The following is a 115,343-nucleotide window of genomic DNA, read 5'->3' as shown; positions in this document are numbered from 1 at the left end:
TTCATCTATCTGGCCAATGACTTCCCGCAATCCTGACCCACTTTATCCACAATTCCACCGTTAAACGGTGCACTGTAGTTGTAGCAATTGTAGTCGATTAATACAACATATTGGGTCGGCGTGCATTTTAAGTTCTATATGTAGTGATTTGCATCAAGGATGTTTACGATTTATTTGATGTAGCGCAAAGTAAAAATCGGAGCGTACAGATGACGGGCAGTACAGCGATTGTAAATTGTGGGCAGAAAATTCTGATTAATTATTCAACAAAAACAGGAAGCTAAGCTAAGCGTATATAGCAACGCCCGGTAGCGCTATGCGTACCGGGCCTGAACATAATTGCAAGCTATTTTTGCACCCACCAGACGGCCTCAAAAGGATGCAGTGTCATGTCCCCAGGTTGGCTGGCAACCTCGGCATAGTTGTGCATCAGCACCTGCCAGTTTCCGTCGGTCTGGGCTGGCTGCCAGCTCTGGAAGGTATCGCTAAGATTGGCAATGACCAGCAGCCGCTGCCCTTGCCACTCTCGTTGATAGCACCACAGATGCGGGCTGTCCGGTAGCAGATCCTGGTAGTCGCCCCAGGTGATAACCGGCTCCGCTTTGCGCAAGGCGATCAGCTTCTGATAGGTGTAGAACACCGAGTCGGTATCGTTCAGTGCTGCCGCCACGTTGATGTCTGCTGCGTTGTCACACAGATTGATCCACGGCTCGCCGGGGGTGAAGCCCGCGTGTTTGCTGGCATCCCATTGCATCGGCGTACGGCTGTTATCGCGTGATTTACTGGCGAGGATAGCCAGCAGTTCTTGCGCATCGCGTCCCTGGCCGTTCAACTCGGCAAACATGTTATGGCTTTCCACATCGCGATAATCGGTAATCTGGCGGAAGTGCGGGTTGGTCATGCCAATCTCTTCACCCTGGTAGATGTAGGGGGTGCCCTGCATGCCATGCAGCACCATCGCCAGCATTTTGGCCGACGGAACGCGGTATTTACCTTCATCGCCAAAACGCGACACGATGCGTGGCTGATCGTGGTTACACCAGAACAGCGCGTTCCATGCCTGATTGTGCATGCCCTGCTGCCAGTGGTGGAACAGGGCTTTTAGCGCCACATAATCGGGTTTTGCTAACGTCCACTTCTCACCGTTGGGGTAATCCACTTTCAGGTGGTGGAAGTTAAAGGTCATCGACAGTTCACTACCATCTTGTGCGGCGTACTGCTGGCAATGTTCAAGCGTAGTGGAAGACATTTCGCCGACCGTCATCAGGTTGCGTGGGGTAAAAACATCGCGGTTCATCTCACGCAAAAATTCATGCGCGCGTGGGCCGTCGGTATAAAAACGCCGTCCATCGCCGTCGGGATCGTTCGGGAAGTCCTGATCTTTAGAGATAAGATTCACCACGTCGAGGCGCAATCCGTCCACGCCGCGATCGGCCCAGAACTCGCACACTTTCTTTAGCTCGGCGCGTACCGCCGGGTTTTCCCAGTTCAGGTCGGCTTGTTCCGGAGCAAAGAGGTGCAGATAGTACTGCTCGCTTTCGGCGTGCCAGCCCCAGGCGTTGCCGCCAAACTTGGAGCGCCAGTTATTTGGCGGGCAGTCTGGCGTGCCGTCGCGCCAGAAATAAAACTGACGATACGGGCTGTTTTTATCCAGCGCTTCACGAAACCAGGCGTGCTGGGTTGAGGTGTGGTTAAACACCATGTCGAGAATAATACGGATGCCGCGCGCTTTCGCCTGCGCCACCAGTTCATCAAAGTCTTCCAGCGTGCCGTAGGCCGGATCGACAGACGTGTAGTCTGCGACGTCGTAACCGTTATCAACCTGCGGTGAAATATAGAACGGCGTCAGCCAGATGGCATCAACGCCCAGCTTTTGCAGATAGTTGAGGCGCTGCGTCACGCCGCGTAAATCTCCGGTGCCGCTGCCGGTGGTGTCCTGAAAACTCTTGGGGTAAACCTGATAGATAACGCCGTTTTGCCACCAGTGGGGAATATTCATGGTTGTTTCCTGGAAATACGCTGGGGCGCAACTGCGCCCCGAAGAAAAGTTAGACAATCTGTAATGTGCCCAGACGGTGTTTACGCTGGTAAACGAATGAGGTCAGTACCATTGGGATGACAATCGCAATGACCATCGCCATGCCAAAGACCTGCCAGTAAGTCGGCTGGATGGAGAGGATGCCCGGCAAACCGCCGACGCCAATCCCGTTTGCCAGCACACCGTTCAGGCCGCACAGCAGTCCGGCGAGACCGGAGCCGATCATCGCGCACAGCATCGGGAAGCGGTATTTCAGGTTGATCCCGTACATTGCCGGTTCAGTTACCCCGAGATAGGCGGAGATCGCGGCAGGAACGGAAATTTCACGTTCGTTGTGTTTGCGACTGGAGATAATGATCCCGACCACCGCAGAGGCCTGAGCGATATTCGACAGGGCGATCAGTGGCCATACCGGCGTACCGCCCATGCTCTGAATCATCTGCATGTCGATAGCCAGCGTGGTCTGATGCACACCGGTGATCACCAGCGGGGCGTACAGGAAGCCGAACAGCGCCGCGCCAATCGGAGCAAAACTGCCGGTCAGCAGATGACGGACCGCAAACGCGACACCGTCGCCAATCATGCGGCCAAATGGACCGATAAAGGCGTGCGCAAGGAATACCGCAAGGATTAGCGAGCACACCGGGACGATCACCAGATACAGGTAATCCGGGACGATGCGCTTCATGCGTGTTTCAATAAACCCGAGCGCCAGCCCGGCCAACAGTGCCGGAATGACCTGCGCCTGGTAGCCCACTTTCTCAATGCTGAACAGGCCGAAGTTCCACACGTCCGGCACCTGCTGACCGAGCAAATAGGCGTTCATCAGTTGCGGAGAAACCAGGGTCACGCCCAGCACAATACCGAGGATCGGCGTACCGCCCATTTTCTTGACCGCCGACCAACAAATCCCGACCGGCAAATAGAAGAAGATCGCTTCGCCAATCAGCCACAGGAAGTCATAGAGGGTTTTCAGCGAAGGATGCATCTGCGCCAGCGTCTGCCCGTTACTCATGGGCAGATCGCCGATCACGTTACGGAAACCTAAGATCAGGCCGCCGCTAATCAGCGCTGGCAGCAGCGGGAAGAAGATCTCCGCGAAGTGAGAAATCAGCTGCTCGTGCCACTTCATGTTCTGCCGCGCCGCTTTCTTTGCCTGCTCTTTGTCGGCACTGGCTTGTCCGGTGGTCGCCAACAGCGCTTTGTAGTAATCGCCCACCTCGGTGCCAATTACCACCTGAAACTGCCCGGCGTTGGTGAAGCAGCCTTTGACCATTGGCAATAATTCGATCTCTTTCGGCCTGGCGTTTGCAGGCTGATTCAGCACAAAACGCAGGCGAGTAATGCAGTGACTCACCGTAGCGATATTGTCGCGCCCGCCAACCAGCTCAATTAGCCGGTCGATGTCTGCTTGTTTTATTTTGCTCATGATGGTGTGTGTTCCCCGTAGACCGGAAAAGACGCTGTTGCGTCGTCATTCGGCAACTCTCTCGTTGTTGGCGCCAGAGTATATCTTCGATGAATATTTAAAAATGGGAACGTTCCCGAAACGCAGCGAAGATCACAAATTAATGCTCAGAAAGCGATCAGGAGAGGGTGGAAGGAATAACGATTTGTCGTGGTTCGCTACGGCCGTTGATCTGTTCGATCAGCTGCGAGGCCGCTTGTCGCCCTGCTTCGGCGTATCCTGGATCGACGGTGATAATTTCCGGATGGAGGAATTTCATCAGCGGCGTGCTGCCCACGCTTGCCAACTGCAGGTTCTCAATCCGCTGCTCCTGCAGATATTTGCTGACCCCAAGGGCAAGGGTATCCGTCGCACAGACTAAGGCAGTGGTTTCCGGGGTGATGACGTTGGCGGCCTGCTCATAGCCCTGCTTCATGGCCAGACCCGGCAGCGCGGCCACAGGATGTAGTTTGTGTTTTTTACAGAATGCCAGGTAGGCCTCATGGCGGCGTTTACCAGTGGTCACATCGCTATGCGGAACACCAAGAAAGCTAATATGGCGATGCTCGCGTTCGTATAAACGCTGCATCAGGGTACGAATGGCACCCTCATCGTCATAGCAGACGGAGGCAAAGCCTTTGGCATCTCTTGCCAGAAGCACCAGAGAATCCTGCCAGGAGGCGAGCATGGCTTCAGTAATGCCGGTAAAACCAAACAGCACCACGCCATCAATGTTGCGGCGTCTGAGCATGCCGAGATGTTCTTCAACCAGCTCGGGCGAGAACTGGCTTTCCATCATGATCGGATCGTAGCCCTGTTCATAAAAGGCGGGCAGCATGGTCTGCACGGCGAGATTTTCTGAAAGAGAATCCAGGCGCGTGACGATAATCGCCACCACCTTGTCGCTTTGTCCGCGCATGGCGCGTGCGGAGCGGGAAGGGGAAAAACCGTGCTGATTCATCACCGCCTCAACGCGTTCGCGGGTGCGTTCACTCACGCCGCTTTCATTGTTGAGCACACGGGAAACGGTTGATTTTCCCACACCGCTTAAGCGGGCGATGTCTTTAATGGTCAGCCGATTTTGCATCCTGTTTTCCCGTGTTGCGTGTGAAGTTATGCCAAATAGAGAATAACTTTACTCAAGCGCGGCGCAATGGGCAAAGTCTGGTATACGTTTGGTTTAGTTTCCATGGTTTATCATACCGCCATAATTGCCACAAACCTTATGGTTTTCTGCGTATAATCCGCGACGCAAATCATTCACTTACCGGAGGCTATATGGATCCCGATCCCACCCCTCTCCCGAGATGGAGAAACAACCCTTTCCGGTAAGCCTGTCTTTCACTGTCTTACCGGAGCAGTAAGACAGTGACGTTCTGACGTCCCTGTTGTGATTTTAATATTGCCACCAGGCAAGGCTTTGCCACGCCTGAAGGATTTACTGCGCCTGTTTATACAGGTGCAGAGGGACTGCCTATGTTCAAAAATATGACCCGCCAGCTGTTTGCCCGGCTAAACCGCCATTTACCGCATCGTCTGGTGCATCGTGATCCATTGCCGAATGCTCAGACCGTTGCCAGCACGCCGATCCCGCCATCGCTAAGCGAACATTGCCTGAAAATGGCGCTGATGGACGAAGACGCGCTGTGGAAAACGTTCGGCGCTCATCCGGAAGGCTTAAACGCCGCAGAAGTCGAGAACGCCCGCGAAATACATGGCGAGAACCAGTTGCCGGCGCAGAAGCCGTCGCCCTGGTGGGTGCATCTGTGGGTCTGCTACCGCAATCCGTTTAATATACTGCTGACCATTCTCGGGGCGATTTCCTATGCCACCGAAGATCTGTTTGCCGCTGGCGTCATCGCCCTGATGGTCGTCATCTCTACGCTGCTGAATTTTGTGCAAGAGGCGCGTTCCACCAAAGCGGCTGATGCGCTGAAAGCGATGGTCAGCAACACCGCCACGGTGCTGCGCGTCATCAACGAGAAAGGGGAGAACGGCTGGGTTGAACTGCCGATCGACCAGTTGGTTCCCGGCGATGTCATCAAGCTGGCGGCAGGGGATATGATCCCAGCAGATCTGCGCGTGGTGCAGGCGCGTGACCTGTTCGTAGCCCAGGCTTCACTGACCGGTGAATCGCTGCCGGTGGAGAAAGTGGCAACCAGTCGCGATCCACAGCAAAGCAACCCGCTGGAATGCGATACCCTGTGCTTTATGGGCACCAACGTGGTGAGCGGCACGGCGCAGGCCATCGTGATTTCAACCGGAGCCAATACCTGGTTTGGGCAACTGGCCGGTCGCGTCAGCGAGCAGGAAAGCGAGCAGAATGCCTTCCAGAAAGGGATCAGCCGCGTCAGCATGCTGCTGATCCGCTTTATGCTGGTGATGGCGCCCATCGTGCTTATTATCAACGGTTACACCAAAGGTGACTGGTGGGAAGCGGCGCTGTTTGCCCTGTCTGTGGCGGTGGGACTGACTCCAGAAATGCTGCCGATGATCGTCACCTCAACGCTGGCGCGTGGGGCGGTGAAGCTGTCAAAACAAAAGGTTATCGTTAAACACCTCGACGCTATCCAGAACTTTGGCGCGATGGATATCCTGTGCACCGATAAAACCGGCACCCTGACTCAGGATAAAATTGTACTTGAGAATCATACGGATATCTCTGGTAAACCCAGCGAACACGTCCTGCATTCTGCGTGGCTGAACAGCCATTATCAGACCGGGCTGAAGAATCTGCTGGATACGGCGGTGCTGGAAGGTGTGGACGAAGAATCAGCCCGCCAGCTCTCGACTCGCTGGCAGAAAATCGATGAGATCCCGTTTGATTTCGAACGTCGCCGCATGTCGGTAGTAGTGGCAGAAGAAACCGATGTGCACCAGCTGGTCTGTAAAGGGGCGCTACAGGAGATCCTCAGCGTATGTACCCAGGTGCGTCACAACGGTGAGATAGTCCCGTTAGATGACAACATGCTGCGTCGGGTGAAACGCGTTACGGACACGCTGAACCGGCAGGGGCTGCGCGTGGTGGCGGTGGCGACGAAATACCTGCCAGCGCGTGAAGGTGATTACCAGCGTATTGATGAATCAGATCTGATCCTCGAAGGCTATATTGCGTTCCTCGATCCGCCGAAAGAGACCACTGCGCCGGCGCTCAAAGCGCTAAAAGCCAGCGGTATTACGGTGAAAATTCTCACTGGCGATAGCGAGCTGGTGGCGGCGAAAGTGTGTCATGAAGTGGGGCTGGATGCGGGCGATGTGGTTATCGGTAACAGCATTGAAGGATTAAGCGATGATGAGCTGGCTCGGCTTGCTCAGCGCACCACGCTGTTTGCCCGTCTGACGCCAATGCACAAAGAGCGCATTGTCACGCTGCTCAAGCGCGAAGGCCATGTGGTCGGCTTTATGGGCGATGGTATAAACGATGCCCCGGCGCTGCGCGCGGCGGACATTGGTATCTCCGTTGACGGCGCGGTTGATATTGCACGTGAAGCGGCGGATATCATCCTGCTGGAAAAGAGCCTGATGGTGCTGGAAGAAGGGGTGATTGAAGGACGCCGTACCTTCTCTAACATGCTGAAGTACATCAAAATGACGGCCAGTTCAAACTTCGGTAACGTGTTTAGCGTGCTGGTGGCGAGCGCCTTCTTACCGTTCCTGCCGATGTTACCGCTGCACTTACTGATTCAGAACCTGCTGTACGATGTATCCCAGGTGGCGATTCCGTTTGATAACGTCGACGAAGAGCAGATCAAAAAGCCGCAGCGCTGGAATCCCAGCGAATTGGGCCGCTTTATGATCTTCTTTGGACCGATCAGCTCGATCTTTGACATTCTGACCTTTTGCCTGATGTGGTTCGTCTTCCATGCCAATACGCCTGAACATCAGACGTTGTTCCAGTCTGGCTGGTTCGTGGTGGGCCTGCTGTCGCAAACGTTGATTGTGCATATGATCCGTACCCGTCGTGTGCCGTTCATCCAGAGCCGCGCCGCGTGGCCGCTGATGTTGATGACGCTGGTGGTGATGGTTGTCGGCATTGCATTACCGTTCTCGCCGCTGGCCAGCTATCTGCAATTGCAGGCATTGCCGCTGAGCTACTTCCCGTGGCTGATTGCGATTCTGGCGGGTTACATGACATTGACTCAATTAGTGAAAGGTTTTTATAGCCGTCGCTACGGCTGGCAGTAAACATCAAACGCCTCAGCAGGATGGTGTTAATACCATCCTGCATTCCTCATTTTCATTCGAAGATATTACCTCGCAACATTAGTGTTTTATTTTTATTGAAATGCTAACGGGTGTTATTAGTATCAAATCGCCTTCCTTGCGTTGTTTTTTTATCAATAAAACGATCTGCATTGCAAAAATGAAACAGTGTGCTAAAAATTTTAAGCATCTGCGATTTTTTGTGAACGCAGTCATCGAAATAAATTGTTACACCAGTTAGTCTGCGCAGGTAACGTCGTTAAGAAAGTTTCTCGCTGCCCGTTTTTAATTCCGGCAGTCATTTGCTCTGCAAGCTATTCCTGTTAATGGATATTATGAACTTCTGGAGAAGGACAAATGAAACTGACAAAAAACCTGTTAAGTCTGTGTATTGGCGCGTCTGTATTCCTGGCGAGTCATGCAACGCTGGCACAAACTTTTCGCGCCGCAGATGTGCATCCGGCTGATTACCCGAACGTTGTCGCAGTGAAACATATGGGGGAAAAACTTAGCGCTGCGACCGACGGCCGTCTGGAGATTAAAACATTTCCTGGTGGCGTGTTAGGCGATGAAAAACAGATGATTGAACAGGCGCAATTAGGCGCTATCGATATTATTCGTGTCTCAATGACGCCTGTTGCCGCCATTCTCCCTGAAATTAACGTGTTTACCCTGCCATATATTTTCCGCGATGAGGACCATCTGCATAAGGTTCTCGACGGCATGATCGGGCAGGAAATTGGCGACCGTCTGACGGCTAATACCAAATCGCGGCTGGTGTTTCTCGGCTGGATGGATGCCGGCACGCGTAACCTGATCACCAAAAATCCGGTGGTGAAACCGGAAGATTTACACGGTATGAAAATCCGTGTTCAAGGAAGTCCGATAGCGCTGGATACCCTGAAAGCGATGGGCGCTAACTCCGTTGTCATGGGCGTCAGTGAAGTATTTAGCGGCATGCAGACCGGCGTTATTGATGGCACGGAAAATAACCCGCCAACGTTTGTTGCGCATAACTATTTGCCGGTCGTGAAAAACTATACCTGGAGCAAACACTTTATTATTCCTGAGCTTTTTCTGTTTTCGAAAGCTAAATGGGATAAGTTGAAAAAAGAAGATCAGGATCTCATTATTAAACTCGCCAAAGAAGCACAGATAGAGCAACGAAAACTTTGGCAGGATTATAATGCGAAATCACTGGAGACCATGAAAGCCAACGGCGTTCAGTTCCACGATATTGATACGGACTATTTCTATAAAGCCACGCAGTCAGTGCGGGATAATTATGGTAAAGACCACCAGGATTTGATCAAACGTATTCAGGATGTGAAGTAATTCATCAGGTGGGGGATATCAACCCTCCGCCTGAATCTTTTGATTAATTCGAGGTGATAATTATGGGTGAATGCTATTCATCGGTAATGGATTTTCTTTATCGGGTGTCAATGTGGATTGCCGGTATCGCATTATTGGTCATGGTCGCCATTATCCCCATTGGCATATTCGCGCGTTATGTTCTGAATAACGCCCTGTCATGGCCTGAACCCGTCGCTATTCTCTGTATGGTGACATTCACCTTTATTGGCGCGGCGGTGAGCTATCGTGCAGGCTCGCATATCGCGGTGAGCATGGTGACTGACCGTCTGGGTGATGCTTCTCGCCGATATTGCTCGGTAATCGCTGACGTTATGTTGGTGGCGATAAGTCTGTTCATTCTGTGGTACGGAACCAATCTCTGCCTTGAACTGTGGGACCAGCCCGTGGCGGAATTCCCGCTTTTAAGCGCCGGGCAAAACTATCTTCCGTTGCCGATAGGCTCTGCCATAACGCTGCTGTTTATCGCTGAAAAGATTTTCCGTGGTCCGCAGTACCAACGTCCCGTTGTCATGCTGGGATCGACCAGCTAGTTACCGCCCCCATTTTAGAAAGGAAAGCAGATGGATGCATTTATTCTCGTCTTTACGCTCGGCATTATGCTGGCGATTGGGGTACCGGTAGCGTACGCAGTTGGCATTAGCGCCATCATTGGGGCCTGGTATATTGATATTCCGCTGGAAGCGGTAATGATCCAACTGACCAGCGGGGTGAACAAGTTCTCTCTGTTAGCGATCCCATTCTTTATTCTGGCTGGGGCAATCATGGCCGAAGGGGGAATTGCGCGGCGACTGGTGAACTTTGCCTATATTTTTGTTGGTTTTATCCGCGGCGGACTGTCGCTGGTAAACATTGTGGCATCAACCTTTTTTGGCGCTATTTCCGGATCGTCTGTGGCTGATACCGCGTCCATCGGTTCGGTAATGATCCCGGAGATGGATAAAAAAGGTTATCCGCGTGACTTTGCCGCAGCGGTAACGGCCAGCGGTTCGGTGCAGGCGATTCTTACGCCGCCCAGCCATAACTCGGTTATCTACTCGCTGGCAACCGGTGGCACGGTTTCGATTGCCGCGCTGTTCATCGCCGGGATCCTGCCGGGGCTGCTGTTAAGCCTCAGCCTGATGGTGATGTGCGTGGCTTTTGCGCACAAGCGCGGTTATCCAAAAGGAGAACGTGTACCGTTTCGCCAGGCGCTGAAGATTTTCGTTGATACGCTGTGGGGCCTGATGACCGTTGTGATCATCATGGGCGGTATCCTGTCAGGTATCTTTACCGCAACGGAGTCTGCGGCAATTGCCTGCCTGTGGGCCTTCTTTGTCACCATGTTTATCTATCGTGACTATAAATGGTCTGAGCTGCCGAAGCTGATGTTCCGCACGGTGAAAACGGTCACTATCGTCATGATCCTGATAGGTTTTGCTGCTGCGTTCGGTGCCGTCATGACTTATATGCAGTTGCCGATGCGTATCACTGAAGCCTTCACCAGCATCTCGGACAACAAATACGTCATCCTGATGTGTATTAACATCATGCTGCTGCTGATCGGTACGCTGATGGATATGGCACCGCTGATCCTCATTCTGACGCCGGTTCTGCTGCCGGTGACCAACGCGCTCGGCATTGATCCGGTTCATTTTGGCATGATCATGCTGGTGAACTTAGGGATCGGCCTGATTACGCCGCCGGTAGGGTCGGTGCTGTTTGTGGCCAGTGCGGTGAGTAAACAGAAAATAGAGCAGGTGGTGAAGGCGATGTTGCCATTCTACCTTGTGCTATTCCTGGTGCTGATGCTCGTGACGTACATTCCGGCGATTTCGCTGTTCCTGCCGAAACTGTTTGGTGTGATGTGATAAATGCCCGGTGGCTCTTACGCTTACCGGGCCTACAAACTATGCTTCGCCAGGCCGATAATCTTTCAGACCATGCGCACAATTATATACCCAACGGCAAAGACAAAAAGAGCAATGTAGGCCCAACTGAAATGATAAAACGCATTTCTCGCTCCACGTCCGGAGCGGGCGAGAAAGATATTTTCTTCTTGGATGTGTTTTGCAGATATCTTGCGAAATTGACGGATGTAGCCAACGCAGTACGCGAGGAAAAAGAACATCACACATGCGGAGAGGGATTTAGAGAACATAATGGCGAGTAATGTGGCCGAAATGAAAAAGAACAAGAATACGATTGCGCCCGTCGATTCTAATTGTTTTAACTCACGGCGGATGCCTTCGGCGTGCTGCTCCTGCCAGCGACGGAGCGTGCTGACGCTAAATTCGTATTTTTCACATAATACCTTATTGGATACGCCGTTTTTAGACTGCTGAAGAAAATCGGCGATTTGTTCTGCGGTAAAACGAGCTTTTGTCATTACCGGCCCTCCATGGCGCGGTCAACCTTGAGATAATCCAGAACGTCGCCTGGATTATCTTTGCGCTAGAAATCAGCGACGAACGGCGATCGCTTCAATCTCGATTTTCACGTCTTTCGGCAGACGGGCAACTTCTACGCAAGAACGCGCAGGGAAGGTCGCGTTGTGTTCGGTGAAGAACGCTTCGTAGGTCGCGTTTACAGTTGCGAAATCGTTCAGGTCTTTTACGAAGACGGTCGTTTTTACGATGTCGCCCACTTTCAGGCCTGCTGCTTCAACGATAGCTTTTACGTTTTCCAGCGACTGACGTGCCTGAGCGGACACGTCTTCCGCTACGGCACCGGTTTTCGGATCGACCGGGATCTGACCGGAAGTGATTACCATGCTACCCAGATCAACGCCCTGAACGTATGGGCCGATTGCTGCTGGTGCATTTTCCGTCGCGATAGTCTTGCTCATGATTTCTCCTGAATTACAGCGGTAGTAGAATGTTCCCGCTCATTATAGGGAGCCGGGATCTCATAACCAACCCCAATTAGTTGGCCAGCACCACATAATGCGAAAACTCTTTTTCACAGTATTTGCATTTGAGTGCGATGTCATCAGCACGCTTTTTCACTGCAAAACTGGAGGAAACCGGCTCAGCATGGCTGATACAGTTGCTGTTCGGGCAAACCAGTACATTGTCGATACGCTCAGGCAGGCTCGGACGAGATTTACCCACCACGTCGTAATCGTCAATGCGGTTTACCGTTGCCTGCGGGGCGTACAGGGAGAGCTGGTTTACCTGCTCGTCGGTCAGGAAAGTGTTTTCAATTTTAATCAGGTCCTTACGGCCCATCTCGCCTGACGGCAGGTTCAGACCGATGGTGATACGCTGGTCGGTTTCCGTCAGTTTGAACAGCGTCAGCAGCTTAAAACCAACCTGTGCGGGAATATGGTCAATCACGGTGCCACGTTTGATGGCTTCAACCTGCAGTTTGTTATCGTGTGTCATCTCTTTTTCTCCCTTACAGTGCCAGTTCGTTATTCAGTACCAGTGCCAGTAACGCCTGGCGGGCGAAGATGCCGTTGCCAGCCTGCTGGAAATACCAGGCGTGCGGCGTCTTGTCGACGTCGGTGGTGATCTCATCGATACGCGGCAGCGGATGCAGTACCTTCATGTTTGCTCTGGCGCCGTTCAGATCGCTGGCGCGCAGAACAAACTGCGCTTTCACGTTGGCGTATTCGGACGGGTCCAGACGCTCTTTTTGTACGCGGGTCATATAGAGGATATCGACCTCCGCCATCACCTCTTCAATAGTGCCGTGGAGGCTCCAGGCGATACCTTTTTCATTCAACATATCCAGAATGTATTGCGGCATCGCCAACGCGTCCGGGGCGATGAAGTAGAAACGGTTACCTTCGAACTTCGCCAGCGCCTGGGTCAGGGAATGGACGGTGCGGCCATATTTCAGGTCACCCACCATGGCGATGTGCAGATTGTCCAGGCGACCCTGAGTTTCCTGAATGGTGAACAGATCCAGCAGCGTTTGGGTGGGATGTTGGTTGGAGCCGTCGCCTGCGTTCAGTACCGGAACGTTACCGGAGAACTCCGTAGCCAGACGCGCGGCGCCTTCCTGCGGATGGCGCATTACGATGGCGTCGACATAGGTGCTGATGACGGAAATAGTGTCGGCCAGCGTTTCACCTTTTTTGCCCAGAGAGGTATTGCTGCTGTCAGAGAAACCCACCACGCTGGCGCCCAGGCGATGCATGGAGGTTTCAAAGGATAAACGGGTGCGGGTTGAGGCTTCAAAGAAGCAGCTGGCGATAACCTTATGCTTTAACAGCTCCGGCTGTGGGTTAGCTTTTAATTTCGCCGCTGTTGCGAGGACCAGATTGAGGTCATCGCGGCTGAGGTCGTTTATGGAAATGATGTGTTTTTGATAGAGCGGGTTAGCCATGTTTATCTCCTGACGCCTGGGCAAAAAAAAAGCCCCTCAATTGAGGGGCTCGGAATGGGTGATCAACGGAAAGAAAAACGGCAGGCCAGCGTCCTTTTTCAGACGCGGTAAGACAAAATGTCGTACACACTGAACCATACATCCTCCCGGCAAATTGTCCGCGATTATACTCAGCTCCGTTATGGGATCAAGCGAAAAATGCACAAATTATTCATCGCAAACGATTCTCATGAATATTCATTCACCCTGAATGCCAAACAGCAACAATGAGATAAACATGCGTTGACGCAAAATATCGGCAAATAGCAGTAGTATGGCAGACCGTTTTTTCGTATAACAACTAAAATGAAACGATGTTTTAATTAAGGGGTTTAAGATGATTGTCGGCAATATTCACAACCTGGATGCCTGGCTGCCGGAAGAGCTGCGTCAGGCGATTGAACACATTAAAGCGCATGTGACGGATGAGACGGAAAAAGGTAAGCACGACATCGACGGCGATCGCCTGTTTTATCTGATTGCTGAAGATATGACGGAGCCGTTTGCACAGCGCCGCGCTGAATATCACGCGCGCTATCTGGATATTCAGATTCTGCTCAAAGGTCAGGAAGGCATGACCTTCAGCACGCAGCCTGCGGGCGCGCCGGAAACTGACTGGCTGGCGGATAAAGATATCGCTTTCCTGCCGGAAGGAGTACAGGAAAAAACGGTGGTGCTGAACGAAGGTGATTTCGTTGTGTTCTATCCGGGCGAAGTGCATAAACCGCTGTGCGCGGTCGGTGCACCAGCGCTGGTACGCAAAGCCGTGGTGAAAATGCGGGTGGCATAAGCGTATTTGCCGGGGGGGCGGCTTCGCCTTGCCCGGCCTACGGGAGCGCGGTTGTAGGCCGGATAAGATGCTTAGCATCGCCATCCGGCATTCTTTTCATCCATGCTCTTACTTCGCCAGCGTCGCCACCATCACCGCTTTGATGGTGTGCATCCGGTTTTCTGCCTGATCAAATACGATACTGGCGGGGGATTCAAAGACCTCATCGGTCACTTCCATTCCACCGTGCAGACCATATTCCTGTGCCATTTGTTTGCCAAGCGTGGTTTGATCGTCATGAAACGCGGGCAAGCAGTGCAGGAATTTCACCTGCGGATTGCCGGTCAACGCCATCATCGCGCTATTAACCTGGTACTTACGCAGCAGCGCAATACGTTCGGCCCACTTCTCTTTTGCCTCGCCCATTGATACCCAGACGTCGGTATAGATGAAGTCCGCGCCTTTCACGCCCGTGGCGACATCTTCGGTCAGCGTAATATTGCCGCCGTTTTTCTGTGCCACCGCTTTGCACTCCGCAACCAGACTTTCTTCCGGCCAGCAGGCTTGCGGTGCGACCAGACGCAGATCCAGCCCGGTTAACGCGGCGGCTTCCAGCATGGAATTGCCCATATTGTTGCGGGCATCACCGGTGTAGACCAGCGTCATCTCATTAAACGCTTTACCCGGCAGGTGTTCCTGCATAGTTAACAGATCCGCCAGCAGCTGGGTGGGATGAAACTCGTTGGTTAATCCGTTCCACACCGGAACTCCGGCATATTCCGCCAGCGTCTCGACAATCTCCTGACCGTGGCCCCGATACTGAATACCGTCGTACATGCGGCCGAGCACGCGGGCGGTGTCTTTGATCGACTCTTTATGGCCAATCTGGCTGCCGCTTGGCCCGAGGTATGTCACGCGCGCGCCCTGATCGTATGCGGCAACTTCGAAAGAGCAACGGGTACGGGTTGAGTCTTTTTCGAAGATGAGCGCGATGTTTTTACCGGTGAGCTTTGCGACTTCAGTGCCGTTTTTCTTTTCCGCCTTCAGCTGTGCGGCGAGCTGAAGCAGTGACGTGAGTTCAGCAGAGGTGAAATCAAGCAGTTTCAAAAAATGTTTCTGATAAAACGCAGACATGGTTCCCTCACATGGCTTAGGCCATTTATTGAATTAAAATTCAATTTATATGGATGTTTATTCATTTGCAACCTTGTTTAACAAATCTTTCCTGGAAAGGTGGAGGCAATGACAGCGGTATGTGACAATAAGAGTATCGGCAGGACATTATGAGGAACGAGCCATGGCAAACCCGGAACTACTGGAAGAACAGCGTGAAGAAACACGCTTGATTATTGAAGAGTTACTCGAAGATGGCAGCGATCCAGACGCGCTGTACACCATCGAGCATCACCTTTCCGCGGATGACTTCGAAACCCTGGAAAAAGCGGCAGTAGAAGCCTTCAAGCTGGGTTATGAAGTGACCGAGCCGGAAGAGCTGGAAGTGGAAGAAGGCGACACGGTTATTTGCTGTGACATTCTGAGCGAATGTGCACTGAATGCGGAGTTGATCGATGCTCAGGTTGAGCAGCTGATGAACCTGGCTGAAAAATACGATGTGGAATACGACGGTTGGGGCACCTATTTTGAAGACCCGAACGGTGAAGAAGGTGAAGACGGCGACGATGAAGACCTCGTCGACGAAGATGATGACGGCGTGCGTCACTAAGTCATCAACTGACCTGCGGTAGCCCAGGCTGCCGCAGGCCAAGGACAATGTATGGATTACCTGCAAATACTCTCCCCGATCCACAACTTCCTGTACTGTAAAACGCCCCAGGCCTGGCTTGATAAAGCGCGAGACCCGGCGAATCTCCCACTGTTATTGACCGATCACCTCGTCTGTGAGCTGAAAGCGGCGCAAACGGCGATGCTGCTGGTGCGTAAGTATGTCGCAGATAAACAGGGATCGCAGGCGCTGCTGGACTGGCTGAAACCCTATGAAGCGTTTGCTTTCAGAGAAGGGGATGAGCCGGATTTTATCGCGCTGAATAAACAGATAAGCAAAAGCGTGATGCCGCAAACCGACGACCCGTGGGGACGCAAGCTTATCGACAGCATGGTTTTGCTGATCAAAGAAGAGCTGCATCACTTCTGGCAGGTGCGTGAGGCGATGATGAGCCGCAACATTCCCTATATTAAGATTACCGCCAGCCGTTACGCTAAAGGCATGCTCAAAGAGGTACGCACCCACGAGCCGCTGACGTTAATCGATAAACTGATTTGCGGGGCTTATATTGAGGCGCGTTCCTGTGAACGGTTCGCCGCGTTGGCACCGTATCTGGATGACGATTTGCAGGCGTTTTATCTGTCGCTACTGCGATCCGAGGCGCGGCACTATCAGGATTACCTGGCGCTGGCGCAGCAGGTTTCAGCCGATGATATCAGTAGCCGGGTGCGGTTTTTTGGCGAAGTAGAAGCCGCGTTGATCACCTCTCCTGACGATGAATTCCGCTTCCACAGTGGTGTGCCAGCTTAATTCCTTTCTTTGACGCGCGGTGTCCATCGCCGCGCGGATTAATCCTTCCTCTTTCTGTTAGCAAAATCTGGTGGCTGGAAATCGCTCGCTGCTGCCGTAATAATCAAAACACACGAAGGGGAAATATATCCCCGTAACAGAGATGATTTGGCATAAGGATGGTTAATGAACTGGGCACACGTTTTGTTGGCAGGTTATATCGGGGCGGTGATTGCTATCGTCGTCGGCATGTTTCGCAAAAAAGGTTGGCTGGGCAAGATCTCCGGCGCGGTGGTCTTTGTGGTGGCGGTTATCGCGTGGAATCTGTTTGATGTGCACTACCTGATCCCACGCGAAAGCCCGGATTATGGTCTGACCGAAGAGCAGCAGTTTGAAAAGGCGATGCTCTCCAATCCGGCGTTTCAGGTGATTAAGGAGCAGGAACCTGAGCTGACACAAAAAATTATCAGCCAGGCTGCGCAGATGAAGAAAGCAGGGAGTAGCGAACAGCAGGTTATCGACGCGATACAGCCGCAAATTCTTCAGTTGCAAATGGCAAGATTGCAGCAGGCGCCAGATGCCAATGTCATTGAATATATGAAAATTAACCTTGAGCAGATCGCTGCTGTGGCCAAAATCGGTGATGACGAATGCTTCCGCTTTCTGTTTCCGGCAGTGAAAGGGGGGATTAACCCGGCACGTCTGGTTCCGCATGAGATCATGAACCGTCGTATGGCGAGTGATATGAGTATGATGCGTGCTGCCTATGGTCCGAACAAACATACGGTCACGGCAGAAGAGAAACAGCTGGCGTTGCAGGATCTGCAAGCAATAAGCCCTGGGCTAGTACAGCGCTATGGGCCGGATATTCAGATCATGGCCGATCCGACTAAAGCGATCGGCAAAGAGAAGATTGCCTGTGAGATAGTGCAGGATCTCTGGTCACAGGTGCTGAAGCTGCCAACCGCTCGCGCGGCTGGCGTTATTCGACTGATGCTCTCAGCCGAGATGCAGTAACGTGGCTAAAGCCTCTCGGCGTAAGGTCAGAGGGGCTTTAACATCCGCACTTCACAATCCACGTGCCCGGTACAGCCCAGCGCTTCGCTGATATGCTCAAAGCCTAAATGCTCATACAGGCGGATTGCCTCAGTCAGAAACGCTGTGGTCTCCAGATAGCACTGTTTAAAACCCTGCTCGCGGGCATGTTCGAGCGCCATCAGCGCCAGTTTTTTCGCCAGCCCCTGACCGCGCGCGCTCGACAGGAAGTACATCTTTTGCAGCTCGCAAATGTCCGGTTCACTACATCCTAATGGTGCAACACCGCCACCGCCCACGACTTCACCATTTTGCTCAACCACCCAGTAGGCCGCGCCCGGCTGGCTGTAAACCTGGAACAGTTCGTCCAGATTAGGGTCGGCAACGGTATACCCCTTATCGGCGGTAAGCCCGTATTCAGCGGAAACTTTGCGGATAACGCGGGCAATTGCGGCGTTATCATCGGCAGAAATTCGGCGCAGCGTTGCCGCGACGGAGGTAATGGCACTCATAGCGAACTCATGACATAAAAGTGAGACATATGCAGTTAATACCACTGCGGTGAGGGGAAGCGCAAGCGAGGATAATTCAATAAAAAGCCTCTGAGCATATGCGTCAGAGGCTTTATCGTCTGTGGTGTCGGATGCGCTACGCTTATCCGACCTACGATGACGGTGCCCGTTTGCCGGATAAGCGCAGCGCTATCCGGCATAGGCAATTACAGCGCGGCGATGACCGCCTGCTGTTCAATCAGCTTCGCTTTAGCTTCTGCGTAACCATCCAGCTTCTCACGCTCTTTGGCGATGACTGCTTCCGGTGCGCGGGCAACGAAACCTTCGTTGGAAAGTTTGCCTTCGATACGGGCAATCTCGCCTTCGATTTTCGCCACTTCTTTCGCCAGACGTGCCAGCTCATCTTCTTTGTTGATGAGGCCAGCCATCGGGATCAGCAGTTCGGCGCCGTCGATGATTTTGGTCACGGAGACCGGACCTTTGTCATCGGCTGGCAGCACGGTAATGCTTTCCAGACGTGCCAGGTTCAGCAGGAAGCTGCGGTTGTCGTTCACGCGACGCATCGCATCAGCGCTGCAACCACGCAGCAGCAGCTCCAGCGGTTTGCCCGGGGCGATGTTCATTTCCGCACGGATGTTACGTACGGCGACGATCGCCTGCTTCAGCCATTCGGTATCGGCCAGCGCGGCTTCATCAACCTGCGCTGCGTTATATTCCGGGAACGGCTGCAGCATGATGGTATCTGCAGTGTTGCCACAAATCACTTTCACGCGCTGCCAGATGGTCTCGGTGATGAACGGAATGATTGGGTGCGCCAGGCGCAGCAGACCTTCCAGCACGGTAACCAGCGTATTGCGAGTGCCGCGCAGTTCAGATTCGGAACCACCGTTCATGACCGGCTTGGTCAGCTCCAGATACCAGTCGCAGAACTGGTTCCAGGTGAACTCGTACAGAATGCCCGCGGCGATATCGAAGCGGAAGTTATCCAGCGCTTCGCGGTACGCTTTGATGGTCTGGTTGAATTCAGCGAGGATCCAGCGGTCCGCCAGAGACAGGGTCATTTCGCCGCCGTTGAAGCCGCAATCCTGATCTTCGGTGTTCATCAGCACGAAGCGGCTGGCGTTCCACAGCTTGTTACAGAAGTTACGGTAACCTTCCAGACGCTTCATGTCCCAGTTGATATCGCGACCGGTAGAGGCCAGCGCTGCCAGGGTGAAACGCAGGGCGTCGGTGCCGTGCGGCTCGATGCCGTCCGGGAACTGCTTCTCGGTACGCTTGGCAATTTTCTCAGCCAGCTGCGGCTGCATCATGTTGCCGGTACGTTTCTCCAGCAGTTCTGCCAGAGATATACCGTCGACCATATCCAGCGGGTCAATCACGTTGCCCTTGGATTTGGACATCTTCTGGCCTTCGTCGTCACGGATAAGACCGGTCATGTAGACGGTCTTGAACGGAACCTGCGGCTTGCCGTTTTCATCTTTGATGAAGTGCATGGTCATCATGATCATGCGGGCAATCCAGAAGAAGATAATGTCGAAGCCGGAAACCATCACGCTGGTTGGGTGGAACTGACGCAGCGCATCGGTGTTTTCCGGCCAGCCCAGCGTAGAGAAGGTCCACAGTGCAGAAGAGAACCAGGTATCGAGAACGTCTTCGTCCTGGCGCAGCGCAACGTCGGCGCCGAGGTTGTTTTCCTGACGCACTTCGTCTTCGGTACGGCCAACGTAGACGTTGCCGTCGTTGTCATACCATGCCGGGATACGGTGACCCCACCACAGCTGACGGGAAATACACCAGTCCTGAATATCGCGCATCCAGGAGAAGTACATGTTTTCGTACTGCTTCGGTACGAACTGGATGTCGCCATTCTCAACCGCTTCAACCGCCGGTTTTGCCAACACGTCGGCACGGACGTACCACTGGTCGGTCAGCATCGGTTCGATAACCACGCCTCCACGGTCGCCGTAAGGTACGGTCAGGTCGTGCGGTTTAATTTCTTCCAGCAGGCCCAGCGCATCAACGGCGGCAACCACCGCTTTACGCGCAGCAAAACGTTCCAGCTTCTGGAACTCAGCCGGGATTTCATTGGAGTAAACGTCGGACTCTTCGCCTTTGGTGTCGTACACTTCCGCGGTTTCGCGGATGTCGCCGTCAAAGGTCAGAATGTTGATCATCGGCAGGCCGTGACGTTTCCCGACTTCGTAGTCGTTAAAGTCGTGCGCCGGGGTGATCTTCACGCAGCCGGTGCCTTTTTCCATGTCGGCGTGTTCATCGCCGACGATCGGAATGCGACGGTTAACCAGCGGCAGGACAACGAATTTGCCGATCAGATCTTTGTAGCGCGGATCTTCCGGGTTAACGGCTACGCCGGTATCACCCAGTACGGTTTCCGGACGGGTGGTGGCGACGACCAGGTAATCTTTACCGTCTGCGGTTTTCGCGCCGTCAGCCAGCGGATAGCGGATGTGCCACATGGAGCCTTTAGACTCGCGGTTTTCCACTTCCAGATCAGAAATAGCGGTGCGCAGTTTCGGGTCCCAGTTGACCAGACGCTTGCCACGGTAGATCAGATCTTCTTTGTACAGGCGAACAAAGACTTCTTTCACGGCATTGGAAAGACCTTCGTCCATAGTGAAGCGCTCGCGCTCCCAGTCAACGGAGTTGCCGAGACGGCGCATCTGACGGGTAATGGTGCCGCCGGATTCCGCTTTCCACTGCCAAATTTTGTCGATAAACGCTTCGCGACCGTAGTCGTGACGGGTTTTACCTTCTTCAGCGGCAATCTTACGCTCAACCACCATCTGGGTAGCGATACCCGCGTGGTCGGTACCGGCCTGCCACAGGGTGTTTTTACCCTGCATGCGCTGGTAGCGAATCATGGTATCCATGATGGTTTGCTGGAAAGCATGACCCATATGCAAACTGCCGGTGACGTTCGGCGGCGGGATCATGATGCAGAAGGACTCTTTGCTTTCATCGCCGTTAGGTTTGAAATAGCCCTGCTTTTCCCAGTGCTCGTAAAGCGGCTGTTCGATATCTTGTGGGTTGTATGTCTTTTCCATTATTTCCAGGTTGCCGTATTCAGGTTAAAACCAGCCACGCGGTAAGCTTTGTAGCGATCGCGTGCCGATTGTTTCAAAGAATCTTCGTAAGGAACGAAGTCTATCACTTCTGTGAAAGCGGTGGCAAAATCTGCAAAGCCAACGCGCAAACTGATGAGCAGGTCGCGCGGGCTGCTATTGCGTTTCTCCGGCCAGGCAATCTCTACCGGCGCGCCACCTCTGGGGCCTTCTCCCGCCAGATTGTGCGGAACAAAACTTTCTGCCGGTCTCGCCCACAGGGCTTCATCCAGTCGAAGAGCCTGCTTTTCATTTTCACAGGCGATCAGCACGCGCTTGCCAGCACGCCAACGTTCTGCGGCAATTTCACACACCAGTTGTTCAACGGCGCTTAAGCCATCGACGGTGTTGGCATTGTCCAGAATATAGAACGTTGCGTTTCTCATGATATGGGGCTTCTTGTTGTGGATTTAAATGCAAAGCCGGGTGGCGCTACGCTTACCCGGCCTACGGTTGAGTGATGTTGTAGGCCGGGTAAGGCGCACCCGGCGTTTTACATCACTCTTCGCCGTTAAAACCGGCACGATTGAGCAGGAACTGCGACAGCAACGCGACCGGACGACCGGTTGCGCCTTTGGCTTTCCCTGAACGCCATGCGGTACCGGCGATATCCAGGTGCGCCCAGTTGTACTTACGGGTAAAGCGTGACAGGAAGCAGCCCGCGGTAATGGCACCGCCAGGACGTCCGCCGATGTTCGCCATATCCGCAAAGTTGGACTCTAACTGCTCCTGGTATTCATCACCCAGCGGCAAACGCCATGCGCGGTCACCAGCCTGCTCGGACGCACCGATCAGCTCATGCGCCAGCGGGTTGTGGTTAGACATCAGGCCAGTGATGTGATGGCCCAGCGCAATCACGCACGCGCCGGTCAGGGTTGCGACGTCAATCACTGCTTCTGGCTCAAAGCGCTCGACGTAGGTTAACACGTCGCACAGCACCAGACGGCCTTCGGCATCCGTATTGAGCACTTCAACGGTCTGTCCAGACATCGTGGTCAGCACGTCGCCTGGGCGATACGCACGGCCACCCGGCATGTTTTCACAGCCCGCCAGCACGCCGACAACGTTGATGGGGAGCTGAAGCTCGGCCACCATGCGCATCACGCCGTATACCGCTGCTGCGCCGCACATGTCGTACTTCATCTCATCCATGCCTTCGGCAGGTTTGATGGAGATACCGCCGGAGTCAAAGGTTAACCCTTTACCGACCAGCACAATCGGACGCGCGTCTTCGGACGGATTGCCTTTGTACTCGATGACCGACATCAGCGACTCGTTCTGCGAGCCGTGACCGACGGCCAGATAAGAGTGCATGCCCAGCTCTTTCATCTGCTGCTCGCCGATCACTCGGGTCACAACATTTTTGCTGTAGCTGTCTGCCAGCTGGCGCGCCTGAGAGGCCAGGTAGGCGGCGTTACAGATGTTCGGCGGCATGTTGCCAAGATCTTTTGCCGCTTTAATGCCGGCGGCGATCGCCAGACCGTGTTGGATCGCACGCTCACCGCTGGTCAGTTCGCGGCGGGTCGGCACGTTAAAGACCATTTTACGCAGCGGGCGACGTGGCTCGCTTTTGTTGGTCTTCAACTGATCAAAGCTGTACAGCGTTTCCTGTGCCGTCTCAACGGCCTGACGCACTTTCCAGTAGTTATTGCGCCCTTTGACGTGCAGCTCAGTCAGAAAGCAGACGGCTTCCATTGAGCCTGTATCATTCAGGGTATTGATGGTTTTCTGAATGACTTGCTTGTACTGGCGCTCATCAAGTTCGCGCTCTTTGCCACACCCAATAAGGAGAATTCGCTCAGACAGAACGTTAGGAACATGGTGCAGCAACAGGGTTTGACCCGGTTTGCCTTCCAGTTCGCCGCGACGCAGCAGTGCGCTGATGTACCCGTCGCTGATCTTGTCGAGCTGCTCTGCAATCGGAGAGAGGCGGCGTGGTTCAAAGACACCCACGACGATGCACGCACTCCGCTGTTTCTCCGGGCTACCGCTTTTTACACTGAACTCCATGCACTACGCTCCTGAATCTTAAAGACAACGGCGGTGGCTACGGATAGAATTGCAAGCTTTCGTAACTCATACCCGCTGTTGCGGTGACTTCGTGTTAATCTTAACGTTATTACGGCATTGGCACGTCAGAACAATTTCTGAGAGGTGGATCCGTTGAGTATAATGATCTTAGCGACGATTTCGACGACTCAAGAGAATAAATGACGTTTAAGCCATGAAACAAGCTAAATTCCGGCAAAAGACGGGTTTTTACGGGCGTATTTAAAGTGATAATCATAAGATATCTGGTTCGGGAAACGCTCAAAAGCCAACTTGCGATCCTATTCATCCTGCTTTTGATCTTCTTTTGTCAAAAGTTGGTCAGGATCCTTGGTGCGGCGGTTGACGGTGATATCCCGGCAAATCTGGTGCTCTCGCTGCTGGGGCTGGGCGTGCCAGAAATGGCGCAACTTATCTTGCCCTTAAGCCTGTTCCTCGGGCTGTTGATGACGCTGGGCAAACTGTATACCGAAAGCGAAATTACGGTCATGCACGCCTGCGGGCTGAGCAAGGCAGTGCTCGTGAAAGCGGCGATGGTGCTGGCGCTGTTTACCAGTATTATTGCGGCGGTCAACGTGATGTGGGCCGGGCCGTGGTCCTCCAGACATCAGGACGAAGTCCTGGCGGAGGCGAAAGCGAACCCCGGTATGGCGGCGCTTGCTCAGGGGCAATTCCAGCAGGCGACCAACGGCAGTTCGGTGCTGTTTATCGAAAGCGTTGACGGCAGCAACTTCAAAGACGTGTTCCTCGCGCAAATCCGCCCGAAAGGCAACGCTCGTCCTTCGGTCGTCGTAGCCGATTCCGGACATCTTACCCAGATGCGTGATGGCTCTCAGGTCGTGACGCTGAACCAGGGGACGCGCTTTGAAGGTACCGCGCTGCTGCGCGATTTCCGCATTACCGACTTCCAGGATTATCAGGCGATTATCGGTCATCAGGCCGTGGCACTGGATCCAAACGATACCGACCAGATGAACATGCGTACGCTGTGGACGACCGACACCGATCGTGCCCGCGCGGAGCTGACCTGGCGTATCACGTTAGTATTCACCGTATTTATGATGGCGCTGATGGTTGTACCGCTGAGCGTGGTGAACCCGCGTCAGGGGCGCGTGCTGTCGATGCTGCCAGCAATGCTGCTCTATTTGCTGTTCTTCCTGGTTCAGACGTCGCTGAAGTCGAACGGCGGTAAAGGTAAGCTGGATCCAGTGTTCTGGATGTGGACGGTTAACCTGGCATATCTGGCGCTGGCGATTGTGCTTAACCTCTGGGATACGGTGCCGATGCGCCGCTTGCGTGCCCGTTTTATGCGTAAAGGAGCGGTATAATGCAGCCTTTTGGTGTACTTGACCGCTATATCGGTAAAACCATTTTCACCACCATCATGATGACGCTGTTCATGCTGGTGTCGCTCTCCGGGATCATCAAGTTCGTTGACCAGCTGAAAAAAGCCGGGCAGGGGAGCTACGATGCGATGGGCGCCGGGCTGTATACCCTGCTCAGTGCGCCGAAAGATATCCAGATCTTCTTCCCGATGGCGGCGCTGCTGGGGGCATTGCTGGGGCTGGGCATGCTGGCCCAGCGCAGTGAACTGGTGGTGATGCAGGCTTCCGGCTTTACCCGTATGCAGGTGGCGTTGTCGGTGATGAAAACCGCGATTCCGCTGGTGCTGCTGACGATGGCTATCGGCGAATGGGTCGCGCCACAAGGCGAACAGATGGCGCGTAACTACCGTGCGCAGCAGATGTACGGCGGCTCGCTGCTCTCTACTCAGCAGGGGTTGTGGGCGAAAGACGGTGACAGCTTTGTCTACATCGAGCGGGTGAAAGGCGACGCCGAATTAGGCGGGATTAGCATCTACTCGTTTAACGACAAGCGCCGTCTGCAGTCTGTACGCTACGCTGCGAGCGCGACGTTTGACCCGGAGCAGAAGGTCTGGCGTTTGTCGCAGGTGGATGAATCCAACCTGACCGATCCGAAGCAAATCACCGGCTCGCAAACGGTGAGCGGCACCTGGAAAACCAACCTGACACCCGACAAGCTCGGCGTTGTGGCGTTGGATCCTGATGCGCTGTCGATTAGCGGTCTGCATAACTACGTGAAGTACCTGAAGTCGAGCGGCCAGGATGCCGGACGCTACCAGCTCAATATGTGGAGCAAAGTCTTCCAGCCGCTGTCTGTAGCGGTCATGATGCTGATGGCGCTGTCGTTTATCTTTGGTCCGCTGCGTAGCGTCCCGATGGGCGTGCGCGTGGTGACAGGGATTAGCTTTGGCTTTGTGTTCTATGTGCTGGACCAAATCTTTGGCCCGCTGACGCTGGTGTACGGCATTCCGCCGATTATCGGTGCGCTGCTGCCAAGCGCCAGCTTCTTCCTGATAAGCCTGTGGCTGATGCTGCGTAAGTCGTAATCACAGTAATCGTAGGCCTGATGGCGTTGCGCTTTTCAGGCCTACTCCGGACCCGTAGGCCGGAGTAGGCGTTTACGCCGCCATCCGGCAACGTAACACGGGGCTAGCGTTTTCTCCCGCCCATCAAACTCCCCAACATGCCGCGGATTATCTGATTGGTAACCTGTCGCGCCGCGCTTTTCGCCACGCTCTGCACTACGCCATCGCGCTTACCGCCGCGCGGTCCGGTGCTGCCAAACAGAATATCCTTCAACCCACCGAGAATACCGCCGTCCACATCGACAGCTTTACCGTTGGCGGGAGGCGTATTTTGCTGCTCGGTACTGGCCTGCACGCCTTGCTGTAAACGTTCATAGGCGGACTCGCGGTCGATCTCTTCTTCATATTTACCGTGCAACGAAGAGTGATTAATCAGCCCGTTGCGCTCGTCGTCCGTCACCGGCCCCATCCGTGAGCATGGCGCAATCACCATTGCTCGTTCAACCACCGACGGGCTGCCTTTGGCATCCAGAAACGACACCAGCGCCTCACCGGTTCCCAGCTCCTGAATGGCTTTTTCGGTATCAAATGCCGGGTTGGCGCGCATGGTTTGCGCCGCGCTTTTCACCGCTTTCTGATCTTTCGGCGTGAACGCGCGCAGGGCATGTTGCACACGGTTTCCCAACTGACCAAGCACGTTGTCCGGAATATCCGACGGGTTTTGCGAGACGAACCACACACCGACCCCTTTCGAGCGGATCAGGCGGATCACCTGTTCGATTTTATCCAGCAGCACCTGCGGAGCATCGTTGAACAGCAGGTGCGCTTCATCGAAGAAAAACACCAGTTTTGGTTTTTCCAGATCGCCCGCTTCCGGCAGCTGTTCGTACAGCTCGGAGAGCATCCACAGCAGGCTGGCGGCGTACAGTTTGGGCATCTGATAGAGCTTCTCGGCGCTGAGGATATTAATCATCCCTTTGCCGTTGGCATCGGTACGCATCCAGTCTTTGATGTCCAGCATCGGTTCGCCAAAGAAGTGTGCCGCGCCCTGTTGCTCCAGCGATAGCAGCCCGCGCTGGATCGCCCCGACCGAGGCGCTACTGATATTGCCGTACTGATTCTGGAAGGATTTAGCGTTATCGCCAATGTACTGGGTGATAGCCCGCAGGTCTTTGAAATCGAGCAGCAACAGACCCTGGTCATCGGCAATACGGAAGATAATATCCAGCACGCCGGACTGCACGTCGTTGAGGTTCAGCAGACGGGCCAGCAGCAGCGGACCGAGGTCAGATACCGTGGCCCGCACGGGATGACCTTTTTCGCCGAAGATATCCCACACCGTGACCGGATTAGCATGCGGTTGCCAGTCAGTAATACCGATATTTTTCAGGCGGGCGAGCAGCTTGTCAGAGGCTTGTCCTTCCTCGGCTACGCCGGTCAAGTCACCTTTCACATCGGCCATAAATACCGGAACGCCAATCTCGGAAAGCGATTCGGCCAGCTTCTGTAGCGTGACGGTTTTACCGGTCCCGGTCGCGCCGGTAATCAGCCCGTGACGGTTGGCCATGCCTGGCAGTAAAAACAGTTCGGTGTCCGGCGTGCGGGCAATTAGCAGGGGTGCGCTCATTGAGATTTCCTCCATTTATCCTGCCTGGAGTATAGGCAACCGTGACGCACTCTTCACCGCTAAATTGCGGAGATTGTGAGGAGAATTTAACCTGTCTGGAATAGCGGGGAGAATAGCCGGGAAGCTTACGCCACCCGGCAAAGACGATCAGAAGTCTGCTTTAAGCACTACGCGGTAGCGGGCCTTACCGTCACGCACGTGCTGGATAGCTTCGTTAATTTGCGACATCGGGTACAGTTCGGTGGTGGGCGACACCTTGCTGCGCCCGGCAAATTTCATCAGCTTGCGCAGCTCGAACGGCGTACCGGTCGCCGAACCGGAGATGCTGCGATCTCCGGCTATTAAGGTGAACGCCGGAACCGGCAGCGGCTTCAGCACCGCGCCGACGGTATGGAAGTTACCGCCGTAGGCCAGCGCTTCAAAATAGGGCTGCCAGTCGAGATCGACGTTAACCGTATTAATAATGAGATCGAACTGGCCCGCCAGCGCTTTTAGCGCATCCGGATCGCGGCTGTTGACCACCTTATCCGCTCCCATCGCCAGCACTTCCTGCTCTTTCGCCGGATTGGAGCTGAACGCGGTCACTTCGCAACCCATCGCGTGTAACAGCTTAATGGCGATATGCCCCAGGCCGCCGATGCCGATCACCCCGACGCGGCTGGTGGCGGTGATATGGTGCATCAGCAGCGGTTTGAACACCGTGATGCCGCCGCACAGTAATGGGCCAGCTGCCGCCAGATCGATACTCTCCGGTAGCGGGATCACCCACTGCCAGTCGGCCCGCAGCTTCTCAGCAAAGCCACCGCGATTAAGAATTGTGGGGACAGACCCTTCCAGACAGTTAATCTGATTGCCGCTGATACAGGCATCGCAGTGCCCGCAGCTGCGTGCCGTCCAGCCAACGCCGACGCGCTGACCAACCTTCAGACCTTTATCCTGCGCCGCGCTGCCGAGCGCCGCCACGCGACCAATCACCTCATGCCCGGCAACCAGCGGATACTGAGAGAATCCCCATTCGTTGTCGATCATCGACAAATCGGAATGGCAGATACCGCAGTAATCGACCTGGACTTCGACATCTTCCGGCTTAAGCTCGCCCGCATCATATTCATAGAGTTCGAGTTCGCTGCCCGCCGCTTTTGCAGCGTAGCTTTTTATCATCGACATCGTGTTTCCCTCAGTATGGTGTTGAACTGGAAGTGTAGAGCATGGGGAAACGGGACGCTTCGCAGAAGGGGGGATTAAGGAGGGGGCAAACTGTGATGAGGGTTACAGCTAAGAAAGGTAATGCTGAAATTTTCAACACTTAGCGAGCCAGACACACGCTGGCGCTTGCATGGTGGCGCATGACAGGTATAATCCACAACGTTTTCCGCATCCCTTCCGTGCCGGAGTGGCGAAATCGGTAGACGCAGTTGATTCAAAATCAACCGTAGAAATACGTGCCGGTTCGAGTCCGGCCTTCGGCACCATTAGTACTTCCAAGACCATCCGAGAAAGTCTAACTATCCCTTTAAAATCAATGCTTGCAGCGATTTTTACGTCCTGCGTCGTCCGAGGTTGTCCGTTGAAATCCGGATGTCATTGGGGGCATAATTGGGGGCATCTTAACTTCGATTAGAAATGTGCCCCCAAATGAAGCTCAACGCCAGACAGGTCGAGACCGCAAAGCCAAAAGACAAAACCTACAAAATGGCCGATGGTGGCGGTTTGTATCTTGAGGTTTCGGCCAAAGGTTCCAAATACTGGCGCATGAAATACAGACGTCCCTCTGACAAAAAAGAGGATCGCCTCGCTTTTGGTGTTTGGCCTACTGTGACGCTTGCTCAGGCAAGAGCAAAACGCGATGAAGCTAAAAAGCTTTTAGTGCAGGGCATAGACCCAAAAGCCGAACAGAAAGAAGCTCAGGCCGCGAATTCGGGGGCATATACTTTTGAAACTATCGCCCGAGAATGGAATGCCAGTAACAAGCGCTGGAGTGAAGACCATCGATCGCGCGTTCTTCGCTATCTTGAGCTTTATATCTTCCCTCATATTGGTTCGTCCGACATTCGGCAGCTTAAAACTAGCCACCTGTTAGCCCCGATTAAAAAAGTTGATGCCAGTGGCAAACACGATGTCGCTCAGCGCCTGCAACAGCGCGTCACGGCCATTATGCGTTATGCCGTACAGAACGATTACATCGACTCAAATCCAGCCAGCGATATGGCCGGTGCACTATCGACAACCAAAGCGCGACATTACCCTGCTTTACCTTCTAGCCGGTTCCCTGAGTTTCTTGCACGTCTTGCTGCATATCGTGGCCGTGTAATGACACGGATCGCGGTCGAGCTTTCTTTGCTAACTTTTGTGCGTTCCAGTGAGCTACGTTTTGCGAGATGGGATGAGTTCGACTTTGATAAATCTCTCTGGCGTATACCTGCAAAGCGAGAGGAAATAAAAGGTGTGCGTTACTCGTATCGTGGCATGAAAATGAAAGAGGAGCATATCGTTCCGCTTAGTCGGCAGGCGATGGTTTTGTTAGAGCAGCTTAAGCAGATTAGTGGCGATAAAGAGCTGCTGTTCCCTGGAGATCATGACGCAACTAAGGTTATGAGTGAAAACACGGTAAATAGTGCATTGCGTGCAATGGGATATGACACGAAAACTGAGGTATGTGGGCATGGGTTCAGAACGATGGCGCGTGGTGCATTGGGGGAGTCAGGGCTATGGAGCGATGATGCGATCGAGCGCCAGTTGAGCCACTCAGAGCGTAATAATGTGCGTGCTGCTTATATTCATACTTCTGAGCATTTGGATGAGCGTCGTTTGATGGTGCAGTGGTGGGCAGATTTTCTATATTCCAATAAATCACGTTCTATATCTCCTTATGACTTTGCTAGAGAAGGATCATAAAATATGATACTTCTCTATGAGATACTTTGCGACTAATGTAAGTGGAGTATAAACCCGCATTTGTCGATTAAATTATCCCTTAATTTTGAAGTGATTTCTTGACTGGTTTTTTTTCTGCCACCAGATATAAAGTCTCTATAATCTGATTGTGTTATTAATATCTCTTCTTTAGCTCTAGTAAACGCCACATACAGAACGCATCGCTCTTCGAAGTTATCATCAGAATAATTCCAGAAAGCCTCGTCCTCGAAACCAATTAGTATCACGGCTTTATACTCAAGCCCTTTGCATTTATGTATGTTCATTATTTTTAATGATTGCTTCCCACAGAAATTCATCACAATTGTTTCTCTGTCAATATTATTTGAGTATATTTTATGAAGTTGTTTAGCTAACTCCGTCCAAATGTATTTTGTATGTTCAACTGATTTGTGTTGTGGCCATTTGCTCTTTATTAGATTGAGGCCTATGTGATCAATTATATTTGTTATAAAATCTAAAACATTCTTATAGTCGTTGAAAGCCGTAGCTTTTTTAGTAGTTGAAAAATAATCAATAAACGTTATTAACTTATTATTATCAGAGTCATTGTTCTCATCTATTATGTTCAGTTCTATATATAGATTTAACAACTCAGACCAAGCCTTAGGTGATTTTATCAATGCACATTCGAGGATTAAACTAAAGATAATTCCTAATGGATCTGCTATCGCATCCTGAAAAGTATCATAAACAATATTACTGATGCCTTTATTATTTAATCGATCACATAATTTAGCACTGTAGTTGCTTGATTTTTGTCGGGTGAGTATACATATGTCTTCTGGTGAAAATCCAGATGCAATTTTATTTAATACATAGTCAGTTATGAATTCCGACTCATTGATATCATCATTAAAATGATGAATTGTGCAGTTATTATTTTTATGTGGTGTTATCTGATTAAATACTCCTTTTTCGACAAAAGGTTGAAAGTGGCTTAAGAATTCTTTTATTTTAACGCCGGCTCTAAAATTACTAATTAGTAATTTTCTTTTAGGTTTAAAATCTGTCTCTACTAGTCGATATATTTCAGGATAAGCTTGAGCAAAAAGCATAATGCTTTGATTTAGATCTCCTACACAAATAATTTTTACTTGGCTATTCAAGAATAATAATGAAATAAGCTCATACTGCTGTAATGTGGTATCTTGGAATTCATCAAGAAAAATATGAGTAAAACATTCCTGATATAAAATCGGAATTTTTCCATTGTTTTTTATTATTGCTGACGCATATTTAATTACATCACTAATATGAACTTTGTTTTTATCGCTCTTACCCTTGAATATAACATCATATCCTGCATTAGGTCTTATGTTTTCATCAAGTGATAATCTGAATCTATCGACGATAGATTTAGCAAAGGAATGATAAGTCTTAGATAGAAATCTGTCATTTGCCTCAGGTGAGCGCTTTAATACTCTATCTTTGACATTTTTACTAGCTTCGTTTTTGAATGTTAGGAAAAGAATTTTCTTAGGCCAAGGGCAAATATCATGCTCTAAAAGATAAATGGTTTTTTGAGCAAGCATCTCAGTTTTACCAGCCCCAGGCCCTGCTAGTATTGATAATGAGTCTTGTTCATAAATAATACTTTCTAACTCATTAGTTTTAACAATGAATTCTTCTGGATTCCATTGTGGTAAAGAATTATCTACCATGGCTAATCTCTCCCACTCTTTCTACTAATTCTTTAAGAACGCTTGGCATCCTTTCGACAAGTGATCCCTTTATTTTATTAATAAGCCGTATGTGAGAGGCTGGTTTGCTTTTACTGCCAAGGAATCTATAATTATACCAAACAAATTTTGTTAAATAACCATTATCATGTTTATAATTTTTATTCCCTTTGTTTCCATCTTTAAGGACTTGTTTTATTATGTCATTTTCAATTATTTTTTCTTGCTTCAAAACCTCTGGTCCCCTTTCATTGTTTTCTGAATCTATTTCACAATAAATTTCAGGAAACGAATTAATCATCATATAGTCTATATCTAAAGGAGCAGAGAAAAATATATTATGCTTTTTTAACTCGTCGACAATATTTACTTCTTTTCCATCTTTGTAACATATTGTAAAAGTTAATGGATCTTGCTCCGAGTCCCAATTAGGTAATCGGTCAAGCATCTCAGAATGTAAATAAGTTACATTCCTATGAGAGGATAATTGTTTTATGGCATATTTGATTCTTTCAAATCCTCCACCATTTCTTCCTAGGTCGAGATCTAATAATGTTATGTAAGGTACTTTTAAAGACTCAAGTAAGCGCCAGAAATGATTTACATGCCTACCACCTAAAGGAGCAATTGCAATATTTTTACTATCTGCGTCAAAGTTATAAGATTCAAATATTTTGGGTAGTATTACCTGCTCACTATCACCCTCCACTAAAATTACAAGACTAGCAAAATATATTTCAGGATATGATTTGACCGCTTCATTTATAAATTTAAATTTCTCATCGGATTTCAACGGTAGTTCTAATTTATTTATAACACTACAAGTGTTTTTCAAGGAAAAATGTCGAACCTGTTCAGGTTCTATTCTGGACATTATAGAGGTTGAATGCGTAGACATTACCATTTGGAATGAATCTTTCTCGGCATAGTTGGAAAATAACTTTATTATCCTACCGAGATAATGAGGTGATAAATGGTTTTCTGGTTCTTCTAATGAAATTAAGCTAAATATTGGGAGTCTTAATTTTGATTTATCAAAACTATATTCACCTTTAGCCGCGTGTTTTATTTTTATTTCCACGTTAAATAATGCATTGATTATTGCAAGATACATCAGGGATCTTTGACCATCACTAAGTAATTCAGCCGATATAATTGCACCTTGTTCATTGGGACTTAAGAATAAAGTAACTAACTTCATCAAGTCATCTATCGAGTTTAGAGGGAAGTCTAATTGGGCATTTGAAAGTACACTCTCTTTATAAAGTGTTGACCATCCACTATTAATGGACTCTGATATTAAACTTATCTCTTTGTTTTTCTTCGCGATGGCAATCAGTTCTAATGCTTTCTCTTTATACTCGTCCCTAGCATTTTCATCCCAGTTAATCGCTTTCATTAACTTACCCAAAACCGCTGATGAGGAGTAAGTTAATTGTTTTAATGGATCTCTGGTCGCAGGTACGTAATGGATTTGAATTGAATTTCGAATCAATGGTGATAATTTTATTTTGCAATCATCGCTGGGAGTTTCTGAGATATCTGTAATGATATAGATGTTTTCATCTATATCGCCGACATCTGAAAATTCATAACTTAATGATGCTTCAAGTCGGACCCTAAAGATTACATCCTCTCCGTCATCGAGTGTCATTTGTTCTATTAACGAAGGGATACTTACATCATCTTTTATTTTGCCGAAAGCAAATGTGACATCTATGAAGAGATTTTTAATTTGGGTTTGATCATCTTCGTTTTCAACATGAAATTCAGAAGGATATATGGTTCGGAATGAATTTGAAACACTGAATAATTTATTTAGTGCATCAAGAATTGCACTCTTTCCGGTTCCATTGTTACCTATGAATACTGTTCTGTCTTTTTCAAATGAAATTTTTTGTGGTTCATTATATGAAAAACTTTTAAAACCACCGATAGTCATATTTTTTAAATGCATGGATTAGAACCTTGTAATGTATTTGCACCGTAAAATAACTGCTTGGCTAAATTAATTAAAAGAAGATTATTCAATGCTGTATCAAAACTACATCGTAGCTGAAGCTATATTAAACCTACTTTTGGGAGAAACTCAATATTAAACTACATAATTACAAAATCACCAACGTGCACAGCCCCGCCCGCCTGCCCGCTTCGCTTAACAGACTGGTTTTCATGCACCCCGTAAATCGTCTCAGAAGCCACCACACAAGGGCTTTCGCGTCAAAAATGGCGCATGAGACTCATGCGTTTTCATGCGCCATAGATATGCACTCATACGCTCTCAGGCCAGCCAGGGAACAGGCGTAAAAAATCCCGGTACTGGACCGGGACTTCGTGGGCGTATTTTGCTAATCAGACAGGAATTTGCTGACGGTTTGACAGCTTTGATGCGGAGCCATAGCGATTGAGAGTTTGCTGCTGTTTTTCCGGCATTTTTGCTTTGTCTGATTCCTGTTCATTGCGTCGAGGCTTCATAATGATCGTATCCACGCTTTCCAGTGCGGTAAATGTGCAGGAACATTCCAGATTCTGGCACTGATACCATGAGCGTTTAACCGACGGAGCTTCATAGGCGCTGGTTCTGGCGTGAGCGACCGCGCCACATTCAGGACACTTCAGGGCCATATCAGCACACTCCTTTTTCATTAAGTCGATTAAGGCGGGCCAGGAAAACTTTATGTTGTGCCGGGGTGAAACTGGCTGAAGCATCAGCGCGCATTGATGCATCCACCGTTAATCCGGTTTCGTCGATAATGCTCTTATATGCTGCTGGAATTACCGGAGTACGGACTTCCGTTTGTCGGGCTACAGCGGTTCGTAATATTTTCATTGCCGCCTCAAGCCCGTATGGTGCGCAAAGAAAAGGAGCCAGAGCGTCAGTGAGTGCATCACCATGCTCGCTCATGAAGTTTTCCGTTGCGCTTGTAACACAGCTTTCCAGCACAATCTGGTGAGCATAAAGACCATCCCGGGCGGCACAGTTAATCTGCCATTCGAGGAGTGCAAGACGCTCACGAAGATCCTCAAGCTGGCTGGCATATGCTGCGGGTTTTTCTTCAGTATCCAGCAAAGCAGCCAGACGAAGCTGGCTGGTACTTTGCACATTACGTAGTGTCAGCCAGCTTTTTATTGCCGCGCGGTAATCGTTGAGAGCTTCCTGAGTAATGGTTCCGGTATTCATTCCTTCTCGCCCCCTTTAGCCATGTCACGCTGTTTAAGCATCCGGGAACGTGCTGCAGGGCTGGGTGATTGTCTGGCATCCTGTATGGCTTTATCGTCCGCATAAATGCTGATCCCCGGCAGGGCAATATCATCCGTTGAAGATACGTTACAGAACAGTGCCGGAGTGGTGAGTTGCTCGCTGATAAATTGCTTCAGCACACTTTCGGGGTCGTTTACGGTATGAACTACACCGATAACAGAAGATGCGCTTCGGCCCAGAGTCATTTTCAGCAATCCAAGGATCTGAATAAGTTTCTGGCCGTGTTCCTTCATAAACTCATTCCAGAGCCACACTGCATGAGTTTCAATCAGGTGATTATGTTCGCTGATGTAGCGGTTTGCAGCATCCGCAGTTTTCCATGGCAGGAATTCATTTTCTGCAGCCTGAGCAGCCAGCAAATCTTCGAACTCATCTAGTGTTTCGCGTCCTAGGGCGATTTCTGCCCGCAGTTTTTTCATTCGTGGCGTCATATTCCCCTGATTCTCACGAAACAGGTTTCGCCATTCATCATTAAGCGCCTGCGTCTCCGTTTTTGTATCTTCCTGACGTTTACGGATAGTTTCAGTCATTGCAGCGGCTTCGGTTTGTTTTCGCCGTTCTTCCTGCCAGACAGCTTTTGCTGCCTTAACTTTTTCCACCGCTTCGCGAATTTTCGGCGGGAGGGTGGGGGTAATGTTTGCATCAGAGATCTGGTTAACAGTTGTCATGGCTGCTCCGGTAGTGTTTTGTTGTTGTGTCAATTGTGCCGGGGTCCATACAAGCGCACTACCGAGGAGGATTGTGTCAGTGACTGAACAATGACCTTGTTCTGGCTAGCCAGAGAAAGGTGTCATGTCTGATCTACACCCTTCCTTTAATACATACTATTCACTACTGTTCACTTCAATAAAAATATAGTAAATACATGTGGTTAAGTGGTGTAGTGTTTTAATTAAAGTGATCATCTACTGTTCATGACTGTTCACAGAGATAAAATTAAACATATATTTATTTTTCATATAAGTCGCGATATTTATTTCAGTTTATTACTGGAGCTTTTCTCATCACCAATATTCACCAGTATTCAATACATATTCTATGTAAAGAATAAAAGATGTCTTATGTCTGTTTAATAATTGAACATTCAACCTCCCTGCACTCAGTTGCATTTCAGGGAAATATTCATAAAAATGAATTTGTCTGATGTTCATTAAACACATCCGGATACATGCGGAAGTAAGATGGTAATTTAATTTCTTTAATCATCGGATTTATTGATACACATGGTGAGCTGTTTATTTTTGGCCGTTTTTGGCTCTTTTATTAATCAGGTATTGTCTTAGTGCTTATGATGTAAAGCCCTGAATGATATGGGCTGGTTCAGATTTGAGCTGTGATCCTGCCTAGTGTAATAGACTTTTTTATTATTGATGCTCCTTATTATATTCCATAAAGGAATTGTTTGTTTTTGTTCGTTTCATACGGTTTTTAGCTGTTTTATTTTTTGAGAAATCAACATTTCACACAAAATAAATAAAGCATGCGCGAGCCGCTTATATAAACATAATAAGGAACTACCTGAATCCGCATGGAATTGCCCGGACTGTTGTAAACATATTAGAGAGGTAGCCAGATGAATAGTATTTCCGTTTCCACCCCGGCACCAGCTGCTCCGGTGCTCCCGGTTCCGGCTCAGCAGGAGCGCTTCATACGATTACCTGAAGTGATGCACCTTTGCGGGCTATCCCGTTCAACCATCTACGACCTTATCAGCCGCGATGCCTTCCCGCAGCAGATATCCCTGGGTGGAAAAAATGTGGCCTGGGTACAGTCGGAGGTCAGTGCATGGATGGCGGCGCGAATTGCTGCCCGCGAGCAAGGAGGCCATGCGTGAAACTTGCTTTGCAGTCTCATCTCCTTTTTTCTGGCTTGCGTCCTGATATCTTTTCCAGGTATAGTTTTCCCGCTGCCGCAAAATCGGCTGCCGGGCGTAGGAACCCGAGTTACTTATTGGCGACACCAGACGCGCCGTGCGTCTTTTTTTACGTCGTTGCTCAGGCACACCCATTTTTCGGGCTGCGGTGCTTATACCTTAGCCCCTTTCAGATAATGGTGGTCCGGGCGGGGCAGCCTTCGGGCTGGCCGGTTTCCAATAAGGCCGGTATTCCTACCCCCGTTCGGGTCACCACCCATGAGCGTAGGAACTCCGGTGGTGGCATTTACCGCTACTTATTGGAGGTTGCCCTTATGGCTACGATCCTCGCCCCGTCACATCCTCAATTTATATTTGTTTTTGCCGCCGTTCGTCGTGCAGAACGTAAACCACGTATCAGTATGCTGCGTATCATCGCCAGCAATGAGCATCATGCACGTCTTTCACTGGTCCATGAGTATGTGCTTTGTCTTGCTGCTCGCCTGCCTGTCCGGGAGGTGATCTAATGAATCACGCCGCAATCTCTTATGACGATATTCTCCGCCTGAAGCATCTTCGTAACGTGGGAGAGTTTGTCACTGGAATGGCTGTTCTTCAGGATTGCTACGAAAAACCTGCCAGTGCTCAATGTGAACAACTGGTTTCCCTGATTTATCTGATGACAGAGCAGCTTGATGGCGTGGTACAGCGTTGCCAGGATGACCTCATGAACATGGAGGTGGTGCAATGAAATCACGCACTCTTTCCCTTTCACTTCGGGTAGCGTTGTATCGCCGCGCGGTAGCCTGCGCCTGGTTGAGTGCCTGCTATCAGCAAAACCGCCATCTGCAGCTCACTCTGGATGAAATTGAAACCGCTATTGCCCGTGAGCTTGAAGGATTTTATCTGCGACAGCACGGGCAAACAAAAGGCATGGAAATCGCCTGCGCCCTGCTTTCAGACCTGATGGAATACGGCCCTCTAATGTCCTGTCCCGCACTCTCCCAGCTCGGAATAGCCGTAATGGATGAGTTATGCGTCCGTCACATCAAAAAGCCGGTTTTACACTGAGGGAGAACTGCGTCATGTCAGGAATGAAAGTCAGTCAGGCCGTGAAGGCTGCCCGCGGTCACTGGGCTCAGATTCTGCCAGCGCTGGGCGTGAATATATTGAAAAATCGCCATCAGCCTTGCCCGGTCTGTGGCGGTAAAGATCGTTTTCGCTTCGACGATCAGGAAGGACGCGGAACATGGTTCTGCAATCAGTGCGGAGCCGGGGATGGTTTAGCGCTTGTCACCAGGGCACTGAATGTGGATATCAGTGAAGCAGCTGACAGGATACATGGACTGACACATGATCTGTCTATAGTTAATTCCGAGGTCAGGACGTTAACCGCCGATACCGATAGCGGGAAAGATGCAGCGGCAGCACTTGCCGCGCGACTGCTGCAAGCCTCGCGTGAATCTGCCGGAAACACTTATCTTACACATAAAGGTTTCCCGGAGCATATTTGCCATGAGCTGACTTCAGCTCATAAGGCCGGCGGGGTGATGTTCCGCCCCGGTGATTTGATCGTCCCACTCTATAACGCTGACGGGGAGCTGGTGAATATTCAGCTTATCAGTGGCAATGGTAGCAAGTGTTTTCTTAAAGGAGGTCAGGTTAAGGAGGCCTATCATCTGATAGAAGGGGGCGGGAGTTCTGTAAGAAGGATTTGGATTGCGGAAGGTTACGCCACGGCGCTTACCATTCATTATTTGACAGGAGAAGCCGTCATGGTGGCATTTTCGTCGGTCAACTTTCTTTCTCTGAGCAGCGTTGCCCATAATAAGTATCCTGGATATCAGTTAATTATTGCAGCGGACCGCGATCTGAATGGTTCAGGCCAGAACAGGGCTGAAACTGCTGCAAAAGCGAGTCAGTGTGACATTGTGCTGCCACCGGTTTTTGGTGACTGGAATGATGCGCTTACCCAATACGGAGAGGAATCCACCCGGAAGGCAATTCTTGAGGCTTTGAAGCCACATAACGCCAGTCCTTTCGACACAATGAGTGAAGCAGAATTCACAGCGATGAGTGTCAGCGAAAAAGCTCAGAGGGTTCGGGAGCATTACAGGGATGCACTGGCGGTTGATCCGAACGGGCAGCTTTTATCCCGCTACGAGTCTGGAGCGTGGAAAGTTATTTCTCAGTCAGATTTTGCCCGAGATGTCGCAGCCCTTTTCCAGCGCCTCGGGGCACCGTTTTCCTCAGGAAAAATTGCCTCACTGGTGGAAACATTAAAGTTAATTGTTCCGCAGCAGCAAAATCCGTCACGTCATCTGATTGGTTTTCGTAATGGCGTTCTCGATACGCGAACAGGGCTTTTTAGTCCGCACTGTAAAGAGAACTGGCTGCGTACCCTGTGTGAAGTCGATTTCACGCCACCGGTAAAGGGGGAAACGCTTGAAACTCATGCCCCGGCATTCTGGCGTTGGCTGGACCGGGCCGCCGGACACAAGCCAGCAAAACGTGACATTATTCTTGCAGCGTTATTTATGGTGCTAGCGAACCGCTATGACTGGCAGCTCTTTCTGGAAGTGACTGGCCCTGGTGGAAGTGGCAAAAGTATTCTGGCTGAAATTGCGACCATGCTTGCTGGAGAGGATAACGCCACCTCTGCGACCATTGAAACGCTGGAGTCCCCGCGAGAACGTGCGGCTCTGATAGGTTTTTCTCTTATTCGCCTGCCTGATCAGGAGAAGTGGAGCGGCGACGGCGCCGGGCTTAAGGCTATAACTGGTGGCGATGCAGTATCTGTGGACCCCAAATATCAGAATGCTTATTCAACACATATTCCGGCGGTTATCCTGGCCGTAAATAATAATCCTATGCGCTTCACTGATCGCAGTGGTGGTGTGTCCCGCAGGAGAGTTATTCTGCATTTTCCTGAGCAGATAGCACCGGAAGAACGCGATCCGCAGTTGAAAGATAAAATTGCACGAGAACTGGCTGTGATTGTTCGTCAGCTCATGCAGCGTTTCAGCGATCCGATGAGCGCCAGAACATTGCTTCAGTCGCAGCAGAATTCTGATGAGGCTCTCACCATCAAGCGTGATGCTGATCCAGCATTTGATTTTTGTGGCTACCTTGAGGCATTACCTGACACCAACGGCATGTTTATGGGGAACGCCAATATTGTCCCGCGCCAGCCACGTACGTACCTTTACCATGCCTATCTCGTATACATGGAGGCTAATGGCTTTAAAAATACCCTTAGCCTGACAATGTTTGGCAAAGGGCTACCAGTTATGCTGAAGGAATACGGGCTAAATTATGAGAAGCGGCGAACTAATCAGGGAATGCAGACTAACCTCACTTTAAAAGAGGAAAGTAATGCAGACTGGCTTCCCAAGTGTGATGAGCCAACAATCAAATAATTACAACTAACCCGGCTGATGCCGGGTTTCTTATTGGAAACGTACGAATGTAGAGATAGCAGTTCACTCTTCACCTAACTGTTAATACATAACCAATTGATATATAAATTAAAAGTTGCAGAGTGAATAGTGTGCATGGTTTTGCGAAAAAAAAGTATTTTTTGTTGAGTCAAGTCCCGGTTTGGATCCGTTTAACGGAACCTAACTGGATTGACTATTTCTTCGATAATTTTTGGATAAATAATCAACAAAAATCAAAATGTGAACAGCGATTGGAGGGGGCACAAAAGGGGGCATAATTGAATTGATTATGAATAAAATCCATTTTTTACAACAATTTAAATGAATGTGCGAGTCCGGCCTTCGCACTCACCCTCTAAACACCTCCTTCCTGTGCCACTCCACAAAACCTTCTTTTGGATAATTCTCGCGCATCATCGGTAGAGCAATCTCCTTCCCGTCGAAATCCCAGAATAGTCTGCCCACCATGCCGCTGCCATTTACTGCGGGTGACACCTGAACTCGCATACTCTCATCCAGCCCAATCGAACCTTTATCAAATGCTTTATGGTGGATTGCACACAGCGCCAGGCCGTTCGAAATCTCGCACGGACCGCCGTGCTGTTTCCATTTGATATGGGCGGCTTCCAGGGCAACCGAAGTGCTGTCGTGGCGCATATTGAAGCCACAAATGGCGCATTCATAGTTATAGGCACGCAGAACCTGCTGGCGGAACAATGGGTCCCGCTGTTTGCGGATTTGCAGGATATCAAACCCCAGTTCATCCGCGATCTCTTCCTGGATGCTTTCGGTGAAGTGAGCCTCGAGAATTTGCTGTGCCAGGGTGTTAATGAGGTTGTTGCTCTTTTTCAGCAGGGCAAAATGTTGTTCATCAAAGCCTCCGGCAACGTTATGCGCCACCAGTTCTCCGGCAGGGGGCTGTTTGCTGCTGCCGGATGTTGAACAATGCTCGGCGTTTTGTAGCTCCCAGAACCCATCTCCCTGTAAGCGCCAGAAGGGCATATCCGGGCGATACTGCGCGCGTTGCGGTCCAAATCGCTCCAGCAGGCTATGCAAGGGGTCGCGAACTTCTGAACCGTAATCAAACAGGCGACCGTGACCCTGCTGATACCCCGCCAGCACATGAAGCAGCAGCAGAGGCTTGTGCGGCGCACGCTGCTCGCCTTTACGCCAGATGGTGATGTCGGCAATTGCCTGCTGCAGGGATTTACTGGAAGTCATTGATTTCATTTTCGGGTAAATAATTGCGATGATGCTCGCAAAATATCACTTAATCAAGCGTTGCTGTGTCTATTTCGGCCAACACTAAAAACAATATTCATTATCGAATTCGCAGATTAAATAAAACACTTTTTTCGCCATATTATTTTTAAGTTATTCATGCTCATTCATAGGGGGGGTATAAAAAACCTTTTTTTAGTAAGTGTTATTTTTATAACTATATGAAAAGAAAAGGTTATTTACTGGGGTGTTATGCTGGTTTCTGCTTGTTAATAAAAGCAATATTGGTAATTTGAAGTGTTGGGTTTATCATATTTTAACCATGAATTACATTCCCTTTATATTTTTGAATGTTTGGCATAAATAGGACGCTCGGTTCCCAATACACAGAGCGAAATAGATATGGGTGAAGATGAAAATTATTCCCTTTGACGAAACGGTCTACGGATACACCACATCAAAAAAGGCGCCAGTGGGCGCCTTTATACCTGACCATCACCCTCTGGTTTTGCGAGATGGATAAGCGTGTCGACACGCGCGGGGGAGAGCGGTTCGCGCGGCTGCGGCAGCGGCCAGCCGTACAGCCAGCGGGCGCTGGTGGCGCAGACTTTTCCCTGGCAGGCTCCCATTCCACAGCGTGAAGCGAGCTTTGCCGCCTGCCAGCTTTCGGCGTTTTGCACGTCGCCACAACGAATATCCTCACAACGGCAGAGCAGCATATCCGCGGTGGTCGCGGCTTTTAGCGACTCCGGCAGCGCAAACGTCGTATGCAACGCCTGGGCAAAACGCTGCCAGCGGGCGCGCGCGGAGATGGCGCTTTGGGCCTTTTGCGGACAATTTGCGGCGGCGTAGCCGGCAATTTCTCCCTCGGCTAACGCCAGCTCGCTGCCGCCAAAGCCGGTGCATTCTCCTGCCGCATAGATGTCCTGCACACTGGTGCGTTGATCCGCATCGACCCAAATAGCCTGATTTTCTGTTTTGCAGCCAAAGATTGCGCCAGGTTCTATATTCGGTACCAGCCCATAGCCAATGGCCAGCCTATCGCAAGCAATCTCGCGGGTTTGCCCCTGGTGGCGCACGGTCACTGACTGCAGACAGGTATCACCCTGCGCTTGGATGATCTGGCTTGCCGGATGATATCGGGCTGGAAAGAGCTCGCCGAACTGACGCAATTTTTCAGGCCAGCGCCATAGCCCGGTTGCGAAACGGGCCAGTGCGGTCATCGGGGCCTGTTCGATGATGGCGACAATATTCCCGCCAGCGCGTTTCACCGTACTGGCGACCGCCAGCAGAAGAGGACCGCTGCCTGCAATGACCACGCGTTCCCCCTTGAGTTGTAGGCCGTGTTTTATCTGCGCCTGCAGGCCTCCGGCCCCCGTCACATTGGGTAGCGTCCAGCCGGGAAAAGGCAGCGAGAGTTCTCTGGCGCCGCAGCATAAAATCAGCCGCTGCCAGCGGATTTCGCCGCAGTCGTCTGCGGTTTCGAAGACTACGGAATGTGGGTCGGGGCGGGCAATTAGCCGGGCTCCGCTCAGCAGTGTGATGTTGGGATGTTCAGCTACCGCCTGACGAAGCCGCCTGGCGTCCCGGGGGAGCGAGACCTGCGGCCCGTCGCGCCAGATTTGCCCGCCGGGGCGCGGGTTGTCATCAAGGATTATCACTGATTTTCCACAGCGTGCGGCAGCCAGTGCCGCCGACAACCCGGCTGGCCCTGCGCCAAGGATCAGGATCTCACAGTCAACGCTTTGCATGATGGCTCCTTTCAATCACCATTTCGGGCTGGCATTCCGTCTGGCAGGCCAGCACCCGGTGTCCGTTCACCGTGACGCGGCACTCCTGGCAAACGCCCATTCCGCAGAAGGGCGCGCGCAGTTGACCACTCACCGAACGACGGGTCACGCCGTTGCCCACCAGGGCCAGTGCTGCGGCAATACTCATTCCGACGGGAACCTCACAGCTCTGGCCGTCGATAATCACGTTCAGGGTCGTCATGCGATGGCCTCCTGCTTGTGCAGACGTGCGGGGAGCCAGGCGTCCGGGGATACCGCCGGGTGCTCGCCAAGGATCTGGGCGCAAAGTAACTCGGCGGTTGCTGGCGCGGTTGTGACGCCCAGTCCTTCATGTCCCAGCGCCAGCCAGATACCCGGACGCGCAGGATGTGGGCCAATCAGCGGGTTACCGTCAGCCGATGCCGCGCGAAAACCGCTCCAGCAACGGATGATATTTAGCGTCTCCAGAGAGGGTAAAAAATGGCGCGCTCGCGCCAGCATCTGTGCCAGCAGGGGGAGGTCAACCTCGCGGTCGGTGTTATCAAACTGGCGGGAGGAGCCAATCAGCAACTGTCCGGTGGGGCGTGGCTGAATGTTAAATGCCACTGAGGTGCCGCCTGCATGGGCGCTGGCACCGTATCCCAACTCTACCAGCTGGTGGCTGAGCAAGGGGCCGTAGCGGTCGGTGATCGCCAACTGGCCTTTTTTGGGTATGAGCCAGTTTTCACCCAGCAGCATATTGGCACCCAGACCGCTGGCGATGACGATGGCGCGTGCACGCAGTCGTTTACCGCTGTGTAGGGTGACGTAAGGGGCATCAACAGAGAGGGCGCTATCCCGAAGATGCGTTAAATTGGCATCGTTAATAAACCAGCGGGCGACGTTTGGGGCGTAAACTATCCCGTCGCCGGGGACCCACAGCCCGCCAGCGAGTCCGGTGGTGAGCAGCGGTTCGCGCGCGGCAAGCCGATCGCGGGTCTGCATTTCACTGACAACCTGGTATTGTGCCATCCGTTGTTTTTTTTCTTCTGCCAGCGCAAGCTCTTGCGGCGTTTCCGCCAGCCACAGCGTGCCGCATCCGCGCCAGGCACAGCTTTCCGGCATCCGGGGCGTCAGTTTGCGCCAGCACGCCAGAGACCAGGCGGAGAGTGCGAGCTCCGCAGGATCGTCATCCATGCACACCAGGTGACCCATACCTGCCGCCGTCGCGCCCGCATTGCCGTCATCGACCAGCGTGACTCGCTGCCCGCGAGCGGCCAGTTGCCAGGCGCAGGCGGCCCCGATAATCCCGGCACCGATGACGATGACGTCACTTTCGATCACAGCGAGATCCCCCAGCAGAACGGATCTTCAGGATTGAGGATCAGTCGGTTGTCACCACAGACCCATGCCTCCCCGCGGATTGTTGGGACGATCTTGTCGCCATGCGGCACGAAATGCGCCGTAAATTCGCTGCCGATGATGCTCGCCTGCCGCCAGGATTCTCCGGATTTGAGTTTTCCGTCCTCTGCCAGACAGGCCAGCTTAGCGCTGGTGCCGGTGCCGCAGGGCGATCGATCCCAGGCTTTTCCGGGGCAGAGTACAAAGCTGCGGCTGTCCGCGCGATCATCTTCTGCAAACAGTTCGATGTGATCGATAATGCCGTTATGTTCGCCACGGATGCCTGCACGATCTAACCCTTCACGGATTGCCCATGCGTACTCCGTCAATTCAGGGATCTTTTCCGGCGAGACCGCGAACGGATGATCGTTGACGAGGAAGAACCAGTTGCCGCCCCAGGCGATATCACCCGTTACCGTACCGTGGATGGTTTCAACCTGTACCTGCTTACGCCAGCGGTAGGCCGGCACGTTTTCGACCGAGACGCTGCCGTCTTCGTGCAGCGTGGCGGTCACATCGCCCACCGGCGTTTCAATCAGATGTTTACCGGGTTGAATGCGCCCAAGCCATGCCAGCGAGGCAATCAGCCCGATGGTGCCGTGACCGCACATGTTCAGAAAGCCGCAGTTGTTAAAGAAGATGACTCCCGCCGTGGCCTGTGGCGAAACTGGCTCACAGAGCAATGCACCGACCAGAACGTCGTTACCGCGCGGCTCAAGAATAATGGCTTTACGCCAGTCGTCGTAGTCGCGGGAAAAGCGCTCGCGACGCTCGCTCATGTTCCCCGCTCCCAGATCCGGAAAGCCGTCGATGACCAGGCGAGTGGGTTCACCGCCGGTGTGAGAATCAATCACTCTCAGTTCACTGTACTGTGCTGTCATAGGATCTCCGGGAAGTTAATATTTTGTTGCTAAATGCTGACGCAAGCCTTGCGTCCCGGCTTGATCGCTTTCGTCACCGCAAATGACGAAATCAGCATAATGACCGCTGTCATCGTTAAGGCATTATCATATTTATTTGTTATTAATCATTTTGTTAGTGACGTGGTAAACCAAAATAGGCAACTGCGCCAGTGGCTGGAAAAGGGGAAATTATAAATCTACGGCAGGATCGCAAAACACAGTAAGGATGCTTGCTAGGTTAACAAAAAGTTAATAAATATTCAGATCACTAATCGGGAGGAAGCGTGATGTCCTGTGTGATTAATGATGTGCGGGCCCCGTCGCCGGTGCCTGAAGTGGCTGAACTTAGCCAGATATGTGAGGGGTTGGCGCGTCAGCGTCCGGACAATATCCAGACGTTGCTCCATGCGATGGCATTGATTGCGCCGCTGCTCAATGCCATTCCGAATGTGGTTTTTTTTATCAAAGATGTGCAGGCCCGCTATTTAATGGTCAATATGACCCTGGCACGACGCTGCGGGTTTAAGACGGTGGTTTCTCTGTTGGGTAAAACCTCTGCTGATGTTTTCCCTTCAGCGCTTGGGCTGGGCTATACCGAGCAGGATATGCGGGTGCTGCGCGAAGGGGTAACGCTGCGCGATCAGCTGGAAATGCATCTCTACAACGGTCGTGAACGCGGCTGGTGTTTGACCCAGAAGCTGGCGCTGCGGGATGCGCAGGGCCAGGTCATCGGTATGGCGGGGATTTCACACGATCTGCAGGAAGCGCAAGCGCGTCACCCGGCGTGGCAGCGGCTGGCGATCGTCGACGATCATATCCGCAACCATTATCACCGTCCCATCGCGATGGAAGAGCTAACTGCCCTGAGCGGCATGTCGGTGGCGCAAATTGAGCGCTACTGTAAGCGTATTTTTCATCTCACGCCGCGCCAGATGATCCACAAAGTTCGGCTGGAAAAAGCCACCGAACTGCTGGCGGGCGATACGCCGATTACCGATATTGCGTTGCAGTGCGGTTATACCGATCACAGCGCGTTTAGCCGCCAGTTTAAGGCGATGACGGGCTCTACGCCGCGTGATTTTCGTATTACGCTTGCCGGGTAAGACACACTCACTGTGCTAATTTCGTCATCAAAGAGGAAGAAAACCACCAAGCAGTCGGTCGCCTGAAACGTCAATCTGTCAGTGAATATTCACCATTCATTCACTTTAAATTAACAAATTGACGACAAGGAACCGAACATGAGCAAGAAAGCCATTCACTGGAGCGGTGTATTCCCGGCAGTCAGCACCCAGTTTCGTAGCGATTATTCCCTGGATCTGGATGCCACCCATACGGTGATGAAAAACCTGGTCAAGGATGGTGTTTCTGGCCTGGTGGTGTGCGGCAGCGTGGGGGAGAACACCTCTCTGACCACGCAGGAAAAGCTGCAGATCATCGAAGTAGCGAAAGATGCAGCGGGCGGTCAGATCCCAGTCATTGCGGGGGTGGCCGAATTCACCACCGCATTTGCACAGAAGATGGCGAAAGAGGCAGAGCGCGTGGGCGTCGACGGTATTATGGTGATGCCTGCGCTGGTGTATTCCTCAAAACCGCATGAAACAGCGGCCCACTTCCGCAGTGTGGCTACGGCTACCGACCTGCCTATCATGGTGTACAACAACCCGCCGATTTACAAAAACGACGTGACGCCGGATATCCTGGCGACGCTTGCCGACTGCGACAACATCGTCTGTTTCAAAGACTCCTCCGGCGATACCCGCCGTTTTATCGACCTGCGTAACTCTGTTGGCGACCGCTTTGTGCTGTTCGCTGGGCTGGATGATGTGGTGGTCGAGAGCATTGCCGTTGGGGCGGAAGGCTGGATCTCCGGAATGTCGAACGCCTTCCCGCGTGAAGGGGAGACGTTGTTCCGCCTGGCGAAACAACAGCGTTATGAGGAAGCGATGGCGCTTTACCGCTGGTTTATGCCGTTGCTGCATCTGGATGCGCGCCCGGATCTGGTGCAGTGCATCAAGCTCTGTGAAGAATTGCTGGGGCGTGGCAGCGCCATTACCCGTCCACCGCGTCTGGCGCTGGAAGGGGATACCCGTGCGCAAGTGGTGGCGATTGTTGAGAAGGCGCTGGCGACCCGTCCACAGCTGCCGGATGTTGGCCTTTAAGTAAAGGAGTGATGATGACGCTACCTCTTTCTGTTTCGGGTCAGCAGTTTATCGCCGGACGCCGCGTGGCAAGCGGTGAGGCGACGCTGCCAAGCCTGCGTGCCGCTGACGGCAAGCTGACCGGATACCATTTTTACCCGGCCTCTCATGAGGAGGCCGCCGCCGCGGCGGAGGCGGCTGACCAGGCGTTTCCTGTCTATTCACAGACCGCGCCAGACGTGCGTGCCCGCTTTCTCGACACCCTTGCCGACGAGCTGGATTTGCTCGGCGAGGATTTTTTCGCCATAGCCCACCAGGAAACGGCGCTGCCGCTGGCGCGGTTACAGGGAGAGCGCACCCGTACCAGTAATCAGCTGCGCATGTTTGCCGGGGTGCTACGTCGGGGCGATGCCTTTGGCGTACGTATTGATACCGCACTCCCTGACCGCCAGCCGCTGCCGCGCCCGGATCTGCGTCAGTATCTGACCGCGCTTGGCCCGGTGGCGGTGTTCGGGGCCAGCAATTTTCCGCTGGCCTTTTCTACGGCAGGAGGCGATACCGCATCCGCGCTGGCGGCGGGTTGTCCGGTGGTGGTGAAAGCCCATCCCGGACATATGGCGACGGCGGAATTGACTGCCCTGGCGATTGTGCGTGCGGTCGCGGCATCTGGCCTGCCTGCGGGCGTTTTTAACATGATTTTCGGCACCGATATTGGCGCGGATCTGGTTCGCCATCCGGCGATTCAGGCGGTGGGTTTTACCGGTTCGCTGCGCGGCGGTAAGGCGCTCTGGCAGCTGGCGCAGCAGCGTCCGCAGCCGATCCCCGTCTTTGCGGAAATGTCGGCCATTAACCCGCTGATTATTCTTCCGCAGGCCGTCGCCACGCGGGCAGAAACGCTGGCCAATGAGCTGGTGTCCTCTTTCACTTTGGGATGTGGGCAGTTTTGTACCAAGCCGGGGCTGATCCTTGTCTTACGCGGCGAGGGTATGTCCCGCTTCACGCAGGCGCTGAAGGTCGCGGTTGACCAGGCACCGGCACAGATCATGCTGAATGCCCCGACGCTTGCCCATTATGAAGAGGGGGTCAGCGCGCTTGAGGCACATCCGCATATTCAGCGCTTGGCAGGGTCTGATGAATCGGTTATCGGCCGCGCGCAGGCCCGGTTGTATCAGGCTCCGGCTTCGCTGCTGCTGGCACAGGATCCACTGCTACAGCAGGAAGTGTTTGGCCCGCTGGCGGTGTTGGTCGAGGTGGCCGATGAGGCGGAGTTGCAGTCCATTTTGCGCGTGATTCCGGGCCAACTGACGGCAACCGTGCACGCCGAATCTGATGATGGGCCGCTGGCGCAGCGCCTGCTGCCAGCCCTCACCGAAAAAGCGGGACGCGTTTTGTTTAACGGTTATCCGACCGGTGTCGAGGTTTGTGATGCCATGGTGCACGGTGGTCCGTGGCCTGCCACCACCGATGCTCGCGGTACCTCGGTAGGGACGCAATCCATCGACCGTTTTTTACGCCCGGTATGCCTGCAAAATGTGCCTGCCGCGCTGCTTCCGCCTGCTGTCCAGGATGACAACCCTCTGAACCTGCTGCGCCTGATTAACGGGCAGTGGACCCGGGAAGCCATTTCCCCCTCTGTTGACTGAAGGGCATGACCATGACGATTCACTCTACGCACCAAACACAGGCCCGCGTTGCTGAGGTGGGTAAATTTAAAAAGCAGCTAACGCTAACCGACCTGACGTTTATTGGGCTTGGGGCTATCTTCGGTTCCGGCTGGCTGTTTGCCGCAAGCCATGTGGCATCGATTGCCGGACCTGCGGGCATTGCCTCGTGGGTCATCGGTGGGATTGCCGTTCTGCTGTTAGGGATTGTCTATTGTGAGCTGGGCGCGGCACTGCCTCGTGCCGGGGGGATTATCCGTTATCCGGTCTTTTCCCACGGTGAGTTGATGGGGTATCTGCTTGGATTTATTACGTTGATTGCGTTTTCAAGCCTCATCTCCATAGAGATTGTTGCTGCGCGGCAGTATGCGGCAGCATGGTTCCCGATGCTGACTCAAACTGGTTCAAGCGACCCAACGTTGCTGGGATGGGTAGTGCAGTTTTTGCTGCTGTGTTTGTTCTTCGGGCTGAATTACTACAGCGTAAAAACGTTTGCCCGTTCCAATAACATCATCAGTATTCTGAAATTTTTGGTGCCGCTAGCGGTCGTTGTGACGCTATTTACCTTTTTCAAACCTGAGAACCTGCACGTTCAGGGGATTGCACCCTTTGGTATGTCGGGCGTTGAGGCTGCGATTAGCGCCGGTGGGATCATCTTCGCCTACCTGGGGTTGACGCCAATTATTTCTGTGGCGAGTGAAGTAAAGAATCCGCAGCGTACCATCCCGGTGGCGCTGATTTTATCCGTGGTGCTGTCGACGATTATTTACGTGCTGTTGCAGCTGGCATTTCTTGGCAGTATTCCGACCGAAATGCTGGGTGGCGGCTGGGCGGAGATCAGCAAGCAATTTTCGCTGCCGTACCGGGATATCGCCATTACGCTCGGTATGGGCTGGCTGGCGTTTATGGTGGTGTGCGACGCGATTGTCTCCCCAAGTGGTACCGGCAATATCTACATGAACGCCACGCCGCGCGTGATTTATGGTTGGGCGAAAGCAGGCACCTTCTTTAAGACGTTTACTCACATCGATAAAGAGTCTGGCATTCCGCGTCCGGCGCTGTGGCTGACCTTTGCATTGTCTATCTTCTGGACATTACCGTTCCCGTCATGGGAACAGCTGATAAGCGTGGTGTCGGCGGCGCTGGTACTGAGCTACGCCATTGCCCCGGTCACGGCGGCGGGGCTACGCCGTAATGCGCCGGATTTGCCGCGCCCATTCCGCGTGCGTGCCTTCGGGATTATCGGTCCGGTGTCGTTTGTGATTTCGGCGCTGATTGTATTCTGGTCTGGCTGGGGCACGCTGTCATGGCTGCTGGGACTGCAGATTGTGATGTTTGTCGTCTATGTGCTTTGCAAATCAAAAGTGCCGGTACACACCGTAAGTCTGGCACAGCAGGTGAAATCGTCTCTGTGGCTTATCGCCTTCTACGCGCTGATTATGCTCTTCTCCTGGCTGGGCAGTTTTGGGGGCACAGGGGTGATTGGTCATCCGTGGGATACGGTGGTGGTAGCGGTGATGTCGCTGGGAATTTACTACTGGGGTGAGCGAACCTGTCTGCCGCGGGCTAACTTTACCGGTGATGAAGAAGAGTAAAGGAGTCGGTCATGGAGATGGTAAACCTCTCGTTAACAGAGGCTTATACGCTGGCATATAAGGTGCTGCGCGGGAACGGATTCAGTGAAGCGCATGCCGTGGCGATCGCGACAAACGTGACCCACGGTGAGCGTGATGGCTGTGCCTCGCATGGTTTGTGGCGGTTGCTGGGGATTGTGGAGACGCGACGTAAAGGAAAGGTGTCACCTGACGCTGAGCCGGTTATCACCGATACCGCGCCGGCCATTGTGAAGGTGGACGCCGGTGGGGCATTTTCCCTGCTGGCATTCGAGCGCGCGCTTCCACTGTTGATAGAAAAGGCGCGCCACAGCGGTATTGCAGCCCTGGCGATTAACCGCTGTGTGCACTTTTCGGCGCTGTTTGCCGACGTTGAGCCGCTCACGGAGGCGGGGCTGGTGGCGCTGGCGACGACGCCCAGCCATGCGTGGGTTGCTCCCGCAGGCGGGACGCAGCCGCTTTTTGGCACTAACCCGATAGCATTTGGCTGGCCGCGTGAAGAAAAACCCCCGTTTATCTTCGACATGGCCACCAGTGCGGCGGCACGGGGAGAGATCCAACTCCATCAACGGGCGGGAAAAGCGGTGCCGGAAGGGTGGGGGATTGACGGTGACGGTCAGGCCACCACCGACGCGCAGGCGATCCTCGACGGTGCGATGTTGACGTTTGGCGGGCATAAAGGGTCTGCACTGGCGGCAATGGTGGAACTGCTTGCCGGACCGCTCATCGGCGATATGACCAGCGCGGAATCGCTGGCGTGGGATAAGGGGGCTGGCGGGTTGCCCTATGGTGGCGAGCTGATTCTGGCCCTGGACCCGGCCCGCTTTCTGGGACGGGAGGCTCCGCAGCATCTGGCACGTGCCGAGAGACTCTTTGCCGATATGCAGCGGCAAGGGGCGCGTTTGCCGGGCGAGCGTCGCTATCATTCCCGTATGCGTACAACTCGTGACGGTGTAGAAATAACCCATTCGCTGTTCAAGGATATATCCGCGTTAGTGAAATAATTATCGCGAGAACAGGAGGGATGATATCCCTCCTGTTATACGTTTATATAAATAGTTACTGTGATTAGCGATGCGCAGGTGTTAGCACACCTTCGTATCGCGCTAATAAAACCCCTGTAAATTCCCCCAGTGATCTTCGGTAAGCCCAGATGTAAATAAGATGAAATAAGCGCGAATAGCACGCTTTCGGAATAAATAGAAAACGCCTTCATCCCAATAAATCCGGTATTATTCATCGCATTTATTCATTATCTTTCTCGCGCCTGAATATCCCCACGCTCCAGAAAACAACGCCTGTCGGCATCAGACCAAAAATGCGATCTAACTCACAGAAGCAAATAGCAAACTCTGAAACAACGCTTAATTGTACACTTTGCTTTACACTTTTAGTGATGTGAATCACAAATATAAACCCGCGAAGTGATCCGACTCTCACAAATTGGGGTGTACTCATTGAGCAATACATTATGAGAACAGCCTGGAAAGTTAAGTTTTCAGTATTTTCCCTCTCCAATGACATGCAACGGTGAAGGGCAAATCAACACGCAAAAAAAACTCGTTGAATATGAACGGGTAAAAAAATGACGTGTGATTTGCATCACTCACATTTACAGCTTTTTAAATTATTGCCAGTGATTAATGTTGACCGGGCTATTTCCATAATCAATCAAATCTTGCATAGTGCCTCCACATTATTTCTCCCCCTGGCTCAGGAGGCGAATAGTTATATTTCATCAGACTTTATTGATGAACCAGGTATGATTTACTTTACATTAATACGTACATGACCACTGTTACTGGAGAAACAAAATGAATTATCCGGCAGAACCCTTCCGTATTAAAAGCGTTGAAACTGTATCTATGATCCCGCGTGATGAGCGCCTTAAGAAAATGCAGGAAGCGGGTTACAATACTTTCCTGTTAAATTCGAAAGATATTTATATTGACCTGCTGACCGACAGTGGCACCAACGCAATGAGCGACAAGCAGTGGGCCGGAATGATGATGGGTGATGAAGCTTACGCGGGCAGCGAAAACTTCTATCATCTGGAAAGAACCGTGCAGGAATTGTTCGGCTTTAAACATATTGTTCCGACTCACCAGGGCCGCGGCGCAGAAAACTTATTATCACAACTGGCTATTAAACCAGGGCAATATGTTGCCGGGAATATGTATTTCACTACCACCCGTTATCATCAGGAAAAAAATGGTGCGGTGTTTGTCGATATCGTTCGTGACGAAGCGCACGATGCCGGTCTGAATATTGCGTTTAAAGGTGATATCGATCTTAAAAAATTACAAAAACTGATTGATGAAAAAGGCGCAGAGAATATTGCGTATATCTGCCTGGCGGTGACGGTTAACCTCGCAGGCGGGCAGCCGGTCTCGATGGCGAACATGCGTGCGGTGCGTGAACTGACGGCAGCGCACGGCATTAAAGTGTTCTACGATGCTACCCGCTGCGTAGAAAACGCCTACTTTATCAAAGAGCAAGAGCAGGGATTTGAGAACAAGAGCATCGCCGAGATCGTGCATGAGATGTTCAGCTACGCCGACGGTTGTACCATGAGTGGTAAAAAAGACTGTCTGGTGAACATCGGCGGCTTCCTGTGCATGAACGATGACGAAATGTTCTCTTCTGCCAAAGAGTTAGTCGTGGTTTACGAAGGTATGCCATCCTACGGCGGCCTGGCCGGACGCGACATGGAAGCCATGGCGATTGGCCTGCGCGAAGCCATGCAGTATGAGTACATCGAGCACCGCGTGAAGCAGGTTCGCTACCTGGGTGATAAGCTGAAAGCTGCTGGTGTACCGATTGTTGAACCGGTGGGTGGTCACGCGGTATTCCTCGATGCGCGTCGCTTCTGCGAGCATCTGACGCAGGACGAGTTCCCGGCACAAAGTCTGGCCGCCAGCATCTATGTGGAAACCGGCGTGCGCAGTATGGAGCGCGGAATTATCTCTGCGGGCCGTAATAACGTGACCGGTGAACACCACAGACCGAAACTGGAAACCGTGCGTCTGACTATTCCACGCCGTGTTTATACCTACGCACATATGGATGTCGTGGCTGACGGTATTATTAAACTTTACCAGCACAAAGAAGATATTCGCGGGCTGAAGTTTATTTACGAGCCGAAGCAGTTACGTTTCTTTACTGCACGCTTTGATTACATCTAAAAAATAGTTATGGCCCCATCACGTGATGGGGCTTTTTTGTATTCCTTTTCCATGAACAGGAAGCCTTTGCGGTGCCCGTTACCGTGACATAACTAAAAAAAGTAAACCCTGACTCCGACATTTTTATTATCCGCATGATGTACAAATGACAGCTGTAATTATAACGAATAGTCTACAGGAACATTTATCATGGATATTAATGCCATTGAGCGACAGAGTAGTACCCCCGGACTGATTAGCGGAACCATGTTGGTTATCGCGACCGTAGTGGGTGGCGGGATGTTCTCCCTGCCGATTGCGATGGCCGGCGTATGGTTCCCCGGTGCGTCTGTTATTCTTCTGTTTATCGCCATCATGATGTTATTAACCGGTCTGATGCTGGTTGAAGTCAACCTGCATTATGGCGCCGGTGCCAGTTTTAATACCTTTACTCAGGATTTATTAGGCCGTAAGTGGAATATCGTTGTCGGGATCGCTTTCGGCTTTGTGCTGTATATTCTGACCTATGCCTATATTTCCGGATCGTCAGCGGTGATGGCGCAAACCGTGTTCAAATACAGCGGCGTGCGCTTTCCGGCGAATATCTCGGTGGTGATCGTCAGTATGCTGGTCGGCGCGATTGCCTGGTACAGCTCCTTGCTGGTCGGACGCATCACTACCGTGTTGATTATCGGTAAGTTTATCGCGTTCTTTGCTACTTTCTCCGGGCTGGTTGGTCATATTGAAGTGGCGAAACTTGTCGACAGCGTGGCGGTGGCGCTGCCCAACTCACAGTACCTGCCTTACATTCTGATGACGCTGCCGTTCTGTATTATCTCGTTTGGTTTTCACGGTAACGTGCCGAGCCTGGTCAAGCTGTATGGCAAGAGTGGGGTCTCGAATATCACGCGTTCGATTATCATCGGTACGCTGTTTGCCCTGCTGCTGTATATCTTCTGGCTGGGCGTCACGATGGGTAACATCAGCCGTTCCGCGTTCCCGCCAATTATCGCCAAAGGCGGCAATATCGACGTGTTTGTTGAAGCCATCAGCGAGCTGTTCACCAGCCGGTATATGGATCTGATCCTGACCTTCTTCGGCAACTTCGCAGTAGCCAGTTCTCTGCTGGCGGCGACGCTTGGCTTGTTCGATTACATCGCCGACCTGTTTCACTTCCCGGATGACGGCATGGGCCGACTGAAAACCGCGCTGGTGACCTACTTCCCGCCAGCCGCCGTGTGCTTCTTCTTCCCGAACGGTTTTGTGCACGCGATTGGCTATGCCGGTCTGGCCTTTACCATCTGGAGCGTGATCCTGCCGCCGTTCCTGGTGAAAGCCGCGCGGAAACGTTTTCCGACCGCCAGCTATACCGCGCCCTGTAATAACACCGTGCTTAACCTGGTGATTGTCTGTGGGGCGGTTGTCTATCTGACGGTTGTTCTGGACGTATTTGGTCTGCTGCCAACGTTTCGTTAGACGGAGTCAAAATGAAAAACGTGTTGTCTGTTCAGTCGTCAGTCGTTTATGGCTATGCCGGAAATAAAGCCGCTGTGCTGCCGATGCAGCTTTCGGGGATCGATGTCTGGCCGTTTTACACCGTACAGTTTTCCAACCACACCCAGTACGGGATGTGGCAGGGCATGGTGATGCCGCACGGCGAGCTGAGTGCCATCATCAGCGGGCTGGATGACCTGCAAAAGCTGGCGCAATGCGATGCCGTGCTGTCCGGGTATCTTGGAGATAAACGTCATTGTGAAGAGGTGAAGCACGCGGTCACCACCATTCGTCAGCGTAATCCGCAGGCGCTCTATTTTTGCGATCCGGTGATGGGCGATCCGCAAAAAGGCTGCATTGTCGCGCAGGGCGTAGAGTCCTTTTTTGTCGATGATGCCATTCAACTGGCCGACATCATGGGACCGAATCTCTATGAGCTGGGCGTGCTGACGGGCAGACAACTGCGTAGTTTTGACGAGGTAGTGGAAGCGGCGCGGCAACTGGTGTCGTGGGGTGTGAAGAAGGTGCTGGTGAAGCATCTCGGTGACTGTTCGCGGGACAAACAGGCGTTTGAAATGCTGCTGGTGACGCCGGAACAGACGTTACACATTGCCCGGCCGCTGTATACCTTTGCCAAAATGCCGGTGGGCGTTGGGGATCTGATTTGCAGCGTGATGCTGGCCTCACTGCTCAATGGTTATGAGGACAAGCAGGCGCTGGAGCGGACCACCAGTGTCGTCGATGCGGTGATGCGACTGACGAAAGAGCATGATTCGTATGAACTGCGGCTGATAGATGCGCGTCACCAGATAATGGATCCGCAAATTCGCTATCGGGCAGCGGTACTGTAGCGCCACGAGGGGGCTCTATGTTTCTGACATTGCTGCGGCTTCAGCATCCTCTGGTCTACCGTTTCGCGTGGCTTCGTCTGTGGGTGGCGGTGTTAAGAGCATGCGGTCTGCGTAAGAGGAAGGGGTGAGTATTTTACGCTGCTGTTGCTGCCGGATGCGGCTCGCGCCTTATCCGGCCTACAAATGAGCGTGAAACGCAGGCCTACAAATGAGTGTGAAATGTAGGCCTGATAAGCGAAGCGCCAGGTATTACACGCGGAAGTAGCGTGGTGGAATCAACGCGGAAAAGGCGTCGAACTTCTTCACCATCTTTTTCCAGAACAACATACCAACAATCCTCGATTTGAAACATCGGCGCTATTTTAGTCAGCGCCGACAAATCGTAAAGCCTGTCGCCTTGTTCCGTTCCTGGGACGGTGTAAACCTTTTTGGTCACTGTGTCGTCAAATACGATTGCCGCGAATTTGACGGGGTTGACAATGGCTTACGCCATAAACCAGTAATAAAAGAGACCGACTTTCAGGCCGAGGATCACAATGTAGGCGCAGCAGTATTTCATGGTGCCAGACATAATCTGGTTGGCCTGACCGTCCATTTTGGTGGCAGAAACCGCGATGGCGATGCTTTGCGGCGAAATCATTTTCCCCCCCGTAGCGCCAGAGGTATTGGCCGCCGCCAGCCAGTTAGGATCGATATGCAACTTGCTGGCAGCAATGGTTTGCAGCTTGCCGAACAGAATGTTCGAGTTGGTATCGCTGCCGGTAACGAACGTGCCCAGCGCGCCAATCACCGGGGCGAGGAAGACGTACGAGCTGCCGGTCAGATCGACAATCGACTGCGCCAGCGTGGAGATAATCCCGCTGAGATCCATCACCGTGGCTAGCGCGACGATCGCCATAATTGCGACGATAGAGTTTTTAAGCTGGAAAATGGTTTTGATAAATACTTCCAGCATCCCGCGTGCGGACGCCCCCTGAATAAAACCGCCGATAATGGTCGCAAAGATGATCAGCATACCTGGTGTGGTCACCCATTCAACTTTCAGTGCCATCGTTTTACCGTCAGCCAACGTGAAATGCAGCACCGAAGCCAGTTGGGACGCCGCGCCTTTTATTGTCGGGAACAGCGGCGAACACAGCAGGATAAACACAAAAATAAACAGATAGATAGAGCCCACGCGGAACAGCACTTTTGCCGAGCGCGGCGTGGTTTCGCGGGTATGGCTGACCTCAATGCGCCACTCTGGATCGGTTTTCCCTTTGCGCAGGCGACTGACCATCGCCACGGCAAACAGGCTGACCAGGCTACCGGCAAAAGCGGGTAATTCCGCGCCAAGATGGATGGCGACAAAATATTGCGGAATCAGCGTGGAAATCCCGCAAATCAACGTGATCAGAAATACGCCACGAATGGCTTTCAGGCCGCCGCCAATAATGCAGACAATCACAAACGGCAGCAGGATATTAAACAGCGCAAGCTGCAAAATAATGGTTCCGCCTAAGGTATAAACCGGCAGATTAACCTGTTCAGCCAGAATAGAAACCGGGATCCCGACCGCGCCGAATGCGGTGGGAACGGTATTCGCCACGAGAGAAGCAATCGCTGCTTTCAGCGGGTTGAATCCCAGCGCAATAAGAATGCCGATCGGGATGGCGACCGCCGTACCATAACCCGCTGCGGCTTCAAGAAATCCACCAAAACACCATGAAATCAGCAGCACCTGAATACGCTTATCTTCGCTAATGCTGGCGAGAATATCGCGCAAAATATCCAGTGCTTTGGTCGCTTGCATGACGTTATAACTGAAAATAGCGCCGAGGATCACAATCACGATCGGCCATAGTCCCTTCAGTGCGCCATAGCCTATCGCGGCTTTCAGATTTTGTACGGGCATTTCCCAGAATATTGCCGATAGTGCAGCGGTGAATACCAAAGAAATCAGTACGGAATAATGGATGGGCATTTTTAATTTCAGTATTAAAAATACCATAAGTAGTAAAGGAGAGAGTGCCAGGGCAAACATAAAATATTCGTTCATTGCTATTCCTGATTGGTTCATTAAACCTGATTTATATTTATGGCGGGAAGGCTACATTGCCGTATAAATAAAATATGTAAACTGAATCGCTTCAGTGAATAAAGTAATTATGATTTGTGGTTTTGTAACTATTGTAATCTTTTAATTAAAATTCAATGCCAGATAAATATACTTAAGAGCAAGGTAAATACCCATAAGTGGTTATTTAATAAAATTTTTAATAATGGTAGTGACGAAGGTAGTAATCATTCGAAACTATTTTATAAGGTGTTAATAACACTGTCGTTTTCAATATAAAAATGTGAGCAAGTCCGAAATAAATAAACATGGGTATTGCATATGCATGTTGATTAGGGGATTATTTGATTTTGTCATACAAATGAAAATACAGACATTTGCGATTGTCCTGATATAAGAAGAGGAGAGTCGCTATCAAAGGAAAACGATCCGTGCATCATAATGAACCCAGACATTAGTAAAACAAGCAAATACAAAAACTGGGCGTGAAATACAGCTGAATCTTTGCTTGATATCGCGATATCAAGCGCAATAAACAGAAATGAAGCAATGGAGTAGTTATTGTGAATGTAAATTTCTTTGTTACCTGCATTGGTGACGCACTGAAATCACGGATGGCACGAGACTCCGTATTGCTGCTGGAAAAACTGGGTTGTCGCGTGAATTTCCCCGAGAAGCAAGGGTGTTGCGGTCAGCCAGCCATCAACAGCGGATACATCAAAGAGGCGATCCCCGGGATGAAAAACCTGATCGCCGCGCTGGAAGACAACGACGATCCGATTATCTCCCCGGCGGGCTCCTGCACCTACGCGGTAAAAAGCTACCCGACGTATCTGGCCGATGAACCGGAATGGGCGCTGCGTGCTGAGAAAGTTTCCGCGCGTATGCAGGATCTCACCTCCTTTATCGTCAACAAACTGGGCGTGGTGGACGTTGGTGCCAGCCTCCAGGGCCGCGCTGTGTATCATCCTTCCTGTAGCTTGACCCGCAAACTGGGAGTGAAGGAAGAGCCGCTTACGCTGCTGAAAAACGTGCGCGGACTGGAGCTGTTGACGTTTGCCGATCAGGATACCTGTTGCGGCTTTGGCGGGACGTTCTCGGTCAAGATGGCCGAGATATCCGGTGAGATGGTGAAAGAGAAAGTCTTACATCTGATGGATGCAAAGCCGGAATTTTTGATTGGCGCAGACGTTAGCTGCCTGCTGAACATTGGCGGCCGACTGCAACGGGAAGGCCAGCCGGTCAAAGTGATGCATATTGCTGAAGTGCTGATGAGCCGCTGAGGGGAAAGAGATGTCGATAAAAACCAGCGATGTAGAATTTAAACTGCGAATTCGTCAGCAGATAGAAGATCCGATCATGCGCAAAGCCGTGGCTAATGCGCAGGAGCGTATCGGCGCGAATCGGCAAAAAATGGTCGATGAGTTAGGCCACTGGGAAGACTGGCGCGATCGTGCCAGCCAGATCCGCGATCACGTTCTGAGCAACCTCGACGCTTACCTGTACCAACTCTCCGAGAAAGTGACGGAAAACGGCGGACACGTCTATTTCGCCAAAACCAAAGAAGACGCCACTCGCTACATTTTGCAGGTCGCGCAGAGTAAAAATGCGAAGAAGGTGGTGAAGTCCAAGTCGATGGTGACCGAAGAAATCGGCGTCAACCACGTGCTGCAGGATGCCGGAATCCAGGTGATCGAAACCGATCTCGGGGAATATATCCTGCAGTTGGATCAGGATCCGCCTTCGCATGTCGTGGTTCCGGCGATTCATAAAGATCGCTACCAGATCCGCCGCGTGCTGAACGAACGTCTGGGGTACGACGGCCCGGAAACCCCGGAAGCTATGACTTTGTTCATTCGTCAGAAGATCCGCGAGGATTTCCTCAGTGCCGAAATCGGTATTACTGGCTGTAACTTTGCCGTAGCGGAAACCGGCTCGGTGTGTCTGGTGACCAACGAAGGCAACGCGCGCATGTGCACCACGCTGCCGAAAACGCACATTGCGGTGATGGGCATGGAGCGTATCGCGCCGACCTTTGCCGAGGTGGATGTGCTGATCACCATGCTGGCGCGCAGCGCCGTGGGCGCACGTCTGACGGGCTACAACACCTGGCTGACCGGCCCGCGTGAGGCGGATAACGTTGACGGACCGGAAGAGTTCCATCTGGTGATTGTCGATAACGGTCGCTCGCAGGTGCTGGGCTCAGAGTTTCGCGATGTGCTGCGCTGCATCCGCTGCGGAGCCTGTATGAATACCTGTCCGGCGTACCGCCACATCGGCGGACACGGCTATGGCTCTATCTATCCTGGACCTATCGGCGCGGTGATTTCTCCGCTGCTCGGTGGCTATAAAGATTTTAAAGACCTGCCGTACGCCTGTTCTTTATGCACGGCCTGTGACAGCGTCTGCCCGGTGCGTATTCCGCTTTCAAAACTGATCCTGCGTCATCGCCGGGTGATGGCCGAGGAGGGTATTACGCCGAAAGCCGAGCGACGGACGATCAAGATGTTCGCCTATGCCAATAGCCATCCGGGGCTGTGGAAAGTCGGGATGATGGCGGGCGCGCATGCGGCGAGCTGGTTTATCAATGGCGGCAAAACCCCGCTCAAGGTTGGCGCGATTGGTGACTGGATGGAGGCGCGCGATCTGCCTGATGCTGACGGCGAGAGCTTCCGTAGCTGGTTTAAGAAACATCAGGCGCAGGAGAAAAAGAATGGATAACCGTACCGCGTTTTTAAACACCATCGCCCAGGCGCTGGGTCGCCCGCTGCGCTTCGAACCGCAAGCAGATGCCGCGCCGGTTAACAACTATGCCAACGAGCGCCTGACCGAGCTTAGCTCCGAGCAGCGCTGCTCTGCGTTTATCCAGTTTGCCAGCGAAGTGATGCTGGCCCGCTGCGAACTGACCAGCGAGGACCAGGCCGCAGACGCGGCGCTGCGCCTGTGCGAAGAATTGGGTCAGCAGCCGGTGGTGCTGAGCGGCGACAGCCGGCTGGTGGATCTGGGTATCACCGAACGCTTACAGCAGGAATGCAACGCCGTGGTCTGGGATCCGGCGCGTGGTAGCGAAAACATTACCCAGGCCGAGCAGGCGAAAGTGGGCGTGGTGTATGCCGAGTATGGCCTGACCGAGTCCGGCGGCGTGGTGCTGTTTTCCGCACCAGAGCGCGGGCGCTCCCTGAGTCTGTTGCCGGAGTCCTCGATTTTCGTGCTGCGTAAAAGCACCATCCTGCCGCGCGTGGCGCAGCTGGCAGAAAAACTGCATCAGAAAGCACAGGCCGGTGAGCGTATGCCATCGTGCATTAATATCATCAGTGGACCCAGCTCGACGGCGGATATTGAGCTTATCAAGGTGGTTGGGGTGCATGGCCCGGTGAAAGCGGTGTATCTGATTATTGAGGATTGTTGAGGCAGGATGGAAAACCGCTCTGGCGCTATAGGCCAGAGCGGTATCGACGTTATGCAATCATGCTGATGATCAACACGATAATCAGGCCAACCACGGAGTTCACCAGCTCCAGCAGACCCCAGGTTTTCAACGTATCCTTCACCGACAGGTCAAAGTAGCCTTTGAACAGCCAGAACGAAGCATCATTGATATGGGTCAGTGTGTTGGAGCCCGCCGCTGTTGCCAGCACCAGCAAAGCCGGGTCGACGCCCACCAGTTGGCCGGTTGCCGGGTCGAGGATCGCTGCGCTAATAATCCCCGCCGCCGTCATGGCTGAGACCACGCCCTGACCCGTTGCCAGACGAATCAGCACGGTTATCAACCACGCCATGATGTAGGGAGAAATATTACCGTGCGACATCAGCATGCCGATGGTATCGCCGATGCCGGTATCGATAATGGTTTGCTTCAGTACGCCGCCCGCGCCGATGATCAGGATCACCATGGCGATGCTTTTCACCGCGTTTTCAAAGGCGTTCATTACCCACTGCATGTCGTGACCGCGCGCGGTACCAAACAGTACGAAGGCGACAACCATGGCGATAAACATTGCAATCGGCGAGGAGCCTAAGAAGTTGACCACTTCCCACGCCTGCGTCCCTTTCACCAGCCAGATGTTGGCGATGGTAGTGGAGATCATGATGATCGCCGGGATCAGCGGCACCAGGATAGAAACACCGAAGGACGGCAGGTTGTTCTGGTCAACCGGTACGTCGGCCTTCATGAATGACGGCGTTGGACGATCGAGGTTGCCGAGGAATTTCGGCAGGATAAGTCCGGCGCAGATCACGCTCGGAATGGTCACCAGGATACCGTAGATGTAAACCATGCCCATGTCAGCGCCGTAGGCGTTAACCAGCGCGACCGGACCCGGCTGCGGTGGGAACAGTGAGTGAGCGGTGGTGGCGGCGGCAACCGCAGGAATCGCCAGCTTGAGGAACGGGATCTTCGCTTCCGCGGCAATGACGATCACCAGCGGTGCCAGCATAATAAACGCCACTTCATAGAACATCGCCAGGCCGAAGATCAGACCAATAATGATCACCGACAGCTGCACGTAACGTAGACCGAGTCGCGCCAGCAGCGTATGGGCAATCTGATGCGCCGCCCCGGAATCAACCATCAGCTTACCGATGACGGCCCCGAATACCACGATAATCGCCAGCTCACCCAGCGTGCTGCCAAAACCGGATTTCATGGTATGCAGCAGTTCCATTAAATCCATTCCCGCCAGCATACCGACCGAGAGTGCCGCCAACAGCAGAGCGACCATCGAGTTTATCTTGAATCTTAAATTGAGCACCAGCATCAGGCCGATGCCGAATACAACCCACAGAATATTGAGAACGTGCATATAACGTCTACCTTACTTTGGTTGAACTATTATGATTTTGGTTGAGATGTTACATATATTGGTCAACCTATGATGCGATGGATGTCACATTGCGTTACATGTTTACATTAATACTGGGTTGTATGGCCGTTAATTAGCGGTATGGTCAGCAGATATCGTGATTTGGTTAACCAATTCATCGCTTCAGGTTGACATGTAATACCAAAAGGAGGAATTTATGTTCCATATCGTCGAGTCCATAACGTAAACGAGGAATAAAACATGGAACAGACATGGCGCTGGTATGGTCCTAACGATCCGGTCACCTTAGCGGATGTGCGTCAGGCGGGTGCAACGGGCGTTGTCACTGCCTTGCACCATATCCCGAACGGGGAAGTGTGGACGGTTGATGAGATCCTGAAACGCAAAGCCATTATTGAGCAGGCGGGCCTGGTATGGTCGGTCGTCGAAAGCGTACCGATCCACGAAGACATTAAAACCCGTTCCGGCAACTATCAGCAGTGGATTGCCAACTACCAGCAAAGCCTGCGTAACCTGGCCGAGTGCGGCATTCGTACCGTGTGCTACAACTTTATGCCGGTTCTCGACTGGACCCGTACCGACCTGGAATACGTCCTGCCGGACGGCTCCAAAGCGCTGCGTTTCGATCAAATTGAATTTGCCGCCTTTGAGCTGCATATCCTCAAACGCCCTGGCGCGGAAGCGGACTACACCGCCGAAGAGATTGCGCAGGCGAATGAACGCTTCACCACCATGAGCGAAGAAGACAAAGCACGTCTGACCCGCAATATCATCGCCGGTTTGCCGGGCGCGGAAGAGGGCTACACGCTCGACCAGTTCCGCCAGCATCTTGAACGCTATAAGGATATCGATAAAGCTGCACTGCGTGAGAATTTTGCCGTCTTCCTGAAGGCGATTATTCCGGTAGCAGAAGAGGTCGGTGTGCGCATGGCGGTACACCCGGACGATCCGCCGCGCCCAATCCTTGGCCTGCCACGCATTGTTTCCACCGTGGAAGATATGCAGTGGATGGTCGATACGGTCAACAGCATGGCGAACGGTTTCACCATGTGTACCGGCTCCTACGGCGTTCGTGCGGATAACGACCTGGTCGACATGATCAAACAGTTTGGCCCGCGTATTTACTTCACCCATTTGCGCTCCACGCTGCGTGAAGATAACCCGAAAACCTTCCATGAAGCGGCGCATCTAAATGGCGACGTTGACATGTACGAAGTGGTGAAAGCGATCGTTGAGGAAGAACAGCGCCGTAAAGCCGAGGGCAAAGAAGATCTGATCCCTATGCGCCCGGACCACGGTCACCAGATGCTTGACGACCTGAAAAAGAAAACCAACCCAGGTTACTCCGCGATTGGTCGCCTGAAAGGCCTGGCGGAAGTGCGTGGCGTTGAGATGGCTATCCAGCGCGCTTTCTTTAGCCGCTAAAGCAGTGTTGCCGGTCGCCTGTCTGGCCGGCTTTTTTCTTTTCTCTCCGTTGGTATTTCCGACGGGATCTGGAGTTCACAATGACAACGACAATTGCCAATAGCAACCTGCCGGTTGCACGCCCTGCATGGGACAGCTCTCGTCTGCAATCCCGCATTGTTCACCTGGGATGCGGCGCTTTTCACCGCGCGCATCAGGCGCTGTACACCCACCATCTGCTGGAAACCACCGACAGCGACTGGGGTATCTGTGAAGTTAACCTGATGCCGGGTAATGACTGCATACTGATTGAAAACCTGCGCAAGCAGCAATTGCTGTATACCGTGGCGGAAAAAGGCGCGGACAACACCGTGCTGAAAGTGATCGGCTCGATGAAAGAAGCGCTGCACCCGGAGCTTGACGGCTGTGATGGTATTTTACAGGCCATGGCACGCCCGCAGACGGCAATTGTCTCGCTGACGGTCACGGAAAAAGGCTACTGCACCGATGCTGCCAGCGGCCAGTTAGATCTCAATAACCCGCTGATTAAACACGATCTGGCAAATCCAGCCGCGCCGAAATCGGCGATTGGTTACATCGTACAGGCACTGCATCTGCGTCGTGAGCAGGGGCTGGCGGCCTTTACCGTGATGTCCTGCGATAACGTGCGTGAAAATGGGCATGTGGCGAAAGTCGCGGTGCTGGGCCTGGCGCAGGCGCGTGACCCGCAGCTGGCGCAGTGGATTGAAGCAAACGCCACTTTCCCGTGCACCATGGTAGACCGCATTGTTCCGGCGGCAACGCCAGAAACGTTGCAGGAGATTGCCGACCAGTTGGGCGTTTACGATCCGTGCGCTATCGCCTGCGAACCGTTCCGCCAGTGGGTGATTGAAGACAACTTTGTTAACGGTCGCCCTGACTGGGACAAAGTCGGCGCACAGTTTGTTGCCGACGTAGTACCGTTTGAAATGATGAAACTGCGCATGCTCAACGGCAGCCACTCTTTCCTCGCTTATCTGGGCTATCTCGGCGGTTATGAAACCATCGCTGACACCATGACCAATCCAGCATACCGCAAAGCGGCGTTTGCGCTGATGATGCAGGAGCAAGCGCCAACGCTGTCGATGCCGGAAGGTACCGATCTCAACGCCTACGCGACGCTGCTGATCGAGCGTTTCAGCAACCCGTCTCTGCGCCACCGTACCTGGCAGATTGCGATGGACGGCAGCCAGAAACTGCCACAGCGTCTGCTGGATCCGGTGCGTCTGCATCTGCAAAACGGCAGCGGCTGGCGTCATCTGGCACTGGGCATCGCGGGCTGGATGCGCTACACCCACGGTGTGGATGAACAGGGGCAGGTCATTGATGTTGTCGACCCAATGCAGGCCGAATTCCAGCGCATTAACCAACAGTTCCAGGGAGCCGAACGCGTGACGGCGCTGCTGGGGTTGAGCGGCATTTTTGGTCATGATCTGGCGGAAAACGCCGACTTTATTGCGACGGTTACCGCAGCGTATCAACAGTTGTGTGAACACGGCGCACGCGAGTGCGTTGCAGCGTTAAGCGCTGACGCATAACCACCCAGGTATGACGGGTCAATCAAAATACTAATTTGGTTGACCCGTTTTCTGTTTTTGGCTTCCCGCAAATGCTATAGTTCAGGCGAAAAAACGTTATTGGTAGGCCGGATAAGGTGTGCGCAGTCATCCAGCCTCCGGATTCTGAATTGACGCATCTGACGGACATAACACGATGAAATCAAACACTTCTCAGCAAAGACCCTACCAGGAAGTGGGTGCAATGATCCGCGATCTGATTGTCCAGACGCCGTACCAGCCTGGTGAGCGCTTGCCGCCGGAGCGTGAAATCGCCGAGAGACTCAATGTCACTCGCACGGTGGTACGCGAAGCGTTAATCATGCTGGAAATTAAAGGTCTGGTGGACGTGCGTCGTGGCGCCGGGATCTACGTACTCGACAATGCAGAAGCTCAGACCATCGACAGTTCGGATGTGAATCATTGCAATGATGCAGGCCCGTTTGAGCTGCTCCAGGCGCGACAGCTGCTGGAAAGCAACATCGCCGAATTTGCCGCGCTGCAGGCTACCCGCGAAGATATCGTCAAAATGCGCCAGGCGTTGCAGCTGGAAGAGCGGGAACTGGCCTCCAGCGAACCGAACGGTTCTGAAAGCGGTGACATGCAGTTCCATCTCGCTATCGCCGAGGCCACGCATAACAGCATGCTGGTGGAGCTGTTCCGCCAGTCATGGCAGTGGCGCGAGAACAACCCGATGTGGATCCAGCTTCATAGCCATCTCGATGATACCCACTATCGTAAAGAGTGGATGGGCGACCATAAACAGATCCTGGCGGCGTTAATCAAAAAGGATGCCCGCGCGGCCAAGCTGGCGATGTGGCAGCATCTGGAAAACGTCAAACAGCGCCTGCTGGAGTTTTCAAATGTTGATGACATCGACTTCGATGGCTATCTATTTGACTCCTGGCCGCTGGATAAAGTTAACGCTTGATTTTACCACCTCTCATGCGGGCTGTTCCGGCCCGCTCAGCATTGCATAGCAACCTTTCTTTTCACGTCTTAAACCTCATGTAAAAAATGGTTTCCATAGTCTTCAATGATCATTTTTTCGCTGCCCCTGTGTGATGTAATTTGATTTTCATCAATTAAAAACAACTTAATTTCGCATGCGAAAAAATGCGCTATTTACCTTATTTTTACCTTTTCGTGCGTATTTTTAGACAAAACTGGTCTGTATTAAGTGAGAATCAAAGTAATTTCCGCTGTGGTTAGGGCAGGGCCGCCTGGCATAACAGCGCATAAAAACACGTGGTTTGCGTAAAAGTAGACATTAATAATGACATGTAACCTATTGGCTGCAATGATGTTTTGACTGTATATCATTATCCATGTGAATGATTCATGCTTTTTTAATCAAATGAATAAAAACGAATATATGTAAAGTTAAAATTACACATTATTCTATAAACAAGTTATCTTTCATTTGAAATAGTGTTCCAGTTTTTCTTTGTTTATTAACAGTTTCATTACTATTGTGACTGTATTTTGCCGTTGACATGTTTTTACACTGACTGCATATTTCATCGCCATAAGCGTGTTTGCGTTCAGGAGATGACTATGCCCTCTCGAGATTACCCTGATATCCGAAAAGCCAGGGGAACCCGATCAAAAGATATGGTTCTATTAAGTGCCCGTGTCGATACTTCTCTATGGGAATATGTTCGGACGCTGGCATTTGAAACCCGTAAAAGTAAACAAGACATTATTGCCGAGGCATTAATGTTGCATCGCTCTATTAATGAGAGCACAAGCGAAGAATCTAAGTAATTACTCTCTGTTCGGGTTTTATTTAAAACCCAAAATTGAAATAGGTCTTGCCACTTCATTATTGCCTTTATTGGTATATTTTTTCGGTGTGTTATTGGTGTTTCCCCTTATCTGGAGGGGACTTTTTTATGTGGGCATTCCGCCTTCATAACAAAGTTGATAGCAAAATTCACAATTAAAAGTGAGTAATAACATGAAAAAGTCAGTAGTGGCATTAGCTGTAATAGCATTAGGGGTAACCTCCGTTCATGCAGCGGAAATTTATAATAAAGATGGCAACAAACTTGATTTGTACGGCAAAGTCAAAGCGGTCCATTCCTGGAGTGACGGCACTAATGCCGATGGTACCTACGCGCGTCTGGGTTTTCGCGGTGAGACACAAATCAACGATCAACTGACCGGTTATGGCCAATTTGAGAGTCAGTTTGATGCCTCTAAAGCAGAAGGTTCTCAGAATGGCGTTAACACACGTCTGGCGTTTGCTGGCCTGGATTACGGCCATGACGTTAGCTTTGACTACGGTCGTAACTACGGTATCGCTTACGACGTGGGAGCTTACACTGACACTCTCTCAGAGTTCGGCGGTGACTCCTATGAAAATACTGACCGCTTCCTTACTACACGCACTTCTGGCGTTGCAACACTCCGCACCAAAAATCTGTTTGGTGCCGTTGATGGCTTGAGCCTGGGCGCGCAATATCAGGGTCAGGATGATTCCGATAAGGATCCGACGAAACAGCACGGCAATGGCTACGGCTTCTCCCTGGGCTACGACAATATCGCTGATTCCGGCGTATCTGCCATTGCAGCCTACACCAACAGTTCTGTGACTGCTCAGCAGAAACAAAATGGTTGGGATGGCGAAAACGCAGAATTCTGGGGTGCTGGCCTGAAATATGATGCAAACGCTATCTACGTTGCGACCATGTACGGTGAATCCCATAACCTGATTCAGGATGCGGACAAAGCGCAGCACTTTGAAGCGATGGCGGCCTATGTGTTTGATTTTGGTCTGCGTCCGAACGTGGCATACGTTCATGCGCGTGATAACAACAACACTGATCTGACCGAATACGTTGCGCTGGGCACAGACTACTACTTCAACAAAAACATGGTCGCTGATGTGGGTTACAAAATTAACCTGCTCGATGGCAAAGACGGCGATAATCAGGTTGTTGCGGGTCTGACCTATCAGTTCTAAGTAGTTATACTAGTACGAAAAAGGCGTCTTGGTTAAGACGCCTTTTTTACATCTGTTGGAGTTTAAACCGGCTGACTTTCTTTCATCTGTACACCGCTAAACAGCCATTGCCAGATGCCCACTTTTACCCATGCGACCACGCAGAGGATCAGATAAAAAAGCGGATTATGGGTAATGGTAACGCGCATGACTTCCATTAAATCCACATGCAAATTTCCGGCAATTGCCATATTGATAACAAAAATAGAGGCTACCGCGCTGGCCAGTAAAATAAGTATGGCATGTAACTTTGTTATCTCCGGTAACTTGCCAGAGGCCCATTGCCATAAGAATGTTGTTGATAACAGGAAGATAATAAACAATCCCAGTGCGCCAAACAGGCCAAAGTCTTTATAATCCTTTAGCGTGCCAATTAAACCCGCCAAAATAATTAACCCCAGTAGTGTTTTTTTAAACCACGACATAAACTTTTCCCGAAGATGGTGTTGATGTTGAATTAATATGTCCATTTTTACGCATTTTAAATTGAGTTTATAAATGAACAGCCGGGAATTATAAATTGTCTGACGGGTAATTGTCGATTATTTGCGGTTTATTAAATGCTGACATTTAATTACGGACTAATCCGAATATATCTTCTTTAGACGTTAGCCGGTTATACCCTTTTGGGCGAGGCGAAACGCTGTTTGTATAATTGCGTGAGGCTGATAAGTGCCGCAATAAACAACGCGACCGCGCCGCACACCGTGGCGTTAACGATCGCATGTGCGCCGCTTCCCAGAAGGCTGGTTAATAGCGGACCAAGTATTTGTCCAATGCCGTAAGTCAGAGTGACCAGGCCCAGCAGATTAATATTGCGCGGTACGCTTAGTTGACGGGCAAGCGGCATCACCAGTGAAGTGGTTCCCATAAACGTTGCGCCAAACCCCATGCTGCTTATCACCAGCAGCGGCAAGGAGCCGCTGGCGAGCGTCATGACCACGCAGGCGCTTTGAATCAGCAAATTCGCCGTCAGGCATTGCAATACTCCCCAGCGTCGGGCGGCCCACAGCCAGGCGAAACACCCCGGAATTATCGATATGCCGACCAGCGACCAGAGATGGGCAGTCAACAGCGGCGAACCGGCACTTTTCGCCATTAGCGGCAGGTAGGTGGCGACAATGATGTAGCCAAATCCGGCCAGCCCGTACAGTAGAGCCAGCAGCCACCAGGACATAGGCTGATGCTCTGTTTTTACCGGGGCCGCAGCGGGGAGCACGTGATCGCGAGATGGCAGGAGTATAACCAGTAGCACGAAGAACAGAGCCGAGGCTGCCGCTGCGCCCAGCCAGAGCGTGTGCGATGAAAGCGCAAAATGCAGACCGCTAATGACATATTCATTGCCCAGCAAAATACCTGCACCAACGCCGGAGAACAACGCCGCGATCACGAAGGGATGCCGGGTATGATGCAGAACGATCATTGAGCCAAAGATCATCATACCGGCACTGGCGACGCCCGCCAGAAAGCGGATCAGCATTACCAGCGCGGGCTGCGTAAAGCTGGTCATCGCCAGAATCAGCCCTGCGGTAGCGAGCGCGGACGTTAGCAACATCGGGCGTAAGCGAGAGGGAAGATGGAAGAGCCCGAAGGAGAAGAGCAGGCTTCCTGCCAGATACCCGGCGTAGTTGGCGCTGGCAATCCAGGAGAGTTGGTCAAATGTAAATTGACCTTCCGACAGCAGCACCGGCAGCATTGGCGTATACAGAAAGCGCCCAATTCCCATACCCAGTGTTAAGACCAGCATGCCAAAAAGCGCGACGCTGATGGCATGACGATTTGAATCTGGGCTTCCCTGGGACATACGGACTCTCATTTCGCGCTGTTAGCTGATAATTGTTATATTACATGTGTAAATGATAATGAAAAGTAAAATAAAAATAAGTCCCCTGGCACGTTCAGGAAGGAGGAAAAGTGGCAAGGCAGCGCCAGTCTCCGTTTTCAAGACGGTAGATAGATTCGGTATGACCCGCAATTATCCACTCATCCTCCTTGCCAGCAACACAGTCGATGTAAATGCACAGCCCGCAGCCACCGCGTAGCTCGCGGGGAATATCTGCCACCCGAAAGCACATACCCGCAGCCTGTAGCGCTTTACGCGTTTTGATGACGCCGAGGGTAGTATGAAACAAGAACAGTGTTTCCTTCACTCACGTTTCCCCTGACGCTGACCAATTAACGCGGCCCCAATCGCCCCAGCAAACTGCGCGTCGGGATGCGTGTGTACGGGAATGCCAATGTGGCCTTCAAGCATACGAGCAAAGGCGTGACAGTGGCTTACTCCCCCGGTAAATAACAGTGGAGCCTGCCCTGAAAGCCGTCCGATGAAATTCGCGCTGCGTCGGGCCATCGCGTTGATCACACCCGCTAAAATGGTCTCCGGCGCGACACCCGCAGAGCGCAGGCTGATAACCTCTGACTCGGCAAAAACCGTGCACATGCTGGTGATGGCATGTGGTTCGACGCCAGCGGTAATCGCATCTAACTGCTCTACGCTGGCACCGAGCGTGCGTGAGATGACTTCCAGAAATCGTCCGGTCCCAGCCGCACATTTGTCGTTCATCAAGAAATCGCTGAGGTTACCATCATCATCTAGCTGGATGACTTTACTGTCCTGACCGCCGATATCAATCACTGTGCGGGTACCGGGAGCCAGCAAGCGTGCCCCCAGTCCGTGGCAGGAAATTTCAGTGACCTGTTTGTCAGCATAATCCACGAGCTGCCGTCCGTAGCCAGTGAGGGTTAAAAATGGTCTAACGTCCAGCCCCGCCTGCAGCGTTTCCCATGCCTGCGCGATTGCTTCGGCAGGGCGAAAAGGTGTTGGGCAGAGGAAGCGACGTCTGATGACGTTCCTTTCCAGCAAAATACCTTTAGTTGCCGTGGAGCCGGAATCGATCCCTATTGAGTATGTCATCCCTGTTCCTCACAACATTTCAATGAACGCGGCGACACGAGTGCTAAGCTGGCCGATATCCGCGCTGGAGTAGTCGGTTTCAATAGCGATATAGGGAATGTTGTGCTGTTGGCGGACGTGGCGTTTGATGGCGAGTGATTCAACGGCGTAAGTGTGGCAAGCCTGTAAAATGACATCGACGACGCCGTCAGCCTGGTACTCTTCAACCATTTGGCTGAGCATTTTCAGGCGTTGATCGTTAGGGGAAATACATGAGCAGCCGATGGCGAGGTATTTATCGGTCAGTGCGTCGTAGACGTCGCCAGTTTCCTCCACGCACTGTTCAGTGGCTTTCGCGCCGGTGCAGTTTTCATAACCCACCACCCAACCGCCGTTTTCTTCAATGGCACGAACCACTTTTTCTGCCGCGCCGCCGATGGGGCAGCCGGTTATCAGTATGCGTGGACGCGATGCCAGACGTTTCCCGGCCTGCCATTCCTGATGTACCCGCTCGGCCATGCTATTAAGCTCGTCGATCAGTGCTGCTTTATCAAAGCGAAAGGTTGCACCGTAGACGACTTTCAGAATGTCACTGCCGCTGAGTGCGGGTGGGTTGAGCTGACCAACGCGGTAGAAGTTTGCCAGTGCACGACGTTCCTGGTTTTTTAGAATGACGGCTTCACGTAGCGCGGCTTCGGTAATCGGGGTGCCAAAACGGGCTTCGATTACCTGCTGCAGACGCAGGATCTCGGCTTTCCACAGCGCTCGCGAAGCCGCATCACTGGCGCTGTTGGGCAGTTGCATCACATGTACCGCTTTAAATTCAGCCATGTACTCGTACATCTTCTTTTTACCATCGCAGGTCGTTTCGCCCACCACCAGGTCAGAGAAGTAGAAGTACGGACATTTATCCGTTTTACCAAACCCGTAGCTGCTTTTGATCAGCGGACACAGGTTACGTGGCAGATCTTTTTCGGCCTCTTCAATGGTTTCATCAGAGGTTGAGCATAGCGAAACGACGACCGCGCCTGCCGCCATCGCTATCTCCTGCGGCATAAAGGTGCAATAGGTCCCAACGAGCGGGATACCCTGCTCTTTAAGATCCATTACGGTGAGAAAACCTTTCTGACGGGCGTCGGAGAATTGATTAAAAATGGCGGGTAAATCGGTGATTAGCGACATGATTTTCCTTCCCCGTAACACGGGAGACAGTAAAAAGACGTCGCATTATAACCATGCAATTTATCTGGCTTTATTGATGTACAACAATTGTGCGCTTACAGATTACGGCTGTAGACCCGTGAGACTTCCCCCCACGGATGATAGCCCGGCCCGTCAAAGTAAAATCCTGCTTTCTCGTATAAACCTTCCAGGTCAGTACACAAATGGAGCTGCATAAAGCCTAACTGTCTGGCCTGCTGCGCAATATGTTCAATCAGGCGAAACGCCAGACCGTGACCACGATAGCGAGGATCGATATAGAGTGCGCATAGCCACGGCCACAGTTCGCCGCGACTGATAAAATCATTAGTGATCAATCCGGCGCAGCCAACAATGTTGTCGCCGTCCTGCATCCAGTACCACTGCGGTAGCGGGTTCTTTGCGCCAATACAACGATGCAGTGCATCCTCGTAAACTCTCATGGAGTCTTCCGAGGCCCATTGTTGCTGAAAGTAAGCGGTGACCTCGTGCAGTTTTTCCGGTGTTTCGCGCAGGGAAAAAATGCGGATGTTCATCGTCATTGAATTTTTCTCCTTAAAAATTCGCCAGCGTCAGCAGGGAAGGAATTTGCGACAACAGATATAACACCAGCCCAATAGAACCGCCAACCAACGTGCCGTTGACGCGGATGAACTGCAAATCTTTACCGATATTCAGCTCGATTTGCTGCGACATATCGCGTGCATCCCAGCTTTTCACCGTGTCGCTAATGTGGCGCGTCAGGAAGGTGGCGAACTCTGGCGCTACTTTATGTGCGGCCTGCTCAAGATGCTCATTCAGTGAGGCGCGCAGGGCGCTGTCGGCTACCAGCGTTTCGCCGAACCACTGCCCGGCGCTGACGATGCGCTGCTTTACGCGGGAATCATCGGCGTTAATGTCGGTTTTCACCCACTGACGCAGGTCTGCCCACAGCTCGCCAAGATAACGGTTGAAGGCTTCATCTTCCTTCAGATAGCTTTTCAGGCTTTCGGCCCGCACGGCCATCTCCGGATCGTGTTTGAGCTTATCGATGAGCTTAAACGTGGCGCGATCGAAGGCATGGCGGATCTGATGTGCGCGATCGTGGCTGATGTCATCCAGCAAGGAGTTAACGGCATCAGACACCAGCTCGGCGCTGTGCTCGCCCAGCCATTCGGTTGGCAGGATCTTCGCTTTCAGCGGATGTTCGGTTTCCAGCCAGTGCACGACCTGTCTGGCGATAAACGCTCGCGAGCTGTCGCGCTGGAGCAGGGCGATCAGTTGGGCGATCAGCGTGTCGAGCAGCACCTGATGGCGATTGTTTTTGGTCATGCTTTCCAGCATTAGCGCGCTGGTACCGGAGAGATCGACCTTGTCGATGGCCTTGTGCACCGCCCGCTTGATCAGCCGTTGAATGCGCGAGTCGTCGGTCAGTTCGAGAAAACCGCTCATAATTTGCAGCAGATGCTGGCCGATGCGCTGGGCGTTTTCCGGCTGGCTGAACCAGTTGCCGATCAACAGCGCCGGTTCATGGCGGCGGATCAGCGCGACCAGCGACTGGGTATCGAGAAATTTTTCCTGCACAAATTGCCCGAGATTTTCGCCGATCCTGTCCTTATTACGCGGGATAATCGCCGTGTGCTGCGAGATAAACGGGATCGGCACCCGGCGAAAAAGCGCCACCACGGCAAACCAGTCCGCCAGCGCGCCCACCATCGCCGCTTCGGCGATCGCTTTGATCCCCAGTACCCAAAAGTTAGGCGGCAGAAACAGCGTGATGACGAAGGTGGCAGCGGCAATCAGCAGCAATGAGAGCGCCAGTCGCTTGGCGCGTTTGAGTTCAGCAATTTTATTCATAGGCTTAAGGATAGAGCCAGACGGGGGGATCGCGCAAAAAATGTGGAGCGCCTCCCATTTTCAGGTGGGCTGGGCTTACTCCGGGATCCAGTTGTCCCAGGCGGGCAAGGGGCCGAGTTCCGTCACCAGAAAATCGATAAACGATCGCACCTTAGGATTGCTGTACTTGCTGGGAAAGTACAGCGCATACAGGGCGTGAGTTTCGCAGGTGATAGTGCCGTCGAGCATCAGCGGCGTTATCTCTTCTTTTTGAATATGATCGCCAATCAGATAGGTGGGCAAATACGCCACTCCCTGATCTTCTAACACTGACTTTAGCAATACCAGGCTGCTGTTGGCCTGGATCGGCATATGCAGTTTCAACTGATGCAGACGATCCTGTTCATCTGCCACCTTCAGCACCGGTGTGAGGCCGGGATAAACCAGACAATCGTGATCCACCAGATCGCTTCGACGCTGGGGCATGCCTTTTTTGGCGAGGTAGCCGGGTGAGGCACAGTACGCCCAGCGAACAGGCACCAGCTTGCGCATCGCATAGTTTTGCGGCGGTGCGGTGGAGATGCGCAGGGCGATGTCGAAATCTGTTTCGTTCAGATTCACAAAGTTATCGTTGAGATCGATATACAGATTTACATCCGGGAACTGGGAGCGATATTTATCCACCAGGTTCACCAGCCGGGAATAACCAAACGCAATTGAGCAGGTTATGCGTAATTCACCCTGCGGGCTGTGGTAATAACCGGAAGTGGTATTCAGCGTTTCATCGAATTCTTTCAAAAGCTTATTAGCGCGGTTGAAGAGATATTGCCCTGCGTCGGTCAGGGTAATACTGCGGGTGGTGCGTTTAATTAATGTCGTGCCCAGCGTGTCTTCCATCGCAGCCAGACTTTTGCTGACCGCAGACGGCGATACGTTGAGCTGCGCCGCGGCTTCTGACAATCCTCCGCAGTCGACGATTTTAGTAAAAAACTCCAGATGCTTGAGTGAAATCGGCGTACTCATAGTTTCCTTTAATTCACAAGTGATTTGCAAAAACGGTACGAATAGGCCGTTACATTCGCGTTTTAAACATGCAACTATTGAATCACAGGAAACAACTTGCTGGCAAAATGAAAAAAAAACAACTTAGGTGAGTTACGTCACAAAATAAAAGGAGGCGAAACGGAAACTCATCACATTGTGAATTTAATCTCATTAATTATTATTCTAAAGGTACCGATTATGTGGTCACGACTCGAACCCTACAAATCGTCGATTATTTTATTAGTTGCTCTGGTGATTGGCGGCTTATTAGGTATTTATGCCCCATCGTTTGCAAGTAAACTCCAGCCAATAGGTCAGATATTCTTAAACCTGCTATTTATGATTATTGTGCCGCTGGTGGGTATCAGCGTTATGTCTTCGATCGCCAGTATGACCGACCTGAAAAGGCTGGGGCGCATTATGGCGATTATCTTTATTGTTTCGATCGCCATGGCCTTTATTCCAGCCGCCGGGATCGTCGCGCTGGCGCTCTGGTATAACCCGGCGCAGGGCGTCACTATCGATCTCTCGCAGTCGGTACAGGCGGGCAGCGGTAAGATGGATTTTGTCAGTATGATCACCACCAGCGACTTTATCGGACTGTTTTCTAAGTCCAATATTCTGGCGCTGATCGTAATGGCGATCATCGCCGGTGTCGCAATTGGCCAGTCGGATCAGGCCGGTAAACGTATTGCGTCGCTGCTGGAAGACGCCAATACCGTGATCATGAAGATCGTTTCGATCATTATGAAGGTCGCGCCGATTGGTCTGGGCTGCTACTTCGCCGCCACCATGGCCAGTCAGGACTCTGCACTACTGTTAACCTTTGCCCGCGCCATCGGCCTGTTTATGGTTGCCACGCTGGTCTACTTTGTCTTTGGCTCGATTCTCTATTCGTATATTGGCGGCGGTATTCCGGCGGTCAAAGCCTTCTGGCGTAACGCAATTGAACCGTCTGCGACCGCGCTGGGTACCTGCTCTTCACTGGGGACGCTCCCGGTGACGCTGCGTGCCGGTAAGGCGATGGGGATCAACCCGGAAATCGTTGATGTCTCCATTCCGCTGCTGGTTAACCTCAACAAGGGCGGCGTGGCGATGATTGCCGCGCTAAAAATTGTCTTTATCTATTCCGTATTGGGCATGGAATTCACCACCGAAACCTTCTTCCTGACGATGCTGATTGCGGTGCTCTCCGCCATTATCGTTGGTGGCGTGCCGGGCGGGGCGTTCCTCGGTGAAATCTTTATCGTCACCACGCTGGGCCTGCCGATGGAAGCAATCCCGATGCTGGTGGTGCTGGGCACCATTACCGATGCGCCGGCCACACTGATTAACGTTATCCATGATTTGAATGCGGCGCAGATTGTTGAACGGTTCGCTGGAAAAAAGCAGACCAACGCTGAAATAAACTCTACTGCTGCGGTGGTATAGGTTTCACACGGATTAAGAACAGGAGATGTTATGAAAGACGCAATGAAGCTTGAAACGCACCTGGTTGTTGCTGGTCGCGACAAACGCTATACCCAGGGAGCGGTGAATCCGGTTATCCAACGCGCCTCTTCACTGGTATTTGATACCGTGAAGGACAAGAAATTTGCCACCGCCAATCGCGCGAACGGCGAGCTGTTTTATGGTCGTCGCGGAACCTATACCCACTTTGCCTTCCAGAAGGCAATGAGCGAACTGGAGGGCGGCGTTGGCTGCGCGCTGTACCCATGTGGTGCTGCGGCGGTGACCAATGCGATTCTGGCGTTTGTTCAGGGTGGCGATCATATTCTGATGACGGGGGCGGCCTATGAACCAACCCAGGATTTTTGCAATAAGATCCTGAGTAAATTCAACGTGGAAACAACGTATTACAATCCGCTGATTGGTGCAGGTATCGTCGATCTTCTGCGTCCGGAAACAAAGGTTGTATTCCTTGAGTCACCAAGTTCTATCACCATGGAAGTCCAGGACGTGCCGGGGATGGTCAAGGCTATCCGCGCGGTGAATCCGGAGATTGTCATTATGATCGACAACACTTGGGCGGCGGGCGTGCTGTTCAAAGCGCTGGATTATGGCGTGGATATTTCCATTCAGGCGGGAACGAAGTACACCATCGGCCATTCGGACGCCATGCTGGGCACGGCGGTGTCGAACGCCCGTTGTTGGGATCGTTTACGTGAGAACTCCTATCTGATGGGGCAAACGCTTGATGCCGATACGGCCTACAACGGCAGCCGCGGATTGCGCACCCTGGCGGTACGCCTTAAGCAGCATCAGGAGAGCAGCATCCATATTGCCCGCTGGCTGTCGGCAAGGCCGGAAGTGGCACGGGTGAATCATCCGGCATTACCGGAATGTCCGGGCCATGAGTATTTTCAGCGTGATTTTATCGGAAGCTCAGGCCTGTTCTCGTTTGTGCTGAAAAAGAGACTGACCGACGAACAGATGGCGAATTTCCTCGATAACTTCTCGCTGTTCCATATGGCCTATTCGTGGGGCGGATTTGAGTCGCTCATTCTGGCGAACCAGCCGGAAGAGCTGAACAGCATTCGCCCGGCCGGAGAGGTAAATTTCAGCGGCACGCTGGTCAGGGTGCATATCGGCCTTGAGGATATCGACGACCTGATTGCCGATCTGGACGCGGGATTTGCACGCATTGCGTAAGGTGAGGTGACCGTAGCCGGAAGCGGCGCAAGCGCCTTATCCGGCCTACATAGTTGTCGTAGGCCGGATAAGCGGGCAGGTTAGTTTTCAGTGGCTAACGTCGTTGCCTCATGCTGGCGTACCCGTTTGAGTAAGCCTGCCAGCGTGAACACGACGGCAATACCAGCCACCACCGCCAACAGATGAAACGAAATCCTGCCGCCGTTAAACCATAGCCAGCGTCCAATTTCGACAGAAACCGCCATCACCGTCAGGATCACCATATTCAGCGACGCCGAGACCGTTCCTTTAGGTAAGTTGTTGGAAAACAGCGTAAAGCGGAATAACGTCGGGAAAATCATCCCAATACCAAACGCATACAGGCTGGTCCCCAGTACCGACCACAGCCAGACGTGCGGCCACAGTAAATTGCCGACAATCAGCACCGCCAGCCCGCTTAGCTGAATGGGGACTGCCCGCCAGATAAAGCGTGGTCGGGTCGGATCTTTCACGAAACGAACCACCACCATATTGGCGACGATCACTGCGCCGAACACCGGGGCCTGTGCCCAGGCAAACTCCGATGTGGTCATGCCGCCAGCATCGATCAGAATAACCGGTGAGACCGCCACCCAGCTCATCATCGGGATATAGCTTAACGACAGCGTGGCTGCGCCAAACAGGAACACCCGGTTGCGGAAAACGTCGCGGAAATCACGCACTACGCCGCGTGCACTGAACGGCACCGCGCCGCGCTGGACGGTTTCCGGCATGGCTAACATTAACCCAATCAGGGCGATAAGCCCCATGACGGCAATGATGGCAAACAGGATCTTCCAGTGTACAAAGTGCATTAGCGCGGCCCCGGAGAGCGGGCCGATAACCGGTGCAACCAACACAATGGAAGTGATGATCGCCATTAACTTAATGGCCTTCGTTTGCCCAAACGCCTCCTGCACCGTGACATAGCCAACGGTCGCGATAAAGCAGATGCTGGTGCCCTGCACAAATCGGGCTACCAGAAACTGCGTCATTGAGGTAGTGAACAGCGTGGCAGCGCAGGCGAGGGTAAAGATTAACGCCCCCGCAATCAGCACGGGTCGACGGCCAATTCGGTCGGAAAGCGGCCCCAGCAGCCATTGCAGCGCCATGCCGCCCGCCAGATAGAGGCTCACCGCAGCGGGTGCCAGGCTAACATCGGCGTTGAAATCACGTACCACATTGATGATGCCAGGCTGGATCAGGTCCGTCGACAGATAGGCGGCGAAGTCATATAAAATCAACGCGACAGGAAAAAATAGCGTTGTGGCGCGTTGGGAGAAAAACGCGAGAATCCGTTGCATAAAACAGCTCCTTGTCGGGAGAAAACCCTCAACGGGAATAGCGAAATTCAATACCGTCTTTGAGACGTCAGACCGATGACAGAAAAAAGCAGACTGCAAATGTACTGAATTTCATGTAATCAAAAACGCTGTCTGCGCGAAGCGCAAACAGAAGATACGCTCACTGACGCTGGGTCAGAAAACGTAACGATTACAGGTAACAATCAGCACATCGCACCTCAGGAAGAGTAAGTTGAACGGGTAATAACCATCCGCAGTTTAATGCGGATTGGATATTAATTAAACGAGTTTATCCTGTTTATGTGCAGAAAATCGCCCTGCAAATCAGACTGCGATGCTCTGCAAAAACCGCAGAGCGATGGCACAACCGAAGATAATCAATACACCGCCAGCGATACGTTCTACCCATAATATCCCTCTGGATAACCGTCGCTGGATCTGCGGTAAACCGATGAACATCACGATCAGCAGATCCCAGCACAGCACTACGCTGGTCATCCAGATCCCGCTCATGGTTTGTTGCAGCAGCGTCACCGACGGGCCGAGCAGGGCGGTCATTAGCGCCAGATAGAACAGCGCATTTTTTGGGTTGAGCAGTGACGAACCCAATCCCAGCAGTAGCTGTTTGCCAAATCCTGGACAGGTAGACTGGGCGTCTGTTCCGGTCAGCGTTTGCGGGCGGCTGCGTACCAGCAGGCTGCCAATCCACAATAAATAGAGCGCGCCCAGCAGCTCAATAACCGTAAACAACAGGGGAAGCTGGCGCAGGATCCCCCAACCGATAATTGCCAGCAGGATATACAGCCCGTTGCCGAAAGCGATCCCCACGCACAACCCGGCGCTGCCGCGCATCCGGTATCGTGCGGCGTAACCGGCCAGTAAAAAGAAGTCCGGCCCGGGGCTAAGCAATGCGACGAAATGCGCCAGTGCCAGCGCGGGAAAAGCAGAAGGAAAAAGTACAGAAAGCAGCGACATAGCGACCTCAGAGAATGAATCTGAGATCACCGTACGCCTGACGCAGCGCTAATTATTGTCTGATATTGATCGTCCCAACGCGTACTGGCGCGGTGTGGCGGCGGTGTAGCGAACAAAGGTGCGATGGAAATGGCTCTGGTCGGCAAACCCGCTCTGGTAGCCGACATCGGCAATTTCGTCCCCGGCCCGTAGCCGCTGGCGAGCATAGTCAATCCGTATGATGTTCAGATAACTTCCTGGCGTCAGCCCGGTATCTTGCTTAAAGGTACGGATCAGCGTCTCTTTACGCATATGACACTTATGTGCCAGCTCATCGAGCGAGGGCGGCGCGAGCAGGCTGGACTGCAACCGTTCGCGCAGATACTGGCTGGTTGTGCTTAGGTTGTCTTGTGTGACCGACTGCAACGGCAGCGTGTGCAGCAATGCTTGTGCGGCATCCGTTATTTGCGCGGTTTGGCGTTGCGGCATGAGCGTCACAAGGTGCATATAACGCTGGAATAATTGCGCATCGCGGATAACGGGAGCAGGCGTGCAAAGCCGCTGATTGGTGTTCTGTGCAGGCAGATTAGCAAGACACCACTGGGTATCAAGATAAAGCATATGATAGCTGCGAAACTGTCCGTTAACAGGATTACAGCTGTGAGGTGCCAGCGGCGGTATCACAATCAGATCGCCCACCTGCAGATGGTATTCCTCGCCATCGCACAGACAGCACGTTTCCCCCTCGAGAATTGCCCCAATCGAGAGCTGAGAGTGGTGATGCCGCTTATAGGCCTGCTGGCTCTGCCAGGTGCTGCGCAGTTCCAGCCACGGCAACTGCTCATCACGCCAGAACGATTGTGGAATATCTCGGGTATGCGTCACATCGTGTCCTCCCTGAAAGTGATGATTTGTTATAGCACAGGCCGAGTGGTGAAAAAGTGGGAATGCGCATTGAGATGGTGATTCTGCGTGACGTGTTCCAGACAAATGTAGACGTTACATAAGGGCGTTGTTATCCAGGAAATCGCCTCGCAAAGAGAGAAAGTTGCAGGTGAGGATGTGGTTTTCCGGCGCTACAGTCATGGCATCTTATTTTCAGGTGAAGGATCGCCATGAACAAAGCTTCCGCTTCAACACCGCATGATGCGGTTTTTAAAACATTTTTACGTCACCCTGAGACTGCACGGGATTTCCTACAAATACATCTTCCCGCTTCGCTGCGCGAGCTTTGCGATCTTCAGACGCTTAAACTCGAGTCAGACAGTTTTATCGAAGAGAATTTACGTGCGTACTATTCCGATGTGCTGTGGTCGGTGAAAACGACGGATGGGGATGGATATATTTATGTTGTGATTGAACACCAAAGCACACCGGATGCGCATATGGCATTCAGACTGATGCGCTATGCGGTAGCGGCCATGCAGAAACATTTAGATGCCGGGCATCAGCAGTTGCCGCTGGTAGTGCCGATGCTGTTTTATCACGGCGCTAAAAGCCCGTACCCTTATTCGCTGTGCTGGCTGGATGAGTTTGCCAACCCGAAGCTGGCTCGTCAGCTGTATGCTGCGGCGTTTCCGCTGGTGGATATTACGGTTATTCCGGATGACGAAATTGTGCAGCATCGACGTATGGCGCTGCTGGAGTTAATCCAAAAACATATTCGTCAACGCGATCTTATGGGATTGGTCGAGCAAATTGTTTCCCTGCTACTTACCGGACTGACTAATGACAGCCAGATAAAGACGCTGTTTAATTATATTTTACGAACTGGCGATGCACCTCGATTCAGTGAGTTTATTCGCGGGGTTGCCGAACGTTCACCGCAGCACAAGGAGCATTTGATGACGATCGCAGACAGATTACATGAGGCAGGATTTCAAAAAGGATGGCTTGAAGGCAAGCTGGAAGGTAAACAAGAAGGCAAACAGGAAGGCAAACAGGAAGGACTGATAAAGGGGCGACGTGATGAGGCACTGCGTATTGCCCGCACCATGCTGGCAGATGGCATCGATATCAGCACGGTACAAAAAATCACCCGACTTTCCGCTGAAGATATTCAGGGTTTAAGCCATTAGATATAGCTTAAACTGCCTAATTGCCTGCCTGGAAGCGCCGGGCAGCTCGATCTACTCTATTGCCGTTTTTACCGCCTCTCCGAGCTTCTGCATTACTTCCCGATGCTTATCGTTTGGCGGCAATGCGCAGTTGATGCGCACACAGTTGCGATACTTACCCGATGCGGAGAACAGAGAACCCGGTGCAACCTGGATTTTGAGGCGACAGAGCTGCTTAGCGACACAGACCATATCAACCTGGAGCGGCAGCTCGACCCACAGCATAAAGCCGCCTTTCGGTCGGGTGACGCAGATCCCGCAGGGGAAGTATTCCCGTACCCAGCAGGTGTAGATCTCCATATTGCGCTGATAAATCTGGCGCATACGACGAATATGTCGATGATAATGACCTTCGCGCACAAAGGAAGCCGCTGCCAGTTGCGTAGCGGGAACGTTAGTTCCAATGACGGCGTACTTCATGTGCAGCAGCTTGTTGTAATAGCGACCGGGCACCACCCAACCCACGCGCAGACCGGGGGCGACGGATTTGGTAAACGAACTGCAGAGTATTACGCGGCCGTCGCTGTCCCAGGAGTGGATCGTGCGCGGGCGCGGGTACTCTGTGGCCAGCTCGCCATACACATCGTCTTCAAAAATGACGATGTCGTGACGCTGGGCGAGGGCGAGCACCGCCCGTTTACGCGCATCCGGCATAATGAATCCGAGCGGGTTGTTGCAGTTGGGAACCAGCAGCACACCTTTGATCGGCCACTGATCCAGCGCCAGCTCCAGCGCTTCAATGCTGATCCCGGTATCCGGATCGGTTGGGATCTCAATCACCTTGATCCCTAAGCCGCGCAGTAGCTGCATCGTGCCGTAGTAGGCCGGTGATTCAACGGCGACAATATCTCCGGGCTGGCAGACCGTCAGCAGCGCCAGCGACATTCCGCTCTGACTGCCGCTGGTGATCACAATATCATCTGCATTGACCACCGAACCGCCGTCCAGCATCAGCCGCGCAATCTGCTGACGCAGTTCACGGCATCCGGAGATTTCATCGTAGCCCAGTATCGCGCGCAGGTTGTGCTGTGCCACGCGGCTGAGCTCGCGCCACAGCGGCTTCAGGCTGGGTTGATTAATATCGGGCACGCCGCTGCTAAACGGGATTATCGATTTGTCCGCGTTGCCCTTTAGCATATCCAGCACCTGATCCCACTGGGTTATTTCGACCGGACGCTGTACCGGACGCGACATCGGTGGCAAGGGTGGCTGCGCTTTTTGTGGCGCGACAAAATAACCGGAACGTGGCTGGGGCGTGATCAGCTGGCGCTGTTCCAGCGTCTGATACGCCTGCTGGACGGTGCTGATGCTGACCCCATGCTCCTGGCTCAGGCTGCGTACCGAGGGCAGTTTTTCGCCATGGCGATACAGCCCTTGCTCAATGCGTTCGGCCAGCAGATTGGCCAGATGTTGGTAACGCGTCATGCTGTATCCATCATGGGTACCATACAGATTAAAAAATCAGTACAGATTGGTGTGAAAAAAGCGATACAGAACTCTTTTTAACCAATCTGTATGTTAAATAAAAGTACTTTGTGAGTCTGTATTGTTTTAGGCCAGATCCGTGAAGATAAAGCCTCTGGCAAGGCGGGGAGGCAAGGTATGGAATTTCACGAGAATAAAGCAAAACAGCCGTTTATTGGGTTTGTACTGATCTGGCGGGCATACAAGGCGTGGCGGCTGCGAGCGCAAACGCGGCGCCTATTGCAACAGATGAGCGATGAGCGGCTGCGGGACGTCGGGCTGCGACGCGATCAGGTGGAGTGATTTTCTTTCATCGACAGAGGCTGGGGGGTATCGCCCCGCCTCTTTTACATTCACAATATTTATCAATTCATGCTTCTGGTTAGTCCGTTTCTTGATACTTATCCTGATAAGTATTATTTTCTCTTCAGCGATGAGAGGAAAGTAAGATGACTGAAGATGAACTGTTTGCCCGCCGCCCGATGGGGATGCGCATGGCAATGGTGGTGCGCCAGTGGCGGGCCATTATTGATGCTGCCATCACCGATACTGGCCTGACGCAGTCCAGCTGGACGGTACTGATGCAACTGTATCAACTGGGAGACAACGTCTCAGTCAGTGAACTGGCACAAATGCAGGGCATCGAACTGCCGCCGCTGATGCGCACCCTCTCGCAGCTGGAAAAGCAGGGCTATCTGCTGCGTTCCACATCGCCCTATGACAAACGCATCCGCCTGCTGGCGCTGACCGCGCAAGGCCGCGCAAGGCTGGACGAACTCAACCGGGTGATAGAGACATACCAACATCGCGTCACCTGCACCATCCCTGAGGCGGAACTCGCTTCCTTCAGCGCCACGCTCAATCAAATCGCCTGCAATCTGCGGACAATCCGCGAAGAAGACAATCAACACTAAAAAACTATGATGACCCCAGAACAAAAATTTGCCCATTGGGTAAGGGGGAGTATTGCCGCTTTCCTGGTAATATTCGCCTGGTTTATCGTTGCCGATATCTGGATCCCGCTGACGCCGGACTCCACGGTGATGCGCGTGGTAACGCCTGTTTCCTCACGCGTTTCCGGCTACGTCTCGCAGGTGCATGTACACAATAATAGCCAGGTGAAGAAGGGCGATTTGCTGTACGAACTGGATCCGACGCCATTTATCAATAAGGTCGAGGCTGCGCAAATTGCCCTTGAGCAGGCGAAGCTGAGTAACCAACAGCTGGATGCGCAGATCGTCTCTGCCCGCGCCAACCTGCGCACCGCGCAATTCAACGCCCGCAACGATAAGACCACCTTAGACCGCTATCAGCGCCTGAGCGCCATGCAGAATGTGTCGCAATCCGATCTCGACAAGGTGCGTACTGCCTGGCAAACCAGCGAGCAGTCGGTGGCGGCGCTGAATGCCAGTATTCAGAACCTGCTGATCCAGCGCGGCGAGCGCGATGACAAACGTAACGTAACGCTGCAAAAATACCGTAACACGCTGGAAGAGGCGCAGCTGAACCTCGGCTGGAGCAAAGTATATGCCCAGACCGACGGTACGGTGAGTAATCTCCAGCTTAGCCCAGGGCTTTACGCCACCGCGGCCACGCCGCTGCTGGCGCTGGTCAGCCATCAGACCGATATCGTGGCCGACTTTCGCGAGAAAAGTCTGCGCCACACTCGCGTGAATACCGATGCCGCCGTGGTGTTCGATGCCTTGCCGGGCAAGGTTTTCTCTGCCCGCGTCACCAGCAGCGATGCCGGTATTCTGGCGGGGCAGGAGCAGGTTAATGGCCAGTTGTCGCAACCGGAACAGTCTACCCGCTGGGTGCGAGATGCCCAGCGTATGCGCATTCACGTCGCGCTGAACGAACCGCTCGACACGTCTTTACCGACCGGGGCGCGCGCTACGGTACAGCTGTATAACAGCCAGGGCGTGTTCGCCCGCACCTTTGCCGGGGCGCAGATCCACCTCGTCAGCTGGCTACATTATGTCTATTAACACGCTGGCCCACGTCTTTACGCCGCACGGGAATATTGTCTACACCGCCAATGATTTTCGCCAGACCCTGCGTATCTCCGTTGCCGGGACAATCGCGCTGAGTATCTCGACCTTCTACAACGTGCAGTACGGCGTGTTCTTTGTGGTTTATCCGCTGATGCTGCTGTCGCTGGTACCGGTATTCAACCGCCATGTGGCAACACAGTTCGTGTTCAGCGCGGCGGTGAACTGTGTCGAAATGGTGCTGATCGTCGGCTATTTCTCACAGTGGCCGCTGATTATGACGCTGGTGGTGTTCGGCCTGTACGTGATGCGTTTTCGTTTTATGAGCAAAGGCCCGCTGTTTCTGCTCGGATCAATGGGTGTGGTGTGCCAGAGCACGATGCTCAACTTTATGAGCTATCCCACCACCAACTGGCATACGTTGATGTTCTCCAATATGGAAGCCTGCGTCATGGCGGTGGCGCTGAGCGCACTGCTGCATTATCTGATCCCGGACGTGGAACCCCGTCAGCCGCCGCCGCGCATTGAGAAAGATGCCGCCCGGGTGCGCCATGAATCGCTGCTTTCCGGCACGGTGGCGACGATGATTTTTGTGGTCTTCCAGATCTGCGATTTGAGTGATTCGCTGTCGGCGCTGATGGCCGGCATTTTGATCCTGTTTCCGATGCACTACCGTGGCGCTGTGATCAGCTCGATTTGGCGCGTGGTCGGCGTGGTGCTGGCCTGCCTGTATATTCTGCTGGTGCAACTGCTTATCTATGATTTCAGCAACCATATGGTGCTGATGATGCCGCTGATTGGCCTCGGGCTGGCGTTCAGCGCCCGCCTGCACGTAATGGAAAAAGTCGGCGCGGGCGTGGGTTTTGCCAGTATCACTACTATCGGCATTATGTTTGGCCAGAACCTGCACCCGGATCAGGACCTGGTATTCAGCGATCTGTACCGTATCACTTCCGTCACCGTCGCGCTGGTGGCAACGCTCACCATGGTATTTCTGGTGCACCGGGTTTTGAACTGCTTTGCCGCGACGCGGTTTGTGATTACCGAGTGAATGGGCAGTGAGTGCCGGATGGCGGCTGCGCCTGATCCGGCCTACGGGAAAGTGCCATTTGTAGGCCCGGTAAGCGTAGCGCCACCGGGCGTTTTCAAATTGCCTGCTATTTCACCGTTCTCAAATTCTTCAGAATACAATTTATTTGTTCGAGAAATAAAAATATATAAATTATAAATATTCTGAATTTTAATAATTGTGACCTTATAAATAAATATATTTTTACGATTAAATATGATGGGTGTGATTATTATATTTTAAAGGGTATAAATCCATATGACATGGGAATATAAAGTATCGACAGGTATACTGAGCCATAACGGTGAGTTAATTGCTTATTGCTACAGTGGTGCCGGTGAATCAAAGGATAAACCGAACTGTGAACACATACGTAACAAGGGCCCCATTCCTCGAGGTATTTATTTTATTGCAGGATGGAATAATCACAAAAGCCCCTCCGCTATCATCCTTGAACCTATTGCAGGGACCAATACTTTTGGCAGAGATCATTTCGAAATTCATGGCGATAAAAAAGGGCAGCCACCGGGAACGGCATCTGCAGGGTGTATCATTATGAATGGACAAGATAAGCGCCAAACCATTTACGATTCGGGTGATACAATTTTGGTGGTAAGATAATGAAATTTATTATTATCTTCTTTCTATTTATGCTTTCGGGTGCCTCCTGCGCTGCAGAGCATACTGCACCTCAGCTTCTGCAGATGATAAATGAAAAAGGAGCAAATGCTGTTGTACACACACTTTATCATGACAATGAATCAGAATGGTGGAACCATATCATTCCTGAAATTAGCAAAGGTAATAATGGCTGGTTAACGGTGGCAAGTGCTTTGGAACCTGGAGTTGATGCCAGTACTGCGGAAGATTTGCAGGGGGCGGTATCTGAAGCCATTCCACATAATCCAGCCGGTGTTCTGGCTATTCTCAACGATAAGAGACCATTGTTGACTATTGAGCAGATATGTGCATTTTCCTCTTTCCCTGAGTCAGAAGACGAAATGAATAAGCTATTTGTTAACTCCATCAGGGAAATGTATAAGATCAAAACGGCAGAAGGGAAACGGTGTATTGCGGTCATGATAAATACTGTCGAAAATTCTGTTCCATTTAATAAGGCAATGTAAATGGCGAGACCTGAGTTATCGCTTAAAGGCTTGAACAAACGGCTCCTCAGAAACTGTGGGGCTGATGACAAATCAGCGCCTGATGGCGCTTCGCTTATCAGGCCTACATGAGATCTACACAACGTGTTGATATTACAATACATGTAGGCCGGGTAAGACGTAGCCACCACCCGGCACAAACGCGAATCTATACTTTAGCGCCGTCTGGCATCTGAGAATTTATCCCTGCTTGCGCGGCTTCGCCGAAATCACGTTGATAAACTCCTGCACCTGCTGTTGCTTACGCGCGGACAGCTTGCACACCCGACGCAGCGACTGCAATAACGCGGGTTCTTCCGGCTCCGGCAGCTTTGTCGTCAGCACAATGCAGCCAGGCATCACTTTGACATCGAATTTGCAGCCAGTGGTAAAACCGGCGGCTTCCAGCCACTGGCCTTTCATAATAATTGCCGGAACATGCGTGTAATCCGGATAACGACTCGCATAAGTGACGGTACCCAGACGATTATTTGCCGGGGAGACTTCTGGATCGGTGAATTCTGCAATAGAATGCGGGGTAGTCATGATGGCTATTTCCTGTGAATAGTGATTGTGATTAGCGAGGCGCTCGTGTTGCAGCACGGGCGTCTTGCGAAAAATACCTGTACATATCATCAGGGAATAGAAGGAAAGTCCAGCTGAAAATGAATGAAAATAAGGGCGTGGATGCGGGGATGGATTATTTCTGGTGATGGGAATAAAGCGGCTATTTAGCCGCTTTATTGGTTTCTGGGGGGGGGGGGGTTAATTTATGGCGGCGTCGGTGAGAGCGTCGGCCAGGTGGTGTTGGGTTTGCTTTGTTATATTTATCTTGTGTTTTAGTTCAGATATGACATTCATAATTTCTGAAAGTTTCTCAACTATTTTTTTCTGCTCATAGATTGGCGGTAATGGAATTACAATATTCTTGCTTTTTGCAATTGATATATTGTCTTGCCCCGCTGTTCCAATTAATTCAATGAAATCTAGGAAAATACCAGATAATAAGTATGTATATATATATTCATTTAGATCTTTTTTTATTAATCTAAATAAAACAATCGCCTGATTACAGTTCCATTCAGGATAATAGTCTGGAATGATAGCAATTTTCCCTAGAGGTGGTCCAACGATATTCATAATGACATCACCAGGATATAGGATAGAACGCTGCATTTTTTCGAAATGATATTGTCTTTGAATAAATTGAGGCTGATATTTAAAGTCAATCTGCTGATTTCTAATATTGTATACTTTTAAATAGGGTATGCCGTCATCGGTAGAAAATATTTCTTTACTTGGGGTCGAGCCTGAAGTAATTGCAGAACATAAGTCATCCATTCGGCAATAAACCCAACCTTCTGGCAGTTCAAACGGTTTTTCCTCATTACTAATCGGCGGCAACGATTTTTGCTTTTTAATTTTCCCGTCTTTTACCAGTTGCGCTTTTTCCTGCGCAATACGTTTGAGTAGTTCAGAGGCTGGTTCATCGTTCGGATCCTGTGGCACCAGTTTGCCCATCACCGCCAGTTGCAGAATGGTCTGTTTTAAGGTGTCAATGCTGGCTTCGGTGGTAAACAGTGTGTCGAAATGCTCGCTGATACGCGCCCAGTTTTCGGCAAGTTCTTCGGCGTTCTGGCTGTCGGTTAGCGTGGTTAGCAGGGTTTCAACCAGCTGTTGATGGGCGTTCAGACTGGTCAGGGAGTGCTGTTCCAGTTGGTCGCAGAGGGTCATAATTTCAGCGACTTTGCTATTTATTCTTTCTTGTTCCTTTTGAGGTGGAAAAGGCGTCATGAAAGAGGTAACGACGGAAGCATTTAGTTCCGCTTGGTTTGTTGTTCCTGAAAGCAACGTATTTGGATGCTTTGGATCGAAGCGCTGCTGAATTCCATAAGTAGATATATAGTTACAAATGAATTGCCCGTTCTGTTTAATTGTTCTGATTAACGTCACGTGACTGTCAACAACGAGTTTTTCCGTAACCGCTGGAAGGTAAATAACCCTACCAGCAGTACCACCTGCTCCAGTTGAGTTCCAAAGAATGTCTCCATCTTTCAGAAAACGTTCTTCTGCATATGCAGCAACTGATTCATCAGTAATCCATCTGGATTGTTCTAATTTGAAACCATTCCATTGCACACATTTTTGCGATACAACTCTGACATGGCCGTGTTCAGAATATTTTGGGCCTTTCCCTCGTTGAATGTATTCCGCAACATCATTTAATCGCACCCACTCCCACCCCTCCGGCAGCTCAAACGGTTTCTCCTCCTCGCTAATCTCCGGCAGCGGCTTGGGCTTTTTAATTTTCCCCTGCTTCACCAGCTCGGCCTTTTCCGCCGCAATGCGTTTCAGCAGCTCCGACGCCGGTTCGTCGTTCGGATCCTGCGGTACCAGCTTGCCGCGCACCGCCAGCTCCAGAATCAGCTCGCGTAGCTTCTTAATACCGTACAGGTCAATCTTACCTGAACTGCCGCGCCCGGCCGTGGAGCGGATTTGCAGCGCCGTGGTCCAGGTATCGATATGGTCGACAATCAGTTTTTCCACCGCCATCAGTTGGCCTCCTTGCCGGAGAGCGCCGCGCCGAGGATATCGCGCAACTGGTGGCGCAGGGACTGGATCTCCTGCTGCTGCTTCGCGTACTGCGCCAGCAGTTCGTCTGGATCGTGGCTGACGGTTTCCGCCTGGTGCGGGTTCTTGATATCGAGGTTAAAGTTGCGGGCAATCACCTCGTCGATGCTGACCTTCCACGCCTGCTCGTTCTCGACGCGGCTGGCGAAGCCGTCGGCCTCGTTGCCCCACCAGTCGATCTCGGCCTGGAATTCTTCAAACTTCATCGGCTTGGTTTTACTGTAGTTCTTCACGCCCGCTGGGTACGGGTGCTCGTAGAACCAGATGTCTTTGGTCGGCTGGCCTTTGGTAAAGAACAGCAGGTTGGTTTTGATCCCGGTGTACGGGTTAAACACGCCGTTCGGCAGACGCACGATGGTGTGCAGGTTGCACTCCTCGGTGAGCAGCTTTTTAATCTTGGTTTTCACGCCTTCGCCAAACAGCGTGCCGTCCGGCAGTACCACCGCCGCGCGGCCGTTTTTCGCCAGCACTTCAATAATCAGTTGCAGGAACAAGTCCGCCGTTTCGCGGGTCTGCATTTCTGCCGGGAAGTTCTTCTCGATGCCGTCTTCTTCGGTGCCGCCGAACGGCGGGTTGGTGACGATCACATCCAGCTGTTCATCCCACGATGACAGCGGCTTGTTGAGGGTGTTGTCGTGACGAATTTGCACCGGCACTTCGATGCCGTGCAGCAACATATTGGTGGTCGCCAGCAGGTGCGGAAGCTGTTTTTTCTCCACGCCGTGGATCTGCTGTTGCAGCGTCTGGTGATCGGCCACGCTCTGCACGTAGTTGTTTTTTACGTGATCGAACGCGCAGGCGAGGAAGCCGCCGGTGCCGCAGGCCGGGTCCATAATCGACTCGCCGAGCTTCGGATCGACACGATCGACCATAAAGCGGGTGACGGCGCGCGGGGTATAAAACTCACCGGCATTGCCCGCCGATTGCAGATCTTTGAGGATCTGTTCGTAAATGTCGCCGAACAGGTGGCGCTCGCTGGCGCTGGTGAAGTCGATTTCGTTGAGCTTGTTGATCACCTGACGCAGCAGGGTGCCGTTTTTCATGTAGTTATAGGCATCGCTGAACGCCTGTCTGACCACAAAGCCGCGCGGGTTTTTATCTATGGGGGCGGTGAGGTTTTTCAGCACCGGGAACAGGTCGTCGTTGACGAACTCCAGCAGGGAATCGCCGGTAATGCCCTCGGCGTTTGCCGCCCAGGTGCGCCACAGGTAGCGCTGCGGGATCGGGTACTGATAGTTATCCTGCTCCAGTTCTAGCGCCTCTTCCTGGGCGTCAAAGATTTTCAGAAACAGCAGCCAGGAGAGCTGGCCGAGACGCTGCGCATCGCCGTCCACGCCAGCGTCTTTGCGCATAATGTCCTGTAAGGATTTGATAACTGAGCTGATTGACATGATGTGTTCCATGTTTCATTAACAATAAGGCCTTCTGCTACGCGGTGGCAGCAGAAGGCGCAAAAGGGGAGTGGTTACGCGGAGCGGGGCGGTAAGTGGTAGATTTCGCTCTCCAGCTCGCTGATGGCCTGATTATACCCGTTACGGTCGCCGAATCCGCTTTTAATGATCTCCGGCAGCGTACCCATGCTGTCGAACGGCTTGAGCTTCAGCACCTGAATACTCTCTATTTCCTGCACGCCCGCGTCGGCGTATTTATCCAGCAGCGTATTCAGCACCGCCTGCGCAGCGTCGGAGTATTTGGTGAAGTAGTTGCGTTTACGCACGTTCTCCGCCCGCTCTTTGCGGGTTAACGGCGGCTGACCATACACCACGTGGCACAGCATGTCGAACGGGTCGAGCTCTTTACCGACCTCTTCCGCCAGCACTTCCCAGATGATCCCCTGCTGCTCCAGTTCCTTGATGATGGCCTCTTTGCGTTCGGCGTCCTGCCATTTGCGGGTGAAATCATCCAGCGAGGCGTACTCTTTGAGCAGCGTTTTGCGGGTGTAATCTTTGAAGGATTCGGTGACCAGCTTGCCGTCGGCATCGTAATACTGTACGCGCTGGGCAATCACGCCCACGGCCACGCCGTTGACGTGAAACTTGCGCACTTTGTTTTCATCATCTTCCGGCAGCGGGCCGACATCGTCTGAGCCGGTGACGGTATACGGCGCGGGATCTTCATCGGCCCCGGTGATGTCATCTTCAGTCTCTTCTTCGTGCTCGTCGAACTGTTCTTCAAAATCAGACTCCGGGTCGGCGATATCTTGCGGCGTGGTGTCCATCACCTTTTCCGGGATGCCGTCGAAGCGCTCATCGGCGAACAGTTCGGTGGCCTTTTTGAAATCGAGGATGGTGAACCACAGCTTGCCGTAGCGTTCATCAATGCGGGTGCCGCGACCGATGATTTGCTTGAATTTAGTCATCGACTGAATGTTTTGGTCCAACACCACCAGTTTGCAGGTCTTGGCGTCGACGCCGGTGGTCATCAGCTCGGAGGTGGTGGCGATAACCGGATAGGCCTTTTTGGGGTTAATAAAGTTATCCAGTTGGGCTTTGCCAATGTCGTCATCGCCGGTGATTTTCATCACGTACTTGTCGTTCTTTTTGACCTGTTCCGGGTTGAGATTGACCAGCGCGCGGCGCATGCGCTCCGCGTGATCGATGTCGTTACAGAAGATGATGGTTTTATCCATCGGGTTGGTACGTTTAAGGTAATCGGTAATGGTTTTCGCCACCAGTTCGGTGCGCTCATCAATCACCATCGTGCGGTCAAAATCTTTCTGGTTGTAGATACGGTCGTCGATCAGCTCGCCGTTTTTATCCGTCTGGCCTTTGGTGGGACGCCAGCCCTGAAGATCAACGTCGATATCAACGCGCACCACTTTATAAGGGGCAAGGAAGCCGTCTTCGATGCCTTCTTTGAGCGAGTAGATATAGACCGGGTCGCCGAAGTAATCGGTGCTGGAGACTTCATGAGTCTCTTTCGGCGTGGCGGTTAAGCCAATTTGCGTGGCGGCGCTGAAGTAGTCGAGGATTTCGCGCCACGCGCTATCTTCCGAGGCGCTGCCGCGATGGCATTCGTCGATCACAATCAGGTCAAAGAAATCCGGGGCCACCTGTTTAAAGGCTTTTTGATCTTCTTCTGGGCCGGTGATGGCCTGATACAGCGCGAGGTGGATTTCAAAGGCTGGATCGATGGTGCGCCCGGTGACCTTGGTCATCGCCGTGCCAAACGGCAGGAAGTCGTTGTTTTTGGTCTGATCGACCAGAATGTTGCGATCGGCGAGGAACAGGATTCGTTTTTTACTTTTCGCTTTCCATAAGCGCCAGATTATCTGGAAGGCGGTGTAGGTTTTCCCCGTTCCGGTCGCCATCACCAGCAGAACGCGGTTTTGCCCGGCGGAAACGGCTTCAATGGTTTTATTGATGGCCTGTAGCTGGTAATAACGCGGCGCTTTGCCACTGCCGTCGTCGTAGTAGTCCTGAGTAATCACCGGAAGCTGGGCGGCGGTGTAGCCTTTCCAGAGACAGTATTTTTGCCATAATTCAACAGGCGTTGGGAATTCGTCGAGGGTGATTTCTCGCTCAATCGCGTCGGTTGCCGTTTTATCGTGGAAGATAAAGCCATCGCCGTTAGAAGCAAACGCAAAGGGAACGTCCAGCAGGTGGGCATAACCCAGCGCCTGCTGAATGCCTTTGCCGATTTCATGTTTATTGGCTTTGGCTTCGATCACCGCCAGCGGCATGTTTAATTTGTGGTACAGCACGATATCGGCAGATTTCACCGTTCTACGTGCCGCGACTTTGCCGCGCACAATGACCTTACCGTCCCGGAGTTTGACCTCTTGTCGGATTTGCGTTGTATCGTTCCAGCCAGCATCAAGGATGGCGGGCATAACGCATTTGGTGATGATGTCTGCTTCCGTCAGGGTACTCAGGTTCAGGTCAGCCATTGGGCGCTCTCGATAGAATCGGATGGTTCTGATTTTACCTAAAATCAAGGAGCTGGCTATGACTTGAGTGGGTATTTCGTTATGAGTTTACATAAAACAATGCATGTTATGCATTTTATCAACGCATTAGAATGCATTGATAACGGGAGGTATGTTGGCTCGACAGTTGTTATAAAAATCATGAAGAACATAGAGATACAAATTTTCTAAGGTTGCCTTTCTGTAGTTCAGGAAAGATAATGTAGCCATTAACTATCAATTTGGATGTGAACATGGAAGCTAAAGAGTGTAAGGTCCAGGATATCCTTACCGAAAACAAAAAATACATTATTCCTTCTTATCAACGACCTTATAGTTGGACTGTTGATAATGCAGAACAGCTTATTGATGATATATATGAAAGTTCTCAATCTGAAGAACGTGAATATTTTATAGGAAGTATGATTTGCATCAACAAAGGGCAGAATCAGTATGAAGTTGTTGATGGGCAGCAACGTTTGACAACACTTAGTATTATTGTGTCTGAGCTGAAAAAACAGATATCAATACAAGGTGTTAAAGACGATCTGCAAAAAAGAGTTTTGCCAATTGATGTCTATTCTGATGAAGCGGAAGAACCGAGGCTAGTTGTCAGGAAGAAGGAGTATGAACTTTATAAGTATTATATTCTTCAGGACCTAAAGAATTATAAACCAGAAAAACCGTCAGATACTGATTTGGTTTTTATTAGTAATGCGGAAGTCATTAGGGATTACTTAGCGAAGTTATCAGATGATGAGTTGAAGTTATTGGCTAAATATATATTACAAAATGTATATATAGTCTTTGTGCAAACTGATGATTTTGCATCATCATTTCGGTTATTTAATGTTCTAAATAGTCGGGGATTACCTCTGAGTAATGCAGATTTATTGAAAAACGCGCTTTTTGAGTCTGCGGCTGCACATAATAAAAAATCTGAACAAATTGAATCTGCATGGTCCCAAATTGAGGATATGGTTGGTGTTAGAAGGCTTGATAAGTTTCTTACACTTCACAAACTTTCAGAGAAGAAAGATCGTGACAGGGTTTTACAAAAAGGATTTGAATCCTTTATTGAGAATTTACAAGAAAAATTTGATGGCGATGCTATCGCGATGTCGCTGATGTTAGTCAGTTCTGCTAAAAATTACTCTAAAATTCTGGAAAATGATTTTGAACATTCTTCTATTCGAAGGAAAATAGCTTCCCTGAGTAATCTTGGAGTAGATGAATGGATCCCTCCTGCCTTAGCCTTCCTGAACAGAATGGTTCGTACAGAAGAGTTTACATTAGAAGAATTTTCTCAGTTTATTACCTGCTTTGAAAAAGTATATATGCATGGTTGGTTAAAAAAACAGATTAAAAGCCAAAGAGAGATGGTTTGTTATTCTGCGCTTGTTGCCATAAATAATGGATTGCCTCTTTCTTCTATTATTAATCAAATTAATCAGCATGCGGATAATGAAGGGTTTATTGCTGCACTTGATGATGATTTATATGAACCAAGGCCTAATCAGGTTAATTTAATTAAAGCTATTTTACTTCGTCTTGACATGGAACAGCAAGACGAAAGTGTAATTAAAACTTATACAGGAAGAATAACTATTGAACATATTCTCCCTCAGGCTTTGGTGAATGAATATTGGATTAATCGATTTGAACCACATGAACATGTTTACTGGTTGCATAAAATAGGCAACTTGACTCTTATTAGCGGTACTAAAAATTCAGAGGCGCAGCACTCTGATTTTATTAAGAAAAAATCTATTTATGAAAAATTGAATAGCAAAAGTTCATTTGATCTTACAAAAGATGTATGTAAATCAGCCGAATGGGGCTTGCCAGAGCTTAAAAGGAGACATGAGAATATGAAGTCTCAATTAAAACAGCTTTGGTTAGTATAATCTCCGTGTAAGATTTACACATGCCATATTATATGGCATGTGTAAATCTGAATAATTCAAAATAGCAAAGTTACTTCTTCAATCCCGCAAACGCGGCTCTGATCTCGTCTTCCGGCAGGTTAATGCCGATAAACACTAGCAGGCTGTGTGGTTGCTCGTCGCCCCACGGGCGGTCCCAGTCGGCGCTGTACAGGCGCTGGACGCCCTGGAACAGCAGGCGGTTTGGCTCGCCTTCAATCCACAGCATACCTTTGTAGCGCAGTAGCTTCTCGGCGGATTCCAGCAGCAGGTTTTCCATCACTCGCGACACGTCGCTGATGTTTACCGGGTAATCCAGCTCGACGACGATCGAGGAGATATCGTTTTGCTTGTCGGCGATAAAGTGGAAGCGCGGTTTGGCGCTGACTACGTTCTCTTCCAGCATAAAACCGTTGGTATCGAACAGCAGGGAGAGGTCGATATCACCATGCGTCACGGTGTAAATCGGCGCACGGGCGTTGATGCGCGCCAGGCGCTCACGCAGTTTTTCGCTTTCACCTGCGACGTCGGTTTTGGTCAGCAGGATCCGGTCTGCGTAGCCTACCTGCGACTGGGCGATGGTGAACTGGTTCATCTGCTCGTCGGCATGTACCGCGTCAACCAGCGCAATTACGCCGTCCAGCAGGTAGCGTTCGCAAATCACTTCATGGGAGAAAAAGGTCTGAATGATCGGGCCGGGGTCGGCCATGCCGGTGCACTCGATCACCAGACGGTCGAAATTGATGGCGCCTTTGTCGAGGTTGTCGAGCAGATCTAACAGTGCGTCTTCCAGTTCACTGGAGCGGGTACAGCAAATACAGCCGTTGGTCAGGGTTTTGATCTGCGTGGCGCGATCGCCAATCAGCTGATCGTCCACCGAGACTTCACCGAATTCGTTTTCGATAACGGCAATCTTGTAATCGTGCTGCTCGTTGAGAATATGGCGCAGCAGGGTGGTTTTACCCGCGCCAAGAAAACCGGTGAGTAGGGTAACTGCAATCGGGGTCATTCACTTCTCCTTCTAACAGCAACTGCTTCCGCCGCTACCGTAGCGGGCTTCCTGGCGCTCGCGGAAGAATTCTTCATAGGTCATGTACGGCTTATCGGGATGGTTGGTCTTCATGTGCTCGACATAGTTGTCGTAGTCCGGAATGCCAATCAGCATCTTCGCCGCCTGACCGAGATATTTTTTAGCTTGCCCTAAAGTACCAAACATAAACAATCCTGATAAGCGAAAAGCCCCGCCGGAGCGGGGCTGAATACATCTTAGTGATGTGAAGAGGTCTTCACGCCGCCTTCCGGCACCGGCACATACGGTGTCTCTTTATCAGAGCGACCGTTGATGGCGCGGGCTTTCTGCCAGGTACGGAACCCGTAGAAGATGATGCTGTACACCACCACCAGGAACAGAATACTCAGACCTGCGTTGGTGTAGTTGTTGACGACGATATGGTTCATATTGGCAATCTGCTGAGCGGTCAGTTCGCCGCCGTTAGCAATCTTCTCTTTGTACTGATTCGCCATGAAGAAGAAGCCTTCCATCTGCGGGTTGGTGCTGAACAGTTTCAGACCCAGCGCCCAGGTGGTGCAGATAAGCAGCCATACTGCCGGAACAACGGTAACCCAGATGTATTTGGTGCGCTGCATTTTAACCAGCACCACGGTGCCGAGAACCAGTGCCACGGCAGCCAGCATCTGGTTAGAGATACCGAACAGCGGCCACAGGCTCTTAACGCCGCCCAGCGGGTCAACAACGCCTTGATACAGCAGGTAACCCCACAGGCCTACGCAGCCCGCAGTACCGATGATACCCGCAACCAGGGAGTCGGTTTTCTTCAGGAACGGCACGAAGTTACCCAGTAAATCCTGCAGCATAAAGCGGCCAGAACGGGTACCGGCATCCAGTGCGGTCAGGATGAACAGCGCTTCGAACAGAATACCGAAGTGGTACCAGAAGCCCATATCGGCCATCGGCAGCACTTTGTGGAACACGTGAGCGATACCAACAGCCAGCGTCGGTGCGCCACCTGCGCGGTTCAGAACGGACGGTTCACCGATATCTTTCGCGGTTTGCAGGATCTGCTCAGGCGAAATGACGAAGCCCCAGGAGCTGACGGTCGCTGCCGCATGTGCGGTGACGTCTTTCAACTGCGCCATAATCAGCGGTGCGTTTTCGCCGCTCATTTCATGCAGGTTCGGCATGGTGATGCCAAGGCCCGCAGGCGGGGTGTTCATCGCGAAGTACAGACCTGGTTCGATGATAGACGCGGCAACCAGCGCCATAATTGCGACAAAGGATTCCATCAGCATCGCGCCGTAACCGATAAAGCGCGCGTCGGTTTCACAGGCCAGCAGCTTCGGTGTGGTGCCGGAAGCAATCAGCGCGTGGAAGCCAGATACCGCACCACACGCGATGGTGATGAACAGGAACGGGAACAGAGCGCCTTTCCACAGCGGGCCAGTACCATCAACGTACTGCGTCATTGCCGGCATTTTCAGTTCCGGGTTGAGGATAACAATCCCCACCGCCAGACCGACGATAACGCCGATTTTCAGGAATGTAGCCAGATAGTCGCGCGGGGCGAGGATCAGCCATACCGGCAGCAGCGCAGAGATAAATGCGTAGCCGATCAGGGTAAAGGTAATGGTGGTGTCTTTAAAGGTCAGCGCCGGGCCCCAGTATGGGTCGTGCGCAATCACGCCGCCGAAGTAGATAGAAGCAACCAGCAGCACAATACCAATCACCGACACTTCGCCCACGCGTCCCGGTCGCAGGAATCGCATGTAGATCCCCATGAACAACGCGATAGGTACGGTTGAGCAGACGGTGAACACACCCCACGGGCTTTCCGCCAGCGCTTTTACCACGATCAACGCCAGTACTGCGAGGATGATGATCATGATTAAGAAGCAGCCGAACAGCGCAATGGTTCCCGGTATCGGGCCCATCTCTTCTTTGATCATCTCACCCAGAGATGCACCGTTACGGCGGGAAGAGATAAACAGTACCATGAAGTCCTGCACCGCACCGGCCAGCACGACGCCTGCCAGCAGCCACAGCGTACCAGGCAGGTAGCCCATCTGCGCAGCCAGTACCGGCCCAACCAGCGGACCAGCACCTGCGATAGCGGCAAAGTGGTGACCAAACAAGACGTTACGGTTGGTTGGAACGTAGTTCAGACCGTCATTGTTGATGACCGCCGGCGTGGCACGCGTTGGGTCAAGTTTCATCACCTTTTGGGCGATGTACAGGCTGTAGTAACGATAGGCCACCAGATAAACAGAAACTGAGGCGACAACGATCCACAGGGCACTAATGTGCTCACCCCGACGTAATGCCACTACCGAGAGGCAGAATGCACCGATGATTCCGAGAATCACCCAGGGTATGTGCTTGAATATCTTTTTCGTATCCATAGTAAAACCTGGTATCTAATTAATAATTGGCCGAAGCCGCGTGGGTTTGATCTTGTGTTTGAGGAGGTAAATTGACTGCTATGTTGGGGGGATCTTGCCAGAGAATTACGCGCGTAAAGTAAGGTAAATAAGTGAGCGGTTGTATGTCAGCTTAAGCGGTCCCAAGTGTCAGTGAGCGGTAAACTGCGGGGGGAACGGGGAAATTTATGTGATTGAGATCACTAATAAACCCGCTTAGCGCTTTGGCAGACGGCGTGGATCGACGAATCGTCGATGCTGAGATCGATTCAACTAGCACAAATTTCATAAAGTTTTCCCTTTCCAGGCCGAAAATTCTGACATCTGTCTAGCGGAAAGAGAAAACATGTTAAAACGAATGAAGATTGTTACCAGCTTACTGCTGGTATTGGCGCTATTTGGCCTTTTACAGCTCGCCTCTGGCGGCTTGTTTTTTAACTCACTTAAGAATGACAAAGAGAACTTTACCGTTCTGCAAACCATTCGCCAGCAACAGTCTGCGCTGAACGCCACCTGGGTTGAGCTGCTGCAAACGCGTAACACCCTGAACCGGGCAGGCATTCGCTACATGATGGATCAGAGCAATATCGGCAGCGGCGCGACCGTTGCCGAGCTGATGCAGGTGGCGAGTACGGCGCTGAAGCTGACGGAAAAAAACTGGGCGATTTACGAGTCGCTCCCACGCGATCCGCGTCAAAGCGAAGCCGCTTTCCAGGAGATCAATCGCACCTATGACATCTACCACGGCGCGCTGGCGGAGCTGATCCAGTTACTGGGTGACGGGAAGATCAACGCGTTCTTTGATCAACCGACGCAGAGCTATCAGGATGGCTTTGAGAAGCAGTACATGAGTTACATGCAGCAGAATGATCGCTTGTATGACATCGCGGTGGAAGATAACAACAGCTCTTACAGCCAGGCGATGTGGGTGCTGATCTGCGTGCTGATTACCGTACTGGCGGCGATTATTGCGGTCTGGTTTGGTATCAAGCTGACCCTTATCTCTCCTATGAACCGTCTGATCGACAGCATTCGTCATATCGCCAGCGGTGACCTGGTGAAACGTATTGAAGTGGAAGGGTCCAACGAGATTGGGCAACTGGCGGAAAGCCTGCGTCACATGCAAGGTGAGCTGATGAATACCGTGGGTGACGTGCGTAACGGTGCCAACGCGATTTACAGTGGGGCCAGCGAGATTGCGATGGGCAATAACGATCTCTCCTCCCGTACCGAGCAGCAGGCTGCATCTCTGGAAGAAACCGCAGCCAGCATGGAACAGCTGACGGCGACCGTGAAGCAGAACGCCGAAAACGCGCGTCAGGCCAGCCATTTGGCGCTGAGTGCTTCTGAAACCGCGCAGAAAGGCGGCAAAGTGGTGGATAACGTGGTGCAAACCATGCGTGACATCGCGTCCAGTTCGCAGAAAATCGCCGACATTATCAGCGTCATCGACGGCATTGCCTTCCAGACTAACATTCTGGCACTCAACGCCGCGGTAGAAGCAGCCCGTGCAGGCGAGCAGGGCCGTGGATTTGCGGTGGTTGCGGGTGAAGTGCGTAACCTGGCCCAGCGTAGTGCGCAGGCCGCGCGCGAGATCAAGAGCCTGATTGAAGACTCGGTCAGCCGCGTGGATGTCGGTTCAACCCTGGTAGAAAGCGCCGGTGAAACCATGGATGAGATCGTCAATGCGGTAACCCGCGTGACCGATATCATGGGTGAAATCGCCTCTGCTTCTGATGAACAGAGCCGCGGTATTGACCAGGTGGGTCTGGCCGTTGCCGAGATGGATCGCGTGACGCAGCAGAACGCCTCGCTGGTGGAAGAATCCGCTGCCGCCGCTGCGGCGCTGGAAGAGCAGGCCAGCCGCCTGACTCAGGCCGTTGCCGTGTTCCGTATTCAGCATGACCAACAGCGCGCGCGTGACGTTGCGGCCGCTAAACCGGTTTCAACGGTCCAGCCGCGCAAAGCCGCGGTAACGGATGCCGGGGATAACTGGGAAACGTTCTAAGCCTGTGATGCCGGATGGCGCTATCGCTTATCCGGCCTACGGGAAAGTTACGTGGTTGCCGGATGGCGCTGCCGCTTATCCGGCCTACGGGGAAAGATACGTGGTTGCCGGATGGCGCTATCGCTTATCCGGCCTACGGGGAAAGATACGTGGTTGCCGAATGGTGCTGTCGCTTATCCGGCCTACGGGAAAGTTACGTGGTTGCCGGATGGCGCTGCCGCTTATCCGGCCTACGGGGAAAGATACGTGGTTGCCGGATGGCGCTGCCGCTTATCAGGCTTACCGGAAATGTTACGTAGGCCCGATAAGGCGTAGCCGCCATCGGGCAATTAGCGCAACATCAGGTGCATGGCGCAGCGCGATTCAAATGCCAGTCCGTGCGCCGCTTCCTCTTCTCTTTTCTGGCGCAACTTTGCAGGCAGCGTCTCGTCAGCCAGCATTTCAAATCCCAGTCGCGCGTACCATGGCGCATTCCACGGCACATCGCGGAAGGTGGTCAGCGTGAGCGACGTATAACCTTTCGCGTGCGCCTGTTCGGCAACATACTCAATCAATCTGCGGCCAATTCCTTTTCCCTGCCACTCCAGATGCAGCGACAGTTCAGCAATAAACAGCGATGACCCCAGCGTTTCGGCAACCAAAAAACCGACCGGAAGCGCATCGACCTGCGCCAGCCAGCTCATGCCAGCGGCGGCAAAAGCCCGATGCTGAGCAGCGGATAACATCTGGTCTTCAGCAATCCACGCCAGTTCGGGGATGCGTAAAAAACGTTGTCCCGCAGATCGTTCGATGGCGGGAAGAGCGGCAGTGTCTGCCAGAGTAGTAGCGCGCAAGGTGATGTTCATACGAGGAGCATAACATGCCCGATAAACGCGGTGTTATCGGGCATCTGGAGGATTAATCTTTACGCGGATCGCTGATGGGTTGGCGAACCAGGAAGATGTAGGCGAGGGCACCCACCATGGTGACGCAGCCGCAGATGATCAACGCCAGGCGGAAAGAGTTGGTGGTATCAACAATAAAACCGGTGACGATCGGTGCGAACGACGCGCAGATAAAGCTGGCAAAGTTCTGGATACTGCCCACGGAAGCTGTCATACGTGAGGCGACGGCGACGTGGATCAGACCCCAGCACGAGGTACCTGCGAAGTGGATACAGAACAGCGCCATACCGATCAGTAACACGGCGGCCATTGACGTTGTGGCCTGTGGCACGACGAAGGTGAAGGCCGCGGAGCAGAACATCCCGGCGATAATACAAATCTTACGGCTCTTAATCGGCGCCATACCGCCTTTCACCAGCCAGTCGGTGACAAAACCGTTAATCAGCATGCCGGCTGCGCCAAACAGGAATGGGATCGCCGCCATTAATCCGGTGCTTTTTAAATCCAGGTTGTAGGAGGTTTGCAGGTAGCCCGGCAGCCAGGCCAGGTATAACCATGCAGTGTAGTTGATGCCGCTAAAGCCCAGCATCATGCCCCACATGGTACGGTTGCGGAACAGGCTGCGCCATTCGGCAAAGCTCAGCGGATCGCGGCGGGCATTGACGCTACCGGCGTTCAGGTACGCTTGTTCCGTGGCGCTCAGCTCAATTTGCTCGCGGTTGCGATACAGCATGTACCAGCCGATGGCGAGGAAAATACCCAGCACGCCAATGGTGATGAACATCCAGCGCCAGCCCATTACCAGCATCATGGCAGCCAGAATCGGCGGGCTAATGGCAACCCCGATGGTGGAGGCGGCGTTGAATAATCCCATCGGGCGGCCGCGCTCTTTGATGTTAAACCAGTCGTTGATGACCTTTACGCCGCACGGGTTCATTGGCGCTTCGCCGATCCCCATTCCGATACGCACCAACACAAACTGGGTGAAGCTGTGCACCATGCCGGACATCGCCTGAAACAGCGACCAGAAGAACATCCCCAGTCCCAGCATAATGCGCGGACCTTTGCGGTCCAGCAGCGGACCGCAGGGCAGTTGCGCAATACCGTAAGCGAGAGAGAATACCGACAGCAGCACGCCGATTTGCGTGGCGCTCAGCCCCAGTTCTTCACGAATCGTTAAGTTGGCGACAGACAGTGAACTGCGGTCGAGGTAATTAATCACCGCAGCAAAAAATAATAAAATCATTGCTGTGGTCTGGATACGTTTAATTCGGCTACTGCGTTGCACCATGCCCTCAGGCGGAACATTAATATCCGCAGATGACGACGTGCCAAACGAAGAACTTGGGTCGAGGGTAATATTATTTTTTTCCACGCCGGACTCCTGAACCTCAATAATTTATTTTTCACACAGCAGGACTGTGCAGTATTGAAAAAATACCAGTGATGAATCAATTTGCTCATCACCGCTCACAAAAGTTTTTAATGCAGTCGACTTAGCGTGAGCATAGGCAAGAGGTATTTTTCAGGCGTTTTTATTTTTATAAAATCGTGCTCCCGGTAATGATTTGCTGTTTTTTATCGGTACTTAATGAGCGACGTTACAACCCTGGTTGATGGAGCGAATCATCGATTGTTTGGCTGAATTCAAATGGTTACAGAGCGCGAGGGTGGCATCCAGGTCGCTGCGACATATCAGCGCGCTGAGGATGGTCATATGCTCATCAATGGCAATGATGTTACGCTGCTTGAGGTCGCTCTCATCCCACTGATAGTGGAAGTGGAAAATCACGGAGATGATTTCAAGTGATTGATTAAAAAATACATTATCGGCAGCAGAGAGTAGCAAAGCATGGAACTCACGATCTAACTGCGAGAACATGCGAAAGCTGCTGCCGATGCTGTCGCGCAGGATCCGATGGCGCTCCAGCAGCGTTTTAGCCTGCAACCAACGCGGGTCATCATCGGGCAGATTGAGGAAATGCTGCAGAGAATGCGTTTCCAGCATCTCTCTGAGTTCAAACAGCTGTTCAGCATAGGCCTGATCGAATTGCTTCATGCTCCACTGACCGCGTTTTTCGTTTTTAATCAGGTTGTAACGCTCGAATTTTAAAAGATATTCCCGCACTACCACCGGGCTGACGCCTGCGGCTCTGGCAAGCTGCAGTTCGGAGAAGCTCTCGCCTGCACGCAGCTGTCGCTGGTTGATCATGGTGAAAAACGCCTGTTCAAAAATCCGGTTTTGCTCGGTCATGGAGGCGGTGGTGCAGGCAAAACCATCGTCATGATCGGGTTTTCGCATGATGACATAGTGGCTGCCGACCTGGGTCAGAACGCCGCACTCGCCTAAGTGGCTCAGCATATGGCGCACGGTGGTGCGGCTGATGTTGTACATCTCCGCCAGTGCGCTTTGTGAGGGGAGTGGGGAAGGGATATGACCACGCGCCATATCATCGATTATCTGGTTAATCACATTGTGGCGTAAGTTCTGCGAACGGCTCATGGTTTCTCCTTTTTATCTATTAAAACCCGATTTAAAACATTTTTATGCGCTGGAATTCACAGATTGTGTTTCTGCTTTCTCCGTCCTTTTTATTTTCGTTGATATCTGAGGCAACAAAAAAACAGGAGAGCAGAATCATGTCTACGATGAATACGTTGATTTGCCAGGAACCTAAAAAATTAGTCTGGAAAGAGCGCGAAATACCTATTCCGGGTGAGGGTGAAGCATTAATTAAAATTAAATCGGTAGGAATTTGTGGTACCGATATTCATGCCTGGGGTGGCAATCAACCTTTTTTCAGCTACCCGCGTGTATTAGGGCATGAAATATGTGGGGAAATTGTCGGTCTGGGTAAGAATATACAGAATCTGAAAAATGGTCAGCAGGTGGCGGTTATTCCTTACGTGGCCTGCCAGCAGTGTCCGGCATGCCTGAGCGGGCGCACCAACTGCTGCGAGAAGATTTCAGTGATTGGCGTGCACCAGGATGGCGGTTTCAGTGAATATCTGTCCGTTCCGGTGACCAACCTGCTGGATGCGCAGGGGATTGACCCGCAGGCGGCGGCGCTGATTGAGCCTTACGCTATCAGCGCTCATGCGGTACGCCGGGCGGCGGTGGCTCCGGGTGAGCAGGTGCTGGTGGTCGGCGCGGGTCCGATTGGTCTGGGGGCGGCAGCGATTGCCAAAGCCGATGGCGCACAGGTGGTGGTCGCCGATACCAGTCCAGCACGCCGGGAGCACGTGTCTTCCCGGTTGGGACTCCCGGTTATCGACCCATCCGCTGAAGATTTTGATACGCAGTTGCGTGACCAGTTTGGCGGTTCGTTGGCGCAAAAGGTTATTGATGCCACGGGGAATCAGCATGCGATGAACAACACGGTGAATCTGATTCGTCATGGCGGCAGCATCGTTTTCGTTGGGCTGTTCAAAGGCGATTTGCAGTTCTCTGACCCTGAGTTCCACAAGAAAGAGACCACCATGATGGGCAGCCGCAACGCCACGCCGGAAGATTTCGCCAAAGTGGGCCGTTTGATGTCGGAAGGCAAACTTACCGCCGACATGATGCTCACGCACCGTTACGCGTTTGCCACACTGGCAGAAATCTACGAACGGGATGTGATTAACAACCGTGAGCTGATTAAAGGCGTGATCACGTTCTGAGAGGGGAAATGCGATGAAGACATTGAATCGACGTGATTTTCCGGGGGCCAGCTACCCAACGCGCGTGATCCAGTTTGGTGAAGGTAACTTCCTGCGGGCGTTTGTTGACTGGCAACTGGATATCCTCAACGAGCAAACCGATCTGAACGCTGGCGTGACCATCGTTCGCCCGATCAATACCGATTTTCCGCCGTCGCTGAATACCCAGGACGGGCTGTATACCACGCTTATTCGCGGGCTAAACGAGCAGGGTGAGGCAGTGAGTGAGGCTCGGCTTATCTGTTCGGTGAATAACGAAATCAACCCGTATCAGGATTTCGCGGCGTATCTGGCGCTGGCGCACAATGCGGACATCCGTTTTGTGTTTTCGAATACCACCGAAGCCGGAATTAGCTATCACGCAGCTGACCGTGTGGATGATGAGCCGCCGGTGAGTTTTCCGGCCAAGCTGACACGCCTGCTGCTGGAGCGTTTTAACCACTTTGCGGGCGCGGTGGATAAGGGCTGGGTAATTATCCCGTGCGAGCTTATCGACTATAACGGTGAGGCGCTCAAAACGCTGGTGCTGCGCTATGCGCAGGAGTGGCAGCTTCCTCCGGCATTTGCCGACTGGGTGGAGACGGCAAACACGTTCTGTTCCACGCTGGTCGACCGCATTGTCACCGGCTACCCGCGCGAAGAAGCCGCTACGCTGGAGGCTACGCTTGGCTATCACGATGCGTTTCTCGATACCGCGGAGCATTTTTACCTGTTTGTGATCCAGGGGCCGCAGTGGCTGGCAGAGGAGCTGAAGCTGGCGCAGTGTCCGCTGAATATCCGTGTGGTGAGCGATATCAAACCGTACAAAGAGCGCAAGGTCGCTATCCTCAATGGTGCGCATACGGCTCTGGTGCCGGTCGCGTGGCTGTGCGGGCTGGAGACCGTTGGCGAGGCGATGCAGGATGCTGATGTCCGCCGCTTTGTCGAGCGGGCGATTAGTGAGGAGATTATTCCGGTGTTGGATCTCCCGGCGGACGAATTGCGTGAATTTGCCGATGCGGTGAGCGGGCGTTTTCAGAACCCCTACATTCGCCACCAGTTGCTTTCCATTGCGCTTAATGGGATGACCAAATTCCGCACCCGAATTTTGCCGCAGCTGCTGGCGGGTCAGCACAATGGGCGCTGGCCCGTGCGGTTAACGTTTGCCCTCGCTGCGCTGCTGGCGTTTTATCGTGCAGAGCGCGACGGGGAACGCTATCCGATACAGGATGATGAACAGTGGGTAAGCCTGTATGCCAGCCTGTGGCCGCGAGTAGGCAATGATTTAACGCTGCGTGAACTGGTGGATGCCGTGCTTGGCGATGCGGCGCACTGGGGAGAGGATTTGACGTTGCTACCTGGCCTTGCCGGGCAGGTGACGGCCAATCTGGAGATGATTCTGGTACAGGGTATGCGCCAGACGGTGAACGGTCTGGAATAAGGTTGCCATGCAGCGCCCGGTGTGGTGTTGGGCGCTGTTTTTTTCAGACAATACATTCGGTTCACGATAGGCCTGATAAGCAAAGCGCTATCAGGCCTTTCATGTTACGAACCCTGAGCCACGACTTTGATTTCAACCATCCCGATCCCCAGCTTACGCGGTGAGTGACCGAGAATATTGCCCTCGTTGGTGGCGACCGGATCGGGTGGAACAATTACCAGCGTATCGGCATCCGCCGGGTTATCAAAATGTAAGGTGGTGGTGCTGACATCATGGCCTAACACCAGCGTCTGCTCCTCGTTGCCAACGCGCACGGGGATCGGACGATTGGCATTGTCACCGAAGGCTTTCGCGGTAATGACCAGATCGAATTTCTTCGGTAGCGGGGCTTTGTACTCAATCGTTACTTCTTCGCTGAGCTGCGCATTGGACCAGCGTCCCCAGGATTCGGGGCGTGAAATGCCGCTAAACTGTTTGACCTCTTCCGGCGCGCCCGCCACGTTGAAAACGAAGCTATCTGCTTTGTAGCGAATGTCGTTATCGACAATTTTCAGCGTATCGACGTTACCTTTATAGCGCTCCATGTCGATCACCGTGTCTTTAAATACGGTTTTACTTTTCCACTTGGCTTTATCGACGTGCTGTACGATTTGCTGTCCGCCCAGTTGCCCCTGTGATACGCACCAATCGGTAGAGAGTGCCAGCTCCGGCGCCCACAGTTGCGCCATTTTGTAGCAGCGATCGACCCAGACGAAGTTATCGCGTGGGGCGAAATCTGCCAGCTGGAAGCGCAGCGGGGCCGAGTATTCGCTTTCCGGCAGCGGCTCGACGCGTTTGTCCGATACGCGCAGCAGCAGCGGCAGGCGGAAATGACTGCCGGAGAAAGAGATCATATTTTTGTCCTGGTCGACTGTGAACTCTTTCATCTCTTTCGGGAAATTCCACAGGCGAATGATATCGGGCTTCCACGCCAGCATTTTTTCTTTGATGTTCAGGAAAACTTCCGAGACGGATTCGCTCGACAAGCTGCTGCGGCCAAGGCCGATAAAGTTATCGCCGCCGAGAATATCCAGTACCGTTGCGCCGTTATCCATCGTGTTACGCTTTACCGCCAGCGTGTCCTGTTGCGGTTGATCGCCGCGCAGTACGAAGAACAGGTTGTTGCGGTCCTGCTTGTTCAGATACTTCCATGCGGTGTTGTTCATCGCCAGATGATCGGAAGACACCACGATAACGGTATCTTTAAACCACGGCGATGCTTTGATTTTATTGATAAATTCGGCAATGTTTTCCTGGCTGCAGCTGACCGCGCTGAACGATTGGTTGGCCTTCCCGTCGATGTCATAACGTTTACGGTTGCAGCTACGGGAGATAAATCCATCCGGATGATGGGTATCCACGGTCAGGGTAAACAGTGAAAAACGCTGGCCCGAGCGCGAAAGCTCTTCGAATTTTTTCCACGCTTCGTCCAGCACGGTATCGTCGTAGAAGCCCCAGTCGTTACGATAGGTCGGGTCCGCCACCACGCTTTTTAACTCTTCCGCACCATACAGATGGTCAAAGCCGTGAGATTTCAGGAACACGTCTTTGCCAGCAAAGCGCAGGTTGGCACCCTGCACAAAGTAGTTCTGATAGCCGGAGTTTTTCAGGATATCGCCCAGACAAATATTGTTAGGGAAGAAACTTGAAACCGACGCAGAGGCGTTGCCTTCAAACGGCGCAAACAGCGGAATACCGCACTGGGAGGCGACCATGCCCGCGATGGTGTAATCCGTACCCGGCAGCTGCATGGTGTTGCTGAAATCCAGACCTTCGTTTTTCAACGCGCCGAGTTCCGGGGTCAGATCCGGGAACGCGTCGTTATTAAAATAGGTGCGTTCGAGGCTCTCACCGTAGATATACACCAGGTTCAGCTTCGGATTGGGAATGGTTTTCGATGGCTCTTTATAATACGTCGGGAAATCCGGGTCGCCATCGCGTGACTGCGACTTCACCAGTTCGGTTATCTGGTGAAATGCCGGGCTAGCGTCAACGGAGGCCAGCGCCAGCAGCAGGGCCAGCAGACTGTAACCCACATGATGTGGATGATGGCGACGGCGGCGTAGGATCCAGCCGAGAGCGACAAAAACGGTCGTCAGCGCTAGCGCGATCCCAACGCCCGGCAGAATATATTTGCCGATGCCTGCGCCGGTCAGGCTGTTGGTCAGCGTATAGAGAACCGCGTCATTGATCCCGTCGCCGGTGAAATAGTCACTGGCATAAAGCGTGATATTCAAGACAATAAAAATCCCCAGCACCGTTAACGTGGCGGCAAACCACCAGGTGTTGCGACCCGCTTTCCAGGCATAAATCAGCACTGAAGCGAGAAACAGAGTGATGGAGATTAATTCTGACAACGGTCGATCCTCAGTAAACCGGGCAATTGCCTGGCAGGCTAATCATTTGGTGAGAGAACAATGTAATAGCGTTGTTACATTGCTGCAATTGTAGTGACATTAAATTACGTTGTTATTCAGAATTGGTTTAGATATGCGCGTTTTTGTGGGGAAAGACTGTTTATTTGGAATGTGAATGTATTGTCGAAAATAAATAGATGCCGCGCAGGTTATACGCGGCATGTCGTGCGTCAGGAAATGAAGTTCATGCCCTGTTTTAACACCAGATCGCAGGCCTTGGTTTTTACCTGCTTCGCCAGCGAGCTGTTGCCAATTGTGTTCAGGTCCAGCTGTTGACCATCTTTGGCGTTGAGCAGCCCCTGAATCCCGTCCATATAGTTGGTGTCTTGCTTCTGCTCAGGCGCGCTGAGTCCCAGTTTATCCAGCACCTGGTTTTTGACGTTTTGCGCGTCGGTGACCGAGGCCAGTTTCTGTTTAGCGCAATATTCCAGGATCCCGGCGGCGTTATTCATGCTGCTGGAGGTCAACGACTGATTGCTGCCATTCAGCAGGCTGGTCAGGGAAGAGAGCGACGAGCTGCTTTGCGAGCCGGAGCTTTGTTTGCTCAGCTCACTGGCCGCGCTGGAGAGCGAATCCTGCCAGGAGGCGGCGAAAACGCTGGTGGAGATGAGCGTGCTGGCGGCAAGCGCACAGCACAGCAGACGTTTGGTAGTTTTCATCATTATATGCAACTCGTGTTATGCCTTTTCAGCGCAGTATAGCGCTGGCAGTCTTAGGAGTGGTCCTAATACGTTAATACTCTTTCCCGGTTACCCGACTACGGTAGCTTTCCCAGTTAAAAATGACCCACAGACTGTTGCCAAGGCGCATACGATCCATCACGCGCTCACCCAGCAGCTTGTTCATTTCATCCATATTGCTGTTAGTTAACATACCGGTCGGACGTTTTGAGGACGAACGGCGATCGACAATCTGATTAATGATCAATTTTTCATAGCGGGATTCGGTCTGCATGCCGATCTCGTCGATCACCAGCAGATCCACATTGCTCAGATCGTTGAGCAGCTGTTCTTCGCTGGTTTCACGATTACTGAACGTTTCTTTCATCGCCGACATGATATCGGCCACGGTAATGATCAACACTGACTTACCACGCAGCAACAGTTCGTTGCAGATGGCGGCGGCTAAATGGTTTTTGCCGGTGCCGGGTTTGCCGGAGAAGATAAAGCTGGCGATGTTGCCGTCAAACTCTTCAACATACTGGCGGGCTTTGCTCAGGGCGTTCATCTGACCTTCGCACTCTACCCGATAGTTTTCGAACGAACAGTTCTGATGCAGCGGACGGATACCGGAGCGGTTGAATGTGCGCTGCATTTTCATCGCCCGGTTTTCGCGGGCCAGCGCTGCGGCACGAATTTCACCTTGCTCTTTTTGCCATGCCAGCAGCTCTTCGCCCGTTTTAAAGGCGGGCTCGACATTAGGTGGCATCATTTTTTGCAGACGTTTCATCAGGTCGCCAACGTTTTTCATCGTTATCCTCTAAAACCCGGTGGAATGTGGCTGTCAGGTTCACTGACGCTGTTCACATCGCGCTTTGGCATTCCGCCATTGCTGGCCCGTCCAATCTGAATGCTGCGCGCCAGTTTTTGCTGCCACTGAATATGGTGAAAGACTTTTCCTTCAGCCTGCCAGTAGGCAACAAATGAGGCCAGCTCTTCAGCAGTAACCGGCTCTCTCAACGCTATGCCCCATAAAGCAGCCTGACGCTGAAAATCGGCATCAGGCTGCCAGGCAGCGTACATCGCAAATTTCCCCATTGGCACGGCAACGGGAGCGGCTTGCGGCTCTTCATAAAATTGATCATCCAATGTCACATCGCTTCCCGGGCGTGACAGTTTCTCCTCAAGCGCCAACAGCTCAGCCAGTCTCGCAGGCGTCACCGCGTAAAACGCTGGCGCATTGTTAGCGAATACGGCTACGGCGCCACCCGCAGACTTGGCCAGCACGGCGTGGTGATCGTGTAGTAAGGCGTCAATGCTAGTGACGTCTGGCGTCAAAATTTTGCAGGGCATAATGTTTCTCAATACTGAACAACAACCGAGAAGGGGACTGCTTTTATAGTAACACAGAGAAGAAGGAGAGCAGCAGATGAGGGGGAGATTCCCCTCTCTGCAGGGTATTAAAGAAAGTGCACCGTCAAACGCGTGGGCGTTTGCGATACAGCCATAATCCTGGCACGGATAGCCCGATGGAGAGCGCGCCGACAATCGATGAGGCTTTCAGAAAATTGGTCAGCAGGGTGATCATCAGCGCTTCGCTGTAGCCAAAATGACCGATTTTTACCGCCGAGATCATGGCGGTGTAGGCGGAGATCCCAGGGAACATCGGGATCACTGCCGCAACGGTAAAGACTTTCGGATGCGCCAGATACCAACGCGACCACTGGATCCCAATGCAGCCGACCAGCAGCGACGCCATAAAGGTCGACCATTCGATATTAAACCCTGCGCTCATCATCACCATTCGCGAACCGTGGCCGAGCGCGCCGAGTAACGCACACCAGGGGAGCGCCCGATGAGGGACATTAAATACCATGGCAAAGCCTACCGCCGGGATCGCCGACAGGATCATATCCTGCATTAACGCCAATATGAAATCGATCACGCCCATCCGCGCAGCCCCCATAAGGTCATCGACATGACCACGCCAATGCAGGTTGCCAATGTCAGCAAACTGGCAATCGCCCAGCGGGCGAGCCCGGTATTAATGTGTCCCTTAAACATATCCGCGACGGAGTTGATCAGCGGAAAGCCCGGAACCAGCAGCAGCACGCTGGCGGCCATGGCGATGGTCGGGGTGTGGTTAAACGTCGGTAGCGTCAGCAGCAGACCAGAAATCGTTGTCGCCACAAACGCGGTGATGCAAAAGTTAATTTGCGGGTGCAAATGCCGGGACGCCAGAATCTGGCGGATATACATTGCCACCATGCTGGCGAAAAAGGTGATCACCGCACCATCCCATCCGCCGTTATTGAGCTTACAAAAGCAGGCGCAGGACAAGCCGACCATGAAGGCGACCAGCCATCTTGGATAGCGTAGCGGCTTAATCTGGCTAAAGCGTTTCTCTACCCCTTTAATATCCAGCAGTTTATGTTCCGCCAAAATGACAATGTGCTGCACTTCCGTCACGACGTGCATATTAATGCCGCGATCCTGATTTTTTCGCGTTGATGTCAGGCATTGCCCGTCTTTAATGGTGGTCAGGACGATAGCGTTAGAGGAGATGGCGCTTTCTACGCTATCCATGCCAAGTGCCAGCCCGAGGCGGGTGGATAACTCGTCAACCAGAGCGCTTTCTGCCCCATGCTGAAGTAAAAAAAGTCCGCATTGAATACATAACCGTGTAACCGTTCGCTGTGACGACTGCTCTGTTTGCATGGCTCGCTCTGACTGAAAAGGATCTCTTTGAGTGACGAATGTCTTCTTTTTATCATGAAGCATGAGCCCGCTGGCTCTGGCTAAGATCAATCTTTGTGTCGAAAAAAGACACAGGTGATACGGTTGTGGCATCTTAACGCTCCCGTTCGCTAAGTTACGAGGGGGAGACATGATTGAAATGTAGCGCTATTTTCCCGGATGGCAAATACGTAAGCCATGCTAACGATCTATTGTAGTTATTATAATTGTACAGA

103 protein-coding genes and 1 tRNA gene are annotated in these 115,343 nt (G+C 52.1%); 48 read left to right on the top strand and 56 right to left on the bottom strand.

Going from position 1 to position 115,343, the window contains the following annotated elements:
- Window positions 1-346 precede the first annotated feature (346 nt).
- The 3 genes from treC to treR form a co-directional block, all read right to left on the bottom strand.
- A complete protein-coding gene (treC, locus tag OGX97_RS05450) occupies window positions 347-1,999 on the bottom strand; it encodes an alpha,alpha-phosphotrehalase (protein WP_235125643.1) in 1,653 nt (550 codons plus the stop codon).
- Window positions 2,000-2,048: 49 nt separating this feature from the next.
- Window positions 2,049-3,467, bottom strand: coding sequence for a PTS trehalose transporter subunit IIBC (gene treB / locus OGX97_RS05445; RefSeq protein WP_048215055.1), 1,419 nt, complete (start codon window positions 3,465-3,467; stop codon window positions 2,049-2,051).
- Window positions 3,468-3,624: 157 nt separating this feature from the next.
- Window positions 3,625-4,572 (bottom strand): trehalose operon repressor TreR, encoded by a 948-nt coding sequence (treR, locus tag OGX97_RS05440; RefSeq protein WP_032942194.1) that lies wholly within the window; start codon window positions 4,570-4,572, stop codon window positions 3,625-3,627.
- Window positions 4,573-4,763: 191 nt separating this feature from the next.
- Here treR and mgtL point away from each other — a divergent pair, with 191 nt between their 5' ends.
- From mgtL to OGX97_RS05420, 5 genes are all read left to right on the top strand, one after another.
- The gene (gene mgtL / locus OGX97_RS23185) at window positions 4,764-4,817 is read left to right on the top strand and encodes a mgtA regulatory leader peptide MgtL (RefSeq protein ID WP_223240846.1); all 54 of its coding nucleotides are present in this window, start codon (window positions 4,764-4,766) and stop codon (window positions 4,815-4,817) included.
- 144 nt (window positions 4,818-4,961) lie between these two features.
- Window positions 4,962-7,670: a magnesium-translocating P-type ATPase gene (gene mgtA, locus OGX97_RS05435; RefSeq protein WP_424953312.1), complete on the top strand. Its 2,709-nt coding sequence runs from the start codon at window positions 4,962-4,964 to the stop codon at window positions 7,668-7,670.
- A gap of 375 nt (window positions 7,671-8,045) precedes the next feature.
- The gene (locus OGX97_RS05430; protein ID WP_048215053.1) at window positions 8,046-9,023 is read left to right on the top strand and encodes a TRAP transporter substrate-binding protein; all 978 of its coding nucleotides are present in this window, start codon (window positions 8,046-8,048) and stop codon (window positions 9,021-9,023) included.
- Between the two features lie 62 nt (window positions 9,024-9,085).
- Complete coding sequence (locus tag OGX97_RS05425; protein WP_043018240.1) at window positions 9,086-9,595, top strand: TRAP transporter small permease; 510 nt, start codon at window positions 9,086-9,088, stop codon at window positions 9,593-9,595.
- A 30-nt stretch (window positions 9,596-9,625) separates the two neighbouring features.
- Window positions 9,626-10,912 carry a TRAP transporter large permease gene (locus OGX97_RS05420; RefSeq protein ID WP_003830349.1) on the top strand — a complete coding sequence of 429 codons (1,287 nt, stop codon included), beginning with the start codon at window positions 9,626-9,628 and terminating at the stop codon, window positions 10,910-10,912.
- Between the two features lie 65 nt (window positions 10,913-10,977).
- Here OGX97_RS05420 and OGX97_RS05415 read toward each other — a convergent pair whose 3' ends face one another.
- From OGX97_RS05415 to pyrL, 5 genes are all read right to left on the bottom strand, one after another.
- Window positions 10,978-11,430 carry a transposase gene (locus OGX97_RS05415; RefSeq protein ID WP_008786057.1) on the bottom strand — a complete coding sequence of 151 codons (453 nt, stop codon included), beginning with the start codon at window positions 11,428-11,430 and terminating at the stop codon, window positions 10,978-10,980.
- A 72-nt stretch (window positions 11,431-11,502) separates the two neighbouring features.
- Window positions 11,503-11,889, bottom strand: coding sequence for a 2-iminobutanoate/2-iminopropanoate deaminase (gene ridA / locus OGX97_RS05410; protein WP_000047544.1), 387 nt, complete (start codon window positions 11,887-11,889; stop codon window positions 11,503-11,505).
- 76 nt (window positions 11,890-11,965) lie between these two features.
- Entirely contained in the window at window positions 11,966-12,427 is a 462-nt protein-coding gene (gene pyrI, locus OGX97_RS05405) for an aspartate carbamoyltransferase regulatory subunit (RefSeq protein WP_003025816.1), read from the bottom strand.
- A 13-nt stretch (window positions 12,428-12,440) separates the two neighbouring features.
- Window positions 12,441-13,376 (bottom strand): aspartate carbamoyltransferase, encoded by a 936-nt coding sequence (pyrB, locus tag OGX97_RS05400; RefSeq protein WP_008786058.1) that lies wholly within the window; start codon window positions 13,374-13,376, stop codon window positions 12,441-12,443.
- 36 nt (window positions 13,377-13,412) lie between these two features.
- Window positions 13,413-13,514 (bottom strand): pyr operon leader peptide, encoded by a 102-nt coding sequence (pyrL, locus tag OGX97_RS05395; protein WP_003025819.1) that lies wholly within the window; start codon window positions 13,512-13,514, stop codon window positions 13,413-13,415.
- A gap of 238 nt (window positions 13,515-13,752) precedes the next feature.
- Here pyrL and OGX97_RS05390 point away from each other — a divergent pair, with 238 nt between their 5' ends.
- A complete protein-coding gene (locus tag OGX97_RS05390; RefSeq protein ID WP_048215052.1) occupies window positions 13,753-14,205 on the top strand; it encodes a YhcH/YjgK/YiaL family protein in 453 nt (150 codons plus the stop codon).
- A 108-nt stretch (window positions 14,206-14,313) separates the two neighbouring features.
- Here OGX97_RS05390 and argF read toward each other — a convergent pair whose 3' ends face one another.
- Window positions 14,314-15,318 carry an ornithine carbamoyltransferase gene (gene argF / locus OGX97_RS05385; protein ID WP_279850986.1) on the bottom strand — a complete coding sequence of 335 codons (1,005 nt, stop codon included), beginning with the start codon at window positions 15,316-15,318 and terminating at the stop codon, window positions 14,314-14,316.
- Window positions 15,288-15,383: a putative translational regulatory protein ArgL gene (gene argL / locus OGX97_RS23270; RefSeq protein ID WP_370867251.1), complete on the bottom strand. Its 96-nt coding sequence runs from the start codon at window positions 15,381-15,383 to the stop codon at window positions 15,288-15,290. Before argL ends, argF begins: the two co-directional genes overlap by 31 nt.
- 98 nt (window positions 15,384-15,481) lie before the next feature.
- On the opposite strand from argL, the gene rraB reads away from it, so the two are divergent.
- The 3 genes from rraB to OGX97_RS05370 all read left to right on the top strand — a co-directional run bounded on the left by rraB (window position 15,482) and on the right by OGX97_RS05370 (window position 17,713).
- Entirely contained in the window at window positions 15,482-15,907 is a 426-nt protein-coding gene (gene rraB, locus OGX97_RS05380; protein ID WP_003025845.1) for a ribonuclease E inhibitor RraB, read from the top strand.
- A gap of 51 nt (window positions 15,908-15,958) precedes the next feature.
- Window positions 15,959-16,717, top strand: coding sequence for a tRNA isopentenyl-2-thiomethyl-A-37 hydroxylase MiaE (gene miaE / locus OGX97_RS05375; protein ID WP_279850987.1), 759 nt, complete (start codon window positions 15,959-15,961; stop codon window positions 16,715-16,717).
- 165 nt (window positions 16,718-16,882) lie between these two features.
- Window positions 16,883-17,713: a topoisomerase II gene (locus OGX97_RS05370; protein WP_235125641.1), complete on the top strand. Its 831-nt coding sequence runs from the start codon at window positions 16,883-16,885 to the stop codon at window positions 17,711-17,713.
- A 26-nt stretch (window positions 17,714-17,739) separates the two neighbouring features.
- On the opposite strand, the gene OGX97_RS05365 is transcribed toward OGX97_RS05370, so the two are convergent.
- The 4 genes from OGX97_RS05365 to pepA all read right to left on the bottom strand — a co-directional run bounded on the left by OGX97_RS05365 (window position 17,740) and on the right by pepA (window position 23,372).
- A complete protein-coding gene (locus OGX97_RS05365) occupies window positions 17,740-18,243 on the bottom strand; it encodes a GNAT family N-acetyltransferase (protein WP_003025856.1) in 504 nt (167 codons plus the stop codon).
- Between the two features lie 206 nt (window positions 18,244-18,449).
- Window positions 18,450-21,305 carry a valine--tRNA ligase gene (locus OGX97_RS05360; protein ID WP_008786064.1) on the bottom strand — a complete coding sequence of 952 codons (2,856 nt, stop codon included), beginning with the start codon at window positions 21,303-21,305 and terminating at the stop codon, window positions 18,450-18,452.
- On the bottom strand, window positions 21,305-21,748 hold the full coding sequence (holC, locus tag OGX97_RS05355; RefSeq protein ID WP_279850988.1) for a DNA polymerase III subunit chi: 444 nt from the start codon (window positions 21,746-21,748) through the stop codon (window positions 21,305-21,307). The genes OGX97_RS05360 and holC overlap by 1 nt, the downstream gene beginning before the upstream one ends.
- A 112-nt stretch (window positions 21,749-21,860) precedes the next feature.
- Window positions 21,861-23,372 (bottom strand): leucyl aminopeptidase, encoded by a 1,512-nt coding sequence (pepA, locus tag OGX97_RS05350; RefSeq protein ID WP_003025870.1) that lies wholly within the window; start codon window positions 23,370-23,372, stop codon window positions 21,861-21,863.
- A 153-nt stretch (window positions 23,373-23,525) separates the two neighbouring features.
- On the opposite strand from pepA, the gene OGX97_RS05345 reads away from it, so the two are divergent.
- From OGX97_RS05345 to lptG, 3 genes are all read left to right on the top strand, one after another.
- Complete coding sequence (locus tag OGX97_RS05345) at window positions 23,526-23,576, top strand: hypothetical protein (RefSeq protein WP_212723231.1); 51 nt, start codon at window positions 23,526-23,528, stop codon at window positions 23,574-23,576.
- A 62-nt stretch (window positions 23,577-23,638) separates the two neighbouring features.
- The gene (gene lptF / locus OGX97_RS05340; protein ID WP_032942200.1) at window positions 23,639-24,739 is read left to right on the top strand and encodes an LPS export ABC transporter permease LptF; all 1,101 of its coding nucleotides are present in this window, start codon (window positions 23,639-23,641) and stop codon (window positions 24,737-24,739) included.
- Window positions 24,739-25,821, top strand: a complete 1,083-nt coding sequence (lptG, locus tag OGX97_RS05335; protein WP_008786067.1) for an LPS export ABC transporter permease LptG — start codon at window positions 24,739-24,741, stop codon at window positions 25,819-25,821. Before lptF ends, lptG begins: the two co-directional genes overlap by 1 nt.
- Window positions 25,822-25,924: 103 nt before the next feature.
- On the opposite strand, the gene OGX97_RS05330 is transcribed toward lptG, so the two are convergent.
- Window positions 25,925-27,427: a helicase HerA-like C-terminal domain-containing protein gene (locus OGX97_RS05330; protein WP_279850989.1), complete on the bottom strand. Its 1,503-nt coding sequence runs from the start codon at window positions 27,425-27,427 to the stop codon at window positions 25,925-25,927.
- Between the two features lie 147 nt (window positions 27,428-27,574).
- Window positions 27,575-28,594 (bottom strand): NADPH-dependent aldehyde reductase Ahr, encoded by a 1,020-nt coding sequence (gene ahr, locus OGX97_RS05325; RefSeq protein WP_048236253.1) that lies wholly within the window; start codon window positions 28,592-28,594, stop codon window positions 27,575-27,577.
- Window positions 28,595-28,814: 220 nt separating this feature from the next.
- Between ahr and OGX97_RS05320 the strand changes: the two genes are divergently transcribed.
- Both OGX97_RS05320 and OGX97_RS05315 read left to right on the top strand, forming a co-directional pair.
- Window positions 28,815-28,899: transfer RNA gene (locus tag OGX97_RS05320), tRNA-Leu, on the top strand.
- A gap of 163 nt (window positions 28,900-29,062) precedes the next feature.
- Complete coding sequence (locus OGX97_RS05315) at window positions 29,063-30,322, top strand: tyrosine-type recombinase/integrase (protein ID WP_279850990.1); 1,260 nt, start codon at window positions 29,063-29,065, stop codon at window positions 30,320-30,322.
- Window positions 30,323-30,354: 32 nt separating this feature from the next.
- Here the strand turns inward: OGX97_RS05315 and OGX97_RS05310 are convergent, their stop codons facing one another.
- The 5 genes from OGX97_RS05310 to OGX97_RS05290 form a co-directional block, all read right to left on the bottom strand.
- Window positions 30,355-32,025, bottom strand: coding sequence for an ATP-dependent helicase (locus OGX97_RS05310; protein ID WP_006810295.1), 1,671 nt, complete (start codon window positions 32,023-32,025; stop codon window positions 30,355-30,357).
- Window positions 32,015-34,000 (bottom strand): ATP-dependent nuclease, encoded by a 1,986-nt coding sequence (locus OGX97_RS05305; RefSeq protein WP_006810294.1) that lies wholly within the window; start codon window positions 33,998-34,000, stop codon window positions 32,015-32,017. Before OGX97_RS05305 ends, OGX97_RS05310 begins: the two co-directional genes overlap by 11 nt.
- 395 nt (window positions 34,001-34,395) lie before the next feature.
- Window positions 34,396-34,668 (bottom strand): ogr/Delta-like zinc finger family protein, encoded by a 273-nt coding sequence (locus OGX97_RS05300; protein ID WP_006810293.1) that lies wholly within the window; start codon window positions 34,666-34,668, stop codon window positions 34,396-34,398.
- A 1-nt stretch (window position 34,669) separates the two neighbouring features.
- On the bottom strand, window positions 34,670-35,224 hold the full coding sequence (locus OGX97_RS05295) for a phage polarity suppression protein (RefSeq protein WP_006810292.1): 555 nt from the start codon (window positions 35,222-35,224) through the stop codon (window positions 34,670-34,672).
- A complete protein-coding gene (locus OGX97_RS05290; protein ID WP_000214380.1) occupies window positions 35,221-35,973 on the bottom strand; it encodes a phage polarity suppression protein in 753 nt (250 codons plus the stop codon). Before OGX97_RS05290 ends, OGX97_RS05295 begins: the two co-directional genes overlap by 4 nt.
- A 905-nt stretch (window positions 35,974-36,878) precedes the next feature.
- On the opposite strand from OGX97_RS05290, the gene OGX97_RS05285 reads away from it, so the two are divergent.
- The 5 genes from OGX97_RS05285 to OGX97_RS05265 are packed head-to-tail and all read left to right on the top strand — an operon-like array spanning window position 36,879 to window position 40,576.
- Window positions 36,879-37,139 carry a helix-turn-helix transcriptional regulator gene (locus OGX97_RS05285; RefSeq protein WP_001084853.1) on the top strand — a complete coding sequence of 87 codons (261 nt, stop codon included), beginning with the start codon at window positions 36,879-36,881 and terminating at the stop codon, window positions 37,137-37,139.
- Window positions 37,136-37,684 carry a host cell division inhibitor Icd-like protein gene (locus tag OGX97_RS05280; protein WP_000761643.1) on the top strand — a complete coding sequence of 183 codons (549 nt, stop codon included), beginning with the start codon at window positions 37,136-37,138 and terminating at the stop codon, window positions 37,682-37,684. Before OGX97_RS05285 ends, OGX97_RS05280 begins: the two co-directional genes overlap by 4 nt.
- Window positions 37,684-37,908, top strand: a complete 225-nt coding sequence (locus OGX97_RS05275) for a hypothetical protein (RefSeq protein ID WP_001014979.1) — start codon at window positions 37,684-37,686, stop codon at window positions 37,906-37,908. Before OGX97_RS05280 ends, OGX97_RS05275 begins: the two co-directional genes overlap by 1 nt.
- Entirely contained in the window at window positions 37,905-38,228 is a 324-nt protein-coding gene (locus OGX97_RS05270) for a DUF5375 family protein (RefSeq protein ID WP_000842358.1), read from the top strand. The genes OGX97_RS05275 and OGX97_RS05270 overlap by 4 nt, the downstream gene beginning before the upstream one ends.
- 14 nt (window positions 38,229-38,242) lie before the next feature.
- Window positions 38,243-40,576 (top strand): primase-helicase zinc-binding domain-containing protein, encoded by a 2,334-nt coding sequence (locus tag OGX97_RS05265; protein WP_006810290.1) that lies wholly within the window; start codon window positions 38,243-38,245, stop codon window positions 40,574-40,576.
- Window positions 40,577-40,945: 369 nt separating this feature from the next.
- Here OGX97_RS05265 and OGX97_RS05260 read toward each other — a convergent pair whose 3' ends face one another.
- The 5 genes from OGX97_RS05260 to OGX97_RS05240 form a co-directional block, all read right to left on the bottom strand.
- Entirely contained in the window at window positions 40,946-41,818 is an 873-nt protein-coding gene (locus tag OGX97_RS05260) for a phosphorothioated DNA-binding restriction endonuclease (RefSeq protein ID WP_267439785.1), read from the bottom strand.
- Between the two features lie 482 nt (window positions 41,819-42,300).
- Entirely contained in the window at window positions 42,301-43,569 is a 1,269-nt protein-coding gene (locus tag OGX97_RS05255) for an NAD(P)/FAD-dependent oxidoreductase (protein WP_279850993.1), read from the bottom strand.
- Window positions 43,556-43,810, bottom strand: a complete 255-nt coding sequence (locus OGX97_RS05250) for a (2Fe-2S)-binding protein (protein WP_008786074.1) — start codon at window positions 43,808-43,810, stop codon at window positions 43,556-43,558. Before OGX97_RS05250 ends, OGX97_RS05255 begins: the two co-directional genes overlap by 14 nt.
- The gene (locus OGX97_RS05245) at window positions 43,807-44,910 is read right to left on the bottom strand and encodes an NAD(P)/FAD-dependent oxidoreductase (RefSeq protein ID WP_279850994.1); all 1,104 of its coding nucleotides are present in this window, start codon (window positions 44,908-44,910) and stop codon (window positions 43,807-43,809) included. Before OGX97_RS05245 ends, OGX97_RS05250 begins: the two co-directional genes overlap by 4 nt.
- Complete coding sequence (locus OGX97_RS05240; protein WP_235125616.1) at window positions 44,907-45,848, bottom strand: 4-hydroxyproline epimerase; 942 nt, start codon at window positions 45,846-45,848, stop codon at window positions 44,907-44,909. The genes OGX97_RS05245 and OGX97_RS05240 overlap by 4 nt, the downstream gene beginning before the upstream one ends.
- A gap of 308 nt (window positions 45,849-46,156) precedes the next feature.
- Here OGX97_RS05240 and OGX97_RS05235 point away from each other — a divergent pair, with 308 nt between their 5' ends.
- The 8 genes from OGX97_RS05235 (at window position 46,157) to pdxY (ending at window position 56,793) form a co-directional block, all read left to right on the top strand.
- Window positions 46,157-46,972: an AraC family transcriptional regulator gene (locus tag OGX97_RS05235; RefSeq protein ID WP_008786078.1), complete on the top strand. Its 816-nt coding sequence runs from the start codon at window positions 46,157-46,159 to the stop codon at window positions 46,970-46,972.
- Between the two features lie 138 nt (window positions 46,973-47,110).
- Entirely contained in the window at window positions 47,111-48,031 is a 921-nt protein-coding gene (locus tag OGX97_RS05230) for a dihydrodipicolinate synthase family protein (protein WP_003830108.1), read from the top strand.
- 14 nt (window positions 48,032-48,045) lie between these two features.
- A complete protein-coding gene (locus OGX97_RS05225; RefSeq protein ID WP_235127627.1) occupies window positions 48,046-49,653 on the top strand; it encodes an aldehyde dehydrogenase (NADP(+)) in 1,608 nt (535 codons plus the stop codon).
- Window positions 49,654-49,664: 11 nt separating this feature from the next.
- Window positions 49,665-51,266, top strand: coding sequence for an APC family permease (locus tag OGX97_RS05220; RefSeq protein WP_079934443.1), 1,602 nt, complete (start codon window positions 49,665-49,667; stop codon window positions 51,264-51,266).
- Window positions 51,267-51,277: 11 nt separating this feature from the next.
- On the top strand, window positions 51,278-52,288 hold the full coding sequence (locus OGX97_RS05215; RefSeq protein ID WP_235125614.1) for an Ldh family oxidoreductase: 1,011 nt from the start codon (window positions 51,278-51,280) through the stop codon (window positions 52,286-52,288).
- Between the two features lie 810 nt (window positions 52,289-53,098).
- The gene (locus OGX97_RS05210; protein WP_016155590.1) at window positions 53,099-54,469 is read left to right on the top strand and encodes a tyrosine phenol-lyase; all 1,371 of its coding nucleotides are present in this window, start codon (window positions 53,099-53,101) and stop codon (window positions 54,467-54,469) included.
- 189 nt (window positions 54,470-54,658) lie between these two features.
- A complete protein-coding gene (locus OGX97_RS05205) occupies window positions 54,659-55,924 on the top strand; it encodes an aromatic amino acid transporter (protein WP_032942280.1) in 1,266 nt (421 codons plus the stop codon).
- Window positions 55,925-55,935: 11 nt separating this feature from the next.
- Window positions 55,936-56,793 carry a pyridoxal kinase PdxY gene (pdxY, locus tag OGX97_RS05200; RefSeq protein WP_235125611.1) on the top strand — a complete coding sequence of 286 codons (858 nt, stop codon included), beginning with the start codon at window positions 55,936-55,938 and terminating at the stop codon, window positions 56,791-56,793.
- A 484-nt stretch (window positions 56,794-57,277) separates the two neighbouring features.
- Here pdxY and OGX97_RS05195 read toward each other — a convergent pair whose 3' ends face one another.
- Entirely contained in the window at window positions 57,278-58,831 is a 1,554-nt protein-coding gene (locus OGX97_RS05195; protein WP_057068974.1) for an L-lactate permease, read from the bottom strand.
- Between the two features lie 581 nt (window positions 58,832-59,412).
- On the opposite strand from OGX97_RS05195, the gene OGX97_RS05190 reads away from it, so the two are divergent.
- The 3 genes from OGX97_RS05190 to OGX97_RS05180 are packed head-to-tail and all read left to right on the top strand — an operon-like array spanning window position 59,413 to window position 62,258.
- Window positions 59,413-60,132 (top strand): (Fe-S)-binding protein, encoded by a 720-nt coding sequence (locus tag OGX97_RS05190; RefSeq protein ID WP_001102105.1) that lies wholly within the window; start codon window positions 59,413-59,415, stop codon window positions 60,130-60,132.
- Between the two features lie 10 nt (window positions 60,133-60,142).
- Window positions 60,143-61,570: a LutB/LldF family L-lactate oxidation iron-sulfur protein gene (locus tag OGX97_RS05185; RefSeq protein WP_235125607.1), complete on the top strand. Its 1,428-nt coding sequence runs from the start codon at window positions 60,143-60,145 to the stop codon at window positions 61,568-61,570.
- A complete protein-coding gene (locus tag OGX97_RS05180; protein WP_235125605.1) occupies window positions 61,563-62,258 on the top strand; it encodes a LutC/YkgG family protein in 696 nt (231 codons plus the stop codon). The genes OGX97_RS05185 and OGX97_RS05180 overlap by 8 nt, the downstream gene beginning before the upstream one ends.
- A gap of 49 nt (window positions 62,259-62,307) precedes the next feature.
- Here the strand turns inward: OGX97_RS05180 and gntP are convergent, their stop codons facing one another.
- Window positions 62,308-63,651 carry a gluconate permease GntP gene (gene gntP, locus OGX97_RS05175; RefSeq protein WP_003033260.1) on the bottom strand — a complete coding sequence of 448 codons (1,344 nt, stop codon included), beginning with the start codon at window positions 63,649-63,651 and terminating at the stop codon, window positions 62,308-62,310.
- 261 nt (window positions 63,652-63,912) lie between these two features.
- On the opposite strand from gntP, the gene uxuA reads away from it, so the two are divergent.
- From uxuA to OGX97_RS05150, 5 genes are all read left to right on the top strand, one after another.
- Entirely contained in the window at window positions 63,913-65,097 is a 1,185-nt protein-coding gene (gene uxuA, locus OGX97_RS05170; RefSeq protein ID WP_032942283.1) for a mannonate dehydratase, read from the top strand.
- Between the two features lie 80 nt (window positions 65,098-65,177).
- Window positions 65,178-66,653, top strand: coding sequence for a fructuronate reductase (locus OGX97_RS05165; protein WP_048215026.1), 1,476 nt, complete (start codon window positions 65,178-65,180; stop codon window positions 66,651-66,653).
- Between the two features lie 175 nt (window positions 66,654-66,828).
- Window positions 66,829-67,602, top strand: a complete 774-nt coding sequence (gene uxuR, locus OGX97_RS05160; protein WP_008786090.1) for a Uxu operon transcriptional regulator — start codon at window positions 66,829-66,831, stop codon at window positions 67,600-67,602.
- A 626-nt stretch (window positions 67,603-68,228) separates the two neighbouring features.
- Entirely contained in the window at window positions 68,229-68,438 is a 210-nt protein-coding gene (locus OGX97_RS05155) for a hypothetical protein (protein WP_003830087.1), read from the top strand.
- Window positions 68,439-68,631: 193 nt separating this feature from the next.
- A complete protein-coding gene (locus OGX97_RS05150; RefSeq protein WP_198802618.1) occupies window positions 68,632-69,639 on the top strand; it encodes a porin in 1,008 nt (335 codons plus the stop codon).
- Window positions 69,640-69,701: 62 nt separating this feature from the next.
- Here the strand turns inward: OGX97_RS05150 and OGX97_RS05145 are convergent, their stop codons facing one another.
- From OGX97_RS05145 to OGX97_RS05110, 8 genes are all read right to left on the bottom strand, one after another.
- Entirely contained in the window at window positions 69,702-70,103 is a 402-nt protein-coding gene (locus tag OGX97_RS05145; protein WP_235125591.1) for a hypothetical protein, read from the bottom strand.
- Window positions 70,104-70,294: 191 nt separating this feature from the next.
- Entirely contained in the window at window positions 70,295-71,482 is a 1,188-nt protein-coding gene (locus OGX97_RS05140; protein WP_191226456.1) for an MFS transporter, read from the bottom strand.
- A 94-nt stretch (window positions 71,483-71,576) separates the two neighbouring features.
- Complete coding sequence (locus OGX97_RS05135; protein WP_057067059.1) at window positions 71,577-71,828, bottom strand: DUF3343 domain-containing protein; 252 nt, start codon at window positions 71,826-71,828, stop codon at window positions 71,577-71,579.
- Window positions 71,825-72,592, bottom strand: coding sequence for a putative 2-hydroxyacyl-CoA dehydratase activator YjiL (gene yjiL, locus OGX97_RS05130; protein ID WP_048236198.1), 768 nt, complete (start codon window positions 72,590-72,592; stop codon window positions 71,825-71,827). Before yjiL ends, OGX97_RS05135 begins: the two co-directional genes overlap by 4 nt.
- Window positions 72,593-72,601: 9 nt before the next feature.
- Window positions 72,602-73,753 carry a double-cubane-cluster-containing anaerobic reductase gene (locus OGX97_RS05125; protein ID WP_003830073.1) on the bottom strand — a complete coding sequence of 384 codons (1,152 nt, stop codon included), beginning with the start codon at window positions 73,751-73,753 and terminating at the stop codon, window positions 72,602-72,604.
- A 95-nt stretch (window positions 73,754-73,848) separates the two neighbouring features.
- Window positions 73,849-74,313 carry a GNAT family N-acetyltransferase gene (locus tag OGX97_RS05120; protein ID WP_235125588.1) on the bottom strand — a complete coding sequence of 155 codons (465 nt, stop codon included), beginning with the start codon at window positions 74,311-74,313 and terminating at the stop codon, window positions 73,849-73,851.
- A gap of 13 nt (window positions 74,314-74,326) precedes the next feature.
- Window positions 74,327-75,607, bottom strand: a complete 1,281-nt coding sequence (locus OGX97_RS05115) for a DUF445 domain-containing protein (RefSeq protein WP_191215203.1) — start codon at window positions 75,605-75,607, stop codon at window positions 74,327-74,329.
- A 75-nt stretch (window positions 75,608-75,682) separates the two neighbouring features.
- Window positions 75,683-76,609 (bottom strand): LysR family transcriptional regulator, encoded by a 927-nt coding sequence (locus OGX97_RS05110; protein WP_181509605.1) that lies wholly within the window; start codon window positions 76,607-76,609, stop codon window positions 75,683-75,685.
- A 219-nt stretch (window positions 76,610-76,828) separates the two neighbouring features.
- On the opposite strand from OGX97_RS05110, the gene OGX97_RS05105 reads away from it, so the two are divergent.
- Window positions 76,829-78,061 (top strand): dicarboxylate/amino acid:cation symporter, encoded by a 1,233-nt coding sequence (locus tag OGX97_RS05105; RefSeq protein ID WP_048215020.1) that lies wholly within the window; start codon window positions 76,829-76,831, stop codon window positions 78,059-78,061.
- Between the two features lie 30 nt (window positions 78,062-78,091).
- Entirely contained in the window at window positions 78,092-79,282 is a 1,191-nt protein-coding gene (metC, locus tag OGX97_RS05100) for a cystathionine beta-lyase (protein ID WP_235125584.1), read from the top strand.
- An 80-nt stretch (window positions 79,283-79,362) separates the two neighbouring features.
- Here metC and mdtM read toward each other — a convergent pair whose 3' ends face one another.
- The 3 genes from mdtM to OGX97_RS05085 all read right to left on the bottom strand — a co-directional run bounded on the left by mdtM (window position 79,363) and on the right by OGX97_RS05085 (window position 82,443).
- Window positions 79,363-80,604, bottom strand: coding sequence for a multidrug efflux MFS transporter MdtM (gene mdtM, locus OGX97_RS05095; RefSeq protein WP_257119531.1), 1,242 nt, complete (start codon window positions 80,602-80,604; stop codon window positions 79,363-79,365).
- Window positions 80,605-80,928: 324 nt separating this feature from the next.
- On the bottom strand, window positions 80,929-81,579 hold the full coding sequence (locus tag OGX97_RS05090) for a LysE family translocator (RefSeq protein ID WP_235125578.1): 651 nt from the start codon (window positions 81,577-81,579) through the stop codon (window positions 80,929-80,931).
- A 48-nt stretch (window positions 81,580-81,627) separates the two neighbouring features.
- Window positions 81,628-82,443 (bottom strand): helix-turn-helix transcriptional regulator, encoded by an 816-nt coding sequence (locus OGX97_RS05085; RefSeq protein WP_279850998.1) that lies wholly within the window; start codon window positions 82,441-82,443, stop codon window positions 81,628-81,630.
- 230 nt (window positions 82,444-82,673) lie between these two features.
- Here OGX97_RS05085 and OGX97_RS05080 point away from each other — a divergent pair, with 230 nt between their 5' ends.
- The gene (locus OGX97_RS05080) at window positions 82,674-83,636 is read left to right on the top strand and encodes an Rpn family recombination-promoting nuclease/putative transposase (protein ID WP_235125572.1); all 963 of its coding nucleotides are present in this window, start codon (window positions 82,674-82,676) and stop codon (window positions 83,634-83,636) included.
- Between the two features lie 51 nt (window positions 83,637-83,687).
- Here the strand turns inward: OGX97_RS05080 and OGX97_RS05075 are convergent, their stop codons facing one another.
- Window positions 83,688-85,100, bottom strand: coding sequence for an aminotransferase-like domain-containing protein (locus tag OGX97_RS05075; protein WP_235125568.1), 1,413 nt, complete (start codon window positions 85,098-85,100; stop codon window positions 83,688-83,690).
- Window positions 85,101-85,277: 177 nt separating this feature from the next.
- Between OGX97_RS05075 and OGX97_RS05070 the strand changes: the two genes are divergently transcribed.
- The 6 genes from OGX97_RS05070 (at window position 85,278) to OGX97_RS05045 (ending at window position 89,326) form a co-directional block, all read left to right on the top strand.
- A complete protein-coding gene (locus OGX97_RS05070) occupies window positions 85,278-85,442 on the top strand; it encodes a DUF1127 domain-containing protein (RefSeq protein ID WP_003019180.1) in 165 nt (54 codons plus the stop codon).
- 146 nt (window positions 85,443-85,588) lie between these two features.
- Window positions 85,589-86,053 (top strand): MarR family winged helix-turn-helix transcriptional regulator, encoded by a 465-nt coding sequence (locus tag OGX97_RS05065; protein WP_111466167.1) that lies wholly within the window; start codon window positions 85,589-85,591, stop codon window positions 86,051-86,053.
- 6 nt (window positions 86,054-86,059) lie between these two features.
- Window positions 86,060-87,127 carry an HlyD family secretion protein gene (locus tag OGX97_RS05060; RefSeq protein WP_279851000.1) on the top strand — a complete coding sequence of 356 codons (1,068 nt, stop codon included), beginning with the start codon at window positions 86,060-86,062 and terminating at the stop codon, window positions 87,125-87,127.
- Window positions 87,117-88,181, top strand: coding sequence for a DUF2955 domain-containing protein (locus OGX97_RS05055; RefSeq protein ID WP_235125548.1), 1,065 nt, complete (start codon window positions 87,117-87,119; stop codon window positions 88,179-88,181). Before OGX97_RS05060 ends, OGX97_RS05055 begins: the two co-directional genes overlap by 11 nt.
- Before the next feature lie 276 nt (window positions 88,182-88,457).
- A complete protein-coding gene (locus OGX97_RS05050) occupies window positions 88,458-88,820 on the top strand; it encodes a tlde1 domain-containing protein (RefSeq protein ID WP_087857426.1) in 363 nt (120 codons plus the stop codon).
- On the top strand, window positions 88,820-89,326 hold the full coding sequence (locus OGX97_RS05045) for a hypothetical protein (protein ID WP_198802641.1): 507 nt from the start codon (window positions 88,820-88,822) through the stop codon (window positions 89,324-89,326). The genes OGX97_RS05050 and OGX97_RS05045 overlap by 1 nt, the downstream gene beginning before the upstream one ends.
- Before the next feature lie 219 nt (window positions 89,327-89,545).
- Here OGX97_RS05045 and symE read toward each other — a convergent pair whose 3' ends face one another.
- The 4 genes from symE to hsdR form a co-directional block, all read right to left on the bottom strand.
- A complete protein-coding gene (symE, locus tag OGX97_RS05040; protein WP_279851001.1) occupies window positions 89,546-89,890 on the bottom strand; it encodes an endoribonuclease SymE in 345 nt (114 codons plus the stop codon).
- Between the two features lie 219 nt (window positions 89,891-90,109).
- Complete coding sequence (locus tag OGX97_RS05035) at window positions 90,110-91,897, bottom strand: restriction endonuclease subunit S (protein WP_286591952.1); 1,788 nt, start codon at window positions 91,895-91,897, stop codon at window positions 90,110-90,112.
- Complete coding sequence (locus tag OGX97_RS05030; RefSeq protein ID WP_279850929.1) at window positions 91,897-93,366, bottom strand: N-6 DNA methylase; 1,470 nt, start codon at window positions 93,364-93,366, stop codon at window positions 91,897-91,899. The genes OGX97_RS05035 and OGX97_RS05030 overlap by 1 nt, the downstream gene beginning before the upstream one ends.
- A 74-nt stretch (window positions 93,367-93,440) precedes the next feature.
- Complete coding sequence (hsdR, locus tag OGX97_RS05025) at window positions 93,441-95,864, bottom strand: EcoAI/FtnUII family type I restriction enzme subunit R (RefSeq protein ID WP_234692575.1); 2,424 nt, start codon at window positions 95,862-95,864, stop codon at window positions 93,441-93,443.
- 272 nt (window positions 95,865-96,136) lie between these two features.
- Between hsdR and OGX97_RS05020 the strand changes: the two genes are divergently transcribed.
- Window positions 96,137-97,789, top strand: coding sequence for a DUF262 domain-containing protein (locus OGX97_RS05020; RefSeq protein ID WP_234692574.1), 1,653 nt, complete (start codon window positions 96,137-96,139; stop codon window positions 97,787-97,789).
- A gap of 70 nt (window positions 97,790-97,859) precedes the next feature.
- Here the strand turns inward: OGX97_RS05020 and yjiA are convergent, their stop codons facing one another.
- The 3 genes from yjiA to btsT are packed head-to-tail and all read right to left on the bottom strand — an operon-like array spanning window position 97,860 to window position 101,224.
- Window positions 97,860-98,816: a GTPase gene (gene yjiA, locus OGX97_RS05015; RefSeq protein ID WP_279850928.1), complete on the bottom strand. Its 957-nt coding sequence runs from the start codon at window positions 98,814-98,816 to the stop codon at window positions 97,860-97,862.
- A 12-nt stretch (window positions 98,817-98,828) separates the two neighbouring features.
- Window positions 98,829-99,023, bottom strand: a complete 195-nt coding sequence (locus tag OGX97_RS05010) for a YbdD/YjiX family protein (RefSeq protein ID WP_003830038.1) — start codon at window positions 99,021-99,023, stop codon at window positions 98,829-98,831.
- A gap of 50 nt (window positions 99,024-99,073) precedes the next feature.
- On the bottom strand, window positions 99,074-101,224 hold the full coding sequence (gene btsT, locus OGX97_RS05005; protein WP_003830033.1) for a pyruvate/proton symporter BtsT: 2,151 nt from the start codon (window positions 101,222-101,224) through the stop codon (window positions 99,074-99,076).
- A 364-nt stretch (window positions 101,225-101,588) separates the two neighbouring features.
- Between btsT and tsr the strand changes: the two genes are divergently transcribed.
- Window positions 101,589-103,250, top strand: coding sequence for a methyl-accepting chemotaxis protein (tsr, locus tag OGX97_RS05000; RefSeq protein ID WP_048227144.1), 1,662 nt, complete (start codon window positions 101,589-101,591; stop codon window positions 103,248-103,250).
- Between the two features lie 329 nt (window positions 103,251-103,579).
- Here the strand turns inward: tsr and OGX97_RS04995 are convergent, their stop codons facing one another.
- The 3 genes from OGX97_RS04995 to OGX97_RS04985 form a co-directional block, all read right to left on the bottom strand.
- Entirely contained in the window at window positions 103,580-104,095 is a 516-nt protein-coding gene (locus tag OGX97_RS04995; protein ID WP_252430361.1) for a GNAT family N-acetyltransferase, read from the bottom strand.
- 52 nt (window positions 104,096-104,147) lie between these two features.
- A complete protein-coding gene (locus OGX97_RS04990; protein ID WP_003845612.1) occupies window positions 104,148-105,509 on the bottom strand; it encodes an MFS transporter in 1,362 nt (453 codons plus the stop codon).
- 213 nt (window positions 105,510-105,722) lie between these two features.
- Window positions 105,723-106,637 (bottom strand): GntR family transcriptional regulator, encoded by a 915-nt coding sequence (locus OGX97_RS04985; RefSeq protein WP_279850927.1) that lies wholly within the window; start codon window positions 106,635-106,637, stop codon window positions 105,723-105,725.
- A 137-nt stretch (window positions 106,638-106,774) separates the two neighbouring features.
- Here OGX97_RS04985 and OGX97_RS04980 point away from each other — a divergent pair, with 137 nt between their 5' ends.
- Window positions 106,775-107,797 carry a zinc-binding alcohol dehydrogenase family protein gene (locus OGX97_RS04980; RefSeq protein ID WP_048215005.1) on the top strand — a complete coding sequence of 341 codons (1,023 nt, stop codon included), beginning with the start codon at window positions 106,775-106,777 and terminating at the stop codon, window positions 107,795-107,797.
- Window positions 107,798-107,810: 13 nt separating this feature from the next.
- Entirely contained in the window at window positions 107,811-109,256 is a 1,446-nt protein-coding gene (locus tag OGX97_RS04975) for a tagaturonate reductase (protein WP_279850926.1), read from the top strand.
- A gap of 104 nt (window positions 109,257-109,360) precedes the next feature.
- Here OGX97_RS04975 and opgB read toward each other — a convergent pair whose 3' ends face one another.
- From opgB to OGX97_RS04945, 6 genes are all read right to left on the bottom strand, one after another.
- Window positions 109,361-111,652, bottom strand: coding sequence for a phosphatidylglycerol--membrane-oligosaccharide glycerophosphotransferase (gene opgB / locus OGX97_RS04970; RefSeq protein WP_008786114.1), 2,292 nt, complete (start codon window positions 111,650-111,652; stop codon window positions 109,361-109,363).
- 230 nt (window positions 111,653-111,882) lie between these two features.
- Entirely contained in the window at window positions 111,883-112,374 is a 492-nt protein-coding gene (locus tag OGX97_RS04965; RefSeq protein WP_008786115.1) for a DUF2501 domain-containing protein, read from the bottom strand.
- A 70-nt stretch (window positions 112,375-112,444) separates the two neighbouring features.
- On the bottom strand, window positions 112,445-113,182 hold the full coding sequence (gene dnaC, locus OGX97_RS04960) for a DNA replication protein DnaC (RefSeq protein ID WP_286591947.1): 738 nt from the start codon (window positions 113,180-113,182) through the stop codon (window positions 112,445-112,447).
- 2 nt (window positions 113,183-113,184) lie between these two features.
- Window positions 113,185-113,724, bottom strand: coding sequence for a primosomal protein DnaT (dnaT, locus tag OGX97_RS04955; RefSeq protein WP_279850925.1), 540 nt, complete (start codon window positions 113,722-113,724; stop codon window positions 113,185-113,187).
- A 124-nt stretch (window positions 113,725-113,848) separates the two neighbouring features.
- A complete protein-coding gene (locus OGX97_RS04950) occupies window positions 113,849-114,322 on the bottom strand; it encodes a threonine/serine exporter (RefSeq protein ID WP_020996241.1) in 474 nt (157 codons plus the stop codon).
- Complete coding sequence (locus tag OGX97_RS04945) at window positions 114,313-115,089, bottom strand: threonine/serine ThrE exporter family protein (RefSeq protein ID WP_003830006.1); 777 nt, start codon at window positions 115,087-115,089, stop codon at window positions 114,313-114,315. The genes OGX97_RS04950 and OGX97_RS04945 overlap by 10 nt, the downstream gene beginning before the upstream one ends.
- Window positions 115,090-115,343 lie beyond the last annotated feature (254 nt).

This window comes from Citrobacter sp. Cpo061 (assembly GCF_030332845.1).
Classification (GTDB): domain Bacteria; phylum Pseudomonadota; class Gammaproteobacteria; order Enterobacterales; family Enterobacteriaceae; genus Citrobacter; species Citrobacter portucalensis.
Note: the sequence above shows the minus strand (reverse complement) of the source record. Positions and strands in the feature narration are given on the sequence as shown.

Coding starts and splice junctions, on each gene's coding strand:
- OGX97_RS05285 (WP_001084853.1), top strand. CDS start 36,879: ATGAATAGTATTTCCGTTTCCACCCCGGCACCAGCTGCTCCGGTGCTC.
- OGX97_RS05240 (WP_235125616.1), bottom strand. CDS start 45,848: ATGACAGCACAGTACAGTGAACTGAGAGTGATTGATTCTCACACCGGC.
- OGX97_RS05120 (WP_235125588.1), bottom strand. CDS start 74,313: ATGACGATGAACATCCGCATTTTTTCCCTGCGCGAAACACCGGAAAAA.
- OGX97_RS05055 (WP_235125548.1), top strand. CDS start 87,117: ATGTCTATTAACACGCTGGCCCACGTCTTTACGCCGCACGGGAATATT.
- OGX97_RS05185 (WP_235125607.1), top strand. CDS start 60,143: ATGTCGATAAAAACCAGCGATGTAGAATTTAAACTGCGAATTCGTCAG.
- OGX97_RS04985 (WP_279850927.1), bottom strand. CDS start 106,637: ATGAGCCGTTCGCAGAACTTACGCCACAATGTGATTAACCAGATAATC.
- OGX97_RS05220 (WP_079934443.1), top strand. CDS start 49,665: ATGACGATTCACTCTACGCACCAAACACAGGCCCGCGTTGCTGAGGTG.
- treC (WP_235125643.1), bottom strand. CDS start 1,999: ATGAATATTCCCCACTGGTGGCAAAACGGCGTTATCTATCAGGTTTAC.
- OGX97_RS04995 (WP_252430361.1), bottom strand. CDS start 104,095: ATGAACATCACCTTGCGCGCTACTACTCTGGCAGACACTGCCGCTCTT.
- OGX97_RS05330 (WP_279850989.1), bottom strand. CDS start 27,427: ATGAGCGCACCCCTGCTAATTGCCCGCACGCCGGACACCGAACTGTTT.
- OGX97_RS04950 (WP_020996241.1), bottom strand. CDS start 114,322: ATGGGCGTGATCGATTTCATATTGGCGTTAATGCAGGATATGATCCTG.
- OGX97_RS05215 (WP_235125614.1), top strand. CDS start 51,278: ATGGAGATGGTAAACCTCTCGTTAACAGAGGCTTATACGCTGGCATAT.
- OGX97_RS05030 (WP_279850929.1), bottom strand. CDS start 93,366: ATGTCAATCAGCTCAGTTATCAAATCCTTACAGGACATTATGCGCAAA.
- OGX97_RS05145 (WP_235125591.1), bottom strand. CDS start 70,103: ATGTCGTGGTTTAAAAAAACACTACTGGGGTTAATTATTTTGGCGGGT.
- OGX97_RS05430 (WP_048215053.1), top strand. CDS start 8,046: ATGAAACTGACAAAAAACCTGTTAAGTCTGTGTATTGGCGCGTCTGTA.
- OGX97_RS05125 (WP_003830073.1), bottom strand. CDS start 73,753: ATGTCGCTAATCACCGATTTACCCGCCATTTTTAATCAATTCTCCGAC.
- OGX97_RS05065 (WP_111466167.1), top strand. CDS start 85,589: ATGACTGAAGATGAACTGTTTGCCCGCCGCCCGATGGGGATGCGCATG.
- holC (WP_279850988.1), bottom strand. CDS start 21,748: ATGAGAAACGCAACGTTCTATATTCTGGACAATGCCAACACCGTCGAT.
- pyrB (WP_008786058.1), bottom strand. CDS start 13,376: ATGGCTAACCCGCTCTATCAAAAACACATCATTTCCATAAACGACCTC.
- OGX97_RS05365 (WP_003025856.1), bottom strand. CDS start 18,243: ATGAGTGCCATTACCTCCGTCGCGGCAACGCTGCGCCGAATTTCTGCC.
- OGX97_RS05090 (WP_235125578.1), bottom strand. CDS start 81,579: ATGTCGCTGCTTTCTGTACTTTTTCCTTCTGCTTTTCCCGCGCTGGCA.
- pepA (WP_003025870.1), bottom strand. CDS start 23,372: ATGGAGTTCAGTGTAAAAAGCGGTAGCCCGGAGAAACAGCGGAGTGCG.
- yjiL (WP_048236198.1), bottom strand. CDS start 72,592: ATGACATACTCAATAGGGATCGATTCCGGCTCCACGGCAACTAAAGGT.
- mgtA (WP_424953312.1), top strand. CDS start 4,962: ATGTTCAAAAATATGACCCGCCAGCTGTTTGCCCGGCTAAACCGCCAT.
- mdtM (WP_257119531.1), bottom strand. CDS start 80,604: ATGCAACGGATTCTCGCGTTTTTCTCCCAACGCGCCACAACGCTATTT.
- OGX97_RS05020 (WP_234692574.1), top strand. CDS start 96,137: ATGGAAGCTAAAGAGTGTAAGGTCCAGGATATCCTTACCGAAAACAAA.
- argF (WP_279850986.1), bottom strand. CDS start 15,318: ATGTCTGCGTTTTATCAGAAACATTTTTTGAAACTGCTTGATTTCACC.
- OGX97_RS05310 (WP_006810295.1), bottom strand. CDS start 32,025: ATGGTAGATAATTCTTTACCACAATGGAATCCAGAAGAATTCATTGTT.
- symE (WP_279851001.1), bottom strand. CDS start 89,890: ATGACTACCCCGCATTCTATTGCAGAATTCACCGATCCAGAAGTCTCC.
- dnaC (WP_286591947.1), bottom strand. CDS start 113,182: ATGAAAAACGTTGGCGACCTGATGAAACGTCTGCAAAAAATGATGCCA.
- btsT (WP_003830033.1), bottom strand. CDS start 101,224: ATGGATACGAAAAAGATATTCAAGCACATACCCTGGGTGATTCTCGGA.
- OGX97_RS05255 (WP_279850993.1), bottom strand. CDS start 43,569: ATGCAAAGCGTTGACTGTGAGATCCTGATCCTTGGCGCAGGGCCAGCC.
- OGX97_RS05060 (WP_279851000.1), top strand. CDS start 86,060: ATGATGACCCCAGAACAAAAATTTGCCCATTGGGTAAGGGGGAGTATT.
- OGX97_RS05210 (WP_016155590.1), top strand. CDS start 53,099: ATGAATTATCCGGCAGAACCCTTCCGTATTAAAAGCGTTGAAACTGTA.
- pyrL (WP_003025819.1), bottom strand. CDS start 13,514: ATGGTTCAGTGTGTACGACATTTTGTCTTACCGCGTCTGAAAAAGGAC.
- OGX97_RS05075 (WP_235125568.1), bottom strand. CDS start 85,100: ATGACGCGTTACCAACATCTGGCCAATCTGCTGGCCGAACGCATTGAG.
- OGX97_RS05140 (WP_191226456.1), bottom strand. CDS start 71,482: ATGTCCCAGGGAAGCCCAGATTCAAATCGTCATGCCATCAGCGTCGCG.
- OGX97_RS05105 (WP_048215020.1), top strand. CDS start 76,829: ATGTGGTCACGACTCGAACCCTACAAATCGTCGATTATTTTATTAGTT.
- OGX97_RS05250 (WP_008786074.1), bottom strand. CDS start 43,810: ATGACGACCCTGAACGTGATTATCGACGGCCAGAGCTGTGAGGTTCCC.
- OGX97_RS05050 (WP_087857426.1), top strand. CDS start 88,458: ATGACATGGGAATATAAAGTATCGACAGGTATACTGAGCCATAACGGT.
- OGX97_RS04945 (WP_003830006.1), bottom strand. CDS start 115,089: ATGCAAACAGAGCAGTCGTCACAGCGAACGGTTACACGGTTATGTATT.
- OGX97_RS05420 (WP_003830349.1), top strand. CDS start 9,626: ATGGATGCATTTATTCTCGTCTTTACGCTCGGCATTATGCTGGCGATT.
- OGX97_RS05290 (WP_000214380.1), bottom strand. CDS start 35,973: ATGACAACTGTTAACCAGATCTCTGATGCAAACATTACCCCCACCCTC.
- OGX97_RS05390 (WP_048215052.1), top strand. CDS start 13,753: ATGATTGTCGGCAATATTCACAACCTGGATGCCTGGCTGCCGGAAGAG.
- OGX97_RS04965 (WP_008786115.1), bottom strand. CDS start 112,374: ATGATGAAAACTACCAAACGTCTGCTGTGCTGTGCGCTTGCCGCCAGC.
- OGX97_RS05035 (WP_286591952.1), bottom strand. CDS start 91,897: ATGGCGGTGGAAAAACTGATTGTCGACCATATCGATACCTGGACCACG.
- OGX97_RS05260 (WP_267439785.1), bottom strand. CDS start 41,818: ATGACTTCCAGTAAATCCCTGCAGCAGGCAATTGCCGACATCACCATC.
- OGX97_RS05045 (WP_198802641.1), top strand. CDS start 88,820: ATGAAATTTATTATTATCTTCTTTCTATTTATGCTTTCGGGTGCCTCC.
- OGX97_RS05225 (WP_235127627.1), top strand. CDS start 48,046: ATGACGCTACCTCTTTCTGTTTCGGGTCAGCAGTTTATCGCCGGACGC.
- OGX97_RS05115 (WP_191215203.1), bottom strand. CDS start 75,607: ATGAATAAAATTGCTGAACTCAAACGCGCCAAGCGACTGGCGCTCTCA.
- OGX97_RS05155 (WP_003830087.1), top strand. CDS start 68,229: ATGCCCTCTCGAGATTACCCTGATATCCGAAAAGCCAGGGGAACCCGA.
- OGX97_RS05165 (WP_048215026.1), top strand. CDS start 65,178: ATGACAACGACAATTGCCAATAGCAACCTGCCGGTTGCACGCCCTGCA.
- OGX97_RS05275 (WP_001014979.1), top strand. CDS start 37,684: ATGAATCACGCCGCAATCTCTTATGACGATATTCTCCGCCTGAAGCAT.
- OGX97_RS05315 (WP_279850990.1), top strand. CDS start 29,063: ATGAAGCTCAACGCCAGACAGGTCGAGACCGCAAAGCCAAAAGACAAA.
- pdxY (WP_235125611.1), top strand. CDS start 55,936: ATGAAAAACGTGTTGTCTGTTCAGTCGTCAGTCGTTTATGGCTATGCC.
- tsr (WP_048227144.1), top strand. CDS start 101,589: ATGTTAAAACGAATGAAGATTGTTACCAGCTTACTGCTGGTATTGGCG.
- dnaT (WP_279850925.1), bottom strand. CDS start 113,724: ATGCCCTGCAAAATTTTGACGCCAGACGTCACTAGCATTGACGCCTTA.
- OGX97_RS05110 (WP_181509605.1), bottom strand. CDS start 76,609: ATGAGTACGCCGATTTCACTCAAGCATCTGGAGTTTTTTACTAAAATC.
- OGX97_RS05150 (WP_198802618.1), top strand. CDS start 68,632: ATGAAAAAGTCAGTAGTGGCATTAGCTGTAATAGCATTAGGGGTAACC.
- OGX97_RS05195 (WP_057068974.1), bottom strand. CDS start 58,831: ATGAACGAATATTTTATGTTTGCCCTGGCACTCTCTCCTTTACTACTT.
- gntP (WP_003033260.1), bottom strand. CDS start 63,651: ATGCACGTTCTCAATATTCTGTGGGTTGTATTCGGCATCGGCCTGATG.
- OGX97_RS05300 (WP_006810293.1), bottom strand. CDS start 34,668: ATGGCCCTGAAGTGTCCTGAATGTGGCGCGGTCGCTCACGCCAGAACC.
- OGX97_RS05070 (WP_003019180.1), top strand. CDS start 85,278: ATGGAATTTCACGAGAATAAAGCAAAACAGCCGTTTATTGGGTTTGTA.
- rraB (WP_003025845.1), top strand. CDS start 15,482: ATGGCAAACCCGGAACTACTGGAAGAACAGCGTGAAGAAACACGCTTG.
- OGX97_RS05360 (WP_008786064.1), bottom strand. CDS start 21,305: ATGGAAAAGACATACAACCCACAAGATATCGAACAGCCGCTTTACGAG.
- OGX97_RS05425 (WP_043018240.1), top strand. CDS start 9,086: ATGGGTGAATGCTATTCATCGGTAATGGATTTTCTTTATCGGGTGTCA.
- pyrI (WP_003025816.1), bottom strand. CDS start 12,427: ATGACACACGATAACAAACTGCAGGTTGAAGCCATCAAACGTGGCACC.
- OGX97_RS05265 (WP_006810290.1), top strand. CDS start 38,243: ATGTCAGGAATGAAAGTCAGTCAGGCCGTGAAGGCTGCCCGCGGTCAC.
- OGX97_RS05205 (WP_032942280.1), top strand. CDS start 54,659: ATGGATATTAATGCCATTGAGCGACAGAGTAGTACCCCCGGACTGATT.
- yjiA (WP_279850928.1), bottom strand. CDS start 98,816: ATGACCCCGATTGCAGTTACCCTACTCACCGGTTTTCTTGGCGCGGGT.
- OGX97_RS05235 (WP_008786078.1), top strand. CDS start 46,157: ATGTCCTGTGTGATTAATGATGTGCGGGCCCCGTCGCCGGTGCCTGAA.
- treB (WP_048215055.1), bottom strand. CDS start 3,467: ATGAGCAAAATAAAACAAGCAGACATCGACCGGCTAATTGAGCTGGTT.
- OGX97_RS05305 (WP_006810294.1), bottom strand. CDS start 34,000: ATGCATTTAAAAAATATGACTATCGGTGGTTTTAAAAGTTTTTCATAT.
- uxuR (WP_008786090.1), top strand. CDS start 66,829: ATGAAATCAAACACTTCTCAGCAAAGACCCTACCAGGAAGTGGGTGCA.
- OGX97_RS04975 (WP_279850926.1), top strand. CDS start 107,811: ATGAAGACATTGAATCGACGTGATTTTCCGGGGGCCAGCTACCCAACG.
- metC (WP_235125584.1), top strand. CDS start 78,092: ATGAAAGACGCAATGAAGCTTGAAACGCACCTGGTTGTTGCTGGTCGC.
- OGX97_RS05010 (WP_003830038.1), bottom strand. CDS start 99,023: ATGTTTGGTACTTTAGGGCAAGCTAAAAAATATCTCGGTCAGGCGGCG.
- lptG (WP_008786067.1), top strand. CDS start 24,739: ATGCAGCCTTTTGGTGTACTTGACCGCTATATCGGTAAAACCATTTTC.
- OGX97_RS05180 (WP_235125605.1), top strand. CDS start 61,563: ATGGATAACCGTACCGCGTTTTTAAACACCATCGCCCAGGCGCTGGGT.
- ridA (WP_000047544.1), bottom strand. CDS start 11,889: ATGAGCAAGACTATCGCGACGGAAAATGCACCAGCAGCAATCGGCCCA.
- uxuA (WP_032942283.1), top strand. CDS start 63,913: ATGGAACAGACATGGCGCTGGTATGGTCCTAACGATCCGGTCACCTTA.
- OGX97_RS04980 (WP_048215005.1), top strand. CDS start 106,775: ATGTCTACGATGAATACGTTGATTTGCCAGGAACCTAAAAAATTAGTC.
- argL (WP_370867251.1), bottom strand. CDS start 15,383: ATGAATAAACATCCATATAAATTGAATTTTAATTCAATAAATGGCCTA.
- OGX97_RS05370 (WP_235125641.1), top strand. CDS start 16,883: ATGAACTGGGCACACGTTTTGTTGGCAGGTTATATCGGGGCGGTGATT.
- OGX97_RS05230 (WP_003830108.1), top strand. CDS start 47,111: ATGAGCAAGAAAGCCATTCACTGGAGCGGTGTATTCCCGGCAGTCAGC.
- ahr (WP_048236253.1), bottom strand. CDS start 28,594: ATGTCGATGATAAAAAGCTACGCTGCAAAAGCGGCGGGCAGCGAACTC.
- OGX97_RS05415 (WP_008786057.1), bottom strand. CDS start 11,430: ATGACAAAAGCTCGTTTTACCGCAGAACAAATCGCCGATTTTCTTCAG.
- OGX97_RS05295 (WP_006810292.1), bottom strand. CDS start 35,224: ATGAATACCGGAACCATTACTCAGGAAGCTCTCAACGATTACCGCGCG.
- treR (WP_032942194.1), bottom strand. CDS start 4,572: ATGCAAAATCGGCTGACCATTAAAGACATCGCCCGCTTAAGCGGTGTG.
- hsdR (WP_234692575.1), bottom strand. CDS start 95,864: ATGGCTGACCTGAACCTGAGTACCCTGACGGAAGCAGACATCATCACC.
- OGX97_RS05270 (WP_000842358.1), top strand. CDS start 37,905: ATGAAATCACGCACTCTTTCCCTTTCACTTCGGGTAGCGTTGTATCGC.
- miaE (WP_279850987.1), top strand. CDS start 15,959: ATGGATTACCTGCAAATACTCTCCCCGATCCACAACTTCCTGTACTGT.
- OGX97_RS05080 (WP_235125572.1), top strand. CDS start 82,674: ATGAACAAAGCTTCCGCTTCAACACCGCATGATGCGGTTTTTAAAACA.